Origin of the sequence: Neobacillus sp. NPDC097160 (assembly GCF_044762155.1) — a bacterium.
GTDB lineage: Bacteria > Bacillota > Bacilli > Bacillales > Cytobacillaceae > Neobacillus.
In genome coordinates this window covers 1-115,343 of record NZ_JBIWDU010000015.1, presented here as the reverse complement: position 1 = coordinate 115,343, position 115,343 = coordinate 1, and the positions used below count along the sequence as shown (strand labels likewise).

116 protein-coding genes, 5 pseudogenes and 1 riboswitch (1 of these 122 running past the window's edge) are annotated in these 115,343 nt (G+C 37.7%); of the genes and pseudogenes, 99 read left to right on the top strand and 22 right to left on the bottom strand.

The window, feature by feature from the left end:
• The 13 genes from ACIQXV_RS20635 to ACIQXV_RS20575 form a co-directional block, all read left to right on the top strand.
• On the top strand, window positions 1–544 hold the final stretch of the coding sequence (locus tag ACIQXV_RS20635; protein WP_402961693.1) for an FAD-binding protein. 1,466 nt of this gene lie to the left of the window's left edge; the window shows 544 of its 2,010 coding nt (coding positions 1,467–2,010); its start codon lies off the left edge, out of view; its stop codon occupies window positions 542–544.
• Window position 545: 1 nt separating this feature from the next.
• Window positions 546–698: a hotdog family protein gene (locus ACIQXV_RS20630; protein WP_402961691.1), complete on the top strand. Its 153-nt coding sequence runs from the start codon at window positions 546–548 to the stop codon at window positions 696–698.
• 473 nt (window positions 699–1,171) lie between these two features.
• Entirely contained in the window at window positions 1,172–1,519 is a 348-nt protein-coding gene (locus tag ACIQXV_RS20625; protein WP_402961689.1) for a DUF3870 domain-containing protein, read from the top strand.
• Window positions 1,520–1,747: 228 nt separating this feature from the next.
• Complete coding sequence (locus ACIQXV_RS20620; RefSeq protein ID WP_402961687.1) at window positions 1,748–2,845, top strand: M24 family metallopeptidase; 1,098 nt, start codon at window positions 1,748–1,750, stop codon at window positions 2,843–2,845.
• Window positions 2,846–2,877: 32 nt separating this feature from the next.
• Window positions 2,878–4,485 (top strand): ABC transporter substrate-binding protein, encoded by a 1,608-nt coding sequence (locus tag ACIQXV_RS20615; RefSeq protein ID WP_402961685.1) that lies wholly within the window; start codon window positions 2,878–2,880, stop codon window positions 4,483–4,485.
• A 60-nt stretch (window positions 4,486–4,545) separates the two neighbouring features.
• On the top strand, window positions 4,546–5,529 hold the full coding sequence (locus ACIQXV_RS20610; RefSeq protein ID WP_402961683.1) for an ABC transporter permease: 984 nt from the start codon (window positions 4,546–4,548) through the stop codon (window positions 5,527–5,529).
• A gap of 11 nt (window positions 5,530–5,540) precedes the next feature.
• Entirely contained in the window at window positions 5,541–6,446 is a 906-nt protein-coding gene (nikC, locus tag ACIQXV_RS20605; protein ID WP_402961681.1) for a nickel transporter permease, read from the top strand.
• An 18-nt stretch (window positions 6,447–6,464) separates the two neighbouring features.
• Window positions 6,465–7,403 (top strand): succinylglutamate desuccinylase/aspartoacylase family protein, encoded by a 939-nt coding sequence (locus tag ACIQXV_RS20600; protein WP_402961679.1) that lies wholly within the window; start codon window positions 6,465–6,467, stop codon window positions 7,401–7,403.
• A gap of 1 nt (window position 7,404) precedes the next feature.
• Window positions 7,405–8,604: a hypothetical protein gene (locus ACIQXV_RS20595; RefSeq protein WP_402961677.1), complete on the top strand. Its 1,200-nt coding sequence runs from the start codon at window positions 7,405–7,407 to the stop codon at window positions 8,602–8,604.
• A 12-nt stretch (window positions 8,605–8,616) separates the two neighbouring features.
• Window positions 8,617–9,936, top strand: coding sequence for an aspartate aminotransferase family protein (locus ACIQXV_RS20590; protein WP_402961675.1), 1,320 nt, complete (start codon window positions 8,617–8,619; stop codon window positions 9,934–9,936).
• Window positions 9,937–9,949: 13 nt separating this feature from the next.
• Window positions 9,950–10,954 (top strand): ABC transporter ATP-binding protein, encoded by a 1,005-nt coding sequence (locus ACIQXV_RS20585; protein ID WP_402961673.1) that lies wholly within the window; start codon window positions 9,950–9,952, stop codon window positions 10,952–10,954.
• Window position 10,955: 1 nt separating this feature from the next.
• Window positions 10,956–11,921 (top strand): ABC transporter ATP-binding protein, encoded by a 966-nt coding sequence (locus tag ACIQXV_RS20580; protein WP_402961797.1) that lies wholly within the window; start codon window positions 10,956–10,958, stop codon window positions 11,919–11,921.
• Between the two features lie 28 nt (window positions 11,922–11,949).
• Window positions 11,950–13,134, top strand: a complete 1,185-nt coding sequence (locus tag ACIQXV_RS20575) for a M24 family metallopeptidase (protein WP_402961671.1) — start codon at window positions 11,950–11,952, stop codon at window positions 13,132–13,134.
• 259 nt (window positions 13,135–13,393) lie between these two features.
• Here the strand turns inward: ACIQXV_RS20575 and ACIQXV_RS20570 are convergent, their stop codons facing one another.
• The 4 genes from ACIQXV_RS20570 to dcuS form a co-directional block, all read right to left on the bottom strand.
• A complete protein-coding gene (locus ACIQXV_RS20570; RefSeq protein WP_402961669.1) occupies window positions 13,394–13,882 on the bottom strand; it encodes a hypothetical protein in 489 nt (162 codons plus the stop codon).
• Window positions 13,883–14,276: 394 nt separating this feature from the next.
• Window positions 14,277–14,429, bottom strand: a complete 153-nt coding sequence (locus tag ACIQXV_RS20565) for a hypothetical protein (RefSeq protein WP_402961667.1) — start codon at window positions 14,427–14,429, stop codon at window positions 14,277–14,279.
• Between the two features lie 746 nt (window positions 14,430–15,175).
• Window positions 15,176–15,889 carry a response regulator gene (locus ACIQXV_RS20560; protein WP_402961665.1) on the bottom strand — a complete coding sequence of 238 codons (714 nt, stop codon included), beginning with the start codon at window positions 15,887–15,889 and terminating at the stop codon, window positions 15,176–15,178.
• Complete coding sequence (gene dcuS, locus ACIQXV_RS20555; protein ID WP_402961663.1) at window positions 15,882–17,495, bottom strand: DcuS/MalK family sensor histidine kinase; 1,614 nt, start codon at window positions 17,493–17,495, stop codon at window positions 15,882–15,884. Before dcuS ends, ACIQXV_RS20560 begins: the two co-directional genes overlap by 8 nt.
• Window positions 17,496–17,735: 240 nt before the next feature.
• Here dcuS and ACIQXV_RS20550 point away from each other — a divergent pair, with 240 nt between their 5' ends.
• The 7 genes from ACIQXV_RS20550 to ACIQXV_RS20520 all read left to right on the top strand — a co-directional run bounded on the left by ACIQXV_RS20550 (window position 17,736) and on the right by ACIQXV_RS20520 (window position 26,445).
• Window positions 17,736–18,986 (top strand): dicarboxylate/amino acid:cation symporter, encoded by a 1,251-nt coding sequence (locus ACIQXV_RS20550; protein WP_402961661.1) that lies wholly within the window; start codon window positions 17,736–17,738, stop codon window positions 18,984–18,986.
• Between the two features lie 448 nt (window positions 18,987–19,434).
• Window positions 19,435–20,829, top strand: a complete 1,395-nt coding sequence (locus ACIQXV_RS20545; RefSeq protein WP_402961795.1) for a purple acid phosphatase family protein — start codon at window positions 19,435–19,437, stop codon at window positions 20,827–20,829.
• A 452-nt stretch (window positions 20,830–21,281) separates the two neighbouring features.
• Window positions 21,282–21,827 (top strand): sigma-70 family RNA polymerase sigma factor, encoded by a 546-nt coding sequence (locus tag ACIQXV_RS20540; protein ID WP_402961659.1) that lies wholly within the window; start codon window positions 21,282–21,284, stop codon window positions 21,825–21,827.
• Between the two features lie 397 nt (window positions 21,828–22,224).
• Window positions 22,225–23,193 carry a DnaD domain-containing protein gene (locus ACIQXV_RS20535; RefSeq protein WP_402961657.1) on the top strand — a complete coding sequence of 323 codons (969 nt, stop codon included), beginning with the start codon at window positions 22,225–22,227 and terminating at the stop codon, window positions 23,191–23,193.
• On the top strand, window positions 23,193–24,455 hold the full coding sequence (locus ACIQXV_RS20530) for a replicative DNA helicase (protein WP_402961655.1): 1,263 nt from the start codon (window positions 23,193–23,195) through the stop codon (window positions 24,453–24,455). Before ACIQXV_RS20535 ends, ACIQXV_RS20530 begins: the two co-directional genes overlap by 1 nt.
• Window positions 24,456–24,523: 68 nt before the next feature.
• Window positions 24,524–24,949 carry a hypothetical protein gene (locus ACIQXV_RS20525; protein ID WP_402961653.1) on the top strand — a complete coding sequence of 142 codons (426 nt, stop codon included), beginning with the start codon at window positions 24,524–24,526 and terminating at the stop codon, window positions 24,947–24,949.
• A 233-nt stretch (window positions 24,950–25,182) separates the two neighbouring features.
• Complete coding sequence (locus tag ACIQXV_RS20520; protein WP_402961651.1) at window positions 25,183–26,445, top strand: mechanosensitive ion channel family protein; 1,263 nt, start codon at window positions 25,183–25,185, stop codon at window positions 26,443–26,445.
• A gap of 150 nt (window positions 26,446–26,595) precedes the next feature.
• On the opposite strand, the gene ACIQXV_RS20515 is transcribed toward ACIQXV_RS20520, so the two are convergent.
• Window positions 26,596–27,102, bottom strand: a complete 507-nt coding sequence (locus ACIQXV_RS20515) for an alpha/beta hydrolase (RefSeq protein ID WP_402961647.1) — start codon at window positions 27,100–27,102, stop codon at window positions 26,596–26,598.
• A gap of 56 nt (window positions 27,103–27,158) precedes the next feature.
• Between ACIQXV_RS20515 and ACIQXV_RS20510 the strand changes: the two genes are divergently transcribed.
• The 5 genes and pseudogenes from ACIQXV_RS20510 to folE all read left to right on the top strand — a co-directional run.
• Window positions 27,159–27,614, top strand: a complete 456-nt coding sequence (locus ACIQXV_RS20510; protein ID WP_402961645.1) for an APC family permease — start codon at window positions 27,159–27,161, stop codon at window positions 27,612–27,614.
• A 187-nt stretch (window positions 27,615–27,801) separates the two neighbouring features.
• A complete protein-coding gene (gene queC, locus ACIQXV_RS20505) occupies window positions 27,802–28,464 on the top strand; it encodes a 7-cyano-7-deazaguanine synthase QueC (RefSeq protein ID WP_402961643.1) in 663 nt (220 codons plus the stop codon).
• A gap of 3 nt (window positions 28,465–28,467) precedes the next feature.
• A complete protein-coding gene (queD, locus tag ACIQXV_RS20500) occupies window positions 28,468–28,950 on the top strand; it encodes a 6-carboxytetrahydropterin synthase QueD (protein WP_402961641.1) in 483 nt (160 codons plus the stop codon).
• The gene (gene queE, locus ACIQXV_RS20495) at window positions 28,943–29,671 is read left to right on the top strand and encodes a 7-carboxy-7-deazaguanine synthase QueE (RefSeq protein ID WP_402961639.1); all 729 of its coding nucleotides are present in this window, start codon (window positions 28,943–28,945) and stop codon (window positions 29,669–29,671) included. Before queD ends, queE begins: the two co-directional genes overlap by 8 nt.
• A gap of 44 nt (window positions 29,672–29,715) precedes the next feature.
• Window positions 29,716–30,003: pseudogene (gene folE, locus ACIQXV_RS20490) on the top strand (GTP cyclohydrolase I); the annotation flags it as partial.
• A gap of 148 nt (window positions 30,004–30,151) precedes the next feature.
• On the opposite strand, the gene ACIQXV_RS20485 reads toward folE, so the two are convergent.
• Window positions 30,152–31,276, bottom strand: a complete 1,125-nt coding sequence (locus ACIQXV_RS20485; RefSeq protein ID WP_402961637.1) for an NADH:flavin oxidoreductase — start codon at window positions 31,274–31,276, stop codon at window positions 30,152–30,154.
• Window positions 31,277–31,610: 334 nt separating this feature from the next.
• Here ACIQXV_RS20485 and ACIQXV_RS20480 point away from each other — a divergent pair, with 334 nt between their 5' ends.
• From ACIQXV_RS20480 to ACIQXV_RS20470, 3 genes and pseudogenes are all read left to right on the top strand, one after another.
• Window positions 31,611–31,958, top strand: coding sequence for a DUF2383 domain-containing protein (locus ACIQXV_RS20480; protein ID WP_402961793.1), 348 nt, complete (start codon window positions 31,611–31,613; stop codon window positions 31,956–31,958).
• Window positions 31,959–31,962: 4 nt separating this feature from the next.
• Window positions 31,963–32,083 (top strand): annotated as a pseudogene (locus ACIQXV_RS20475) (MFS transporter); the annotation flags it as partial.
• A 661-nt stretch (window positions 32,084–32,744) separates the two neighbouring features.
• Window positions 32,745–33,566, top strand: a complete 822-nt coding sequence (locus tag ACIQXV_RS20470; protein WP_402961635.1) for an alpha/beta hydrolase family protein — start codon at window positions 32,745–32,747, stop codon at window positions 33,564–33,566.
• Between the two features lie 25 nt (window positions 33,567–33,591).
• On the opposite strand, the gene ACIQXV_RS20465 is transcribed toward ACIQXV_RS20470, so the two are convergent.
• The gene (locus tag ACIQXV_RS20465; RefSeq protein ID WP_402961633.1) at window positions 33,592–34,272 is read right to left on the bottom strand and encodes a Crp/Fnr family transcriptional regulator; all 681 of its coding nucleotides are present in this window, start codon (window positions 34,270–34,272) and stop codon (window positions 33,592–33,594) included.
• A 15-nt stretch (window positions 34,273–34,287) separates the two neighbouring features.
• Complete coding sequence (locus tag ACIQXV_RS20460; RefSeq protein ID WP_402961631.1) at window positions 34,288–34,923, bottom strand: Crp/Fnr family transcriptional regulator; 636 nt, start codon at window positions 34,921–34,923, stop codon at window positions 34,288–34,290.
• Between the two features lie 340 nt (window positions 34,924–35,263).
• Here ACIQXV_RS20460 and ACIQXV_RS20455 point away from each other — a divergent pair, with 340 nt between their 5' ends.
• The 5 genes from ACIQXV_RS20455 to ACIQXV_RS20435 all read left to right on the top strand — a co-directional run bounded on the left by ACIQXV_RS20455 (window position 35,264) and on the right by ACIQXV_RS20435 (window position 39,458).
• Window positions 35,264–36,103 carry an alpha/beta fold hydrolase gene (locus tag ACIQXV_RS20455; RefSeq protein ID WP_402961629.1) on the top strand — a complete coding sequence of 280 codons (840 nt, stop codon included), beginning with the start codon at window positions 35,264–35,266 and terminating at the stop codon, window positions 36,101–36,103.
• A gap of 114 nt (window positions 36,104–36,217) precedes the next feature.
• Window positions 36,218–37,348, top strand: a complete 1,131-nt coding sequence (locus ACIQXV_RS20450; RefSeq protein WP_402961627.1) for an FAD-dependent oxidoreductase — start codon at window positions 36,218–36,220, stop codon at window positions 37,346–37,348.
• 248 nt (window positions 37,349–37,596) lie between these two features.
• Window positions 37,597–38,607, top strand: a complete 1,011-nt coding sequence (locus ACIQXV_RS20445) for a DMT family transporter (RefSeq protein ID WP_402961625.1) — start codon at window positions 37,597–37,599, stop codon at window positions 38,605–38,607.
• 386 nt (window positions 38,608–38,993) lie between these two features.
• Complete coding sequence (locus tag ACIQXV_RS20440) at window positions 38,994–39,257, top strand: hypothetical protein (RefSeq protein WP_402961623.1); 264 nt, start codon at window positions 38,994–38,996, stop codon at window positions 39,255–39,257.
• A 12-nt stretch (window positions 39,258–39,269) separates the two neighbouring features.
• Entirely contained in the window at window positions 39,270–39,458 is a 189-nt protein-coding gene (locus ACIQXV_RS20435; protein WP_402961621.1) for a hypothetical protein, read from the top strand.
• A gap of 232 nt (window positions 39,459–39,690) precedes the next feature.
• Here ACIQXV_RS20435 and ACIQXV_RS20430 read toward each other — a convergent pair whose 3' ends face one another.
• Window positions 39,691–39,894, bottom strand: coding sequence for a hypothetical protein (locus ACIQXV_RS20430; RefSeq protein ID WP_402961619.1), 204 nt, complete (start codon window positions 39,892–39,894; stop codon window positions 39,691–39,693).
• 280 nt (window positions 39,895–40,174) lie between these two features.
• A riboswitch (TPP riboswitch) is annotated at window positions 40,175–40,283 on the top strand.
• A gap of 98 nt (window positions 40,284–40,381) precedes the next feature.
• On the opposite strand from ACIQXV_RS20430, the gene ACIQXV_RS20425 reads away from it, so the two are divergent.
• The 9 genes from ACIQXV_RS20425 to ACIQXV_RS20385 all read left to right on the top strand — a co-directional run bounded on the left by ACIQXV_RS20425 (window position 40,382) and on the right by ACIQXV_RS20385 (window position 47,995).
• Window positions 40,382–41,020 (top strand): thiamine phosphate synthase, encoded by a 639-nt coding sequence (locus ACIQXV_RS20425; RefSeq protein ID WP_402961617.1) that lies wholly within the window; start codon window positions 40,382–40,384, stop codon window positions 41,018–41,020.
• The gene (thiO, locus tag ACIQXV_RS20420) at window positions 41,004–42,134 is read left to right on the top strand and encodes a glycine oxidase ThiO (RefSeq protein ID WP_402961615.1); all 1,131 of its coding nucleotides are present in this window, start codon (window positions 41,004–41,006) and stop codon (window positions 42,132–42,134) included. The genes ACIQXV_RS20425 and thiO overlap by 17 nt, the downstream gene beginning before the upstream one ends.
• Before the next feature lie 10 nt (window positions 42,135–42,144).
• Complete coding sequence (thiS, locus tag ACIQXV_RS20415) at window positions 42,145–42,348, top strand: sulfur carrier protein ThiS (protein WP_007085703.1); 204 nt, start codon at window positions 42,145–42,147, stop codon at window positions 42,346–42,348.
• A 1-nt stretch (window position 42,349) separates the two neighbouring features.
• The gene (locus ACIQXV_RS20410; RefSeq protein WP_402961612.1) at window positions 42,350–43,117 is read left to right on the top strand and encodes a thiazole synthase; all 768 of its coding nucleotides are present in this window, start codon (window positions 42,350–42,352) and stop codon (window positions 43,115–43,117) included.
• Entirely contained in the window at window positions 43,114–44,133 is a 1,020-nt protein-coding gene (locus tag ACIQXV_RS20405; protein WP_402961610.1) for a thiazole biosynthesis adenylyltransferase ThiF, read from the top strand. Before ACIQXV_RS20410 ends, ACIQXV_RS20405 begins: the two co-directional genes overlap by 4 nt.
• A gap of 187 nt (window positions 44,134–44,320) precedes the next feature.
• Complete coding sequence (locus ACIQXV_RS20400) at window positions 44,321–44,533, top strand: hypothetical protein (protein WP_402961608.1); 213 nt, start codon at window positions 44,321–44,323, stop codon at window positions 44,531–44,533.
• A gap of 424 nt (window positions 44,534–44,957) precedes the next feature.
• Window positions 44,958–45,413, top strand: coding sequence for a MaoC/PaaZ C-terminal domain-containing protein (locus ACIQXV_RS20395; protein WP_402961606.1), 456 nt, complete (start codon window positions 44,958–44,960; stop codon window positions 45,411–45,413).
• Between the two features lie 74 nt (window positions 45,414–45,487).
• Window positions 45,488–47,221, top strand: a complete 1,734-nt coding sequence (locus ACIQXV_RS20390; protein WP_402961604.1) for a class I adenylate-forming enzyme family protein — start codon at window positions 45,488–45,490, stop codon at window positions 47,219–47,221.
• Between the two features lie 30 nt (window positions 47,222–47,251).
• The gene (locus ACIQXV_RS20385; protein WP_402961602.1) at window positions 47,252–47,995 is read left to right on the top strand and encodes an SDR family NAD(P)-dependent oxidoreductase; all 744 of its coding nucleotides are present in this window, start codon (window positions 47,252–47,254) and stop codon (window positions 47,993–47,995) included.
• Between the two features lie 626 nt (window positions 47,996–48,621).
• On the opposite strand, the gene ACIQXV_RS20380 is transcribed toward ACIQXV_RS20385, so the two are convergent.
• Together ACIQXV_RS20380 and ACIQXV_RS20375 are read right to left on the bottom strand one after the other, a co-directional pair.
• Entirely contained in the window at window positions 48,622–49,518 is an 897-nt protein-coding gene (locus ACIQXV_RS20380; RefSeq protein WP_402961600.1) for a LysR family transcriptional regulator, read from the bottom strand.
• A 415-nt stretch (window positions 49,519–49,933) separates the two neighbouring features.
• Complete coding sequence (locus tag ACIQXV_RS20375; RefSeq protein ID WP_402961598.1) at window positions 49,934–51,208, bottom strand: MFS transporter; 1,275 nt, start codon at window positions 51,206–51,208, stop codon at window positions 49,934–49,936.
• Between the two features lie 683 nt (window positions 51,209–51,891).
• On the opposite strand from ACIQXV_RS20375, the gene ACIQXV_RS20370 reads away from it, so the two are divergent.
• The 21 genes and pseudogenes from ACIQXV_RS20370 to ACIQXV_RS20270 form a co-directional block, all read left to right on the top strand.
• Window positions 51,892–53,031 (top strand): acyl-CoA dehydrogenase family protein, encoded by a 1,140-nt coding sequence (locus ACIQXV_RS20370; RefSeq protein ID WP_402961596.1) that lies wholly within the window; start codon window positions 51,892–51,894, stop codon window positions 53,029–53,031.
• A 111-nt stretch (window positions 53,032–53,142) separates the two neighbouring features.
• Window positions 53,143–54,195, top strand: coding sequence for an NADPH dehydrogenase NamA (namA, locus tag ACIQXV_RS20365; protein WP_402961792.1), 1,053 nt, complete (start codon window positions 53,143–53,145; stop codon window positions 54,193–54,195).
• Window positions 54,196–54,327: 132 nt separating this feature from the next.
• Window positions 54,328–55,905 carry an acyl-CoA carboxylase subunit beta gene (locus ACIQXV_RS20360; protein ID WP_402961594.1) on the top strand — a complete coding sequence of 526 codons (1,578 nt, stop codon included), beginning with the start codon at window positions 54,328–54,330 and terminating at the stop codon, window positions 55,903–55,905.
• Between the two features lie 79 nt (window positions 55,906–55,984).
• A complete protein-coding gene (locus ACIQXV_RS20355) occupies window positions 55,985–56,194 on the top strand; it encodes an acetyl-CoA carboxylase biotin carboxyl carrier protein subunit (RefSeq protein WP_402961592.1) in 210 nt (69 codons plus the stop codon).
• 20 nt (window positions 56,195–56,214) lie between these two features.
• Complete coding sequence (locus tag ACIQXV_RS20350) at window positions 56,215–57,567, top strand: acetyl-CoA carboxylase biotin carboxylase subunit (protein ID WP_402961590.1); 1,353 nt, start codon at window positions 56,215–56,217, stop codon at window positions 57,565–57,567.
• A gap of 33 nt (window positions 57,568–57,600) precedes the next feature.
• Window positions 57,601–58,389 (top strand): enoyl-CoA hydratase/isomerase family protein, encoded by a 789-nt coding sequence (locus tag ACIQXV_RS20345; protein WP_402961588.1) that lies wholly within the window; start codon window positions 57,601–57,603, stop codon window positions 58,387–58,389.
• A gap of 182 nt (window positions 58,390–58,571) precedes the next feature.
• Window positions 58,572–59,441, top strand: a complete 870-nt coding sequence (locus ACIQXV_RS20340; protein WP_402961586.1) for a fumarylacetoacetate hydrolase family protein — start codon at window positions 58,572–58,574, stop codon at window positions 59,439–59,441.
• Window positions 59,442–59,513: 72 nt separating this feature from the next.
• A complete protein-coding gene (locus ACIQXV_RS20335; RefSeq protein WP_402961584.1) occupies window positions 59,514–60,299 on the top strand; it encodes a cupin domain-containing protein in 786 nt (261 codons plus the stop codon).
• Between the two features lie 167 nt (window positions 60,300–60,466).
• Window positions 60,467–61,423, top strand: a complete 957-nt coding sequence (locus ACIQXV_RS20330; RefSeq protein ID WP_402961582.1) for a hydroxymethylglutaryl-CoA lyase — start codon at window positions 60,467–60,469, stop codon at window positions 61,421–61,423.
• Between the two features lie 232 nt (window positions 61,424–61,655).
• A complete protein-coding gene (locus ACIQXV_RS20325) occupies window positions 61,656–61,994 on the top strand; it encodes a DUF3870 domain-containing protein (RefSeq protein WP_402961580.1) in 339 nt (112 codons plus the stop codon).
• Window positions 61,995–62,227: 233 nt separating this feature from the next.
• The gene (locus ACIQXV_RS20320; protein WP_402961577.1) at window positions 62,228–62,998 is read left to right on the top strand and encodes an electron transfer flavoprotein subunit beta/FixA family protein; all 771 of its coding nucleotides are present in this window, start codon (window positions 62,228–62,230) and stop codon (window positions 62,996–62,998) included.
• Between the two features lie 13 nt (window positions 62,999–63,011).
• Window positions 63,012–63,998, top strand: coding sequence for an electron transfer flavoprotein subunit alpha/FixB family protein (locus ACIQXV_RS20315; RefSeq protein ID WP_402961575.1), 987 nt, complete (start codon window positions 63,012–63,014; stop codon window positions 63,996–63,998).
• A gap of 61 nt (window positions 63,999–64,059) precedes the next feature.
• Window positions 64,060–64,440: a PaaI family thioesterase gene (locus ACIQXV_RS20310; protein WP_402961573.1), complete on the top strand. Its 381-nt coding sequence runs from the start codon at window positions 64,060–64,062 to the stop codon at window positions 64,438–64,440.
• Between the two features lie 720 nt (window positions 64,441–65,160).
• Entirely contained in the window at window positions 65,161–66,333 is a 1,173-nt protein-coding gene (locus tag ACIQXV_RS20305) for an ABC transporter substrate-binding protein (RefSeq protein ID WP_402961571.1), read from the top strand.
• Between the two features lie 115 nt (window positions 66,334–66,448).
• Complete coding sequence (locus tag ACIQXV_RS20300) at window positions 66,449–67,315, top strand: branched-chain amino acid ABC transporter permease (protein WP_402961569.1); 867 nt, start codon at window positions 66,449–66,451, stop codon at window positions 67,313–67,315.
• A gap of 12 nt (window positions 67,316–67,327) precedes the next feature.
• Window positions 67,328–68,347: a branched-chain amino acid ABC transporter permease gene (locus tag ACIQXV_RS20295; RefSeq protein ID WP_402961567.1), complete on the top strand. Its 1,020-nt coding sequence runs from the start codon at window positions 67,328–67,330 to the stop codon at window positions 68,345–68,347.
• 21 nt (window positions 68,348–68,368) lie between these two features.
• On the top strand, window positions 68,369–69,130 hold the full coding sequence (locus tag ACIQXV_RS20290; protein ID WP_402961565.1) for an ABC transporter ATP-binding protein: 762 nt from the start codon (window positions 68,369–68,371) through the stop codon (window positions 69,128–69,130).
• Window positions 69,130–69,846 (top strand): ABC transporter ATP-binding protein, encoded by a 717-nt coding sequence (locus tag ACIQXV_RS20285; RefSeq protein ID WP_402961563.1) that lies wholly within the window; start codon window positions 69,130–69,132, stop codon window positions 69,844–69,846. Before ACIQXV_RS20290 ends, ACIQXV_RS20285 begins: the two co-directional genes overlap by 1 nt.
• A 70-nt stretch (window positions 69,847–69,916) precedes the next feature.
• Complete coding sequence (locus ACIQXV_RS20280) at window positions 69,917–70,600, top strand: EthD domain-containing protein (RefSeq protein WP_402961561.1); 684 nt, start codon at window positions 69,917–69,919, stop codon at window positions 70,598–70,600.
• Window positions 70,601–71,029: 429 nt separating this feature from the next.
• Window positions 71,030–71,167, top strand: a complete 138-nt coding sequence (locus ACIQXV_RS20275; RefSeq protein ID WP_402961790.1) for a glycine betaine ABC transporter substrate-binding protein — start codon at window positions 71,030–71,032, stop codon at window positions 71,165–71,167.
• A gap of 208 nt (window positions 71,168–71,375) precedes the next feature.
• A pseudogene (locus ACIQXV_RS20270) lies at window positions 71,376–71,528 on the top strand (DNA replication protein DnaD); the annotation flags it as partial.
• A 298-nt stretch (window positions 71,529–71,826) separates the two neighbouring features.
• Here the strand turns inward: ACIQXV_RS20270 and ACIQXV_RS20265 are convergent.
• Window positions 71,827–72,621: pseudogene (locus ACIQXV_RS20265) on the bottom strand (phosphotransferase).
• A gap of 563 nt (window positions 72,622–73,184) precedes the next feature.
• Between ACIQXV_RS20265 and ACIQXV_RS20260 the strand changes: the two are divergent.
• The 5 genes from ACIQXV_RS20260 (at window position 73,185) to ACIQXV_RS20240 (ending at window position 80,813) form a co-directional block, all read left to right on the top strand.
• A complete protein-coding gene (locus tag ACIQXV_RS20260) occupies window positions 73,185–74,354 on the top strand; it encodes a saccharopine dehydrogenase family protein (protein WP_402961559.1) in 1,170 nt (389 codons plus the stop codon).
• 130 nt (window positions 74,355–74,484) lie between these two features.
• Complete coding sequence (locus ACIQXV_RS20255) at window positions 74,485–75,939, top strand: aldehyde dehydrogenase family protein (protein WP_402961557.1); 1,455 nt, start codon at window positions 74,485–74,487, stop codon at window positions 75,937–75,939.
• Window positions 75,940–76,067: 128 nt separating this feature from the next.
• Window positions 76,068–77,771 carry a sigma-54 interaction domain-containing protein gene (locus tag ACIQXV_RS20250; protein ID WP_402961555.1) on the top strand — a complete coding sequence of 568 codons (1,704 nt, stop codon included), beginning with the start codon at window positions 76,068–76,070 and terminating at the stop codon, window positions 77,769–77,771.
• A gap of 123 nt (window positions 77,772–77,894) precedes the next feature.
• Window positions 77,895–79,157, top strand: coding sequence for an MFS transporter (locus tag ACIQXV_RS20245; RefSeq protein ID WP_402961553.1), 1,263 nt, complete (start codon window positions 77,895–77,897; stop codon window positions 79,155–79,157).
• 183 nt (window positions 79,158–79,340) lie between these two features.
• Window positions 79,341–80,813 carry an aldehyde dehydrogenase family protein gene (locus ACIQXV_RS20240; protein WP_402961551.1) on the top strand — a complete coding sequence of 491 codons (1,473 nt, stop codon included), beginning with the start codon at window positions 79,341–79,343 and terminating at the stop codon, window positions 80,811–80,813.
• A 238-nt stretch (window positions 80,814–81,051) separates the two neighbouring features.
• Here the strand turns inward: ACIQXV_RS20240 and ACIQXV_RS20235 are convergent, their stop codons facing one another.
• Window positions 81,052–81,276: a prolyl oligopeptidase family serine peptidase gene (locus ACIQXV_RS20235; protein WP_402961549.1), complete on the bottom strand. Its 225-nt coding sequence runs from the start codon at window positions 81,274–81,276 to the stop codon at window positions 81,052–81,054.
• A complete protein-coding gene (locus tag ACIQXV_RS20230) occupies window positions 81,273–81,989 on the bottom strand; it encodes an alpha/beta hydrolase (protein ID WP_402961547.1) in 717 nt (238 codons plus the stop codon). The genes ACIQXV_RS20235 and ACIQXV_RS20230 overlap by 4 nt, the downstream gene beginning before the upstream one ends.
• A gap of 274 nt (window positions 81,990–82,263) precedes the next feature.
• Here ACIQXV_RS20230 and ACIQXV_RS20225 point away from each other — a divergent pair, with 274 nt between their 5' ends.
• From ACIQXV_RS20225 to ACIQXV_RS20150, 16 genes are all read left to right on the top strand, one after another.
• Window positions 82,264–82,614 carry a winged helix-turn-helix domain-containing protein gene (locus ACIQXV_RS20225; protein WP_402961545.1) on the top strand — a complete coding sequence of 117 codons (351 nt, stop codon included), beginning with the start codon at window positions 82,264–82,266 and terminating at the stop codon, window positions 82,612–82,614.
• A 29-nt stretch (window positions 82,615–82,643) separates the two neighbouring features.
• Window positions 82,644–82,991 carry a hypothetical protein gene (locus tag ACIQXV_RS20220; RefSeq protein WP_402961543.1) on the top strand — a complete coding sequence of 116 codons (348 nt, stop codon included), beginning with the start codon at window positions 82,644–82,646 and terminating at the stop codon, window positions 82,989–82,991.
• Window positions 82,937–83,344, top strand: a complete 408-nt coding sequence (locus tag ACIQXV_RS20215; protein WP_402961541.1) for a hypothetical protein — start codon at window positions 82,937–82,939, stop codon at window positions 83,342–83,344. The genes ACIQXV_RS20220 and ACIQXV_RS20215 overlap by 55 nt, the downstream gene beginning before the upstream one ends.
• On the top strand, window positions 83,317–83,445 hold the full coding sequence (locus tag ACIQXV_RS20210) for a hypothetical protein (RefSeq protein ID WP_402961539.1): 129 nt from the start codon (window positions 83,317–83,319) through the stop codon (window positions 83,443–83,445). The genes ACIQXV_RS20215 and ACIQXV_RS20210 overlap by 28 nt, the downstream gene beginning before the upstream one ends.
• A gap of 174 nt (window positions 83,446–83,619) precedes the next feature.
• On the top strand, window positions 83,620–83,982 hold the full coding sequence (locus ACIQXV_RS20205; protein ID WP_402961537.1) for a gamma-glutamylcyclotransferase: 363 nt from the start codon (window positions 83,620–83,622) through the stop codon (window positions 83,980–83,982).
• A gap of 286 nt (window positions 83,983–84,268) precedes the next feature.
• Window positions 84,269–85,486, top strand: a complete 1,218-nt coding sequence (locus ACIQXV_RS20200) for a YHYH domain-containing protein (protein WP_402961535.1) — start codon at window positions 84,269–84,271, stop codon at window positions 85,484–85,486.
• Between the two features lie 14 nt (window positions 85,487–85,500).
• The gene (locus tag ACIQXV_RS20195; RefSeq protein WP_402961533.1) at window positions 85,501–85,689 is read left to right on the top strand and encodes a hypothetical protein; all 189 of its coding nucleotides are present in this window, start codon (window positions 85,501–85,503) and stop codon (window positions 85,687–85,689) included.
• A gap of 594 nt (window positions 85,690–86,283) precedes the next feature.
• Complete coding sequence (locus ACIQXV_RS20190; RefSeq protein WP_402961531.1) at window positions 86,284–86,598, top strand: nucleotide pyrophosphohydrolase; 315 nt, start codon at window positions 86,284–86,286, stop codon at window positions 86,596–86,598.
• Window positions 86,595–88,319 (top strand): DUF2075 domain-containing protein, encoded by a 1,725-nt coding sequence (locus tag ACIQXV_RS20185; RefSeq protein ID WP_402961529.1) that lies wholly within the window; start codon window positions 86,595–86,597, stop codon window positions 88,317–88,319. The genes ACIQXV_RS20190 and ACIQXV_RS20185 overlap by 4 nt, the downstream gene beginning before the upstream one ends.
• 439 nt (window positions 88,320–88,758) lie before the next feature.
• On the top strand, window positions 88,759–88,842 hold the full coding sequence (locus ACIQXV_RS20180) for a putative holin-like toxin (RefSeq protein WP_402961788.1): 84 nt from the start codon (window positions 88,759–88,761) through the stop codon (window positions 88,840–88,842).
• Between the two features lie 478 nt (window positions 88,843–89,320).
• Window positions 89,321–90,148, top strand: a complete 828-nt coding sequence (locus ACIQXV_RS20175) for an electron transfer flavoprotein subunit beta/FixA family protein (RefSeq protein WP_402961527.1) — start codon at window positions 89,321–89,323, stop codon at window positions 90,146–90,148.
• Window positions 90,149–91,171 (top strand): electron transfer flavoprotein subunit alpha/FixB family protein, encoded by a 1,023-nt coding sequence (locus tag ACIQXV_RS20170; protein ID WP_402961525.1) that lies wholly within the window; start codon window positions 90,149–90,151, stop codon window positions 91,169–91,171.
• 270 nt (window positions 91,172–91,441) lie between these two features.
• Entirely contained in the window at window positions 91,442–92,623 is a 1,182-nt protein-coding gene (locus ACIQXV_RS20165) for a methyltransferase domain-containing protein (RefSeq protein ID WP_402961523.1), read from the top strand.
• A gap of 180 nt (window positions 92,624–92,803) precedes the next feature.
• On the top strand, window positions 92,804–93,961 hold the full coding sequence (locus tag ACIQXV_RS20160; RefSeq protein WP_402961521.1) for an RNA-guided endonuclease TnpB family protein: 1,158 nt from the start codon (window positions 92,804–92,806) through the stop codon (window positions 93,959–93,961).
• A gap of 439 nt (window positions 93,962–94,400) precedes the next feature.
• On the top strand, window positions 94,401–94,850 hold the full coding sequence (locus ACIQXV_RS20155) for a hypothetical protein (RefSeq protein WP_402961519.1): 450 nt from the start codon (window positions 94,401–94,403) through the stop codon (window positions 94,848–94,850).
• A gap of 382 nt (window positions 94,851–95,232) precedes the next feature.
• The gene (locus tag ACIQXV_RS20150) at window positions 95,233–95,412 is read left to right on the top strand and encodes a transposase (protein ID WP_402961517.1); all 180 of its coding nucleotides are present in this window, start codon (window positions 95,233–95,235) and stop codon (window positions 95,410–95,412) included.
• 266 nt (window positions 95,413–95,678) lie between these two features.
• Here the strand turns inward: ACIQXV_RS20150 and ACIQXV_RS20145 are convergent, their stop codons facing one another.
• Window positions 95,679–97,049: an MATE family efflux transporter gene (locus ACIQXV_RS20145; RefSeq protein WP_402961515.1), complete on the bottom strand. Its 1,371-nt coding sequence runs from the start codon at window positions 97,047–97,049 to the stop codon at window positions 95,679–95,681.
• Between the two features lie 147 nt (window positions 97,050–97,196).
• Window positions 97,197–97,781, bottom strand: coding sequence for a helix-turn-helix domain-containing protein (locus tag ACIQXV_RS20140; RefSeq protein ID WP_402961513.1), 585 nt, complete (start codon window positions 97,779–97,781; stop codon window positions 97,197–97,199).
• A 501-nt stretch (window positions 97,782–98,282) separates the two neighbouring features.
• Between ACIQXV_RS20140 and ACIQXV_RS20135 the strand changes: the two are divergent.
• Window positions 98,283–98,657 (top strand): annotated as a pseudogene (locus tag ACIQXV_RS20135) (DinB family protein); the annotation flags it as partial.
• Window positions 98,658–98,784: 127 nt separating this feature from the next.
• On the opposite strand, the gene ACIQXV_RS20130 reads toward ACIQXV_RS20135, so the two are convergent.
• Entirely contained in the window at window positions 98,785–99,030 is a 246-nt protein-coding gene (locus tag ACIQXV_RS20130; RefSeq protein ID WP_402961511.1) for a hypothetical protein, read from the bottom strand.
• A 153-nt stretch (window positions 99,031–99,183) separates the two neighbouring features.
• Here ACIQXV_RS20130 and ACIQXV_RS20125 point away from each other — a divergent pair, with 153 nt between their 5' ends.
• The 3 genes from ACIQXV_RS20125 (at window position 99,184) to ACIQXV_RS20115 (ending at window position 102,501) form a co-directional block, all read left to right on the top strand.
• Entirely contained in the window at window positions 99,184–99,918 is a 735-nt protein-coding gene (locus ACIQXV_RS20125; RefSeq protein WP_402961509.1) for a YwaF family protein, read from the top strand.
• Between the two features lie 468 nt (window positions 99,919–100,386).
• A complete protein-coding gene (ggt, locus tag ACIQXV_RS20120; RefSeq protein WP_402961507.1) occupies window positions 100,387–102,153 on the top strand; it encodes a gamma-glutamyltransferase in 1,767 nt (588 codons plus the stop codon).
• Window positions 102,154–102,189: 36 nt separating this feature from the next.
• Entirely contained in the window at window positions 102,190–102,501 is a 312-nt protein-coding gene (locus ACIQXV_RS20115; RefSeq protein ID WP_402961505.1) for a DUF2726 domain-containing protein, read from the top strand.
• Window positions 102,502–102,583: 82 nt separating this feature from the next.
• On the opposite strand, the gene mcrC is transcribed toward ACIQXV_RS20115, so the two are convergent.
• Window positions 102,584–103,612: a 5-methylcytosine-specific restriction endonuclease system specificity protein McrC gene (gene mcrC, locus ACIQXV_RS20110; RefSeq protein WP_402961503.1), complete on the bottom strand. Its 1,029-nt coding sequence runs from the start codon at window positions 103,610–103,612 to the stop codon at window positions 102,584–102,586.
• On the bottom strand, window positions 103,605–105,743 hold the full coding sequence (locus tag ACIQXV_RS20105) for an AAA family ATPase (protein ID WP_402961501.1): 2,139 nt from the start codon (window positions 105,741–105,743) through the stop codon (window positions 103,605–103,607). The genes mcrC and ACIQXV_RS20105 overlap by 8 nt, the downstream gene beginning before the upstream one ends.
• A 280-nt stretch (window positions 105,744–106,023) precedes the next feature.
• On the opposite strand from ACIQXV_RS20105, the gene ACIQXV_RS20100 reads away from it, so the two are divergent.
• From ACIQXV_RS20100 to ACIQXV_RS20090, 3 genes are all read left to right on the top strand, one after another.
• Entirely contained in the window at window positions 106,024–106,191 is a 168-nt protein-coding gene (locus ACIQXV_RS20100) for a hypothetical protein (protein ID WP_402961499.1), read from the top strand.
• 183 nt (window positions 106,192–106,374) lie between these two features.
• Window positions 106,375–106,542 carry a hypothetical protein gene (locus ACIQXV_RS20095; protein ID WP_402961497.1) on the top strand — a complete coding sequence of 56 codons (168 nt, stop codon included), beginning with the start codon at window positions 106,375–106,377 and terminating at the stop codon, window positions 106,540–106,542.
• Between the two features lie 212 nt (window positions 106,543–106,754).
• On the top strand, window positions 106,755–107,048 hold the full coding sequence (locus tag ACIQXV_RS20090; RefSeq protein ID WP_402961495.1) for a hypothetical protein: 294 nt from the start codon (window positions 106,755–106,757) through the stop codon (window positions 107,046–107,048).
• Between the two features lie 189 nt (window positions 107,049–107,237).
• Here ACIQXV_RS20090 and ACIQXV_RS20085 read toward each other — a convergent pair whose 3' ends face one another.
• On the bottom strand, window positions 107,238–107,558 hold the full coding sequence (locus ACIQXV_RS20085) for a hypothetical protein (RefSeq protein ID WP_402961493.1): 321 nt from the start codon (window positions 107,556–107,558) through the stop codon (window positions 107,238–107,240).
• A gap of 208 nt (window positions 107,559–107,766) precedes the next feature.
• Here ACIQXV_RS20085 and ACIQXV_RS20080 point away from each other — a divergent pair, with 208 nt between their 5' ends.
• The 5 genes from ACIQXV_RS20080 (at window position 107,767) to ACIQXV_RS20060 (ending at window position 110,471) form a co-directional block, all read left to right on the top strand.
• Entirely contained in the window at window positions 107,767–107,892 is a 126-nt protein-coding gene (locus tag ACIQXV_RS20080; protein ID WP_402961491.1) for a hypothetical protein, read from the top strand.
• A 133-nt stretch (window positions 107,893–108,025) separates the two neighbouring features.
• On the top strand, window positions 108,026–108,358 hold the full coding sequence (locus tag ACIQXV_RS20075; RefSeq protein WP_402961489.1) for a winged helix-turn-helix transcriptional regulator: 333 nt from the start codon (window positions 108,026–108,028) through the stop codon (window positions 108,356–108,358).
• 339 nt (window positions 108,359–108,697) lie between these two features.
• Entirely contained in the window at window positions 108,698–109,426 is a 729-nt protein-coding gene (locus tag ACIQXV_RS20070) for an NAD(P)-dependent oxidoreductase (protein ID WP_402961487.1), read from the top strand.
• Window positions 109,427–109,440: 14 nt separating this feature from the next.
• The gene (locus ACIQXV_RS20065) at window positions 109,441–109,899 is read left to right on the top strand and encodes a DUF2269 family protein (RefSeq protein WP_402961787.1); all 459 of its coding nucleotides are present in this window, start codon (window positions 109,441–109,443) and stop codon (window positions 109,897–109,899) included.
• Between the two features lie 383 nt (window positions 109,900–110,282).
• Entirely contained in the window at window positions 110,283–110,471 is a 189-nt protein-coding gene (locus tag ACIQXV_RS20060; RefSeq protein WP_402961485.1) for a hypothetical protein, read from the top strand.
• Here ACIQXV_RS20060 and ACIQXV_RS20055 read toward each other — a convergent pair.
• Window positions 110,468–111,004 carry a hypothetical protein gene (locus ACIQXV_RS20055; protein WP_402961483.1) on the bottom strand — a complete coding sequence of 179 codons (537 nt, stop codon included), beginning with the start codon at window positions 111,002–111,004 and terminating at the stop codon, window positions 110,468–110,470. The genes ACIQXV_RS20060 and ACIQXV_RS20055 overlap by 4 nt on opposite strands.
• A gap of 73 nt (window positions 111,005–111,077) precedes the next feature.
• Entirely contained in the window at window positions 111,078–111,452 is a 375-nt protein-coding gene (locus ACIQXV_RS20050) for an ABC transporter ATP-binding protein (RefSeq protein ID WP_402961481.1), read from the bottom strand.
• 216 nt (window positions 111,453–111,668) lie between these two features.
• Here ACIQXV_RS20050 and ACIQXV_RS20045 point away from each other — a divergent pair, with 216 nt between their 5' ends.
• The 3 genes from ACIQXV_RS20045 (at window position 111,669) to ACIQXV_RS20035 (ending at window position 115,176) form a co-directional block, all read left to right on the top strand.
• Complete coding sequence (locus ACIQXV_RS20045; protein WP_402961479.1) at window positions 111,669–113,621, top strand: 3'-5' exonuclease; 1,953 nt, start codon at window positions 111,669–111,671, stop codon at window positions 113,619–113,621.
• 52 nt (window positions 113,622–113,673) lie between these two features.
• Window positions 113,674–114,624, top strand: a complete 951-nt coding sequence (locus tag ACIQXV_RS20040) for a DUF2628 domain-containing protein (RefSeq protein WP_483874210.1) — start codon at window positions 113,674–113,676, stop codon at window positions 114,622–114,624.
• A 201-nt stretch (window positions 114,625–114,825) separates the two neighbouring features.
• On the top strand, window positions 114,826–115,176 hold the full coding sequence (locus tag ACIQXV_RS20035; RefSeq protein WP_402961784.1) for an AAA family ATPase: 351 nt from the start codon (window positions 114,826–114,828) through the stop codon (window positions 115,174–115,176).
• Window positions 115,177–115,343 lie beyond the last annotated feature (167 nt).

Sequence of the window (115,343 nt, the reverse complement as noted above, 5' to 3'; positions counted from 1 at the left end):
CGGTGAGCTATTTAGCTATTATCAGGATATTTCTAAGCGTGTTAATCCAAACTCCAATTACGGAGAAAAGATTAGAGCACAAATCCAAACAAATATGACATTATCAGGTTCACATATTAGAGAAATAAACAATGTCTCAGAGGCGTTAGAAAAGGCAGAAGCACTTTATAAAGTATTTGATGAGAACTTGGAGGTACGTTCCCAGGAAGACATCCTTGGTTCAATTCAAAATAAAATGCTTTTAGTTACTCAAATTGCCTATCTTTCAAGTATAAAAAAATACTTGGAGGAAGGTGGCGGTAGCAGGGGGAGTTATATCGTTCTTGATCATGAGGGAGAGCTAATCCATCCAAAATTAAATCAAAACTGGAAAATAAAACATGAGAACACATCACTTAGGGATAAAATTATTGAAACAAGCTTCTCTCCTTCAGGAAAGTTTGAATCTAAGCTAGTACAATCAAGATCTATACCAGAAGATGATGATTGGTTTGAAAACATATGGAACCAATATCTCAACAGGGAAATTGTAAGAGGTGAATAATTTGATAGATGACCATTTACAGGTAGGTGATGGTGTAAGTTTTAGCAAAACAGTAAGTGAATCAGATGTCTACCTTTTTGCAGGGATTACTGGAGATTTTGGTGAAAATCATGTAAATGAAGATAAACCATTTGGGGCAAAGCGGTATACCTGAATGCTTGTATTATCATCCTGCTACTTACCAATTTCATAGCTTTTTATAAAACCTTCTCAAGATATTATTTGAGAAGGTTCTTTATAATTGAATAGCTCGCTTTATTCATTCTTTTTTTTCTGTTATTAATATTTCCCTCCGAAGATTTTATTAACTGGTAATAAACCCGATGCATGGAATCACCCGGTATTTAATCATTTATCGGATGTCAACAATCTGAATGGATGGGATTTAGTGTATTAGTTGAATGATAGTTTTTCAAAAATGTGGGCGAAGTTTGACGCTTTGCTACTTTATAACCTAAAAATAAGTCCAAAATTAAGATACATAATTATAAAGATTCCATCATAACTGTAAGACTAAAGTAATGTATTTAGAATAAATTAAAAATTACAAAGGGTTTTCGGTTCTTTTATAGTAAAATATATTTATATATGTTTTCATCAACTAAGAACTAAAGGGGTGGACATTGTATGAATTATAATTATAACGATACGATTATTTGTACAGGTTATTCACGGTTACCAGATGGAATGGCAGCGAAAAATCTGTATGGTGTGATGGGAGTAGGATTTGAAGTGGATCCAGATACAGATTGTATAGTCAATGCTTCATGTACCTTTGTCACCAATATGTGTACGGATTTCATTAAAAGTATTTTAAAAGGGCATGACCTAAAAGATGGGATTGAAGAACCAATTGAGCGGTTTGAGAAAAGATATTTTGGTTTAGGGAAAAAAGCGATAACTTCAGCGATGAGAGATGCATATAACCAATATGCTATCTATAAATCTATGAATATGACAACGGTTTCTAAATAAAATAAAAAAAAGGTATTGATTTAATTAAAATTGTCAGTATAATAAAAATATATTTAATTTTCTGTTATATAAAAATTGATGTTTCAGCGAGCCTAAAGTTCAGTGGATAGGTATCCCCTATTCATACCCAACGAATTTTAAGACCAAGCTGTCCGGATATAGCCTATTAGTAGGCTTCATTCGGTATGGCTTGGTCTTTATTTTTGATTAAAAAAGGAGAGGTGACAATTGGAGCCATATTCTACAAGATTATTGAACTGTTATACGAAAATTGAAACAGCTAAGTTAGACCATTTAGTGGTTACATCACACTACAATCTCTACTACCTATTAGGAGAAAAAATTGATACTGGAGAACGAATGACGGTTCTACTTTTATCACCTGGACAAAAAGCAAAACTTTTTATCCACAAGATGTTCGCTGATCAAGTTCCCGCATCATCCGAAATAGAAGTGATTTATTACAGTGATGAAATAAATCCAATTCAAATTTTAGCAACGAATTTTTCAAGTCATGAAAGGTTGGGGATTGATCAAAATTGGTTCTGCTCTTATTTAATTGATCTGTTAAAAACAATCCCAGCAATAAGGATCGAAAAGAGTTCAATTGTTGAGAAGTTAAGAGAAATCAAAGAAGAATTGGAAATTGATATTTTAAGACAGTCCGCAAGAATTGCCGATGCCGTAATGTATCAAATCGTGCAGCTGCAGCATTTTCCTGCAACAGAAAAAGAAGTCTCTGGAACGATAAAAAGTTTCTTTGCGGAACATGGGGTTGATGAGCTTTCCTTTAAACCCATTATAGGATTTGGCAGTAATGCTGCTAATCCACATCACACAATCAGTGACAAAGTATGCCAACTTGACCAGCCCATTTTGATAGATATGGGAGGGCTGTTCCAAAACTATTGCTCAGATATCACAAGAACTTTTTATCTTGGCAGGCGAAATCAACAATTTGAAGATTTATATAAAATTGTTAGAGAAACACAAGAAAAGGCGATTGAAATGGTAAGGCCAGGCATTGCCTTTTCTGAAATTGACTTGTTCGTAAGAAGCTCGTTTGCTAAGTGGGGCTATGATCAATATTTTATTCATAGAACAGGACATGGAATTGGATTAGAGCTACACGAAGGAACGTCCATCCATCGAAATAACCACGATGTAATTCAATCAGGAATGGCATTTAGTATTGAACCAGGCTTGTATGTTCCGGGCCAATATGGAATCCGGATAGAAGATATAGTGGTTGCAACTGATAGTGGCTGTGAAGTACTTAATAAGTGCTCGAAGGAGGTGCAGTATTTAGAACTTTTGGGTGTTTAAAATGAAATTAGACTAAGAAGAGGGGTAAAAATATGCAAAAGAAAAGGTGGATATCGTTTTTATTTGTTATTGGTTTAATTTTCTCTATCATTCTCACTGGTTGTTCATATGAAAAACCTTCGAGCACGGATACTAATTCCAAGGGCAGCACGGATACTGGAAAAACAGCAGCAAAAAGGGATGAAATCAAGGTTGGAATGGATGTAGATTCAGGAACCATGGATCCGCGCCTCTCGAAGGATACAACGGCAAAGCGAGTTTCTGAACTTGTTTATGATGGCCTTATCCGTCTTTCTGACAAATTGGTGCCAGAACCATCCTTAGCAACAAAGTGGGAGAATCCAGATCCAACAACTTGGATTTTTACCCTTCGAAAAGATGTAAAGTTCCATGATGGAGAACCATTTACAGCTGAAGACGTTAAGTATACGTACGATTCTCTTATTGATCCAAATTTCAAGGCTCCATATGCCTCAACGTATGAACCGATTAAATCAGTTGAAGTAATCAGTGAAGACCAGGTGAAATTCACATTAAAACAACCATCAGCGCCACTATTAAGTTATATGGATATTGGAATTGTTCCAAAGCATATTGGAGAAAAAAATGATAACTCCCTTTCAAACACACCAATAGGAACGGGCCCATATAAGATGGTCAAGTGGGATAAAAATAGCAAAATTGTCTTTGAAGCAAATGAAAACTACTGGAATGGAAAGGCGAAAACGAAAACAATAACGTACTTTATTATTCCTGATAACTCTACTAGAGTAGCATCATTGGAATCAGGTGATATTGATTTAGTTCATTCACCACTTTCACCGCAAGATATTAAAAGAATAAAAGAAAATGATAAATTTGAAGTAAAAGAAACCCAAGGGCTTGGATTTACCTACTTAAACTTTAATCAGAAGAATCCTATCTTATCAGATTTGAAAGTGCGCCAAGCGATTTCATATTTAGTGAATAAAGATGTGATTTCAAAAGACATTTACCAATCGATGGATAAACCTGGTAAGTCGCCGTTGATCCCACCATCTTGGGCATACGATGATAGTATTGCAGGGTTCTCTTATGATCCTGAAAAAGCAAAATCTTTATTTAAAGAAGCAGGCTGGGTGGATAGTAATGGGGATGGAATTCTTGATAAAGATGGAAAGAAATTAACGATTGTACTTTCTACGCATAGTGAAGACCCTAATCGTATTCAAACGGTTGAATACCTGCAAAACGAATTTACTAAATTTGGTGTACAAACAGAAGTGAAAACAAGTGAATGGCCAACATTTAGTGCTGGATTAGATCAAGGTAACTTCGACATTGCTTTAGTTGGATGGTTAAATCTAGTAGATCCTGACAAGTCATTCTACAATCCTTTCCACTCTAAAGGTGGAAGTAACTATGGTAAATACAGTAATCCAACCGTGGACAGCTTAATTGAAAAAGGTAGGACTACATTAGACCAAAAGGAACGTACAAAAATCTATCAAGAAGCTGCAAAAATTGTTACTGATGAAGTAGCTTACGATGTTCTTCTGTATCAAGGATATATCGCAATGTACAATAAGAACCTATCTGGTTTTACTATCCACCCAAGTGGAAACTTCTACGGATTAAAGGATGCAGAAATTTCAAATTAGGACTTAAACGAGGGAGAGGGGATTTGCCCTCCTCTTCCTTAAAAGTCAGGAGTGTTCTTAATGGCAACATATATAATAAAACGATTGTTACATTTCATACCCGTTTTGCTGGGGATATCGATTTTAGTATTTTTTTTGCTACATCTTATTCCTGGTGATCCAGCAATGACATTACTTGGCCAGGATGCTACAAAAGAGGACGTTGAACATTTAAGAAATGTGCTCGGATTAAATCAGCCCATTTATGTTCAGCTTTGGTTATTCCTAAAGAACCTCGTTCGCGGGGACCTCGGAATATCTATTTTTCAAGATGTTCCAGTTATATCCTTAATCTTAAAGCACCTTCCGGCAACGATTGAATTGGCTTTTTTGGCAATGATCATAGCGTTAGTTATCTCCATACCATTAGGAATCATTTCAGCAGTTAAACAATTTTCTTGGCTGGATTATGTAAGTATGTTTTTTGCCCAGCTAGGAGTTTCAATGCCGGTTTTCTGGATGGGTTTATTGTTAATAATTGCCTTTTCAGTAAACTTAAATATTCTACCGTCTTTCGGAAGAGGAGAGCCTTTATTCGAAGCGATTGGTCACACACTACAAACGGGAAATCTTTACTATTTAATGGATAGCATCCGGCATTTACTGATGCCTGCCTTTACATTGGGTATCATGAGTGCAGCTCTCATAACTAGGATGGTACGCTCGGCGATGCTTGAAGTGTTGAAGGAAGATTACATTCGCACTGCTGAAGCTAAAGGTGTCAAAGGAATGGTTGTCATTGTAAAACACGCCTTTAGAAATGCGTTAATTCCTGTCGTAACAATTGTGGGACTGCAATTTGGAAATTTGCTTGGCGGCGCAATAGTAACGGAAACAGTCTTTGCTTGGCCGGGAATTGGACGTCTGGTAATTACCGCCATCAGCCAACGTGATTTTCCAGTTGTTCAAGGCTGCGTCCTAATGATTGCTTTGGTTTTTGCATTAATAAATTTAATTGTTGATGTTCTATATGCTGTTATCAATCCAAAAATTCAACAAGGATAAGGAGGGAGGGAATGGAACTATCCAATCAAGAAGTTCATGTTGAAAAACAAACGAATAAACAACTAAAGAGAGCCCCGGGTATTAGAGACTTCTTTGATCACTTAACGCAAAGCAAATCCGTATTATTTGGTGGAATATTGGTGTTAATAGTAGTTATTTGCGCGATTTTTGCACCGATTATATCCACACATGACCCATATCAAATGAATATGGCAGATCGGCTTCTTAAGCCAATGCAAAAAGGTCATTTATTAGGAACTGATCAATATGGTCGTGATTTATTTACAAGAATTATTTACGGGGCAAGGGTTTCACTCAAAGTAGGACTAATCTCCGTTGGTCTATCTATGGTAATTGGGGTAACACTGGGATTAATCTCGGGATATTACGGAGGATGGCTTGACTCGATTATTATGCGCTTTGTGGATATTGTTTTATCCTTTCCGGTTTTACTTTTAGCAATCGCTTTAGTAGCTGCTCTTGGGCCGGGGATTGAAAATGTCATTCTGGCACTAGGACTGGTGTACTGGACAAATTATGCCAGAGTTGTCCGGGCAAATGTCCTGGCAATTAAAGAAGAAGAGTATATACAAGCCGCAAAAACAATCGGATCTAATGACTTTCGAATCATCTTTTATAATATCTTACCTAACTGTCTAGCTCCAGTTGTAGTGGTCGCTACATTAGGGCTTGGGGTGGCCATCGTTTCGGAAGCAACCCTAAGCTTTCTTGGTTTGGGTATACAGCCGCCTGAGTCAAGTTGGGGCTGGACATTGGCATTTGGGATGAAATTTATTCGCGAATCGCCACATTTATCTATTTACCCTGGATTAGCCATTATGATTACTGTTCTTGGTTTTAATTTATTGGGCGACGGTATCAGAGATTTAACGGATTCAAAATTAAAAAGAAAATAAATTCGGGAGGAATATAAAATGACACTTACATCAACACGTGAATATAAAGAGGTTATTGTTACCCACTTATCCAATGGAACACCATTATCATTGCCAATTCATACGATCCGTGGGGTAAAGGAGGGACCCGTATTAGGGGTATCCGCACTAGTGCATGGCGATGAAATTATCGGGGCCGAAATTGTAAGGAGGGTTTATAACCGATTAAATGAGTCGGAGCTGTCCGGAACGGTTAAGTTACTGCCAGTTGCAAATCCTCTTGCCTTTGAAAGTATGACCCGAAATACACCACTTGATATGAACAATTTAAATCGTGTATTCCCCGGCAATAAAAATGGATGGGTTACGGATCAGATAGCACATGCTATGGTGAAAAACTTTTTAGATGAAATTGATGTCTATATTGATCTCCATGCTGGTGGAGCGGTACCAGTGGTTGACTATGTCTACATCCAAAATGATGAAGAATTATCACGGGCATTTAATTTCCCTGTGTTATATCGGCCTGCACATCCGTATGAAGGAACGACAGCTACCTACACGGTAGAAAAAGGAATTCCTAGTATAACAGTTGAGGTTGGCGGCGGTCCAAACTACGAAAAAGATATAGAAAGAGGCGTTGAAGGTATTTTTAATTGTATGCGCAAGCTAAACATGCTTCCAGGAGCTGTTATTCCTCCACCAGAGCAAGTAGTTATGACGGAGATTGCCAGTATTCGCCCGTTGCAAGGTGGAATTATGGTTCCGGAGTTTGACTTTAATTCTGTAGGGACCGTGATTGAAGGGAATCAGGTTTTAGCACGTACGTACAATCCACGAACATTTGAAGAACTGGAAGTCATTCGTGCACCTTTTCAACGAAATTTAGTGATTTTAACAAGAGGTCTTTTCAATAAAGTAAGCCCTGGAGATTACGGATTTATGCTCGGAAACCTTGATACGGCAGAGGATAAGTAACATGAGTACTCAAACAGTTGGATTTGAGGCACTTGATCTTACATTATCTCGGGATTATACCAAAATCGTTCTTGGGATGGATGAATTCTATCGTAAAGGCTTTTCATCAGGCACAGAGGCTTCACTTGACAGGGAAGGACTTGTTCCCATCAATCTGACTAATGAATCGGCAAATCAGTATACAAGCTGGAATGGTATTTTGTCAGATTTAGAGGATTTGAGAACCAGATACGTAATGATTCAATCAGAAATCAGAAGAAATTATATGCAACAGCAAATTGGCTCGCTGATTACACTTGCTCAATGGTGCAGTGGTAAGGATATATCTTTTCGAGAAAAGGTAAGGGGTTTATTGTATGTCAATGAAAATCCTTTTTCACTCGGGGAACGAAACCACCTCCATAACAGGCTTGAACAACTGTTGTCAAAAAAAGGGTTAAAAGGTTCATTGGTTGAAAAAGTGAAGCAATGGGAACTTACTCAACATGTTCCCTCGAAGCAAATTGAATCAGTATTAACCGAATTGCTGGCACAGGCAAAAGAACGTGTAGTCCAAAAAATGTTTAAGGAGATGGAGGATGTAACCGTTACTCCAGTCGTCTTAACAGGGGTACCCTATAGTGCTTACTGTGATTATGTTGGCGGTAAAATGTACATTAACGGCGACCTGTCCTTTACCTATGAATCACTTAAACACTTAGTTGCTCACGAGTCTTTTCCTGGTCATACGACCCATATGCGAATTCGGGAACTAGCTGTCCAAACAGGAGATACCCCCCTCGATGCGGCTTTGGTAATTACCAATACTGCCAGTAGCGCAGTATTTGAAGGAATCGGCGATAATGGAATTCATTTTATTAATTGGGTAGAAACCATTGATGATGAAATTTTTCAAGTCTTTCAGGAAATTAAATCGATTTCTGGGCTAAATGCAGCCCATATGATCCATGCAGAACAAAAAAGTGATGAAGAGGTTTCCTCGTTTTTAAGGGAATTTGCCTTTGGGGAAGAAAGTTGGATCCTATCAAGGCTTCGATTTTTCAAGCATGGTCTAAGGGCGCCATTTATTTACTCCTATTGGAGAGGGAATGAAGCTGTTCAAGAGGTTTATGGGAAATTGCCTGAAACTAACAAGCAAGCCTTTTATCAATTTTTATATAAAAATATGCTATCCGCTGATACCGTTAAACAATTTAGATAGGAAGTGACACTCATGGAACAAACCAAATCGAAAGAACTATATGAGAGAGCGTTGAAGTCAGTACCAGCGGGGGTTCATTCTAATTCCCGCTATCGAAGCCCTCACCCAATCTATTACAAAAATGCAGAAGGTGCCTACTTGACAGACGTTGACGGAAACCAATACATCGATTGTATTATGGGGAACGGCGCCGTCATTTTAGGACATAATGATCAAGATTTTAAAGATCGAATCAATTTTTATAGTACCTCTGGCATCGTTACTGGTGTCGAGACGGAATTGAGTATCAAAGCTGCTGAGAAGTTTCTCTCACTCGTACCAACGGCAGAACAAATTCGCTATACCAACACTGGAACAGAAGCAATTATGCATGCGATGGTAATGTCAAGAGCCTATACAGGAAAAACGGATATGGCGGTTATCGAAGGAGCCTATAATGGCTGGCATGATGCGGTGTATGTGAGCACATGGCCAGATTTACAAAAGGCAGGGGATAGATCGGCACCGAACTCGCTTCCAGGTGCGTCCGGATTAAATGAGGACATCGTGAAAAGAACATTAGTAATTCCGTTTAATGACTTGGAAATCGCAGAACGTCTGTTAACTGAGAACAAGCATCGAATTGCGGCTTTAATCATTGAACCAACGATGATTGATATTGGTTACATACCTGCCAAAAAAGAGTACCTTCAAGGATTAAGGAAAATTTGTGACAATTTAAATATAGTTCTGGTTTTTGATGAGCTGTTAACAGGGTTCCGCCTCTCACCAGACGGAGCACAGGGACTTTACGGAGTAACGCCAGATTTATCCACTTTTGGGAAGGCCATAAGCAACGGTTATATGCTAGCTGCCTTATCGGGGAAAGCATCTATTTTTGAAACAGTGACACCGGGTAAAGGAACCTGTTCATTCGTTGGAACTTATAATGGTCACCAAGTTTCTTTAGCTGCTTCGATGGCGTTTATGGAATTATATGAAGAGAAACAAGTATTCTCCACTCTTCAAAGCAGAACAGAAAAGTTAATTACGGAATTCGGAAAATTAGCAGCGAAAAATCAGGTCAAAGCAAAAATGCAAGGAAGAGGTGGACATTTCCATTGGTACTTTACTGATCAAGAATTAGTTGATTATAGAAGTGCCGCGGTAAGTGACAAGGAAAAGTATGGGGCCTTTATCCATGAATTTGCCGGTAAAGGAGTATATTGTTCACCAAATTATCTCCTCCATCATGCCATTTCTTTAGCACATACAGATACAATACTAGATCAATTACTTACTTATATGGATGAAAGTCTGAAACGAACAGTAGGAATTAAAGCGGGTACTTAAGGGGGAATGCTTCGTGCAACCGAACATTCTAGAGGTAAACAATTTAACGACAACATTCACATCACGCAGAACAGCATTTAACGCAGTTGATGGCATATCCTTTAATGTGGCAAAAGGGGAAACACTTGGAATCGTTGGTGAATCGGGTTGCGGGAAAAGTGTCACATCCCTATCCATAATGGGACTTGTTAAGTCACCAGGAAAAGTAACTGGGCAATCCATTAATTTTGACGGGGTAGATCTACTAAACATATCTAATAAAGAAATGCGAAATCTTCGTGGGAATGAAATGAGCATGATTTTCCAAGAGCCGATGACATCGTTAAATCCTGTTTTTTCCATTGGGAATCAAATAGGCGAATCGCTAAGAATTCATAAAAATTTAAAAGGAAAAGAACGAAAAGAAAAAGTAATTGATTTATTAAAACAAGTCGGCATTCCCCGGGCGGATGAAATTTATGATAATTATCCCCATCAATTATCTGGCGGAATGAGACAGCGTGTCATGATTGCAATGGCAATGGCATGTGACCCAAAATTAATAATTGCTGATGAGCCTACGACGGCCTTAGATGTAACAATTCAGGCCCAAATTCTTGAATTAATGAAGGATTTACAAGAAAAAAAGGGTATGTCGATGATCTTAATTACCCATGACCTTGGAGTTGTATCGGAGGTTTGCGACCGGATTATCGTTATGTATGCAGGTAAGGTTGTGGAAACAGGACCTGTACAAGAGGTGTTACGAAGCCCGGAGCACCCCTATACGAAGGGTTTATTAGCATCATTACCGAAAAAGGGCCACAATAAGAACCGCTTAAATTATATTCCCGGTCAGGTTCCAGCCCCACTTAACTGGGGGAAGGGCTGCAGATTTGCGGATCGGTGCCCATTTGTTATGAGTCAATGTCATTCAGCCGTGCCTTCATTGATTAAAGTGAATGAACACCAGGAATCTGCATGCTGGCTTGCTGCAGAAGGGGGGGAAGTCGATGCCAGTCTTGAAACAGCAAGATAATATCGATGATTATATTCTAGAAGTCGAAAATCTCAAAAAACACTTTCCTATTAAAAAGGGAGTTTTTTCAAAACAGGTTGGCGCGGTTAAGGCAGTAGATGGTGTTTCTTTTCATGTTAGGAAAGGAGAAACGCTTGGAGTCGTCGGTGAGAGTGGATGCGGAAAGTCAACATTGGCAAGATTAATTATCCGCCTGCTGGAAGCAACCGACGGTCAGATTAAATTGGATGGACAGGAATTGACTACCCTCCCCAAAGAGGAAATGAGACTGAAAAGAAGAGATATTCAAATGGTCTTTCAAGATCCATATGCCTCGTTAAATCCAAGATGGACCGTTGAAAGAACATTATTGGAGCCGATGAGAGTCTATGAAATCGGTTCTAAAAAAGAAAGGAAAGAAAAAGTCCTCGAACTGTTAAATAAGGTTGGCTTAGACCCTAGTTATGCCAAGCGCCATCCACATGAATTTAGTGGTGGACAGCGTCAAAGGATTGGGATTGCGAGAGCATTAGTCCTTAATCCAAAACTGATAATTGCAGATGAACCCGTATCCGCACTGGATATTTCTGTTCAAGCTCAAGTTATCAATTTGATGCAGGATTTACAGGATCAATTTAATTTAACTTATATGTTTATTACCCATGATTTGTCCGTTGTCGAGCATATTTCAGACCGGGTGGCAGTTATGTACCTTGGGAAAATAGTGGAATTATCAAGTAAGGAACAATTATTCGCTAACCCACTCCATCCCTACACACGTGCTCTTATGTCTGCCGCGCCTGAAGTAAATCCGAAGCAAAAGAAGGAACGGATTGTGTTAAAAGGGGATGTACCAAGCCCTGCAAATCCTCCAAAAGGCTGTGCATTTCACACTAGATGCCCAAGCTGTATGGAAATTTGCAAGGTGGAAACCCCGAAATTAAAGGAAATATTACCGGGTCAGGTTACAGCTTGTCATTTATATTAATATTAATGGGAAAGAAAGGGAATCGGCTATGAGATTATCAATTTCGAAAGAAGAAATTCTTATCCGACAACAAAGATTTTTTGAAAAAATTCAGCAAAATGAGCTGGACTGTGCGATTCTTTTTAGCCCAATTGACATCTTTTATTTAACCGGTTTTCAATTTCATCCAACAGAGAGGCCAATCGCCTTTTATATCGATCCTGGACAAAAAACGCACCTTTTTGTCCCATACTTAGAACACGAGCATGCAGAAGACTTTGCATCTCTAATAAACTTCGTCCACTCCTATCCAGAATATCCAGGGCTTAAACATCCCATGGAGTATTTTAAAGAGGAGCTTGTGAGGGCAGGTTTCCAAGGGAAAAAGGTTGGTGTCGATTCCCTTGGATACGGGTCACCATCAGGATATCGCGGTCCAACAGTCGACCAATTGCTAGATGCGCAGGAATTTCAATCCATCAAATACATTGTTCCTGAGCTACGAGCCGTTAAGTCGGCCGCAGAAATTGAGCTAATCAATGAGTCCTGCAGATGGGGCAATTTAGCTCATCGGCTATTACAGAAATATTCCAAGCCAGGTCTAAGTGAGCTTGAAATCACCAGCAGGGCCAGCACAGAAGCAACCATGGCGATGATTGAAACCTTAGGAGCCGATTATAAGCCTCATGGAGAAACAGCATTCGCCTTATTCCGAGGACAAATTGGTGAAATGTCCGCCTATCCGCACGCTGTTACTCAAAACGCTGTATTAAAAACGGGAGATACCCTCGTGACTGCATCGGGTGGGAGTGTATGGGGATATAAAAGTGAGTTGGAGAGAACCATGTTTGTTCAAGAAGTCAGTAAGGAGCAGACAACTTATTTTCAATATATGTACGAGGCACAAGAAGTGGCCTTTCAACACATTAAGCCCGGAAAACCGACTTCTTATGTAGAAGAAGCTGTGCAAAAATATTTCACAGAAAATAAGATTACCCATTTAACACGCCACCACACAGGGCATGCAATCGGACTGTTATTTCACGAGTCTCCATTTTTTGATTTAGGTGACCATACCATCATGGAGCCTGGTATGGTATTTACGGTGGAACCAGGAATATACGTGCAAGGTGTTGGCGGTTTCCGTCATTCTGATACCATACTTGTAACTGAAGATGGAATGGAAATGCTGACTTATTATCCTAGAGATCTAGAATCAATGATTTGTTATTAGATAAGAGCCCCAACCGCAAGGGTCAGACCCCCGACATGCTAACGCTTTAGCGGGCTTGGGGGTCTGACTCTTTTTTCTCAAATCAATTTCTTTGTTGAGTGGTGAAAGATGTACTCAAATTTTAATTTAGAGATAATATCAGGCTGCGGAATGAAAGAGAATAATCATTTAATTTGGGCTGCGGATTTACCAGAAGAAATAGTGGAATCGATTAGGAAAGAGGTCAAAAAAAGAATCTAGGTTTTTTCTATAATAACCTCTAACACAAAACTATAATTCTATATGGTGTGGTTTGGGCGGGGATACTTTTTGTGGATGTTCCATAGATAACAATGAGATCACGGTTCGCAAGGTTTCTTGTAAAGAGTTGCCCATTTGTTAAAAGAATTTGGGTATATGGAGATACATTTAATCGTAATCGTCCATCACTACTTTCCAGCTGACTATTAAAATAATCTACTTTTACATTTTGATATGGGCTTTTCTTTACCATGACAAGTGCTTGATATTGTGGAGGATATATCAGCAGAGCAGGTGCATTCCCGTCATAATATCCAGTTACTCGATCTCCTACTGCCACTAGTACATGGTCTACAAAGTAAGTTGTAGGTGTTATTAAGAAATTTACTATTGTGCCCATTCCGTTTTCTACAGATATTAACTTTTTACATCCATCTTCTTTACCATTTTGCCCCATAAGATCAGTTATCATGGTGACGGTCCCATGAAAAGAATTAAATTTTGTCACCCTTATACCTCCAATGCTTATACCTTTGAATGTATGGAAGCCTCACATTAGAATGTAATTACTTTTGCACAATATGTGAGTCAATACCTATTTGACTGTGTGGCTACCCATAAAAGATAAGAAAATGTTCTGTAGATTAAAAAAACTTAATTAAATGTGAAGTTATCATCTTTCGTTAAGATTATCATCGGTTATTGTATGATCTTTATGGTCAAAGTCAGCTTCAACAGGTTCACATCAAAAAGATTAATCAGGATTTATAGGTAAATACACATTTTGTTGTGAACAAGTTTATAGGTGAATAACTAAAGAATAGGATAATGTGAAGTGAAAATAGTAAAGGAGTGCTATTGTATGTATCCTAGCCATGGACCTCAATATTATAACAATTCATTTAATCAGGAAGCTTATTTATATTCGTTACCATACCAAGGAATGGATTATTACCCTTCAACACTTGATGGAAGACAATTTGCTGGGCATCAACCTCCGTCTGCACCTCCTGGTCAAGATCTGGAGCCGGGACCACCAACCTCATCACCGCCATCGATGGTTCCTCAACAGACTCATCAAGCAGGAACGTATGCGGTAGACCCAGGCAGTATGATAAGTTGTTTACACAGATACACATATGTATGGCTTAGAGGTCGTGAACAATTCTGGTTTTATCCAACATTTATTGGACGACACTCTATCTCAGGGTATCGCTGGACTGGTTCTAGATGGGTCAATTACGGAATAAGCCTAAGACAAATTCAATCGTTTACTTGCGTTTAATAAGCTGAGCTTCAAGCGATTTTAGCTGAATTCTGCTATGTAAATATAGCTATTCAAGTCAATAAATAAAAAAACGAAATATTCAGGATTGAAAACTGAATATGTCGTTTTTTTATTTTGATTAAACTTAAGGACTTTGAGATGACTTTAGTCGTCGACATTTATGTCCCAATCCGAGGAATATGTGACTCCTGAGTTTACCTACAATCATAAATCGTATAGCATAACATTTAAAAAAGCAGACCTTGAAATCATCAATTCATGGGTTTTTGAGAATAGTACCTCATTTCCAGCGGATGTACCAGAAGAAATTGTGGAATCGATTAGGGAAGAGGTCGAAAAAAGAACCTAGGTTTCTGTTCGCATTAGATACTTATACATAGAAAAAACTAGCCTATTCTCTTACGGATAGGTTAGTTTCTTGTCAAACATTCGACTTTCCCAAGTTTTAAACCCAAATCCACTTTTCCCCTTAGATCTTCTAAAGCGTTGAGCAGTGAAGGTCAGGCAGCGATTTTAAAGAAATCTATTCACTTGCTCCAGCTTGTCTGCCTTCAGAATATACAAATTAACGGGTCTCCCAATCCCATATGTCAATGTTTCTTCGAGGACGCCAAGATTGGCCAAGAATTTCAAATATTTTCGCACGGACACTCTTGATATAAGGGTGGCCTCGGAGATATCATCGGTTGAAAAGGGGCTGTTTCCTTTTGACTTGATGACATTGATGACAGACTGCAGGGTGCTCCTGGTTAAACCTTTGGGCAGATTATATAAGGATTCTTGGGCTTGTTTTTGATCAGTGCTAAGAATCTGTTCATCTAGATCTTCCTGTTTTAGTATTTCGGTATTGGCGAAAAAATGGTATGTAACCTTGTACCGCATCAAGGCCTGATAAAATCTGTCAAACTCAAACGGTTTGATTAAATAGTCTACAGCCCCATATCTTAGGGCAGTTTGAATTTTTTCTTTGTCAGCTGCGGCTGTAATCAAGATAACATCGGTTTTCCTGTTTTGCTCTCTAATAAACTTTAGCAATTCGAGACCGTTTGCACCTGGCATATAAACATCAAGTAGAATTAGATCAACCTTTGCAGTTTTAAGATAATCCTTGGCATCCTTTACGGTATGGACGATTCCTGATAGACTGAACCCTTTCACTTCTTGGAGGAAGCGCTTATTAAATTCAGCAACCATTGGATCATCTTCGACAATTAGGACCTTAATCATTTTCCCACCTCTTTGCTTCATAAGGAATTCTTATATGAAATTCGGTCCCAAGTAATAGTTTTGAATCAATCGTTATTTCTCCACCAAGGTTGTGAATGGCATTTGCAGTTAAATATAGGCCATACCCTCTGTTTTCCCCTTTTGTTGAGAAACCTTTTTCAAAAATACTCTTTTGCAGCTCATCAGAAATTCCAGGTCCGGAATCGAGAACCTCAATGGTTAACCATTGATCAGCATATGTAATATTCAGTTCTAGCGTTTTTTCAAGGCTATCAGCCATTGCCTCAATCGCATTATCAATCAAATTTCCTAGAACGGTCATTAGCTCATACGTTGTCTTTGGATTTGCCGGCTCAGGAATAACAGTTGCACAATTGATTGACAATTCAACATTTTCTTCCCTGGCATACGATAATTTTCCCATGATAAATCCACCGACAACTGGGTCCTTGAAATGCTGCGTGATGTTTCCGTATTCCTGATTTCGATAGTCTACCAATGTATGAATAAAGTCTGATAGTTCATCGTAAAATTTCATTTGGACCATACCAAGGATCACATGAAGGCGGTTCATAAACTCGTGCGATTGAGCGCGAAGGGCATCGGCATATGTTCTTACACCAGTTAACTGTTCAGCCAATTGGTTAACCTCGGTCTTGTCCCGGAAAGTTGAAATCGCACCGACCACCTGGCCATTGACTACAACGGGAACCCTATTGAAGAGGATGGAAACACCATTTATTTTCTGTTCTACATCGAGTTCGGGTTTTCCTGTTTGCATAACTTTATCCAATGTTGTTGAAGGCATATAATCATAAATTTTCATGCCTACTGGTTTTTGGGAAAGTCCAGCTTTTTGAAAGATGAGTAATGCCGATTTATTTACCAAGGTGATGGTGGAACCACGATCAACCGCAATAATTCCCTCATGAACAGACTGAAGCATGGCACTTCTTTCCACAAGGATTTTTGCAATCGCAAAGGGTTCAAGGCCTAGCAAGATTCTTTTAATATACCTTGCAAGAATAATAGCGCCAATCACCCCAATGGTTAAGCCCAAAATGGTTACAATCAGGATGCTCCGCTGGCTTCGGCCAAGCGATATTTTTACATCTTTGAGGGAAATGCCAACTGCAGCAACGCCAATTTGTTCGTTTGCCTTATTATAAATGGGTGTAAAGGCCCTAACGGATTCCCCTAGAGTACCATGTGAGATAGAAACATACTCTTTCCCCATAAGTGCTGGCTTTTCATCGCCGCCAACAAAATGCTTGCCGATTTCCTTGGGATTGGGATGTGTTTTGCGAATCCCGTTCATATCCATTACGACAACAAATAAAACGTTTGTGGTGGCTTGAATATCCTTCGTATAATCTTGGATTGCCTGCGCGTTTTGGCCAACAACATCTAATGTATCGATGACTATAGTAGATTTGGCAACTGTCCTCGACACAATCTGTGCCTTCTCCTGATGATTTTTTTTAATACTATTACTGACATTTTTACTAATAAATAAATCAGTGATTAGAAGTGATGCAAGAACGACTAAACACACGAAGAAAATAATGACCGAACTTAATTTAAACTTGAATCGTCGATTGTCCACAAAAAACCTCCGAAAAATACTTGCTGCTATTCGAATGAAAGAAAGATTATTCTTTCATCCACTATAAAATGAAATGGCTTTAAAATAAAGAACTGTTTTCAACTATGTCTGTGCTTACTTTAATTACAAAACAATTTTTAAAGTTTCATTAACTATATTTACTTTTCGCAAAATTGTAACATATTGATAAATCTAAAAATTGAAATCGTTTTCAAAAGAGATTGAATAGGAGGAAGGCGTATGAAAATAAGTTTTAAGAGTCTTACTACTCAGGTGATACTTGGAATTATACTGGGGATATTGGTTGGTTTTGTGTTTCCTGATATTGGCTCACAGCTAAAGGTTATTGCTGATATGTTTATTAAGTTGGTGAAAATGGTGATTGCCCCAATTATATTCCTTACCATCGTTATTGGGATTGCGGGAATGGGGGATTTAAAGAAAGTTGGCAAAATTGGTGGTAAAGCGTTACTTTACTTTGAAATTGTCTCAACAATTGCGTTGGCTATCGGTATCATTGTTGCAAATGTCCTAAAACCAGGTAAAGGCATTGATGCAAAGGCGGGAGAGGGCGATATCACCCAGTATACGAAGGCGGCTGAAGAAACAAGCCATGGATTCATGGACTTTATTCTCTCCATCATACCTGATAGCTTCTTGGGTGCATTCACCAATGGCCAGCTGCTGCCGGTCCTGCTGCTGGCAGTTTTGTTTGGAATATCGCTTGCCCACTTAGGCAAGAAGGGGAAACCCATCATTGAGTTTTTTGAAAAAGTGACCGAAGTGTTCTTCGGCATTGTTAATATCATTATGAAGGTTTCTCCATTTGCTGCTTTCGGTGCGATGGCCTATACAATTGGCGAGTTCGGTATTGGGTCACTTCTTTACCTTGGAAAACTAATGGGCTCAGTTTATCTTACAATGGCCATCTTTATTATCCTAGTGCTTGGCGGAATCGCAAAAATGTTCGGGTTCAGCATCTTTAAATTTATTGCTTATATTAAAGAAGAAATCCTTCTTGTAATCGGTACATCATCTTCTGAGGCAGCATTGCCTAGCATGATGGAGAAGCTTGAGAAATATGGCTGCTCGAAACCGGTGGTTGGGCTTGTGCTGCCAACTGGATATTCCTTTAATTTGGACGGAACATCCATCTATCTCTCAATGGCGGCATTGTTTATTGCCCAGGCATATGGAGTGGACCTTAGCATTTGGCAGCAGCTTACACTTCTTGGAGTGTTGATGCTAACTTCGAAAGGAGCTGCTGGCGTCACAGGGTCAGGCTTTGTGACATTAGCCGCAACATTAACGGTGTTCCCGTCGATTCCGGTAGCTGGAATGGCTCTAATCCTTGGTGTTGACCGCTTTATGTCAGAAGCGCGTGCAATCACGAATTTAATTGGCAATGGTGTTGCAACAGTTATCATTTCTAAGACAGAAGGGGAGTTTAAGCCTGCCCAAGAAGTTGTTGAGGAGAAAATGGGTGCCTAATGCCTAATTCAAAATAGTACAAAAGCCTCGACCAGTGGGTTAGACAACCATGTGATTTTTATAAATTACATGGTTGTCTGACCCTTTTTTCGTTAAGGAATCAGCGCTTTTGTACATATGATACGAGGTTTTTGGGTGAAGTTTTGGTAATATATATGATGAAATAAAGGATACCTGAGAGGACACTGCATATGACATTTTTAGAAAAAATTAAACCCTACTTGATATAGTATTGGCGAGCCGTTAGGCGAAGACTAAGGTGTAGTTTATCTAAATTCTGACCCCGTTTTCTAAATAAGTAATACTAAAATGGAAGATCTTTACACGAATAATATATTTGATTAACAATTCATTTACTTGCCAATGTTATAGTTACATTGTCATCGTAATGGATGGTAATAATGGAATGTATTGGAGGATGACCTTTTTGAGAAAAATCACAAAAAAAATGATCTCTGGTGCCCTGGCATTATCAATTGTGGGGGGGATTGGTGGAACACTCACTTTCGCTGCGGGTAGCCCAGATCCGACAGTCAGCAAGCTGACCGTTACATTTAATGGCGATTCGACCACTTCTAAGGGATTCACTTGGTACACTTCACATGATTTCAAGGGCAGTGATGTACAGGTAGTGAAAAAGACAGGAGCGAAGAAACCTGATTTTAAGAAAGCCGTAAAATTTTCAGGGAGTTATTCTCTCTCTACCAATTCCCTAAATGAGTATGTACATAAAGCTGAAGCCACTGGACTAAAAGCAGATACAGAATACTACTTCCGTGTCGGAGATCAATCACAGAATAAGTGGAGCGAGGTGGGAACCTATACGACGGCTCCTAAAAAGGGCGCTTTTACGTTTATTGACTTAGCCGATACTCAAGCCAAAACGGAAGATGAGGCAATTCTTTCGTCCGAGACCATTTCAAAGGCTCTTGAGACAGTTCCAGACGCAGAATTTATTGTACACAATGGTGACTTGGTTGACAAAGGAGTAAAAGAGGAACAATGGGATTGGCTACTTGGACATTCGCAAGAAAGTTTGATGAATACAACCATAGCCCCATCCGCAGGGAATCACGAGGATGAAAATTATGCATTTATTGACCATTTTAACCTTGAAGTTCCTGCCAATTCGGAAACAGAAACGGGTGCTTATTATTCCTATGATTACAGTAACGCTCACTTTGTCATCCTGAATAGCAACGAAGATTCTGATGCTTATGCTAACTTTTCAGAAGAACAGATTCAATGGTTGAAGGACGATGTCAAAGCGGCCAAAGCTGCTGACGCAAAGTGGATTATTGTTAATATTCACAAGGGCCCTTACACAACTTCCAACCATGCAACGGATAGTGATATCTTGGGTGCGAACGGAGTAAGAAACAAGGTCGCACCACTCATGGCAGAGCTTGATATCGACTTTGTTCTTCAAGGACATGACCATATTTATGCACGGACCAAGCCAATTACGAGTGATGGTACCGCTTCTGAAACTAAAAAAATTACCGAGACTAAAAAAGGACAAACAGTTGAATATACCGTAAATCCCGATGGCACGATTTATTTGATACCTGCTACAGCTGGACCAAAAGTATACTACAAAAATCAAAAGCCTCAACTTGGACCTGCATACTATAATCTTTTCGAAGTAGCGGATGAAAATCATGCAGCTATTTACGGTCCCGACCCGGGAGATAGCAAACGTCCAATGCGTAGCCAAATTCAAAACTTTGTCGGTATCACCATTAATAAAGACAAACTAACAGCCGTAACGTACGAGATTGATCAGAATAAGAATAATGCAGAACCTTTTATTGTTGATCAATTTGGGATTATCAAGAAATAATAGTAGCTTATAAAATGCTGTAGAATTTAACACTTACAAAAAGCAAGTGAGATATTCAAAATCTCACTTGCTTTTTTTCGTTGATTGACAAGTGATGATTCTATGCTGAAAGGTTATGTGAAATGGAAAAGATACTATATAGGTATATATGTAGTTCCTTGTCATTTTATCTTCTGTGTTGATCTACAAGAATCTGATTACATGCCCAGTGGCCTACTGGATGAAACTACGCAGAAATTAGGTAAAAGAACCTTTACCTCATTTCATATGAAATTCATCGAAAATAAGCAAAATGAACTTCAAAAGTAATTTTTAACGCAGATTTTGATCGTTTAAGGTTTATTTTTTCGCTAAAAGTGAATTTGTCTCGTTCGCTCAACTGTTCGTAACCCGTTATGGTAGAGGTACCCGGGAATACAAAGTAAAGCGCGCTTTCTGAAAGGGTTATACCATTGGAAAGCTTTGAACAGTTAGCCGAACAATACAAGCCAATGATCTTCAAAATCATTCACTCACTACACATATATAAAGACCAAGAAGAGTTCTACCAACTGGGGCCTATTGCCCTTTGGGAAGCCAACCGCCGCTTTGACGCGAAGAAGGGGAAGCTTGCCAGCTATGCTTACATGTATATTAAAGGGTATCTGCTTATGGAACTGAAGAAATGCCGTAAAAACGAGGAAAAAAGTCTTTATCCAACTGAAGAATTTTGGAGCATCATCGAAGATCACTCATCCTTTTGCCCCTTAGAAGAAGAAACGCTTCGCTCTTATTGCACGGGTCTAACACCTAACCAAACAAAGTGGGTCATCTATTCGGCCCTCTATGACTTATCTTCAAGTGAGATTGCTGCATTAGAGCAAGTGTCAGTTTCTGCCGTTAAAGGCTGGCGTGCCGGGGCTCGTGAAAAAATAAAGAGGTTAATGATGGACAAAAACCACATGGACGGTCCTACGGGTTCCGTTGAAAAGGAGAAAAAATCAATTTATAAAGAATAGCAGGACGTGTAAAAATGCAGCGTGATTTAATCATGCTGCATTTTTTGCTCTATTAATTTATTTGAATACTTAATAATCTCCAAATGGATAACAAAAAGCGTCAGGTAGTGATCAACCGTTAAGAGGAAGAGGAGATGTTGTACGAGATAGACGGTTTTTATTTTGACACCATTCAATTTAGTATTGGTAATTTATTTTTTTAGCAATCAGGTTTCTACATTAAAATAATGCTTTTTGGATGCAATTTGGGTCATCCCTCTAGTGGGAGCAAGAGGACCAAGTAATTACATTGTCATCAAATATTCACATATTTATGAAAACCGCCTATCCTCTTTCACCCTTTATCACTATATCTACTATGAAGGGAATTTTAGGAGAAGAAAGGAATTGGTTGAAGATGGAAAAGTTTAGAAAGGTTCGTATTGATTTTTGGAAAAATCCGATTGTATCTGAAGAGATGAGTCCAGAGGATAAGTATTTTTATCTTTATCTGCTTACGAATCCTAATACGACTCAAATTGGAATCTATCAAATTACGAAAAAACAAATGGCTTACGATTTGGGCTATTCCATTGAGAGTGTTCATTCGTTAATGGATCGATTTCTTAATCATCACAAGTTGATTCGATACAATCCTGAAACAAGAGAACTCGCGATTAAAAATTGGGGGAAAGATAACCTTGATAAAGGCGGGAAACCGATGATGGATTGTATTTATTCTGAATTAAAGGATGTCGAGGATTCATCACTCATTCAATATATTTCGGAATCGATTCAAAGACAAGAAATCCGGAGCCTATATGAATCCTTTTGTAAACAAGCAGCCAATGAAGTTTGCGACCGAGATGAAAATGATACATATCTAGATGAATGTGAAGACCTTGACGACACGTTGACGTATCGTTATACGATAAGTGGACAAGAAGAAGAAGAAGAAGAAGAAAAAGAAAAAGAAAAACAACAACAAAAAGCTTTTACTCCAAATAGGATGAACAATCCGGATTCAGAGTGTCATCAAAAAACAGCAGACGTAAAAGAAATTATTGAGTTTTGGGACAACAACGGATTTGGCTTCTCGAACGTAAATGCGAAACAACAGCTGTTATCTTGGTTAGATGATTCTAGCTTTTTACAGCCGAAAGAGTTGATTTTAAAAGCGATGAATATTGCCTGTGCAAATAACAAGCGAAAGCTGAACTATATTGTGGGGATTCTGAAAAACTGGGAAAACGAATCTTTACTGACCGTAGAAGAAATTGATTCCTATCAGGAGAACCAAAAGCCTGTCGTAAAGACTAGACAATCAACTGCCGGAAGAGATATTCCCAGCAGATTTGAACTCGACCTAACAAGAGGTGAAGAGTGATGAGTATGGCCAAAAAAACGTTCTTAGGAAGCTTGATGAAGGCGGAGTACTTACTCAAGGATACCGTGGTGCAACCTGAACAGCTAGAAAGTACACGTCATAAAGAAATCATGCGAAGAATGGTTGAGCTAAATCGAGCTGGAATGAATGTTGATTTGCTTCACTTGACCACTTTACCCGACCTCGAATCATTAGGTGGAATGTCTTACCTTTCGGAGCTGTTATCGTATGCGGATCTTGAGAAATTTGACGGAACGGAGAAGCTCATTCTTGAACTGTGGAAGGAACGGGAAAAGAGAAACATCTTAACGGTTGCAGCGATGAATGATTGGGAGATTGCGAAAGTCATTGGGGAGTTGGATAAAATTAACCAAATGAAGATGGAGGATCACACGTCCTTACAACAAGCGTTATCCAATATCTATGAGGCACCATGGGAGGATCAACTACACCTGAAAAGTGTAACAACGGGTATCAAAAAGCTCGATGAAGTGACAGGAGGCTTTCAGAGCGGGGAAGTGACAATTGTAGGGGCAAGGCCTTCGATGGGAAAAACAGATGTGATGCTTCATTTTGCAAAAATGTCGGGTTGGGCAGGATTTCTGCCACTTGTATTCTCCTTAGAAATGCCTGAAAGGCTGATCACCTCTCGATTAATTGCTTCGACAGGGGGCTTTAACCGGGCAAAAATGCGGGATCCGAAACGAATGCTAAATGAAAGTCAAAAGAATAAATGGTCGGATGTAATCGGTGATCTTAATGAAACCCATATGCAAATCTTTGACGGGTCTGGACAAACGATTGCCGAAATGAGAGCGAAAACGAGAAAGTTAATGAGTCAATTTCCGCACAAGAAACCGATCCTTTTTATTGATTACTTAACACTGATCCACTCAGGTCAATTTTATGGAGGGAATTCCCATTTGCAGGTAACGGAAATATCGAAATCCCTCAAAACGATAGCGAAGGATTTTGATTGCCCCGTCATTTGTTTGGCGCAGCTCAATCGATCGGTAGAATCAAGGGCCAATAAACGGCCGATGATGTCTGATATTCGGGAATCGGGCAGTGTGGAACAGGATGCCGATGTCATTTTGTTCCTGTACCGAGAAGCGTATTATGACAAGGACGCTGAGGATCATTCCCTTGAAATCATTGTCTCGAAAAACCGGAATGGTCCAGTTGGAACCATTGCAGTGAAGTACAACGAGCATACAGGTGCAATTGAGGAACGGAAAGAACAGAGTCTTACATCAATATAACAATCCATTCGTTCTTTAAGAACGAAATCAACGGATAATAAAAAAATCGAAAAACGAGGTGCTATCACATGATTGTAGAAGAAATGTACCGGGATAGTTTAATCTTTGAAGAATCCTCATTGGCCCATTATCTCTACCATTTACTAGCTGAGCGGAAGATTTCATTAGCTGACAATATTTCCAAAATAGACTTTGATCAAGCGGATCATCAGAAAGTAGCGGAATTGATTCAAAACAATGTGTTAGGTTTTCATAAGATTGGCATCTATTCACTGAAGATAAATCAGAAGGATTTTATCTTTATCTTTGCAGCCAGCGAGCATGAAGCAATCCAATTATATAGCAGGACGTTTCATCAAACTCCATTGAACTGTTACGAATATTCGCTAGATTTCCAGCTTTCTAGAGGCAAAGGTGTGATTTCGTTTCGGGACATGAGAAAGGAATTTGAGCGTTTTCCAGCTATAGCGGGATGTTTTAAGAGGGTGGGGTGAAGGCACGAGAGAAGGGGACGATGTAGGAAAGAGATATGGCATTATACGATCTATCAAGGGAAATTTATGAATCATTAAAGGTTTGGATCCACTTGAAATGTTGTTACATCAATGTTTTTTGGGGGTTTTATGATAGTAAAGAATAGGATGAAATAAAGCCCCGAGCGGACCTTCCTAATGGCTTTCTGTTATAATTGTAAACATTACAAAATAACATCAAGGGGGAAGAATATATGAATTACATAAGTGACCTACTTTTAGAATTTGAAATAGATCCCACCATTGCTGGGTATCTTTCTATTATGATTATGATTCTTTTAATATCGATTATCTGTGTTGTAGCGCATTTTATCACAAGAAAAGTAGTAATCAGGGTTATCACCCATATTGTGAAAAATAACAAATTTACGTGGGATAAAATACTTTTGGAAAGAAGAGTTTTTCATAAGTTATCGCATTTTGTTCCTGCAATCATTATTTATTTTTTTTCATCAACCTTTCCAAGCTATCAAAATTTGATAGAAAAGAGTGCAATTGCCTATCTAATCATTGTGGGATTAATGGTGATGAACAACTTATTAAACGCGATTAATGATATTTATCAAACTTATGAGATATCTAAGGTTAAGCCAATAAAAGGGTATATCCAGGTAGTTAACATTATCGTCATAACACTGGGGATTATATTGGTAATCGCGAACCTGATTGGTAAGAGCCCACTTGTTTTTCTAAGCGGGATTGGCGCCCTCTCCGCCGTTCTTATGTTGGTTTTCAAAGATTCGTTATTGGGTCTTGTGGCTGGGATTCAATTGGCTTCAAATGATATGGTTCGAGTGGGTGACTGGATTGAAATGCCAAAATACGGGGCGGATGGGGATATTATTGATATTTCTTTAAATACAGTAATGGTACAAAATTGGGATAAAACGATTACCATGATTCCAAGCTATGCACTGATATCCGATTCCTTTATAAATTGGAGAGGGATGCAAAATTCTGGAGGACGACGGATCAAGCGATCATTATTTATTGATACAAATAGTATTTCATTTTGTACCGAGGAAATGATGAAGAAATTTACTACAATCGACTTTCTCTCGGACTATATTATCGATCGGGAACGTGAAATTGCTGAGTACAATACGAACAACGATATTAACCGGAGCAATCCAGTGAATGGAAGGGCTCTTACCAATATTGGTGTATTTAGGGAGTATATCCGAAATTACATTCAACATCATCCTGGAATCAATCAAGAAATGACCTTATTGGTTAGGCAGTTAGCGCCAACAGAACACGGGCTCCCACTAGAAATATATGCATTTTCAAATGATATAAGATGGGCGGTATACGAATCGGTCCAAGCTGATATCTTTGACCATCTTTTCGCCGTAGCACAGGAGTTTGGACTTCGCTTATTCCAGAATCCATCTGGGCATGATTTGAAAACGATTGTGGATGAGTCGAGGAGGGAAGTAATGAATTATAAGGCCTGAATTCCTGGGACATACCCCCAGTGTGCTAAAGTGTTAGCGTGTTGGGGGTATGTCCCTTTTTTCTTTTTTTATGATTGTCTATGATAGGTGAGTGTTTTTTCTACTATTTTAACTTATTTACAGCAATACAAGGCGTGGAAGTAAATGGTTTTAGTCAAGTTTTAAGTGCTTATTTAGGAACTTGAGTACACGGCGTGTATATTCATTTTTATGCAAACGATACGAATGAATGTGCTCACAATCTTTCGTCAGCCACAATTCTTTATGGTTATTGGATGAGATCGATTGAAATAATTTTTCGCTCTCAGCATAAGGAATAGCTTTATCTGTCTTACTATGGATGATGAAGAAGGATTTTCCTTTCGTATTTTTCACATGATTGATGGGTGAAACTTCTGTGGGGTCAATTTTGAGGAGCTTGCGCATGGAATGATAAACAATCGGTGTAAATGGCCGTTTTGGTAGCTTGGTCCAATGTGAAAGATTTTCTTTTAGAAAAGGTTCTAAATCACAAAAGGGACTGTCGGCAATGATAACGGAAACCGCAGGGTGTTCGCATCCAGCAATAAGCGCGGTGGCAGCTCCCATACTCCAGCCAAGGAGAGCAACTTTTTCCTGATGTTTTTCCTGAATCGCATAATCAATCGCTGAATACAAATCGTGTTGCTGAGATAGCTGGCGGTGCCTGGTTAAAATGGACTACCGCAGCGGCAGTGGCAATTGCCTTTGGTATTGCTGATGCCATGATTTTTCAATCAGCAATAGCACGTCTTTTATTCAGTATGGCCAGGGATAAGAAATTACCAGCCTTCTTTGCAAAGGTACATCCAAAATATAAGACACCTTATACAAGTACCATTATTGTTGCTGTTATATCATTAGTTGTTGCCACACTTTTTTCATCCCATATGGATAGCTTAACTTCAATCGTAAATTTTGGGGCATTAACGGGATTCATGATACTTCATCTTTCAGTCATTAACTATTTTATTCGTAAAAAGAAGAGCAATGATTATCTAAATCACCTCATATTTCCAATCATTGGATTGATTATTATTGGCTACGTATGGATTAGCTTAGCTCCACTGGCCAAACTGATTGGTGGGATTTGGATTGTATTAGGTTTAGTGTATATGATCTGTTTGAAATTAAAGAAATTACATGAATAGATGAAAAACTCGAAAATTGTCGACAAACAGGCATATTAATAGTACTATATTTATGTTAATTACTTATATAAATAGAAATCCGCAAGTTTGCGGTGGAGGTTGTAGCACCCCTCCCTAAAAAAACTAAGATACAGTACTTCTATCTTGGGGTGCTGTTTTTTTCTATTTTAAGGGGAGGTTCCTAAATATGCTAAAAGATGAAAAAGCAATTGTTGTGTTTAGTGGTGGACAGGATAGCACCACTTGTTTATTTTGGGCGCTAAAAAACTTTAAAGAAGTAGAAGCTGTTACATTCGACTATAATCAAAGGCACAGTCTTGAGATTGAATGTGCAAAAAATATTGCAAATGAACTTGGTGTCAATCACCATATTTTAGACATGTCGTTGTTAAATCAACTGGCTCCGAATGCATTAACTCGTTCTGATATTGAAGTAACCGATGGATGCGAAGGGGAACTTCCATCCACTTTTGTACCAGGCAGAAACTTATTATTTTTAACTTTTGCTGGTGTGTTAGCAAGACAGATTGGTGCCAAACATTTAATTACCGGTGTTTGTGAAACCGATTTTAGCGGCTACCCAGATTGTCGGGATGTCTTTATCAAGTCATTGAATGTTACACTAAATCTGTCAATGGACGACCAATTTGTCATTCATACCCCATTGATGTGGTTGAACAAAGCAGATACATGGGCATTAGCAGAGGAATTAGAGGCATTTGAATATGTTCGTGAAAAAACATTAACTTGCTACAACGGAATCATATCAGATGGTTGCGGTGAGTGCCCAGCATGCAAATTGCGGCAAAAAGGTCTTGAGGAATATTTAGAAGTTCGGAAGGAGCGATAACAGATGTTCGGGTTTCGAATTGTCGATGAACTTCAAAAAATTGACAAAGATATTCATCGTGATCAGTTAAAATATCACAACAAGAGAGTTTTAGTGAGTAAGGAATTTACTTTTGATGCAGCCCATCATTTACACGCTTATGATGGGAAATGTATGAATTTACATGGTCATACTTATAAAGTGGTTTTTGGTATAAGTGGATTTTTGGATGACCGTGGTTTAATGATTGATTTTGGTGATATAAAAGATATTTGGAAAAATGAAATCGAAATATATCTTGATCATAAATATCTGAATGAAACACTTCCACTAATGAATACTACAGCAGAGAATATGGTGGTCTGGATTTATGAAAAAATGAAAGAATCACTAAATAACGAAGACCGTCAGCAACAATATTTAGGGGCAAGAGTTGAATTTGTCCGTCTCTATGAAACTCCAACTAGTTATGCGGAAGCAAGAAGGGAGTGGATGGAGATTGACTAAAATACCGGTAATGGAAATTTTTGGACCCACCATTCAAGGTGAAGGAATGGTCATTGGGCAAAAAACGATGTTTGTTAGGACATCCGGCTGTGATTATTCTTGTTCATGGTGTGATTCTGCATTCACATGGGACGGTTCTAGTAAAGATTTAATCAAGCAAATGGAAGCCGACGAAATATGGAAAGAACTTGTTTCTCATGGTGGAGATGGGTTTTCTTTTGTAACTATATCTGGTGGAAATCCCGCATTATTAAAGAATCTCAGTTATTTAGTTAATCTACTTAAAGAAAAAAAAATAAAAATTGGTCTAGAGACGCAGGGAAGTAAGTGGCAGGATTGGTTTTTTGATATTGATGAATTAACAATTTCACCTAAACCACCAAGTTCTGGAATGCATACTGATTTTGCTACTCTTGACACTATTATCGAAAAGCTTAAGGTAACAGAGTCTACTCATCATGTTAGTTTGAAAGTTGTTGTTTTTGATGATCAGGATTACGATTATGCAAAGAAGGTTCATCTACGTTACCCAGACACTCCATTTTTCCTTCAGGTAGGTAATGCTGATAATAAATCTATCGACAACCAACAGCTTGTAAACCAGTTATTGACTAAATACGAATGGTTGATAGATAAAGTAATGTTAGATCATGATTTCAAAAACGTGAAAGTTCTGCCTCAACTGCACACTTATATTTGGGGTAATAAGCGTGGTGTTTAATAGGCTCATTTTTTAACTACCTTCATATATGAAAATAATAATGTATTCCTAGAAACGGCAGAGTTACTGGGTTAAGTAAGTTAGCTAGAGCTGTAGAAGCCTTTTCACGACGACCTCAATTGCAAGAGAGGATTACTTCAACAGTAGCAGAGACAATAATGGAAACAATAGAACCACATGGTGTAATGGTTGTAATTGAAGCAGAACATATGTGTATGACTATGCGTGGGGTTAAAAAACCAGGGGCAAAAACAATTACCTCCGCAGTTCGAGGCGTGTTTAAATCTGACAGTAATGCTCGATCAGAAATTTTATCATTAATCAACAAATAAAAAACTAAAATTAGCTCCAAATTACAGATTTGAACGCAAAAACAAGAAGTTTTGGGGTCAGTCCCCCGGTAAAGTACCGGGGGACTGACCCCATTTTTTTGAAAGATGTTAGTTGCATACTGAAAAAACGCACGGTTCTTGAATGTAATTAAATTAGGTGTTTCTCGGATTCCTTAGTATAATGCAAAACTTGATCAAGTTTACCATTTTTGAGTTTTACTGCCCATTCTGAATCAGCTAGCAGTGCGCGGCCGACTGCTACATAGTCAAATTCTCCTGCTTTGATTTTTTCATCTACAATTCTGAGATTGTCTTCAATTGTTACATGATCATTATCCTGATTGCTCAGAAATGCGCGGTTAATTCCGACAGAACCAACTGCAATCGTTGGCTTTTTAGTAATTCGTTTAGTCCAGCCGGCTAAGTTTAACGATGGATCTTCATCTTTAAATTCAGGTTCCCAAATTCGTCTTGTAGAGCAGTGGAAAATATCTACGCCTGCTTCAACTAAGGGGGTGAGCAATTGTTCAAGCTCTTTAGAGTTCTTAGCTAATTTAGCTTGATAATCGGTTCCTTTCCACTGTGAATAACGAAAGACAATTGGAAAATTTGGCCCTACTTCTTTTCGGCAAGCACGAACAATATCTGCCGCAAATTTTGTTCGTTCGCCTAGATCCCCACCATACTCATCATTACGCTTATTCGTTACTTCCCAAAAAAATTGATCAATTAAGTATCCATGTGCTCCATGCAATTCAATTCCGTCAAAGCCGATGCGCTTCGCATTTGATGCGGCTTCAGCGTATGCACCAATCATTTCAGTGACTTCTTCTTTCGCTAAAGCCTTTATTTTCTCATTTCTGCTGCCTCTTAAAGTATATCCAGACGGACTTACAGGAGGTGCGTCAATATTTGGTTCACTGCCTGCTTTTCGTGCTGCACCAACATGCCATAATTGTGGAATGATTTTGCCACCTGCTTGGTGGACTTCGTTAACTACATTTGCCCAGCCGTTTAAGGCGTCCTTCCCATAAAAACGGGGAATATCGGGGCTCATTACTGCAGCTGGGTGATTAATAGCTGTCCCTTCAGTTATGATGAGCCCAATTCCATTCTCTGCACGTTTACGGTAATATTGTGCAACATTTTCCCCTGGGACACCTCCAGGCGAAAAGATTCTTGTCATTGGAGCCATAACTAACCGGCTTGCTAACATTTCATTTCCAAATGGTACAGATTGAAACAATGTATGTCCAGCGTACTTTTGATCCAAAGCGAGCACTTCCTTCCCTTCATACTTTTTATCATGTTTCCTTTATTCTACAATTCCACTAAACAAATATAAACCGATATGTTTATGTTTCTTTCTATGTAAAAAGCAATAGATTTGGATGATCGAAGGCTATGAATGAATTTGAAAATTATTGGAGACGTTTCACGACTACCAGATCAAAAAAAACATATAGGATAATAAATCCTGAAACCCTCATAATAATAGAAAAAGGGATAACGGGTGTGAGCAAATGAAAAACGAAGAGATTGTGGTTGAGGAATTAAATACATTATTAAGAGGTACTTATCTGGGAATTCATGCTTTTTAACATCATATTCAAAGACTGGATGATGTACAAGTAAAGCAGAAGTTTCAATCTATGCAGCAACAGGCCAAACAGAATGCTCAAAAACTTGCCGAACGGATCCAAAATTTAAATGGTGTTCCTGCAGATAGCGAAGGGGTATCAGGCAAGATGCACAGTTTTATGCATAAGGTTATGCTTACGAATGATACAAGAGAAATTATTAAAGACGCCTTAAAAGGAGTGGACCAATACGGTGTTGAATATTCAGAGGAACTCTTAAGGGGAGATCTTGATCCGGAAAGCAAAAAAGTAGTAGAAGAGGTTATTGAGACAAGCCGTATGCAAGCGGAAGTGCTAAGGAATTTACTTCATTGAAGCAGGGATGTTAACATTTGGCCAAGTGATGGATCGATTTGGAATGAAGAAAGCGTATGGATTCTTCCTATCTGCTTCAGCAGTGAGTATTCTTGTACTCCTTTGCCACTGGAGCAGCTACCTTGCAATCCTCTACTGTATCTCGTTTATTGCTATGTTCAGCTTGAGAAAAGGAAATGTGGAACAAACGCGAGTGGCTATTAAAAATCTTTCTGAAGAAGTTTAATAAAAAGGTACCAGTCACCATGTGAAGATTCACATGGTGACTGGTACCTTTTTGGCAAAGAATACAAAAAAGAGGGGGAATGTGGAAAAATAACAGTCTGATTTTTTCCCAAAAGAAATGACTCATAAGCGACTAAGTCTCGGCCGCAGCGCCCATGAGTTTCGAGAGCTTGGAGGTTTTTCTATCATTATCATTATCTGATTCTAGCTTTAGGGTAGGTGACCATCCTCTAATGTTTTACCTTAAATGCTTATAAATGCTTAAGTGTTGTCATTCGCGATTATTAGACAATAAAAGTTAACTAGGTTACAACGTTCTAGAACTTTTCTATAATAAGATTAATGTACGTCAAAAGAATAGTAAATTACTTATATTTTACAGCGTAAATCTAACATGCTGTGGAAAAGCTGCTGTCATTACTATGGCACAACGAGGCTGTAGCGTAAGAGTACATGAAATAATATTCTGGAAAATAAAAAAGAGGGCACACTGCCATAGATGTATGCTTTGTTGGCAAATACATCATGAAAGGAGACCTTCATATGGGGAGGGGGTTATTTGTGATCAATACAGAAGAAAAAAACAATATAAAGCGTATCGCTTACGGTGCAAATGAGAATCAATTTGGTGATTTGCGACTTCCGGAGGGCGATGGTCCGTTTCCGGTGGCGATGATTATTCATGGCGGTTTTTGGAGAGCGAAGTTTGATCTGGAGCAAATGAATAAAATGGCGGAAGCATTCACAAAACAAGGGATTGCTACTTGGAATGTGGAATACCGTCGGGTTGGCCAAGATGGAGGGGGCTGGCCGGGAACGTTTTTAGATAACGCAGAAGCGGCCGACTATATACGGGTTCTTACAGAAACGTACCCGCTTGATGTGAATCGATGCATTACTATCGGGCATTCAGCGGGAGGTCATCTTGCTTTATGGCTGGCGGCTCGACATAATCTTTCCTCAGACAGCGAATTACATACGTCTGAAAAACCTTTACCTTTAAAAGGTGTCATCAGTCTTGCGGGCGCGAGTGATTTGGAAATGATGCATGATGTGCATCAATGGAAAGAGACACTGTATGGGATTGTCGATAACCCGACTCGTGATTTAATAGGCGGAAAGCCGGAAGAGCAGACCAGCCGGTATCAAGAAGGGTCACCGCGGGAACTTTTGCCGATACGAGTACCGCTTGTGCTTATTCATGGGATTCTGGATGTCAATGTTCCGGTCGGTTTAAGTGAACATTTTAAAAAAGCTGCCGCAGAGGCAGGTGATTTAGTTACCTTGAAAACCATTTCGACTGCTGAGCATTTCAAGCTTATTTTGCCGGAGACGGAGGCATGGCCGGTATTATTGGAATCTGCCAACAATTTGTTAAGATAAATAAACAGGTTGTGAGATTTCTATCTCACAACCTGTTTTTCGCGATTTCCCGATGTAGGGATAAAAGGTAATCGGAATTGTAATCTAATTTAGCATTCGATGTACGAATGTCCATTAGCCGCTGTTTGTCTTTGATTTCTAATACATCACCAACTACGTTAATGATTCCTTCTTTTTGCCATTTATTGATGATTTGGTTGACACTTTTTCGCGAAACACAGAGGAATCTCGCAAAGTTCGTTTGCGTAAACGGGATCATTTCCCCAATTTCATAATCTAATTTTATCGTAAAATGGGCGATTTTTTGTTCGGTCGTTCCGTTCATGAAAGTAATAATTTCCGCTAAGGTACGAAGTTTGTATAGTAGAGCCCTAGTAAAGACGATTCTGGCTTCAGGGAATTTATGGCAAGTTTCTTTAAAGGCAATGTTGGAAAAATAATAAACGGAAGAAGAGCGAATTGCACGAGCGTTAGCCATATATGGTTTATCATAGATGCCGGGTTCGCCAAAAAGCATTCCTTCGGTTATATAGTTTATTGCGTGTTCAGTCCCATCAGGATCAATAATGGTATTCATAATTAATCCTTTATTCAAATAATAAAATCCCTTACCTTCCTCTTGTTGTTGATAGATAAAGGCATCTTCGTTAATCTCCAGCTGTTGTCCAAATTGAATGTAAGGCTCCCAGCTATAACGCAGTTGCATTGTATCTTCTCTCCCTTACTTATAGATTCTTTGCGCGTAATGTTGCAATATGGATGGGTTTATGATTGAAATTGACTTTCCTATGGTAGCGATATACCCTTTTTCTTTCCACTCTTTAAAGATTTTATAAACAGTAATTCGCGTAAGTCCCGTGCTGTTTGCCACATCTTTTTGCGTCAACGGGATGTCGTGCTGGTGGAACTCTTCATAAATATTTAAAAGAAGCATCGCTACTTTTTGTTCCGCTGGTAATCTATAATCGTTAATTTTTAAGGCAAGAGTGTACATTTCGTCGATGACTGACTGGAGAAAAAGTTCGTTCATCGCCGGTTTCTGAAACATAAGTTCTTTCGCCATCTCGTAGGGAAAGAAATAAAGAACCGAATTTTTATTGGCCACAGCCGTTGTATAATGGACGAGCTGATCCATTGCCTGGACTCCGAGCAACTGGGAGGGCAAGGCGATTCTAAGCAGCGAATCACTACCGCTGGCAGTCGTGGTCGTAATTTTAACTAAACCTTTTTCAAGATAGTAAAAACCCTCGCCAACTTCTCCTTGTCTGTGAATTATTGATCCCTTTTTGTAAAATTGTCGATTTCCGTAGGGTAGAAACTCTTCCCAGTTACTGTTACTTGCAAATAGCAATTTCACAGTTCCAATCTCCTTTTTTGTAGTATGTAGCAGTGATAAGGTTTGCAAGGTGAATTGCACCCTATTACTAATCTCATAAACTTATAATTACTATTCAGTCATTTTGGAATTTTCAGAAATAAATACTTACAAAAGTTAAGTAGGTTACAACGTTAAACACAATGAGTATATTAAGATTAATACAAAGAAAGGGGATAGTCAAACTCACCCTTTTATAGCTGTAAAAGGTGGTGAATTATAGATTAAATCATTTTAATAGAAAGATAAAGGATGTTTTTTCGTCGGTTTGTAAGCGCATTCATTTATTAGTCAAATAAACATGAACAAAGGGGATGGCAAAGTGAATATTCAAGAAAAAAACAAACTTCAATCCATTGAAATGAACGGTCACGAGATAACGTATGATATACACGGAGATGCGGACGGACCAGTTATTCTATTATTATCAGGATGGGCACAGGATCATCGGTTGTTTAAACATATTGTCGGCCCGCTAGCTGAGCAACATAAAGTTCTGCGCATGAATTATCGCGGACATACAGATCCACTAACATATCCAGAAGACTTCGGCCCATCTGATCAAGCATATGATATTATCGGTGTGCTGGATGCACTCAATATCGACAAAGTAATCCCGGTATCCACTTCCCACGGCGGATGGGCGAATATGGAAATTACCGAACGCCTTGGAATAAGGAGAGTTCCACAAACTGTCGTCATTGATTGGATTATGGTAGAAGCGATGGATGAATTTGTGAAAAGCCTGCAGGATATTCGAAATCCAAAAACGTGGTTCAATGGACGACGTGATCTATTCAATCATTGGATTGGCATTAGCGACAATAAAGATGTGAAAGATCACCTAGACATTGAGATGGCCAGCTGGGGATTTGACATGTGGGAACGCTCCTGCCGAGTCATCGAGGAAGCATACAAGCACTGGGGTTCTCCGCTTAAGAGAATGAAAGCTTTGACAGAAAAGCGTCCAATTGTGCATATCTATTCTCAAGCAGCAGTAGACAATTATGAGGATATCCAGCAACAGTTCGCTGATGAAAATAATTGGTTTGATTTTAAAGTCATCCCAGGGGATACTCACTTCCCAACGTTGGAATCTCCGGATGCAATTGTTCAACATATTCATGGGTTTGTGGCTGCATACTCTTTCACAAGCAAATAATCAATCACATAATTAAAGCCCTTATGTGTTGCCATTATAAGGGCTTCAAAAGAATAAGAGGATCATTAATAGGAAGCTATCAACAATAAAAATGGTTAGACAGGAGGACGTACCTTGGCAAAGAAAAAAGTGATTATAGCGGGAGCCGGATTATCGGGTTTAACCTTAGGAACAGCGCTTGCTCAACGTGATTGGGATGTTCAAATATTTGAAAGATCTTTAGAGTTGAGAGAAGTAGGGGCAGGGCTGTATACATGGGAAAATGGATTAAAAGTACTGGAGACTATTGGTGTTTTTGATGAGGCAACCCAAAATGTAGAATTTATTACGAATCTGGACATGATTGATAAAACGTACGGACTGATGCATTCTACTAAATTCACGAATGAAAGCCGCTTTTGTGTCATTCCGCGCCGAGATGTCCATAAAGCTTTGGTACGGGCATGCGAGCGAGCAGGAGTAAAGATTGAAACAAATGCTGAGACGGTATCAGCTGATCCTTCCGGAACCGTTCAATTACGGGATGGAAGAACATTTAAGGCAGATTTAATTATTGGAGCTGATGGCGTTCATTCTAACATTCGCAATTCACTGAATATTGGCATAAAGGAAGTCGTGGGAAATGGGGCGTGGCGTGCTTTGATTCCAAGAATTGAAGAAGATAAAACAGGTGTTGCCGAAGAACATTGGAATGCCTACCGCCGTATTGGGATTGCACCGTCGACCGAACAATACCGCTATATCTACTTAACTGGGATGACTGCGGACAAAGAAGCACTATCGGAGCCGTTTAACAAAGACGCCTGGTTATCCTCTTTCCCTCATCTGGAATCAGTCCTTGAGAGAATCGATCAGTGCAGACTAGATAAGAACTTTTATTATATTTATTTAAATTCGTGGAAAAAAGGAAGAGTCGCCCTGCTTGGAGATGCTGCCCACGGAATGGAACCGAATCTTGGGCAAGGGGCTGGGGTCAGTATCACCAGTGCACTGGAGCTTGCAAAGCAATTGGAGTGGAATGATATTGAAATTGCTCTCAACTGCTGGGAGATGTTGATGAAACCTACAGCGGACAAAACCCAAATATGGTCTAGGATCTACGGCGCAGCAGCAGCTAATTGGCCTAAAGAACTATTGGGCATTCGCCCTGAAATTATCAGTAATGCAATGGGCTCAGAAAATATTGATTTAATGCTGAGTACAGCAGCGAGATATGTCACCGGATTAGAAGTGGCTGTCAGATAGAAATGTACGGGAAACATAAATCAATAAAACAGAACATCCTAATCATCGGACGTAATGATTAAGTTCGACTTTTCCCTTAAATCTCCTTTAAAAAAAATCTTAAACCAATTGCCCTTCCATATCAGGAAAGGGGTAGGTATGTCCAAAATGCGGATTAAAGCGTTTCAAAAGCTCATTCAACAAAGTATATTGCTCTGATAATGTTTGGTAAATTTATTTAGATAAGTTGGGATATAGGAGGGTTTTTATTGAATAGTAACCTAAATAATCATAGCGGAGATAGGAAAAAGCTTCTTTTAGGGATTATCATTATGCTGATTGCTGCTACCCTTTTTGGAACGCTGGGAACTTTAACAAACCTTGCCGTCAAGGCTGGACTGAGTCCGGTTTCGTTTGCAATGTGGCGTGAATTATTTGGAACCATTTCCTTAATCATTTTGCTCGCTTTCGGTATTGGTAAGCCACCTAAGGCAGATCGAACACCGTTGTCGAAAATTCCACGTAATCAAATACGTAACTTAATCATTGCATCAATTGCTTTTTCCGCCTATAGCTTAGCCATGTTCTATGCTTTTGTTGAATTGAGCGTAGCTTTAGCGATGCTATTATTCTATACTTTCCCGGCTATTGTTACGATTATTTGTGCAGTGACAGGTGTAGAACGATTAAATTCACCAAAATTAATCGCGTTGATCCTCTCTCTGGGAGGTGGTGCTTTAGCTGTTATTGGACAGTTGTTCGGGCAAAGTGTACAAATTAGTACACTGGGAATTGCACTTGCATTAGGAGCAGCTCTAGGTATGTCCGTTTTTTATATGATTGGCCGCAGCGGTTACCAAAGTTTGCCACCCACTTATGCGACAACGTTCTTCTTGGCCGCTGGATCTATTGTTTTTGCGATTTGCGGATTGGCCTTTGGAGAAGGTGCTACATTGATTGCTCCATTTGTCGATGCGTCCGCATACGTGTGGTTTATTCTTATATTTGCAGGATTGGCTGGAGCCGCCATCCCTACAATGTTGATGGTAACGAGTATCCGTATGATTGGGGCATCAAGGGCATCAACCATGCAAATTTTTGAACCGGTTGTTGCTGCGATTCTTGCAGCAATCTTTCTTGCACAGCCAATCTACACCATTCAAATCATCGGTGGTGCTTTAATCATCATAGCAGCGTTTATTCTCCAGCGAAAAACGAAAGAGCCAAGCATAGAATTACCATTATCTATGCCGGATCTTGAAGCTCGCAAGATGGAATAAAACCCAACTGTATTTGGAGCTCTGCGTCTAAATAGTGAATCGCTCCATTAACCTGCACAGAAAGTTTTTGAAAATGAAGGGGTAACTCCTTTTATCAAATGAGAAATAAGTGTATTCTTTTCCATACGGATTATGAACAATCCCTCCTGGAAGACAGTAAGGTATTTTCCAAGCTGTCTTCCAGGAGGGATAATATCATTATACTTTACTATTGGATTTGCATAGGAACCATCTGTGCTTTCATTGTAAAGGAATTTTTTTTGACTGAACATAAAATTTGTGAAGATTTTTAATACTTTGATTCACCCAATGCTAGTGGTGAATGATAAAAATTCTTAAAGGTCAAAGAAAGGTGTTGCTATTCTATCGGACTATTTACAAAGTCAATGCGGGTATCGATATTATTAATGATTTTATTGATTTCAACCGGTTTATTTGGATGTAGTTATCAAGAAATGGCGAGTGAAAAATCAGTTCATGCTGCTAATAAGCAAAAGGAAAATACAAAGAACCCAGCTGCCGATGCTGTGGAAGAGTCGTCTGATTTTAATTTAACTCTTCTTGGAACAGGTTCTCCAATCTTTAGCATGGTTGAACAAGACGACATAAAAATGATCATTTCATCATATTTATCATCAATGAGAGGGTAAAGAGGTGAAAATATGTTACGCAATGTTGGCAGCAGATTCATCTGGTTTTTGATCGGCAGTTCGATATTTGCTACCTTTATCGGTTATGCCCTGTTTAAGGCTGACCTCATATCATTTCCAGGTATTCATAAATCCCAAAGAGCCCTAGATAGTAAAGATCGTAATCGAAATAGAAGAGTTGGTAGAATTCGAGTTACGTAGAGAGTTGAAAATCAATTTATAAAAAAATAGCAGGGCGTGTAAAAAATGCAGCGTGATAAAAATCATGCTGCATTTTTTATTCTTTTCTCGCAAGCTCCAATTATGGAGCGCATCGGAGGCAGACCCTATTGCCTGACACATTTATGATTCCCTTTTATAATGTTTTCTCTTTGAGACCTTAAAAAGTAAAAAAGTCCTTTAATTGCAAATAGCGCAAAAAAAAGGATTTTTTTTACTTTTTTATTGGTGGATTATTGGTATCAACATGAAAAGGAAGAGAATGATCTTCTTTGTCAGTTCCATAAAACTGCTCTTGGATTTCAAGATTTGCTGTATCTACTTCGGTATCCCCTTTAATGGAACTGAATCCAGAGTCATAAAATATTTCATCCATTTCTTGATTTGCTTCAATTGCTTCCTTTTCCTTTTCTTTCAACTTCATCGACCTCCTAATTCAATTTCCTTTTATTTTCCCCATTCTTCTGTAAAAGTATAAAATAAATTTCTATTAAATCGTAAAAGAAAAAAATTTGTTTCAATTCCTAACCCTATTGAAAGAAGCATTTTTAAACAAAAAGATGTAACCCACTATTATACTAAAATTTGATACAGGACGACCTTTTTGCAGATTTTGCACAACGAGAAAGTATTTGACAATTCTAACAAAAGTGCTAACATTATCCATGTAAGGTTATCAATAAAAATAATAAATGAAGTTTATCCGCTAGAGGTGCCTTTTTAAAGGGCTGAGATTGAAGTGCTACTTCAGGACTCTATGAACCTGATCTGGATCATACCAGCGTAGGGAAGTGGAAACTGGATATTTGAAGAATGTATGTTTCTATTTCAAATTTCAACCACTTTCTTAATCAAAGGAAGTGGTTTTTTGTTTTTACTTTTAGCGGAATCTTCTGAAAGGGGTGATGTGTATTTTCAAAGATAAAGAGTTTCATATCATTTCCAATGGTAAGATGCCGATTGAGCAGTTCCGGGAAATTCTCATTGATATTCATCCCTATGTAACGGCCATCCATTTACGGGAAAAACAAAAAACTGCTAGGGAACTATTTCAAACGGTCCAACTTTTAAATTCTGCAAATATCCCGCTTTCAAAAGTTTTCATTAATGATCGCCTTGATGTTGCCTTAGTTACAAGGGTTGGTGGGGTTCAATTAGCCTTTCACAGTTTAGAACCAGCTATTGTGAAGGAAAGTTTCCCTCAGTTTCGGATTGGGTGCTCGATTCATTCTTATGAGGAAGGAGTGGATGCAAAAGCAAATGGGGCAGACTATGTAATTTACGGTCACATTTTCCCTTCTCAATCTAAACCAGATGTGGCGCCAAAAGGAGTGAGGAACTTGTCAATGTTGACACAACTTGACATTCCGACGATTGCGATTGGAGGCATAACACCAGAGAATACAGCACAGGTACTTCAGGCAGGGGCAAATGGGATCGCAGTTATGTCTGGAGTTTTAGATGCACGCGATCCACTAGCAGCAATTAAGTCTTACACAAAAGTATTAAAAATTGGAGATGGAAAAAGTGGAAAATTCATTTGATGTGATTATTATCGGCGGCGGAATAATCGGATCCTCCATTGCCTATCAGCTATCAAAAATGGGAAGAAAAGTGGTCATACTTGAGAAGGATCGCTTGGCTTGCCAAGCATCAAGTGCTGCCGCCGGAATGCTGGCTGCGCAAGCAGAGATTGAACAAGATGGTCCGTTATTGCAAATGGCTCTAAAAAGTCAAGCCATGTTTCCATCTCTCTCAAGCGAATTATTTGAATATACAGGAATTGATATCGAGTTTGTCAATAAAGGAATGCTAAAAATTGCGGAAACAGAAGAAATAGCATCCATAGTACGTAAACAAGTCACCTTCCAAAGGAAGTGGGATCCTGCAATAACATGGCTTGATAAAATGGAATTACTTGAATTGGAACCATCCATATCTTCAAGCATTTCAGGAGCCATGTTTCTTCCTAACGATGGCCATGTACAACCAGCAAATTTATCAAGAGCATACGCACAAGCAGCAGCCTATTTTGGAACAGAGATTCGAGAGTATACTGAAGTCGTTTCTATTAATTATGAAAACGGTCAGGTTAAAGGGGTTAACACTTCCCATGGTGTTATTCACGGAGAACAGGTTGTCGTCGCCACCGGAGCATGGGCAGCGAAATTAATGCGTGAATCCGGGCTCGAAATAAATGTGTATCCAGTTAAAGGAGAGTGCTTTTCTGTCAGACCGGAAAAGCCGGTGATCAACACTACTATTTTTTCCGACAAGCGGTGTTATCTGGTACCAAAACGAAATGGAGAAATTTATATCGGCGCTACCATGATTGAGCATTCATTTGATCAAACGGTAACACCTATAGGGATTGGAAGCTTAATAGAAAGAGCAACACAACTTGTTCCAAAGCTGAATGAAGCACCATGGGAGCGAGTATGGTCTGGAATCCGACCGCAGACAGGGGATGGGATGCCATACATTGGCGAACATCCAAGTTGGAAGGGATTGTACGTTGCCGCAGGGCATTTTCGAAATGGGATTTTATTAGGTCCGATAACAGGAAAACTAGTGGCGGATCTTTTAACAGAGAGAGTACTGGATCAAACGCTACTTTCTGCTTTTCATTTGGAAAGGCATAAAGAAACAGTTGTGTAGGAGGGAAGGTATGGAAGTCGTCGTAAATGGGGAGTTAATCCAACTACCAAAACATGTCGTTTGTATTGCAGATGTTCTCAAGCATTATGACATTCAGGATAAAATCATCGTCGTGGAAGTAAACGGGGAAATAGTAGTGAAACATGAACACCAGAGTACGAGAATATCAGATAAAGATCGAATTGAAATAGTCCATTTTGTAGGAGGCGGTTGATATGTTAAAAATAGGTCCATTATCCTTTCAATCTCGTTTATTACTAGGAACTGGAAAGTACCCAAGCTTTGAAATCCAAAAGGAAGCTGTGGAAGTATCTGATGCTGAAATCCTTACGTTTGCAGTAAGAAGAATGAATATTTTTGAACCAAGCCAGCCCAATTTTTTGGAGCAGCTGGATACCAATAAATATACGCTTTTGCCTAATACAGCTGGTGCCAAAACGGCAGCTGAGGCAGTGCGAATCGCAAAATTGGCGAAAGCTTCAGGCCTATGCGATATGATTAAAGTGGAAGTAATTGGCTGTAATCAAACATTACTTCCTGATCCCGTTGAAACGCTAAAGGCAACGGAAGAATTGGTGAAGGAAGGATTTATTGTTCTCCCCTATACCTCAGATGATGTGGTGTTAGCTAGGAAGCTGCAAGAAGTTGGCTGTCATGCGGTTATGCCAGGTGCATCGCCAATTGGTTCCGGTCAGGGGATTATCAATCCAATAAACCTTAGGTTTATCATCGAACAGGCCGTCGTTCCTGTGATTGTTGATGCTGGTATTGGCTCGCCGGCCGATGCTGCCTTGGCAATGGAATTAGGGGCAGATGGTGTGTTATTAAATACCGCAGTGTCAACAGCAAAGGACCCGGTAAAAATGGCAAAAGCCATGAAGCTTGCAATTGAAGCCGGACGATTAGGCTTTGAAGCTGGAAGAATCGAGAAAAAGAAATATTCAACCGCAAGCAGTCCAAAGGAAGGAATGAGTATTGGATGAATCATCGGTACTCACGACAAGAACTATTTTCACCTATTGGAAAAGAGGGGCAGCAAAAGATTTCAAATAAACATGTACTCATCATAGGAGCGGGAGCAATCGGTACAGGCAGTGTCGAAGCGTTGGTCCGCGCTGGAATTGGCAAACTTACCATCGTTGATCGTGATTATGTGGAATGGAGCAATTTGCAGCGGCAACAATTATATACAGAAGAAGATGCCAAAAACCGAACCCCAAAAGTCATAGCTGCCAAACAGCGCTTATCAGCAATTAATTCATCTGTGAAAATAGAAGTAATTGTTGCAGATGCTTCGGCCTTAGAGCTTGAAGAATGGGCTAAACACGTGGATCTTATCATTGATGCAACGGATAATTTTGAAACAAGAATGATGATAAATGATGTATCTCAACAAGTGGGTGTCCCATGGATTTACGGTGCATGTGTTGGAAGCTACGGCATTTCCTACACGATTATTCCCGAAAAAACGCCTTGCCTTTCATGTTTACTTAAAACGGTTCCCATAGGCGGGTTAACCTGTGACACCGCCGGGATAATAAGCCCGGCCGTTCAAATGGTGGTTGCTTATCAAATAAGTGAAGCGTTGAAAATTTTAGTCGGTGACTTCGATTCATTACGAAACAAACTTGTGTCTTTTGATTTATGGAAAAACCAGTTTAGTGCGATTCAAGTCGATAAATTGAAAAGTGAAAATTGTCCTTCTTGCGGGATAAACCGATCGTATCCTTATTTATCGTTTGAAAATCAAACGAAAACAGCCGTACTTTGTGGAAGGGATACTGTTCAGATCCGTCCACCCAGTCCAACTCTACGTGATTTGGCTGCACTAGAAGTCTTATTGGAAAAACAAGGGGGGACGATTGAGCGGAATCCTTACCTTTTATCCTATACGGTGAATCCTCACCGATTAGTGTTATTTAAGGACGGAAGAGTGCTCATACATGGAACGAAGGATATTGCAGAAGCAAAGGCATTATACCATAGATACATGGGTTAAAAATAATATTGAAATCTCCAGGGTCAGACCCCCGACGTGCTAACGCTTTAGCGCACCGGGGGTCAGACCCTTTTAAAAACCTTCATCAAATGTTCACATATTTCCGAAATCTGCCTTTCCTTTTTCTCTCTTAATCCCTATATCTACTATGAAGGGAATTTTTACAGAAGAAGGGATTTGGTTAAGGATGGCAAGATATAGAATGGTGCGTACGGATTTTTGGAAGAACCCGGTTGTGATGGAGGAGATGAGTCCAGAGGATAAATACTTTTACCGGAATTTACAGCGAATCGTCTGGACAACTTATTTAACTTTAGATGTTGCTAAAGCAAGTATGCTGCATAACTGTGGTGCAGGCTATATACTACTCATAATTGATTTAAATTTAAAAGGCTATTGAAAGGTAATAAAAAAGTACATGTCAATTTTTTGTGTATTTAAAATGTTTTAAATATACACAAAATATTGACAAAACTTAAATGAATCAATTAATATTAGATTATAATAAATAGTAAGCTGTTATTTACAAGGATTGATTAAAGTTGAAAAATCAATCTACGTAGTAAATAAGCCCAGCAAATTAGTATGATACATGATACTTTTTTGCTGGGCTTTATTATTTTTATTACTTAGAAAGGGGCGATTATTGAGGAATCATCTATTTTTATCCAAAAAAATTATAAAAGCTGTTATTTACTGGGGTTGATTGAAAGTCAATCTCGGATCGTAAATAGGCCCAGCAAACGAGTGGATATTTTCACCTTTTTGCTGGGCCTATTTGTTTTTGATTTCAATAATATATAACGGAGAGTGGAGGTAATCAAATGGATATGTTTTTTGAGGATTTTAATATCGGTGATGAAATGATAACACCACGTAGAACAATAACAGAAACTGATGTGGTACAGTTTGCGGGGATTTCGGGTGACTTTAATCCACTACATATTGATGAGGAATTTGCTAAACAAACACCTTATAAAACAAGAGTGGCTCATGGACTATTATCTGTATCTGTTATAACAGGTCTGCAGTCAATGATGGGAATAGTAAATGGTTCAACACTCGGCCTATTAGAAATCAATTGGAGATTTAAAAGAGGAGTAATACCCGGAGATACCATTTATGCAAAATTTATCGTAAAAGAAAAGCAAGAAACGTCAAAAAAAGAACGTGGTGTTCTTACAAGGTCAGTGCTTGTATATAACCAGAGAGATGAAATCGTATCAGAGGGGGAGATTATATTATTAATGAAGAAAAAGACAGGAATTCCTGCAATTTAATTAAACCTTAAAAATAAATTTTGCAATGTCAGATGTCAGAATAGATTAGAAAAACGGTAATAGGAAGTGAAAAAATGGAAACGATTGAAATAAGAAGAAAGAAATTTGAAGATATATCTAAAAAATGGAATCCTGAACCTATTCATGACCTATTTTTTAGGATGACAGAAACATACAAAGAAAATGTGTATATTATCAGTGAAGAACAATCCTGGACTTATAGTGAAACTAAAAATTTGTCAATAAAATTAGCTGCAAGTTTACTTGATTTGGGGGTAAAAAATGGAGACCATATCGCATTAATTTTCCCTAATTACCCTGAGTTCATATTTTCAAAGTTGGGCAGTGCCATTGCCGGATGTGTCACTGTGCCATTAAATTACCGATTAAAAAAGGAAGAATTAAGTTATTTAATCAGTCAATCAGACTCTTCTTATATTATTACGCTGGACAATTGGAATCAATTTAATTATATCTCAACCTTAAAAGAACTTTGTCCGGAAGTATTCGAAGGAAAAAAATCATCAAGGTTTCCAAACTTAAAAGAAATTATTGTTTTTTCACCTAAAGGAAAAAAATATAAGGGAACGACAGATTTTTATGAACTTATCAATTCAATAAGTAACGATCAATCAAATGAATTTTTAATCAGGTATAAGGAAGATGATAACGATCATGTATTAAATGTAACTGATATTATGTACACCTCCGGTACAACATCATTACCTAAGGGAGTATTGGTTACACATGATATGATTTGGAGAAGTGCTCTAGGAACGAGCATAAGCAGAGCCTATCAAGAAGGCAGAAGAATATTTGTACCGATTCCGTTCTATCATTGTTTTGGTTATATTGTAGGTCTTGTAGCAGTTTCGATGGTAGGTGGCTGCGTCATCATACAGCGTGATTTTGAAGAGTTTGAAGCACTTTCCATCATTGAGAAACACAGAGTTGAAGATATTCTATGTGTTCCAACTATAGGGCTACGACTACTTAATGCATATCGAAGAAAAGAATATGATATTTCAAGTCTGAAATCTATGTATTGTGCTGGTTCAGAAGTACCTGCACATATTTGGAAAAGTTTAAAAGAGGAAATGAAGATTGATGAACTAAATACGGGGTATGGAATGACAGAAATTGCAGCTGGCATATTACAAACTGACCCGGCTGATGATTTGCGCTATTTAAATCAATATGTTGGACGCCCGCTCCCAGGCGGGCATGTAGGATTAAAAGAGCTGAAGGGAAAAAACATTGAATTTAGAGTAACTGATATTGACACGGGTGAAATCCTTCCAATTGGAAAGGAAGGGGAATTGATATGCAGAGGGCCGATGGTTACAAAGGGCTATTACAATAAACCAGAAGAAACAGTAAAAACAATTGATACTGATGGCTGGCTCCATACGGGTGATTTAGGTGTCATAGATGAGAACGACTATATTTCATTGACAGGCAGAATCAAAGAAATTTATCGGATTGGTGCAGAGAATGTTGCTCCAAAAGAAATTGAGGATATTATTACAAGTCATTCAAAAGTAAATCAAGCATATGTAACAGGAGTACCATGTCCATTAATGGGTGAAGTTGGAATGGCATGGATTGTTTTGGAACAAGGTGAAACGGCAACAGAAGAAGAAATGCTAGCATATGTTACTGATAAACTAGCAAGGTTTAAAATTCCTAAGTATATAAGGTTTGTAGCGCACCAGGAACTTCCGGTCACTTCAACGGGAAAAGTACAAAAATTTAAATTAAAAGAATGGTATTTAAATGAAAAGGAAACGATTAAATCAGTTTTTTAATATAACAGTTATTGGAAAGAAGGTTAAAGAATGAGTAAAAGATTAGATGGAAAGGTTATCCTAATTACTGGAGCTTCAGGTGGTCAAGGTAGAGCAGAAGCTAAATTGTTTGCAAAACATGGTGCAAAACTGGTATTAACGGATGTTAATGAGAAAGGTCTGTTTGAAACCGTTTCATTAATTGAAGATGATCAAGAAGACATTCTTACTCTGAAACATGATATTTCAATGGAAAAGGATTGGGAATACGTTATTTCGAAAACAGAGGAGAAGTTTGGAAGACTAGCCGGATTAATAAATAATGCTGGGATATTAATCAGAAACGGTATTTTCGAAACGTCACTTGAAGAGTTTGAGAAAATCCAAACAATTAACACGAACGGGACTTTCCTGGGAATGAAACATGGAGCAAGTCTGATTAAAAAATCAGGTGGTGGTTCAATTATCAATATATCCTCAATTTGGGGACTTGTGGGAAGCCCAACGTCTTTAGCTTACCATTCCTCTAAAGGAGCCATAAGGTTAATGACAAAAGCAGCAGCAATAGAATTAGCGAAGGACTATATCCGAGTAAATTCGATTCATCCAGGTGTTATTGCAACAGCCATGTCAGAAGTAAAAAACGATCAACATCCTTTAAAAGAGAAGACACCGTGGCCAACCTTGGGTACACCTGAAGATATTGCATACGGTGCCATGTACTTACTCTCTGATGAGTCACGTTTTGTAACTGGTACTGAATTAGTCATTGATGGCGGTTATACGGCGCAATAAGGCATAAGTTTAGAGGGACAAGGGGCGCTCCTTGTCCTTTTTATTTTCATATAAAGGCAATATCCGTTCTAATGTGTTTCTGAGTCTCCTAAAACCAATAATCATATTCTTCTACCAAACTCGAATAACGAAAGCATCTTGTTAGAAGAATCATCATTTTATTGATTAGGATTAAGTGGATCCTTAGTAGATATATTACGTAATAAAAAACAAAAGTCAGTTCTTCTTTACAGATGCGTAAGAGAACTGGCTTTTTTATTTCCAAAATATAAATTAGTTTGCGTTTTTCGCGTGTTGCAAGTTTCAATACAGTGTATTTCTTTGAGACATTTTTACGTTTTTTCCGATTCATGCTTATTCAATTTTATCCCTTTTAATAGTTTTAGTACTTTTTAATAAATTAATGTTTTTGTAAACGGTTTAATACTGGTGGTATATAATAGACGTGAATGATTCTCATTAATATGAGCCCTAAGGCTCAAGTCTACTGTAGAATAAAAAAGGAGTACCTCCCCAAAATGTCGAATTAAGTTGTCACCAAAACCAACTTTATTAGATTGGAGGAAGACTCCATATGCCTACTTTAGAAAACTTCGTTCTGATTTTACCCAATTCCTTGACTCAGTTTAAATAATATATTCATTTACATTATGTTTAAAAAATTCAATCGAAAATTCACGAAACTCTAACGCAGCCTTCGATAGGAAATGATTTGGATTCCAAGCAATCCCTATTGTTCTTTTACAAACTGGATGACTAATCTTAATACGCACAGTATTAGGTGCTGAATCCCGAAGTATCGAGAGATTAGGGATAAAGGAAATTCCATGGCCTAATTCTACTAATGGTTGAATCGTCCAGGATTCTTCAACTTCAATCGCTACGTTAGGTGTAAATCCAGCTTCTTTACAAAATTTATCTGTAATGTCCCTAAATCCATAGCCTTTTGATAAATTAATAAATCTTTCATCGGAAACTTCAATAAGATCAATCGTTTTATGATTTGCTAATCGGTGGGTAGGAGGAACAGATAAAAATATTTCTTCTTCCCGTAACGGAACCCACTCAATATTTTCACCTATAATTGGACTTGTAGAGATACATATGTCAAGTTCAGCATTTTCTAATTGATATTTCATTTCGGAAATGGATGCTTGTTTATGCTTGATTTTGACTTGCGGATGATCTTTAAGAAAATCGCCAAAAAATTTGGGCATAATATGCGGAAGCGTCATGGCAATTGATATGATCCCTTTATCTGGACTATTCATATCCTGCACTTGAAGGACGCCTTCATTTATTTCTAGAAATATACGTTTTACCCGTTCTAGGAAAGCTTTCCCAAACTCATTTAAATAAATCTGTTTTCCTTGTCTATGAAATAAAGGTGCGCCTAGCTCATCCTCTAAGCGTCCTATCGTCTTACTCAATGCTGGTTGTGAGATATTTAGCTCCGCGGCAGCTCTTGTCATATGCTCATATTTAGCTGCTGTTTGAAAATACTTTAAATGTAAAAGCTCCATATTGAACTCCTTTTGTATACTGAAAAATGTGAATATATAACCCATTATACATGATTAAATTAATATAAAAACTTAGGGGGAAAATAATCCTAAAAAATGTCATAAGCTATGAAACTGGAACTTGAAGTCATAAAAGTTGAGTCTCAGACTACCACTTTGTTTATAAATTATATTTTCATGATATATATTCTGCATAAAGCACGTTTTTATCATATTAAACACCATTAAAAATTTTGTTACTCACTGACTTTATCAAAAAAGCTCTAGTAAAAAGACTAGAGCTTTTTTGAAATGATCCAATGAGAAGTCATTTAACAAGATAAAAAACTTTTACCTTATGTAAATCAACATCATAAATTTCTACTACTGAATCGTAAATCCACCGTCAATTCTATCATTTCACTTCTAAAATCTATTAATTCTCATTAAAAGCTAAAATAGCTTGGTTATTACCTGACACAGCTTTTCTTCTTAGTGTTATGATACCTATAAGAATGGCGAAAACTTGGATAGCTAATACGCCGAGGAATACAGCATAATAGGATCCAGTTATGTCATATGCAAATCCAAAAATAGTTGTACCAATGGCAATGGCTAAAGTAGCCGATGACATGATTATGGAATAGGTGGATGCATAATCTCGATTTCCAAAAACGGCTTTAATCATGAAAGGCGGTAACAGAGTACTACAGGAATAACCAATACCAAAAGTAAGTCCTCCAATATATATAGAAATACCTCCTAAACTTCCACTAAATAAAATGAGCAGTATTCCTATCATACCTGAACAGATTCCTACGAAATTTGTCATCTTGATCCCGTATTTATCGTTTAACCAGCCTAATAGGAATTTCCCGGATGTTTGTCCAATCATGACACACGTAACGACAGTTGCCGCAAATGAAGTAGAGAATCCCTCTGATAGAAGATGATTTGGAATGTGAAAACTTACCGTTACCACTAGACCTAAAAGACCTGTAAAAATAAATAATCCGTAGAAGGGAACTGATTTAATTGCCTGTTTGAAAGGAGTTCCTGTTTCCTCAACAACCTTTTTGAAAGATTCTTCTGAAATCTCCGCTCCATAAGCAGTCATGTTCTTTTCTTTTGGATCCTTTCGGATGACAAAAATGGTAAAAGGGAGTGTTAAGACGGCAACAAATACACCAAGTGCCATATAAGAGCTTCTCCATCCAATCGTTTCAATTAGATATCCGGCTATGGGAGCAAAGATTGCCCCGCCTATACCCATAAAAGTCATGGACAGCCCGAGAACAGTTCCCATTTTAAGCTTAAACCAGTTGTTAATAATCAATGGTACGGCTGCATAAATTAAGAAGGAGTTGGCGATACCAAGTAAAACACCAGAAACATAAAATTGGTAAACAGATGTATAGGTGCCCATAAATCCAAATGCAAGGGCATCCGTTAGTGCAGCGACTGTTAATATTAGGCGTATGTCAAATTTGGAAATGATTTTTCCTACAAAAGGAAGGGTGACGGTAATCACAAAATACATAAGTGTTGTATAAAAAACAATATCTGCTGTACCGACCCCTAATTCAGTACTCACAGCTTTATAGAATAATCCAGCGCAACTAACAATAATTCCAACACTCCCTGCATATATAAAACAGCAAGCTACCGCTATCCGCCATGCATAGTGGAGTTTTTTACCCTTATTAGACATATAGCTCAACCCCTTTTTTAAAAGTATTTTTAATTATTCATCCAGCTAAGATGTTTATGTAGAGTTCACTTGCAAATCTCCTCCTTTAACCAAATTGATCTTGTAAAAAAGTAATTTCCAGCATGTGTCCTTTCCTGGATAGACGCATTTTATTGTGACATCCCAACTAGGGGATAGTACAACCAGTTCATTTTACTAAAAAAAAATAAGTCCATCATAAAGTAAATAGAGAACTTTATGCTGGACTTATTTACTAAGAGAGATATATTTTGTATACCCCACATAAATAACAGCGCTTCCATAGTTTGTTCAAACTATCAGAATCTTATGATAAATAGCTATAAATGTCAATATCAAAAATTAAACATTGATAAAATTTATCGACCTAAAAAAGAAAGAAAGCGCTTAGGAAGAAAAGTGGTTTTTTTTAAAAATTTGTATAAAATTATTACGTTTTTTGATATTTTCCGAAAAAATGATGCTTGACTTTAAACTGGCTAATTTATAAAATAAGACCAAGAATTAAATAAAAGCTGTTATTTATTGAGGTTGACTCTTCAAAAAAGTCAATCTTTATTCGTAAATAAGCCCAGCAAAAAAATGCGATTATGCTATTTTTTGCTGGGCTTTTTATTTTGTTAAAGGAACCAAAACTTATGGAAAAGTAAAGGATGGGAATACAAATGAAATATGAGGTAATGGAGGAACATCAGGAATTAAGAAAAACGGTTCGAAAATTTGTACAAAAGGAAATTGTTCCCAATATTGAAGAATGGGAAAAGAATGGATTTCCTGATGAGATCTTTAGAAAAATGGGGCAAATGGGGTTATTCGGAGTACGCTATCCTGAGGAGTATGGCGGAAGCAACTTGGATTACTTTGCAGCCATGACAGTGACCGAGGAAATAGCTTCATCAGGCTGTGCAGGCTTAGGGATGGCATTTAATGTACAGGCATTAATGGCAACAAATCCAATTTTAAAATTCGGGACAGAAGAACAGAAACAAAATTATCTTTCGCCTTCCATAGCAGGTGAAAAAATTGCTGCACTTGGTATTACCGAGCCTTCTGCCGGATCAGATGTAGCCGGAATACGGACGACGGCTAAGAAAACAGATGGCGGATGGATTATCAATGGATCCAAGGTTTTTATTACAAATGGGTTAAGAGCTGATTATCAAATCTTAATAGCAAAGACAGGTGAAAAAAACGGAAGGCCGTTATTTAGTATCTTTTTAGTGGACAGTAATTTAGAGGGATATACGGTCGGACGTAAGTTAGAAAAAGTTGGAATGCATGCATCAGATACTGCAGAAATCTTCTTAGAAAATATCTTTGTTCCGGATAGTGCCTTGCTTGGTAAAGAAGGAGAAGGCTTTAAGCAGCTTATGTGGCAATTAAATGGCGAGCGTTTGATCCAAGCAACTGCATGTGTTGCAGGTGCCCAAAGATGTTTGGAATTAGCTGTGCAATATGCCAAAGAACGTGAACAATTTGGCCGATCCCTGTCAAAAAACCAAGTCATTAGACATTACCTTGCTGAAATGAACACTGATGTCGAAGCTGCCCGTGCTCTTTTATATAATACAGCTGCTCAATATGAACAAGGGGAAGTGCTGGTAAAAGAAATATCTATGTCAAAGCTGTTGGCTTCTAAAGTTTATTATGAAGTGGCTGATAAAGCTTTGCAAATTCACGGCGGTTATGGATATATGAATGAATATCCAATCTCCAGAGAATGGCGGGATGCCCGTTTAATGAGAATTGGCGGGGGGACTGATGAAGTGCAAAAAGAAATCATAGCTAAAGAGATGGATTTATAATTCAATTATGAAACATTCATTTAATTAAACTGCAAGCGTTTCCTTTAGAAAGTGATGCTGAATCTCTATGGGGAAATAAAACTGATAATAAGTGAAAAGAGGTGAAAGATCATAGTTAAATTGTTTTCTCCATTTTCGATTAAAGATGTCGTTCTAAAAAATAGAATCGTTATGTCACCGATGTGTATGCATTCTTCCTTTAATAGAGACGGACATGTTAGTAAATTTCACCATATGCATTATATTAGCAGGGCAATAGGCCAAGTTGGATTGATTATCCTTGAATCAACAGCGGTTGAGCCACAAGGTCGAATCTCGATGAAGGATTTGGGAATTTGGGATGACAGTCACATTGAAGGGCTAAGTGAACTTGTCCAAGGGATTCATGCATATGGAAGCAAGGCAGGGATTCAGCTTTCACACGCAGGCAGGAAGGCAGATGTTGAAGGCGAAATTTATGCTCCCTCTCCAATACCATATAAACAAGTTCAACCGGTGCCAAATGAGTTGTCCATATCACAAGTGAAAGATATCATCGGTCATTTTAAGGAAGCAGCCAGAAGAGCGAAAGCATCAGGATTTGATGTCATTGAGCTTCATGGAGCACATGGTTATTTAATTAATCAGTTTTTATCACCATTATCAAACCATCGAAATGACCAGTATGGCGGGACAATTGAAAACCGCTATCGATTTCTGGAAGAGATTGTTGATGAAATCAATCGGGTTTGGGTTGGACCGTTATTTGTACGTTTGTCCGTAAATGAATACCATCCTGAAGGAAATACTATCGATGACATGGTTTATTTTGCTAGAAGACTAAAAGAGCAGGGGGTCAATTTAATCGATTGCAGTTCAGGTGCCATCGTACCTGCACGGATTGATGTCTTCCCCGGCTATCAGGTTCCGCTTGCAGAAAAGATTCGGCAGGATGCCGGAATTGCAACGGGAGCAGTTGGATTAATAACGGTCCCTCTTCACGCCGAAGAAATAGTAAAAAATAATCGGGCAGATTTAATTTTTATAGCCAGAGAACTATTACGTAATCCTTATTGGCCTTTAAAAGCGGCTAGTGAATTAGGAATTAGTATTACTGGACCAGGTCAGTATTTAAAAGCATGGGAAGAGGCCTTACCAAAAAAAGAAATATGGTATCCAAATTAACTGCTGACTAATATGATCAGCGGTCATTCAAACCATGATTACCGACGAAAGAAATATCATAGTAGGTACAGTCTCAACTATCTAGTATGTTAAGAATAACTAATAAGAGGACCATTTTAGGAGGTTAATATAATGGAAGAAATAAAAACTACGTTAACAAAAGAAAAGGGCATTGATCAAACCGTATATGAAAAAGCTCATGAAATAAAAACATCAGACAATCGTCCGTATTACGCGAAAATGAAAGATATTGGCAAGATGTTTGTCCGCGATAAAATTAAGTATTTGGTAGATGAAGATAGTTTTGAAGTGGAAGACGGCCTTTTTGCACGTTGTAAGGATGAAGATTTTCTTCCAGGTGATGCCGTTGTTACATTAGTAGCAAATATCAGTGGCCAGCCAGTAGCCATCATTGCGAATGATTTGACGATTAAAGCAGGGACATGGGGTAAGAAAACAATTGAAAAAATCATTCGGATGCAAGAGCTGGCTGAAAAAAGAAAGATTCCGCTCATTTATATGATTGATTCAGCCGGATCAAGGCTCAATGAACAATTTGAAACATTTACAGACCGTCGTCATGCTGGAAAGATCTTTTACAATACGGCAAGAATGTCAGGTTTAATCCCACAAATTGCTTTAGTATTTGGACCATCACCAGCCGGAAGTGCTTATTTACCTGCACTATGTGATTTTGTCGTGATGGTTAATAAAAATGCCAGTGTTTACCTAGGTTCTCCTCGAATGGCAGAGATGGCTACAGGGGAAAAGGTGTCAATGGAAGAAATGGGCGGAGCCCGCATGCACAATACAATAAGTGGATTAGGTGATATGTTAGTAGAAAATGAGCAGGAAGCACTTGACGCTGCGAAAAAATATTTAAGCTACCTTCCGCAGAATTGGTTGAAAACTCCGGCCATCGTTGAAGCAAAACCACCGGTTGATGGAAAACGGATTGAAGAATTAGTACCAGAAAATCAACGTATTCCGATGGATATGTACCCAGTTATTGAAAGAATTGTTGATAAGGATTCCTTTTTCGAATTCAAAAAGCTGTATGCAAAAGAAATGATTACGGGTTTTTGCAGAATTGGAGGAAGATCAATTGGAATCGTAGCGAATCAATCAAAGGTTAAGGGCGGCGTTATTTTTCCTGAATCTGCTGAAAAAGCGGCCCATTTTATCTCGCTTTGCGATGCTTATAATATTCCTTTACTTTTCCTAGTTGATTTACCTGGCTTTATGGTAGGAAGTAAGGTTGAAAAGGAAGCCATTATTAGAAGAGGAGCCAGGATGCTTTCAACCGTTGCCAACGCGACTGTTCCAAGAATTGCCCTCATTGTTAGGAAGGCATATGGTGCTGGTTATGTAGTCATGTCAGGTGCTTCCATGCAGCCGGATGCATGTATTGCTTTACCGCAAGCACAGCCTGCTATTATGGGGCCTGAGGCTGCTGTCAATGCAATGTATTATAACAAGATTCAATCAATTGAGGATCCTGCTGAACGACAACAATTCATTCAAGAACAGCGTGAAAAATACAATGATGACATTAATGTTTGGAGTCCTGCATCAGAGCTTTATATTGATGATGTTGTACCGGGTGACCGCTTGCGTAAGGACCTGATTCAAAGGTTTGATCTATACAGCCAAAACAGGGACATTTTAGAAGGCATTGCACAAAAGAAAACAGTTGTTAGAAGAGGATAATAACCATTTATAAAGTGGTACGAAAATCAAAAAGTGCAGTAGAATCTTTAATTTAAAATAACTTATGAGGTGAATGGAAATGGAAGTATTAACAAATATGGCAGGTAACGTATGGAAAGTTGTTGTTCAACAGGGTGATCAAGTAGTCGAAGGTCAGGATGTAGTGATTTTAGAATCTATGAAAATGGAAATCCCAATTAGTTCAGAGGTAAGCGGTATCGTAGATGAAATTATCGTTAACGTAGGTGACTTTGTAAATGATGGTGATGTGGTTATTAAATTGAAATAACTTCGTAGGGGGAGAAAACAGTGTTTAATAAAATCTTAATTGCAAATAGAGGCGAAATTGCAGCCCGTATCATGAGAACGTGTAACAAAATGGGGATTAAAACAGTTGCGATATACTCTGAGGCTGATCAACATGCTCCACATGTAGAAATGGCAGACGAAAGCTATTTAATTGGTCCACCGAGGGTTAATGAAAGTTACTTAAATATGGAAAAAATTATTGAGGTTGCAGTAGAGGCAAACGTTGATGCCATTCACCCTGGTTACGGTTTACTATCTGAAAATACGGAATTTGCTAAGAGATGCACTGAAAATAAGATTGTCTTTATTGGGCCATCTCCTGCAACGATAGCACAAATGGGCAGCAAAATTGAGGCTAGAAAATTAATGAGCCAAGCAGGCGTTCCCATTGTTCCCGGTACGGATACACCGTTAGCAGATGTGGAAGATGCAATTCGTGAAGCAAGGAAGATTGGATACCCAATCATGTTAAAGGCTTCCGTTGGAGGCGGAGGTATTGGAATGCAAAGGGTAGATGATGAAGAAACGCTGAGAAAGGCTTTTCAAGGGAACCAAAAACGGGCAACAGACTTTTTCGGCGATGGAGCAATGTTCCTAGAAAAACTAATTTTAAACCCGCGACATATTGAAATCCAATTATTAGCAGATAAAGAGGGAAATACTATTTATTTAGGCGAAAGAGAATGTTCTATTCAGAGAAGACATCAAAAAGTGGTCGAAGAAGCTCCTTCACCGTTTATTGATGAACAAACAAGAAAATCAATGGGTGGAGCTGCTGTCCGCGCAGCAAAAGCGATCGGATATGAAAATGCCGGGACTGTAGAATTCATCATGGATGAGCAGAAGAATTTTTATTTCCTAGAAGTAAATACTCGATTGCAGGTTGAGCATCCGGTCACAGAAGAAGTCACAGGTTTAGATTTAGTAGAGCAGCAGATTAGGATTGCAAACGGTGAAACGCTGTCTATCAGTCAAGAGGATGTGCAAATAAACGGACATGCGATTGAAGTAAGAATTTATGCAGAGGATCCAAATACATTCTTCCCTTCTCCAGGAACGATTTCAAATCTAAGTATTCCGAGTGGAGAAAATATTCGTCACGAGTTAGCTGTAAAACAAGGATCTGTTGTAACTCCATTTTATGATCCGATGATTGCAAAACTAATTGTAAAGGGACTTACTCGCAATGAAGCGATAAAAAATATGAGTGAAGTATTGGATCAATATATCGTAGAAGGAATAAAAACCAATATTCCAACATTAAAGAGAATAGTAGATCATCCGGAATATATTTCTGGAAACACAACTACCAATTTCATTGACAGCTACTTAAAAGCAACGAAGGTGAATTAATAGCTCATATTTAGATAGGAAGAAGGTGTTTAAGTGAGAAAGAATCATATTTTAGTTGAAGTTCAGGATCATGTCGCGACAATTACTTTAAATAGACCGGAAAAACATAATGCCTTAACTGGTGAAATGATGGAAGACTTTGTTTCGATTCTTAATGAATTGAATCATAACTCTGATGTTCGTGTTTTGTTATTAACAGGAGCAGGAGAAAAATCCTTTTGTTCTGGAGCCGACCTGGGCGGCATGAGTGAAAATAATGAGCAGCACATTTTAACTTATAAAGGGCATGTCTCAAAATATAAAAATTGTTTGCTTGCGATTCATCAATTGAAAAAGCCGATTATTGTCGCGGTCAATGGTTATGCATTGGCAGGAGGATTAGGACTAGCTGCTGTCTGTGACATAACCTTTGCAAAGGAAAGTGCATTGTTTGGAGCACCGGAGATTAATGTAGGACTTTGGGGAATGATGATCAGTGCACCATTAATTCGAACGATTGGCTCTAAAAAAACCTATGAATTATTTTATACAGGTAAAAAGATCAATGCATTTGAAGCAAAAGAGTTCGGTCTTGTAAACACGGTTTATCCTGATAACGAAATAATAGAGGAAGCGACGCAATTTGCGCGTCAGCTGGCAAAACGAAATCCAACTGCCTTAACGTTAGGTAGAGAGGCTATGCAAATGATTCAAGGAATGGATTATGAAAAATCATTGAATTACCTGCGTGATCAAGTAGTTATTTTAGGTGAAACCGAAGATTCAAAGGAAGGTATGAATGCTTTTCTAGAAAAAAGAGAGCCAGTATGGAATGGGCGGTAACTAGAGGTTTGAAAAATTTATAGTGCTTATAACCTAAAATGCTACAAAAGCAAAACATAGATAACAAATAGGTTATAAAAATGACTAAAAATAATGTTGTTTTTATAAGCTGCCTGGTCAGCTTTTAAGAGAATCTACGCTGTATGAGAGATATAGGATAAAGGAAGGAGGGATGTTTTTCAATGAAGATAATTTCTTACCTTAATGATAATCATATTAGTATCGGTATAGTTCAAGATGAAACAGTGATTGATGTTAGCGATAAATTTCCCGATGTCTTATCAATAATTAAAGCAGGACGTAATGGAATCGATGAGATTAATAGTGTCCTAAGTTCTAACGTTGAACGAAAACCGTTAAAAAGGGAACATTTAATACCACCTATACCTAAATTAGAACGTAACATTATGTGTGTAGGGTGGAATTATTTAGAACATTTTAACGAACGTTTCCGCCAAGATATTCATCTACCGACTAAACCAACAGTCTTTACAAAAGCCACAGGCACTATAGCTGGTCCTTATGAGGGGATTCCTTTGCAAGAAAACTTTACAGAAAAATTAGACTATGAAGCAGAGCTCGCTGTTGTCATTGGACGTAAAGGAAAAAATATTTCTGAAGAAGAAGCATCCGATTATATTTTCGGATATATGTGTGCAAATGATCTATCTGCAAGGGATGTACAGCAATCTCACGGTGGTCAATGGTTTATGGGGAAAAGTATGGATAAATCGTGTCCTGTGGGCCCTTGGATTGTAACAAAAGATGAAATAACGGATGTTCAAAACCTGGATATTTATTGTAAAGTCAACGGAAAAACTGTTCAGTCGAGCAATACAAGCCTTATGATTTTCCCAATAAACCGGATTATTGCCGAAATTTCAAAAGCGATGACAATATTTCCTGGTGATATTATTCTGACAGGAACTCCATCAGGTATTGGGTCAAAACGTAATCCGCCAATGTTATTAAAAAAAGAAGATGTCGTAGAGGTACATATTTCTCAAATTGGAGGGATCAAAAATCGAATCATTGCGGATGATGTCCAATAATGAGAAGCTACCTTATATCTTAACTTTTCCCTTTTTATTCTGAACATAAAAAATTTTAAACGGGGTGAAAATATGTCTAATAGTAAAGTAGATTACAGTCAATTAGGGATAACAAAAAAGAATGAGTTGAAAGTTGAAGAAACTCAACATTTGAACATTACATGGAAAACGGGTACCGCTGGAGAAAAAATATGGATGGGTAAAATGATAGCTGAGCCTCTTGCTGAATCTGCTGCGCAGCATCATCAACAATCTAATACCGTTCACTATGTATTAAAGGGAAAAGCCGTCTTTTTTTATGGAGAAGGTTATGAAAATTCTGTGGAACTTAATGAAGGCGATTTCATTTATATACCGCCTTATCATCCGTATATCTATAAAAATGCAAGCAACAACGAATCACTTGATATTGTCACTACCATGGCACCGTATTACCAAATAGTGTATGTGGATCGTAATGAAAATAGTAAAATCCCGAGAGATGGTAATAAGGGAGAAGAAGTTTCGATTGTAAGAGCATCAGACTTAACTGAGTTAACCAATCAAACGAAACACATGCCCCGAAGAACCGCAGTTCAAGCACCTAATCTATGGATTGGACGCGTAACCGGAGAGCCTGCAATGGATTCAGGGGCACATCACCATGGTGAGGCCGAGACAGCCGGATTCATTATTAGTGGTAATACTCGACTCTTACATGGTGAAAGATATGAAGACTATGTAGAGTATGAGCCTGGCGATTTTCTTAGAGTACCTCCGTATTTACCGCATATTGAACGTAATGTAAGTAACAGTGAAACAGTAGAATTTTTGACTGCACGTAACCCTAGAAACATTGTTATCAACTTAGAAAGCTAATAATTTATCAAAAGATAACGAAAACTTTATCACATTAGTATTTGTTTTCTATAATCGGTATTGGCAGTTTTATAGAGAGAGGGATGCTGCATGCATCTTTTATCGTACTTAATTTCCGTTGAAAATATGACGGAGGTCAATGACTAGATTACAATGGAGGGATTGGATTGGCATTTCCAAAGAAGGTAACGATACGTGAAGTAGGACCAAGGGAAGGCATGCAAATTGAAAAGACACCAGTCTCTACTGAAGACAAGATTCGTTTAGTTGATTTGCTTTCTGAATGCAATTTTCCTGTGATTGAGGTTACTTCTTTTGTGAGTCCGAAATGGGTACCGCAGATGGCGGATGCGGAATTGGTTGCTAAGGGTTTTAAAAGGAATCCGAGTACAGAATACCAGTGTATATATCTGAATTCGAAGGGGATTGAGAGAGCCCAAGCCACTGGGAAATTCGATTTGGAAGGCGTTCTTAGTATCATTGCGAGTGAAACATTTTCCAGAAAGAACACAAATCGGTCCATTGAAAAGACATTTGATGAAATGGATGAACGCATTGCGGTTCTTCGTGAGTTTAATGTTCCGATTAGCACGATTGCTGTAATGACGGCTTTTGGTTGTAACTATGAGGGAGATGTTGATCCGCAACATGTGGTTGGATTGATTTCAAGAACAATAGAAAAAGCAAACGCACACGGTATTGATCCAGACCGTATACTCCTTGGTGATACTGTTGGATGGGCAAATCCGGTGTCCATCGAGTATCTCGTGGGTCAAGTGCAAGATAGGTGGCCAGATAAAAATATAAACTTACATTTACATGATACCCGAGGAATGGGATTGGCCAACGCCTTTGCTGGATTAAAGATGGGGGTCAATCATTTTGATTCCTCAGTAGGAGGGTTAGGAGGATGCCCATTCGGTGGATCCAGCGGTGCTGCCGGAAACATTGCAACAGAAGATCTTGTCCATTTGTGCCACGAACTGGGTATTGCCACCGGAATTGACTTGGAAAAGCTTATAGGGGTAACCCTGGAAGCAGAAAGAATTCTTGCGCGAGAACTCCCAAGCAAAGTGGCCAAAGGGAGAACCTTAGATTCTTATCGGAAAATACCTTCGCGTTAATGTACCTTTAGTAGTATTTAGAGGATAGAGGGTAAAACCGCTCCTAAAAAGAAAGGCACTTTTTCATAAAAATGTCTCAGAGTGTAGACAAAAGGTATCCGAATGTATTCTTCGGGTGCCTTTTGTCGATAATGACGATTTAAAATATTCAGAAACTTTTATAAAAACCGTTGCTTTGATAACCCAAAATAGTATAAAATTATAATATGAATAACAAGGGGGTTATAAAGGGATGTATCAAGATAATACTGTTCTGGTATCCGGATTTGCCCAGGTTCCAAAAGGATCAACTTTGTATGAGAAATATAAAGCATTAACTGTCGTTTTAGTTATAAATAGTGAAACAGAAATTATTGAAGATGCGGAGTTTACATTTATTGCTGATTTAACAAACTATTATTTAACTTCGCTTGTGAAGGGATATGATTTAAAGAATGGAATCCATCCCTTAATCGATACACTAAGAAAACGTGCTCTAATACCTTCTCAAGGAGCTGTTATTCAATCTATTAAGTCTGCATGGGATCGTTACAAAGAGTCTAAGCAAATTTACGTGTTATCAAACTATTAATACTGGTTATCTATGGGGAAGGGTCAAAATTCTTTCTTCTATTAATAGATAAAGGTCCAGTAACAAGAGCTAAAGCTTATTGTTGCTGGACCTTTATTTTTTAACAATTTGTTAGGGGAAATAGCAAAAATGTGTGAATATGGTTTCATTATATTATCTTATAATCTTACTATCTCAAATACTATAAATTAAATTTTAACTTTAAATAATTTTATAATGTGGAGGAGAAATAGATGAATATTTTTGTATTGATAAAGCGAACCTTTGACACAGAAGAAAAAATTTTAATAAACAATGGAAAAATTGAAGAGGGTGGATCTGAATTTATTATTAACCCATATGATGAATACGCGATTGAAGAAGCAATCGTTCTTCGAGAACAACATGGTGGAGAGGTCACAGTAGTCACAGTTGGTAAAGAAGAAGCTGAAAAAGAACTTCGTTCAGCACTCGCGATGGGAGCCGATAAGGCTGTCCTAATCGATAGCGAAGAATTAGATGTAATTGATCAGTATACAGTGGCTACAGTCCTTGCTGCATATTTAAAAAATCAAGATTATGACATTATTATCGGTGGGAATGTTACAGTTGATGGCGGATCTGGTCAAGTGGGGCCAGCTGTTGCAGAAATTTTGGGCATTCCTCAAGTAACGACCATTACATATATGGAAATTAATGATATGAAAGCCACAATTGTCAGGGATGTTGAAGGAAACGAAGAAACCGTTGAGGTATCACTACCTGTTCTGGTTACAGCACAACAAGGGCTAAATGAACCTCGGTACCCCTCACTGCCTGGGATTATGAAAGCGAAGAAAAAACCGCTGATCACGTTAGAATTAGACGACCTTAACCTTGATGAGGACGATGTTGAAGCAAAAACAGAAACTCTTGACGTGTTCCTTCCACCAGCAAAAAAGGATGGAAAAGTACTTGAAGGAGAGGCCCAAACACAAGTAAAAGAATTAATTTCACTTTTAAAATCTGAGGCAAAAGTAATATAACGGAGGGGTAAATATGGGAAAGAGAGTTTTAGTTATTGCGGAAGTTCGTAATGGAGAATTACGTCAGGTATCCTATGAAGCTATTGCCGCAGGTCATGCAGTAGCGGACGGTGGGGAAGTTGTGGGTGTTATATTAGGAGAAAATGTTGATGGATTAGCAAATGACTTAATACATTATGGTGCTGATCGTGTTGTTGTTGTCAATCATGTAGATCTTAAAAGCTATACGACAGAAGCCTATCAACAAGCAATTCTTAAAGTGATTGATTTAGAAAACCCTCAAGGGATTATCCTTGGACATACAGCTCAAGGAAAAGATATATCACCACGTCTTGCAATAAAACTAAACACAGGTTTAATTTCTGACATAATCGCTATCGAAAAAAATGGTGAAGAAGATGTGTTCATTCGGCCAATTTATTCTGGAAAAGCATTTGAGAGAAAGAAAATTAAAAAAGGGATTATTTTTGCTACAATTCGACCAAATAATATTAAAACTTTAGAGAAGGAAAAAGCAAGAACAGGAGAAGTTTCAATAATTTCCGTAGATATAAAAGGTCTTCGAGCAATTGTTAGCGATGTTATTCGTAAAGTAGCAGGTGGTGTGGATTTATCAGAGGCGAAAGTTATTGTTTCCGGAGGACGTGGCGTTAAGCATAACGATGGATTTAAACCTTTAAAAGAGCTTGCAGATGTATTAGGAGGAGCAGTTGGCGCATCACGTGGAGCATGTGATGCTGGGTATTGTGATTACTCCTTACAAATAGGGCAGACAGGTAAAGTAGTAACACCAGATCTATATATCGCATGTGGAATATCAGGAGCTATCCAGCATTTAGCGGGTATGTCCAACTCAAAAGTAATTGTCGCTATTAATAAAGATCCAGAAGCTCCTATTTTTAAAGTGGCGGATTATGGAATTGTTGGGGATTTATTTGAAATTGTACCAATCTTAACTGCGGAATTAAAAAAGGTTCTTAATGTTGAGGAGTTTGTCTAAAATAATGAAACATTAATAGACAAGGGTTAATCAAATACCAACTTCTTTTAGGGGGGTAACGATGAAGACAGAATTTGTAGAATGCGCCTTCGACGAGTTTTTAAAGTGTAAATATGAGAGGAAAAGTGAAACCAACCTAAAGGTTACCCTTCCAATGGAACCACTATATTTAAATAGTATAGGGATTGTTCATGGAGGCATTATATGTTCACTTGCAGATATTGCAATGGGGAATCTTTTCGGAGCAGGTGAAAACAATAAACAAAAAGTCGTAACAGTTGATATGAAAACTACTTATTTAAAAGGAGCAAAAGGCAATTATCTCCTTGCTGATGCACATTTGATAAAAAAGGGAAGAAGAATCAATCATATTGATTGTTTTATTTACAATGAAAATAACGAAATGGTAGCAAAAGCAAATGGAATTTATATGTATATTTAAGTCTTTCACCATTTTCATTTAATAGAATGCCTGTATTTTAGCTTCTGGTAAATCTATATTTAGTGAACGGTGCAGCAATACATATTGATGGTGGCTTTACCATTCAATAGGAATAGGGAATGCACTTGATTAACCCATTCTGGTCAATGTATTTGGACAAAAAAGCTCTTAAAAGTAAAAACTTTTATTTGGGTCCTCATCATGTCCACGTTTACAAAGTTTCTTGGTTGGATAACTTTGTATTACGGGTCATGATGATGACCTTTTTTTTTTACACAATAATATTGCATAGTGAGAAGACACAATGTGTTAATGTAAGGTATACGACGAGCGGGGAGTTTTAATCGCATCCGTTTCAGCACTTTATTATTATTGAAGTAAATTTGATTAACTTTTAGTATTTTTATATAAAAGTCTAATTTGCTAACCACATTCTACGGAACCTGACTATTTAAAATATTATAAATATACAAAAATGTTTGACAAAACTTAAATGTATCAATTAATATTAATTTATATTAAATATTAAGCTGTTATTTACAAGGATTGATTAAAGTTGAAAAGTCAATCTACGCAGTAAATAAGCCCAGCAAATTAGTATGATTTTTTATACTTTTTTGCTGGGCTTTTTTATTTTAATTACATCAGAAAGGGGCGGTATTTAAGTAATTAATCTTTATAAAATGTAAGCGCTATTAATAACTTGAAGGGGGATTGTACATGAGAAAATTTACTTCTCTGATTTTGACTGGATTGTTGTTTATATCAATCATGCTAACTGGATGCGCAGGAGCTTCTAAGACATCCAGCAAGAAAGAAAATAATACGATAAAAATTGGGTTAATATTCGATGTAACTGGCGGTGGTTCCGCCCTGGGTATTCCGGAAAGAAACGCAATCAGGCTTCTGGTGGATGAAACCAATACAAAAGGCGGAATAAACGGGAAAAAAATAGAATTAGTTGAGTCAGATAATCAAAGTAATGAAACAAAAGCATTAACTGAAGCAAAAAGAATGGTAAATGAAGATGTAATGGCCATCATAGGAGGTGCGCAAAGTACAACCTCTCTCTCTATGGTTCCAACCATTGAGCAGGCTGGTGTCCCATATATTTCAAATGGGTCAGTAATGGCTATCATCAAAGAAAAAAAATGGATATTTAAAACACCGCCAGCTGATAAGGTACTTACAAAATTACTGATACAGGATGCAAAGGAAAAGGGATTTAAAAAGATAGCTCTGCTAAGAGTCAATAATGATTATGGTAAATCCGGGGAGGCAACTTTAATAGAAAATGCTAAAAACATAGGAATGGAAGTTGTTGGTGTTGAACAATTTAATGCTGATGCAACAGATGTTAAAGTACAACTTTCCAATTTAATGAAAAAGAATCCGGATGCTGTCGTTACATGGGCTATTCCACCAGGCTCAGCGGTTGCAGCAAGAGATTACTATGAACTGGGATACACAAAACAAGCACAATTCTATACAAGCAGTGCAACAGCAAATCCTACTTTTATTAAACTCGCAGGAGATGGAGCAGAAGGAGTTAGATTTCCAGGTTATAAGTATCAAGTAATTGATGAAATTCCAAAAACAGACCCACAATATAAAGTAATCAATGACTTTAAAACGAAATATGAGGAAAAGTATAAATCTGCTGATTATGCGGTATCCAATGCAGCGGATGCATGGTATCTTTTAGCAAATGCTATCCAAAAGTCCGGTGATAAAGTGACAAAAGAATCAATTCGGACACAACTGGAAAATACCAAAGGATTAGTTGGTCAAATTGGAGAATATAACATGTCAAAAGATGACCATAATGGTCTTGATGGGTCGGGGCTAGTTATGATGGAAGTAAAAGATGGAAAATTCGTGTTAGCAAAATAAATTCAATGATTTGAATAAATTGGAAAGAACCTTCTGGTCATACATTAATAACTTGTATTGATCAGAAGTGCTCTGTCCTCTAAAAGAATATCTTTATAGGGGTGAAGAAATTCAAATGGATCAAATAATACTAACTGGAATTACAAATGGTGCTATCTATGCACTAATTGCAATTGGCTTTGTAGTTATATATAACGTTACAGGAATTATTAACTTTGCCCAAGGTCAATTTACGATGCTGGGTGCCATGATTGTTATTTCACTTTCAGCCATAGGGATTAATATTTTGCTAGCTTCCATTATCACTATTGTCATCGTGGTTATAGTCGGAGTCTTATTTTATCGATTAACTTTATTTCCTTTAAGGAATAATCGAAATATTTTAACAACTATAATGGTAACAATGGGTGTTGGCATGGTGATTTCCGGTATTTCCTTGGTGATTTGGGGGACAGAATCCCGGCCACTTCCACCTTTTACAAAAGGGAAACCGTTATCCATTTTCAATGCATCGATTACTCCACAAAATATATGGATCATTGGAATTTGTATTGCTGTAATTATTGGAATGTTCCTACTGTTTGATAAAACTTATTTTGGAATTTCCATTCGAGCTTGTATGAGCAATCTACGTGCATCAAAAATTATGGGAATCCCTACTGAAAGAATGGCTATGATTGCGTTTGCTCTTAGTGCAGGTTTGGGAGCACTTGCGGGTATTGTTATGGCGCCTTCCACCTTTGCTCAATATGACATGGGAATGATGCTAGGACTTAAAGGCTTTGTTGCTGCTGTTTTAGGAGGATTAACGGGTGCACCGGCAGCAATTGTTGGAGGGTTTACATTAGGAATTATTGAAAGTTTTGGTGCAGGGTATATTTCCTCAAGTTATAACGATTTTATCGCGTTTGCAGCTTTGATTGTCATCATGATTTTTCTTCCAAATGGAATTTTAGGGAAAAGTATGCAGAAAAAAGTATAGGGAGGGTTAAATGTGGATAAGAAGAATTTAAAAATACTTTCTATAATTGCAGTATTAATCGGTTTATTGCCCCTCTTTTTAACAAATCCTTATTATGTGCAAATTCTTATAAATATTGGTACCTTGACAGTCATTTCCTTGGGGTTAACCGTTTTATTAGGCTTTACAGGCCAAATTTCTTTTGCACAAGTCACTTTTTTTGGAATCGGAGCTTACACTGCTGCAATTACTACCGTTACATATGGATGGCCACCCCTTGCCGGCCTTCTAATGGCGGCAATCGTATCAGGCTTTCTGGCATTTTTAATAGGGTTGCCGGTTCTTAGGTTTAAAGAACATTTTCTTGCCTTGATTACAATAGGATTCGCTGTAATGGTTTATGTGTTAATGGTCCAATTGGCTGATTTTACGGGCGGACCTGGAGGATTTTCAGGTATACCTCCATTTTCAATAGCTGGTGTTTCCTTGCAGGGAGAGGTACCTAATTATTATTTGATTTGGTTTTTTGCATTATTTTTTATTCTCATTATTAGTAATCTCTTATCCTCAAGAATTGGCCGTGCATTAGAGAGTTTGCGAAGCAGTGAAATAGCAGCAAAAAGTATGGGGATAAATGCTTTTACAATAAAATTAAAAGCATTTATTTTTGCTGGTATTATAGCTGGTGTTGGCGGATCCTTATATGCATTTCAAACATCCTTCATTGCACCAAATACTTTTGAAGTAATGGAGTCCATGACATTTATTATTATTGTTGTTGTTGGGGGGCTTCGCAGTTTATGGGGAGCACCTATTGGCGCTGTTGTAATTACAGCGATGGATGAAGGAATGACGCATTTTCTACCACTAATCATTCCCAACGCAGGAGGAGAAGTACAAATAATTGCATACGGAATTCTATTAGTCCTCGTGCTATTATTTATCCCAAATGGAATTGGACCAACACTCGGCAAACTGATAAAAAGTACATTTCATTCAAAAGCGGTGGTTAAGCATATAGACACACCTTCAAAAGTAACTTCAATTGATTAAATTCGTAAAAGGAGTAATTTTATGTCTATTTTAAAGGTGGAAGGAATTTCAAAAATGTTTGGAGGCCTTTATGCTGTCAAGGATATTTCTATTGAAGCAAATGAAGGTGAAATATTATCAATTATCGGGCCAAACGGCGCAGGAAAGTCTACATTATATAATTTAATAACAAGAATTTATGATTGCACAGAAGGGAAGATTTCCTTTCAAAATAAAGATATTACAAGGATAGCCCCTTATAAACTAGCAGGTTTGGGCATATCTAGAACTTTTCAAAATATTGAATTGTTTGCGGAACTTACTACATTAGAAAATGTAATGGTAGGTGGTTATGTAAAGGGAAAAGTGGGGTTTACTTCTTCCCTTTTTGGAAATGGCAGTCGGAATGAAGAACAAAGAATAAAACAGATTGCTTTAGAAAAAATACAACAACTGGGTCTGGAGGATTATGCCGAATTAGAAGCCGTAAAAATGCCTTATGGCAGGCAAAGAATGGTAGAGTTAGCAAGAGCACTGATGACTTCTCCTAAAATATTGCTGCTAGATGAACCTGCTGCAGGATTGAATGGAATCGAATCAAAAGAATTAACCCATACATTGATCAAACTAAAGAACGAGGGAGTTTGTGTAATTCTTATTGAACATGATATGGATACGGTTATGGATGTATCTGATAAAATCATGGTTATGAATTATGGGGAAAAATTGGCAGAGGGGACACCTGAAGAGATTCAAAAGAATCAAAAAGTAATCAATGCCTATTTAGGAGAGGAGGTTTATTGATGCTGACTGTAAAAAAATTAAATGTATATCATGGATATATTCATGCTGTAAAAAATATATCATTTGAAATAAAAAGAGGAGAAATTTTCTCGTTGATTGGTGCTAATGGTGCAGGGAAAAGTTCATTGCTATCCGCTATTTCAGGTATTAAAATTCCCGATAGTGGCGAAATATATTTCGATGATATGCCGATACAAAATTTAGGAATCAGGAAAATGGTTAATAAAGGAATCGTTTTAGTACCTGAGGGAAGAGAAATCTTTTATGACATGACTGTTAAGGAGAATCTTTTGCTTGGGGCCTATCGGCATAATAAAAAGATCAATTTAGTAGAAGAGTTAGAAAGAGTATATTCATTATTTCCAGGCTTAAAAAAAATGGAGAAGCGGATTGCCGGTACTCTTAGCGGTGGGGAACAGCAAATGGTTGCAATAGGGAGAGGTTTAATGGCAAAACCTTCTTTATTATTGCTGGATGAACCATCACTTGGTCTTGCCCCATTGATTATTAAGGAAATCTTTGAACAATTAAAAACGTTAAAAAATTCAGGAGTTACAATCATTCTGGTGGAGCAAAATGCAAAGGCTGCTTTAAATATTTCCGACCATGCCGCTGTTTTAGTCCGAGGTGAAATTGTTGCAATTGAAAAAGCAGAAAAACTGCTTCAAGATTCTCATTTACATGAAATGTATGTTGGAACATCGCTTACGAATTAAAAAATGAACTTTGAAATTATCATTTATCTTTTGACGATTAAAAGTAGTGGCAAAAGGAGGGAGTAAAAAAATGATTGTTAGAATGGGGATACTAAGAAAAAAGGAAGGTATGCCAGTGAATGAATTTCATAAATATTGGTATGAAAAACACGGCCCGCTGGCTTCAAATATACCTGAAATTATTAATTACACCCAAAATCATGTAACAGATTCCTCACAGTTGGGGATTAACTTTGCTCGAGGAAACATCGCTGTAGACGGTTTTTCACAGCTTTGGTTTGAAGACAAAACAAAAATGGAAAAAGGATTTTCTGAAATGGCGCAAGTACTCCCAAAAGATGAAAAGGAGTTTATTGGAGATATAAAAATTATTGTAGCAAAACAAAATGTTATTAAACCAACACCACATGATCAACCACTAATTAAGCGAATGTCAATTTTAAAACGACGGTCTGATGTAGACTTTGAGACTTTCCAGTATGAATGGAACAAAGTGCACGCAAAACATATACTTTCAATGCCAGGGGTAGAGGGTTATACACAAAATGTAATCACTGATCAAAGTATTAAGAAAGAAATATCATCAGAATACAATGACGTTAGTATCGACGGAATTGTGGAACTATGGTTTCGGGATATTGCATCATTGGAAAATGCTTTTAAATCAACAAATGGCCAAAAAGCAATGAAGCATGCAAGTACTTTTATTGAAGAAATCAGTACGTTTATTGTTGAACCTTATCGGATTGTGTAGGATGTTTGTAATTGATTTACTAAAGTAAATTCTATTGTTATGGGAGAGTTCATAATATTAAAAGATATTTGAATTCTAATTCCATTTGTTGTAAAATATATTAATCCTAATAAATTTATTATAGCTGTTATTAACTGGGGTTGATTTAAAGTCAATCTCTCTTCGTAAATAGGCCCAGCAAACGAGTGGATATTTTCTACTTTTTGCTGCGCCTATTTGTTTTTGATCATATTTTCAAAGTTGATAAGTGCCATCGCCGGATGTGTTACTATGCCTTTAAAATACAGAATAAAAAAGGATGAATTAAGTTATTTAATCTATTTATGTTTTGGCACCGGCCTGACAATTTTATCAAGTAAGCCAAGTAGAGGTCGGTCCATGTTTGCCGGTGTGGCCAACGGAAGTACGGACGCTATGGTGACCGCCTAGCTGCCTATCACCCATAACGAATTTTATAAGCAATATAAAAAAGATTTTGATGATTTAGGATCCAACCACCATGGAACAAAGAATGGATTGGTTGTACCAAAGTATATGGATATTAACTCCATTGAAGAGTTAAAGTAAATAGTAAAACTTGACCAGAGGGACGTTTCCTCTGGTTTTTTCTGTTGGGCAAATACTATGAGAGTCCTCCCTGAGGGAGTAGTGATACCAAGTAATTATATTGTCATCAAATATTCACATATTTATGAAAACGACCTATCCTTTTTCCCTCTTTCTCCCTATATCTACTATGAAGGGAATTTTAACAGAAGAAGGGATTTGGTTAAGGATGGCAAGGTATAGAATGGTGCGTACGGATTTTTGGAAGAACCCGGTTGTTTTAGAGGAGATGACTCCAGAGGACAAATACTTTTACGTGTATCTGCTTACGAATCCACAAACTACGCAAATAGGAATTTATAAGATTACGAAAAAACAATTACAAACGATTCTCAGCAAAAAACACCAATGGAAATCAATATCACCAAGCATCGGAATGGTCATGCTGGAACAATTGATCTCGGATTCAACAAACAATTTGGGCATTTATTCAATTTGGAAGTGTGAACAAGGGAGGAAAGGATCCTCCAATCCTAAATTTATAACATTTGAATTCAAAGTTAAATCCCAAAATAAATAGCACTAATAAAGCTCAGAGTTCATGATGATATGCTCTGAGCTTGCCGTTTTTATGGTTTTTCTTTAATTGAAACCTAGGTTAGTTTGGCATAACTTACTCATTAAACCCACTTTTTTCCTTGTTCACAAATAAATTTAATATCGTTTTGATAATGTTCAAGATGTCCTTAATCTATCATTTTTTGAAAAGCAATATCCCCTTCTTCGGCTTTTCTTTTAATTGTTTTGCATAAGCCTTCTAATCGAAGTAAAACCATCTCCAAATATTCTGCTTCCATTCCCTCAATGCCGTAGGATTCAAAGAACAAATCCACTCTTTGTTTTATTCGGACGGCATGTTGGAATGAATCATAATAAACTGCCTCTCCTGTTTCAGAATGAAAGACTCTACTTAAGGGGACGCAAGTGTAAAGAGTATAGGCTATGTCCCAAAGTCTTGGACAAGGACCAGCCACATCAAAATCAATAATATCTACTGGCAAGTTATTATTAAAAATAATGTTGTAAATTGCAAAATCATTATGGCATAGCACCTCAAATGGCTGAGGGGTGTTATCTATTGGTTGCCAGCTTTCTTCAATTAGAAAATCACTCACAGCATCATGATAAAGACGGAGCATCTTCGCTACTTCTTCTAAAACCTCATTAGACCACATGTAATCTTTTAACGGATAATTGCCAGCTTCTCCTTCGATAAATGATAATATCTCTCTACTTTTTTCATCAATACCTAGAAACTTTGGAGCATAATTGAAACCTTTGCTTTCAAGGTGCTTTAGTAATTTGTGAATTTTGAGACTCTCTGGCTTTAATTCTCGTCGAACAGTATCTCCTGAACGATATACGTTTGAGACATTCCCGCCTGTTAGCGTTTCTTCATTTTCGTAATTTGGCATTAGAAAAACCCCATCCCTATTAGAAATCTAGGCACTATTAAAATAAATCCAGAATGTTCATGAATCCTGTCAATAAATTGAACAAGAAGAATTTTTCCCCTTTTAATATTTTAGCATAAATTCCCTATTCCTTTTTTTAAAATTTATCATCTCAAATAACAAGCATAATCCCATTGGAAAGCCAGTGGATCTGACCCTTTTTCACTCTTTTGAGTATTTTATTCTATTAAATTATAAATTAATACAGGATAATTACCCAAGATTGTGGAATTTTGTAAAAGTATTCCTACTGTCAAATTAATTAAATATGGTATTTGAATCTACTGTAGTCCCTATTGCAGACCAATTCTGATGATCCAATTATATGATTTTAATATTATTTAGCGGAAAAAAGAGAACCTGATGCAATAGTGCATCAAAATCTGATGCAAGATGCCATCTTTTTCGATATGGCAGTTAATTAATGCTTGTTTTTAGCGTTTAAAAAGTTGGCACGAATCTTGCTTGATAAATTAGTGAGCGTGTTAAAAACATGCAAATTTGGTTGAAAGGGGGGCTAGCCCTTGGAGGAAGTTATTGTATTAGGTGCAGCCGGAACTATTGGTAATGTCATTGTAAGAGATCTAGTTGAAAGTGGGGTGAAAGTAATTGGAGCCGATATGGATATAAACCGACTCCAACAACTAAAGAATGAGTTAAATGCCAAAAATTTAGATGTTTATTCTTTAGATATTAGAGATTATGAGACTACGACAGAACTATTAAAAAAAGCTAAAGTTTGCGTGAATGCCACCAATTATATGTTTAACATTGATGTAATGAAAATGGCAGCTGATGCAAAAGTGGATGTACTTGATTTAGGTGGACTATATAACTTAACTAAAGAACAACTAAATTATGATGAATTCATGAAGGAGGCAGGAGTTCTTTCTATTCCGGGTATGGGGTCTGACCCGGGTATTTCCAACATTTTAAGTCGATATGGAGTAGAGCAATTGGATACTGCAGAGGAAATCCATATTCGTTATGGGTCTACAACTACAGGAGCAACATTCCCCTTTGCGATTGATACAATCATAGACGAGGCTACAAAAAATGCTATGGTTGTGAAAAATGGCCATTTATATGAAATCCCGCCTTTGAGTGACGAAGAAGATACAATATTTAATGAAAAACTTGGTATTCAAAGAACATATTCCATTCTTCATTCTGAGTTAGCTACAATTCCTCTAAGTTTTCCACAAATAAAAGAAATAACCTATAAGGATACATGGGATCCTTCAACAATTGAAAAGATTAAAATGCTGGACCAATTTGGGCTACTTAATAATAATCGTGGCAATAACTCCCCCTCTGCTAGACAAAAGTTAGTATCCTTGCTCAAAGAAACGATTTCTGAAAATCCTCAGTGGGGGACAGATGAACTAATGGTTGAAGTAAAAGGCATTAAAGCAGGAAAAAAAGCTTCAATTAAATTGGAATTATTATGTGGTTGGCAAGAAAAGTGGAATATTCCTGCATTAGCTTATGTTACAAGTATGCCAGCATCAATTGTAGCTCAAATGTTATTAAATAAAGAAATCAAAGGAAAAGGTGTAAAACCGCCTGAACAATGTATTGACCCATCGACGTTTATTTCTTACTTAACCAAAAAGAATATTACTTTACTCTCTACCTATTGTGAAACAGAACAAATTCAAAGCAGTCCACAAAAGATACTTTCTAATTTATAAAAAAATATTAGTTTTAAAGTGTGATAGAACCTTGATTACCTCCTTATTCGAAAAAGTAAGAATATTAAATCCATTTAGGCATCAATTAAATTTCATATAAAAATAAAAATTTCAAAAGGGAGTTGTTAATATGCAAATAAAAACAGCGGTATTGAGAAATTTTATTAATGGGGAATGGTCTGAGTCTGCTAGTACGAACGTACGTGAGGTAGTGTCTCCTGTTACGGGTGAAATCATATACCGAGCTCCAGATTCCACTGAAGATGAAATTGATGCTGCGGTTGCAGCAGCTCGAAAGGCTCAAGTCCCTTGGGAGGCTGCTACAGCTTGGGACCGTGGTCGCGTTTGTTATGCAATCGCAGATGCAATTGACCGGAATAAAGAAAAATTAAGCCGTGCACTTTCGCTTGAACAAGGTAAGCCATACGAAGCCGAATCATTACCAGATATTGAAGAATCAGCAGAACTATTTAGAATTGCCGCAGAAGATGCTAAACGTATGGAAACAGCAATTATACCTTCCCAAGATCAAAATAAACGAATTTTTACATTCCGTAAAGCCAATGGTGTTTATGGAATTATTATTCCGTGGAACTTCCCAACTCTTATGCTAGCAGAGTTTGTAGCTCCAGCTATTGCTTCAGGAAATACAATTGTTCTCAAACCTTCAGAGTATACTCCAGGAATCATTAGTCTCTTTACAGAAATCATGCACGAAGCTGACATCCCACCGGGAGTGTTTAATATAGTTTATGGCGACGGGAAGGTAGGACAACAACTTATTGAACATCCAGGAGTTGATGCATTAGGATTTATTGGCTCTCATACTACCGCTGAAAAAATAGTCCGTGCAGCTGGATTAAAACCATCGATCATCGAAGCTAGTGGTAATGGTCCAACTATTGTTTGTGAAGATGCTGATCTTGATGCTGCAGCCAAAGGAGCTGTTCACGGAGGATTCTTTAATGCAGGGCAAGTGTGTTGCGCTACGGCACGAGTTCTTGTTCATGAAAATGTTCACGATGCTTTCGTCGAACGTGTGGTTGAGGAAGCAAAAAACTGGTCGTTAGGGGATCCATTTGATAAGTCAACCAAAGTTGGACCAATGAACAATGAAGCAACTGCTTCAAAAATGGAATCACATATACTTGATGCACTGGAGAAAGGTGCAAACGTTCTTTTAGGCGGTAGAAGAGCAACAAATTATCCAACTAATCTTTATTTCCAACCCACTGTTATAGATAATGTCGGATTCGATACTTTAATTAATAAGCACGAAACTTTCGGACCAATTGTACCAATCCTTACTGTTAAGAGTGATGAAGAGGCTATTAAAGTTGGTAACGATTCATATTTGGGATTACAGTCAGCTGTGTATACAAAAAGCTCAGCTCGTGCATTCAAATATATGAATGGCTTAAAAACGGGTAATACAATTATCAATGAACACGGCGGTTATTGGGAACCTCATGTACCATTTGGTGGCGCAGCTGGTACTAGTACAGGCTGGGGACGTATTGGTGGCAGATATACAATGTTAGATATGACACATCTTCGCACTGTTACTTGGGATTTCTCTTCTTAATCTTAAGCTTCTGATTATGAAAATATGGTTGCGAACATGACAGTTTCGCAACCATATATTAAATCACTTCCTAGGTAATATAAAATACGTAACAAATTGCAGATTGATTTTTTTCGGGAGTGAAATGTATGGATAATGGAAAATATCATATACGAAATGCTGTTTATATTCCGTGGCCAACTACCATCGAGACAATTCTTCTCAATGCAATAGAATTAGATTGTCAATGGTTTATTTTGCAAGAAAATGAAAAGACCATAGGATATATAAACAGGTCCACTTTATATAAAAAAGTGAAAGAGGTCGGTTTCAAGAAGGCATTAATATTACCTTTAGAAGAGCTAATGACGAAACCCATACTTAATAATGAAGGAGAACTAAGTTCATCAGAAAAGACTCATAACGCTTCACTATTAAAAAGCGAATTTGATAAAATTGACAGTGTTATCGATTGGAATATTGGTGGACGAATAAGTAATCATATTGCTTCGGATAAATGGATACTTAAAGAATTAGAGACTATCTTCTATAATTTTTTCCATAATATACTCATTACTGACGGATACGGGAATATCACATTTGCTACCGCTGAAGATGACCAGCAATATTTAGGGAAAAATGTTTTTGATTTAGAAAGACAGAAAGAATTCTATCCTTCTGTTACTGCGAAAGTACTTAGTACAGGAAAAAGAGAACAAGGATTACAATATACAAAATCAGGAGAAGTCTTTGAAATTGAATCTGTTCCAATAAAGGATGGAAACGGAAAAATTGTTCGAGTTATATCTATTACCAAAGATTCATCGGAAGTTACTGAGTTAACAGAAAAGCTAAATGAAGTTAAAAACCTTTTAATTAGTTATCAGCAAGAAGTGATGAGCGTCCAACAAGAACATTCGAATAAAAAACCCTTTATTTACTCGAGTAGGGAAATGAAAAGTTTAAAAATTCTAATTAAATCTGTTGCATCCTTTGATACAACTGTCTTAATTTTAGGTGAAACGGGTGTTGGTAAAGAGGTAGTTGCCAATAAAATCCATAGTATGAGTAATCGAAATGATAAACCATTTATTGCAGTAAACTGTGGAGCTATACCTGAAAACTTGATGGAATCAGAATTATTTGGTTATGAGGAAGGTTCATTTTCTGGCGCTAGAAAGGGAGGAAAAATAGGAGTTTTCGAATTAGCTAACAATGGCACGATATTTTTAGATGAAATTGGTGAAATGCCCATACACCTTCAAGTCAAACTTCTTAGGGTTTTACAAGAAAAAAAGGTAAAAAGAATAGGTGGATTACAAGAAAAGCCTATAGATTTGCGAATTATAGCAGCAACAAACCAAGACCTTGCAAAAAAAGTTATAGAAAAAACCTTTCGAGAAGATCTATATTATCGACTTAATGTCGTTCCCGTTCTTATTCCCCCTCTTAGAGAAAGAAAAGAAGACATAGAGGCTTTGGCGTTTTATTATCTTCAATTTTTCAACCAAAAATTCAATAAGAATATTGAAATTAATGAGCTAATGTTAGAAAGATTAAAAAAGTATTCGTGGCCAGGTAATGTTCGTGAACTTCAAAATGTAGTTGAAAGATTTGTTATTACTGGTCAAGATGTTTTCTTTACTGTTAATCAACCAATATCACTGGTATCAAATGAGGTAGTAATGGGAGTAAATAGGAAGTTTCCACAATTATTTGATTTTCTTGAAAAAGCTGAACAGCAAATATTATTAGAGGCAAAAACAAAATCGAAAAATACGCGGGACATGGCTGATCTTTTGGGTGTTAATCAATCAACTATTGTTAGGAAATTAAAAAAGTATAATTTATAAGTCATTTTATACAAAAATTCATTAATTTAACCAAAATTATCCGAATATTTTTTATTTTCTACCTATATATCTGATGTCTAGCCTACAGGTATTCGTTTTCAATAATTTAGGGGGTGCTTAAATATGGAGAATATGAAAGTAAAAGGTCAATGGACAATGCTTTGGTTATCATATTTAGCGTTAGTAGGATGTTTTCTTCCTTATATTGGATACTCGACTCAGATAACCCAACTAATGGAGGACACATCCATTAGTTACGCCCAAACCGGGATGTTGGCTTCAGTTACTGCATTGGTTGGAGGGCTAACATTACCTTTTGTTGGAGTATTGGTAGATAAGTGGGGCGCTAGAAATATTATTTTGTGGGGACTATTGATTAGTGCTGTAGGGCAAATTCTTTTTGCCTATATGCCTAATTACTCATCACTAGTTTTTTCTAGGGCACTTATTGGTCTTGGAGTAGGCTTATTGTTTGTAGGGCCTTACACTATGGCAGCCCAATGGTTTGAAAAGTCAAATGGGGTTGGTTCTGCCATGGGGGTAATGTTTACATCTGATGGGATCGGGACAGTTTTTTCACTTTACTTATTTTCCTATGTTCTAACAGCCATGGGATGGAGAAATGGAGCAGCTATTGGAGGTATATTATTAGTTGCCATATTAATTATTTCCTTTTTCTTATTAAAGAATCCACCTCACATCACTGATCGTCAAGAAACTGCGAAAGAATCAGGAGAAAAATTTAATTTGAAAGACTATCTCAAAGTTATAGGAGATAGAAATGTCATCGTGGCATCAGCCTTTTTCATTGGTGAATGGGGCTTATATGCAGTTATTGCCTATTGGGTACCTACTATACTTATAGAAGATGCTGGTTGGTCTGAGGGACTTGCGGGGTTTTTAACATCTCTTTATGTATTGGTTGGTATAGTTCCTTCAATAATTTTTGGATCAGTATCAGATAAGATGGGGAAAAGAAAGCCTTTTATCATACTTGCAGGCTTATGGATGACTCTTACTATAATCATTCTCACAATAGCTTTAGCCAATGGCAGCTATGGTCTTGTTGCATTTATGATGCCACTAGTCGGTCTTGGTGTTTATTCTGGAATGCCTGTTGCATTAGCTTCAGCAGTGGAATCTGTAGGTACTAAGTATGTTGCAACCGCAAATGGATTTATTTTAGGAATTGGATTTTTAGTAGGAGGCTTTCTATATCCGTATATAATGGGCTATATCAGAGATGCAACGGGTGCATATACAATAGGATTTATTGGTATTATAGTCGCTACTTTTGTCCTAAATTTCGTTGCCGGATTTTTAAGTAAGGATTCGAAAAAAGGCACAAGTCTGAAAACAACTGATGAAATAGTAATCCAAAGTTAACTTTAATAATGTGCAAAAAGATTGTTCTTCGTACCGAGGGACTACCCCCTTTTTCTAAGACGAATTGTAACTTACCAAACTTAAATATGGTGGATTGACTTGGGGAAATTTCACTAAAAAATAATTGAGAAGGGTTTTAAAATAAACAAAGTAATAAAAACAAAAAGGGAGAGTCTTTGTAAGATGAGTGTTAAACAGATGTATATTCAAGGTAAGTGGATAACAAGCGGCAGTGGTAAGGTTAGGAATATTATTAATCCTGCTACTGAAGAAATAATTGCTGAAGTTACGGAAGGTTCTGTTGAAGATGCACAAGCGGCAATCCAAGCAGCACACAAAGCATTTTATGTGGATGGCTGGGGGGATACTCACGCTCGCCATCGGGCTCATTTATTATCGATGGTCGCAGATAAACTGGAAAAAGATGTCGAGGCGTTTTCTTTACTTGAACCCTTGAATAACGGGAAACCATTAAGTGAATCAATTTATGATGTTGAAGATGCGGTAAACCAATTTAGATACTATGCCGGTCTAGCTACAAAGCCATCCGGCCAAGTGTATGATGTGCCAGATGATATTCAGGCTTATGTAGTCCGTGATGCCATTGGTGTTGCAGGACAAATTGTTCCATGGAATTATCCTTTAGTGATGGCAGTGCAAAAACTTGCTCCTGCTTTAGCAGCAGAGTGTACGGTAATCATTAAGCCTGCAGAGCAAACACCTTTAAGTTTAATTAAATTATTTGAAATTATTGACGTTGTTGGTTTTCCTTCTGGTGTTGTGAACCTTGTTCTTGGAGAGGGGGCAACAGTTGGAGCAGAGTTAGCAAGAAACCCCTTGGTGGATAAAATTGCTTTTACCGGTGGAACTGTCACTGGCAAAAAAATTATGAAATCCGCAGCTGAAACATTAAAAAAGACTTCGCTCGAATTAGGAGGAAAATCCCCAAATATTGTATTTGAAGATGCTGACTTTGAAACCGCAGTGGATTATGCTCTTTATGCCATTTTTGCCATTTTTGCCAATCAAGGTCAAGTATGTTCTGCAGGTTCGAGATTATTACTGCAGGAATCATTATATGAAAAATTTGTGCCTGAGCTTGTGAAAAGAGCGAATGAAATCGCGGTAGGGAATGGAATGGATCCGGATACGGAAATGGGTCCACTTATTTCAAATCAGCATATGCAAAAAGTGTTAAATTATATTTCTCTTGGAAAAGAAGACGGCGCGGAGTTATTATGTGGGGGAGATCAATTATTTGAAAAAGGTTTTTTTATAGCGCCTACCATTTTTGGGAATACAACTCCTGATATGAGGATTGTGAAAGAGGAAATATTTGGCCCCGTATTAGTCATACAAACCTTTAAGGATGAAGAGGATGCGATTAGACTTGCAAATGATTCCTTATACGGACTTGCAGGAGCCGTGTTTACTTCTGATGGGGCAAAGGCACAGCGTGTAATTCGTAAACTTAGAGCGGGAATTACTTGGATCAACACGTACCATCCTACCTTTAATGAAGCACCATGGGGCGGATATAAACAAAGCGGAATCGGGAGAGAGCTTGGGACCTTTGGGTTCGAGTCATACCAAGAGGTCAAGCAAGTTAACATCAATCTAAATGTCCAGCCTAGTGGATGGTTTAAAAGAAAGTAAATGTTTTAGAAGTTATAAACTTTGGCGATCAGTGGAATAAACTGTTCGCTTTTTTATGTTAATCTGAGTAGTCAAATTGATCGGTAGAGTCAATACCGCCACTATATATGGTTCTAGAGACAGACCCCCGACATGCTAAAGCTTTAGCGCGTCGGGGGTCTGTCCCTTTTTTCATTTATGATTGTTTATGATAGGGGAGCGTTTTTTAACTTGTTTATTGATTTCTCCCATATCCGTTTTAGTCAAGTTTTAAGTACTTATTTAGGAACCTGAGTACACGGCGTGTATACTCATTTTTATGCAAACGATACGAATGAATGTGCTCGCAATCTTTCGTCAGCCACAATTCTTTATAGTTATTGGATGAGATCGATTGAAATAATTTTTCGCTCTCGGCATAAGGAATAGCTTTATCTGTCTTACTGTGGATGATGAAGATGGATATTCCTTTCGTATTTTTCACATGATTGATGGGTGAAACTTCTGTGAGGTCAATTTTGAGAGTTTACGCATGGAATGATAAACAATCGGTGTAAATGGCCGTTTTGGTAGCTTGGTCCAATGCGAAAGATTTTCTTTTAGAAAAGGTTCTAAATCACAAAAGGGACTGTCGGCAATGATGACGGAAACTGCGGGGTGTTCGCATCCAGCAATAAGCGCAGTGGCAGCTCCCATACTCCAGCCAAGGAGAGCAACTTTTTCGTGATGTTTTTCCTGAATCGCATAATCAATCGCTGAATACAAATCGTGTCTTTCAAAGTATCCGATCCCCGTGGTTTTTCCCTTCGATTTGCCTGAATTGCGAAAATCAAACATCAGCACATTATAGCCTTGTTCTGACAGGACTTTGACAAGCCGCAGCCCTTCAATCCTTTCCATGGCACGTTCATTCATGTAACCGTGTGCCGTGATGACCGTTTTCTTGCTTTTCTTTGAAACTGCTGGAATCCACCAGCCAGACAGTTTTACTTGATCTTTTCGGCTGAAAAATTCAATCTCTTCGAATGCAAGACCATATTCCCCTGGATTTTTTGTCGTCTTTGCCGGGAATGGATGAGTTAGATACAAACCAATCCCTAATGGGGCAAGAAAAAATAAAGCGGGTGCTGCCAAAAGCGGTTTCCACAGGGACTTACCTGATTTACTTGATTCCCCATTCTTTTCCTCACTCAACATGAACTCCTCTTTTCCATTTGAAGTCATCGGTACATTATCATATGTAAATCAACACAAAAACGGAAAATTTTAAAGTCCCATTTTATAGCTATCCATAAACATATTTGTGTAAAAATAACAGAGGATGGCTATTGTGTTTATGAACTAGGGGTGTGCATATTGAAAACAGGACAATTTTACTACCTTGTATCGAAGGATTTAAAATCCATAGTCTCTTTTCTATGGTTTTATCCCAATTCAAGGAACGGTTATAGTCCATTTAAAAAAATGAATAATGTTGAAATTAAAAAATAACTTTTATGGCATAAATGATGCTGTAAATCTCGAGCAAAAACAAGCGGAAATGCTAGGTTACTTGATTGATCATCGTATGATGACTTGTTCAAAGAGAGGCATAGAAGAAGCGGTTTGGTTAAGCCAGGAGGTAGGAAATACGGCTGTTAGACGCTATATTTCAGCTATCCGAGTCAAGCTGTCCAAAGCCATGGGTCGTGATGATATCGCAGATAATATACTGGTTATAGCCAATGGAGGTTACGTCTGGAAGGCTGACATATCAGCAAAATCCTCCGCAAAGGCTAAAAAACAAGGTTACGAACTTCGTAACCTTGTTTTTTATACTTAAGTCAGAAAGTAACAAGGAGGATGATGGGAATGAGATTAGTAAAAGTAGAAATGATGAATGCAACAGAACGAATTGCAGAGGCATTGCAAATGAGAGGGTTGTTTGTGGCAGTAAAGAACGATTTTATTATTTTTACAGAAGGTAATACAAAAACTGATGTGGAAAAAACAAGAGCACTATTGACTACGATAGGGATTCCAACTTTATGGGAGGAGAACAAGTTTCAAGTATTGATCAACCATACACCCATTTCAACAATAAAGCTCATTATGAACGTTTCCGGCGTGGAATTCCCTGTACACATGGAGGGCTATCATTTTCAGTGGAGGGCATTTGCTCAGCGACGATTTGGCATCAAAGTGATGCCTTGGATTTAGATGCAAACATGGCCATGCTGGTAAAATCACTTAATTTGGTGGGAATCACATCTCTCGCTATCTGCAATGGCCATCACCGCAATGCACCAAATGTTCAATTTTCGGGTGTGTTTCAGGGGGGATGGTTTCAAGTGGTCCAGGAGAAATATTTAAGCGGATTAAACCTTCATTATCATTGGCAAGTTCATTACGGAAACGGCTCCGGCTCCTGCCTCCGCCCTGAGGAATCCAGCGACCGTTGGGATATGAATTGGATTTATCAAGACACAGTCCAAATGGCTGAGATTCTTCAAACGCATGCACGGGAAATTAGGGGGTTAAAAAAATGGTGTTCAAGCGTAATAAAGAAATGAAGAAAGCCGCTACCCATTTAACCGAAGAAAAGAATTATTCTGGTCTGGTAAATTGGACGAAAAAACAAGTGGAAGGAACTTTGCAAAAGAGAACGGGGTGAAGTTTAGTGAAAAAATATATTGTATTTGTCTATAGAACATTAAGAAAAAATGTACGAAATCATGATTTATTGAGTGATGCTGCTTGTATAGACAAACAATGTTGGACAGTTGGAAAGCTGATAGATTCAGAGTTTGGGTAACACTATTTTCAAAAAGTAATTGGGTGCAGCATTTTGGGTGGTTATCAATTACGTTTTACGCAAAGGGCCCATGACGGAAGTAGAGCTGATATCGTTGAGGAACCTGGCACGGTTGAAGGTAAGGTCTATGAAATACCGCCAGAGGCCCTATCGTATTTATATCAAAGAGAAGGTGTAAATACGGGCTGTTATCGACCTGCTTTAATCGATATCAGCTTAAATGGCAGGCCACTCAAAAATGTTCTTACATTTGTCGTGGTCGATAAAGATCCGGAAACACCGCCGCCTAATCATTATGTAGAAGAAATACTTCGAGGTGGTAGCGGATTTCTAAGTGCAGACTATATGGAAAAGCTAAGAAAACAGCTAAAAGAAAACTTTAATTTAGGAGATTAATAAGGAGGAATGAAGGCTGGCGACAATGACAGCGCAAATACTGGTAGGAACAGGGCACCCGTACGATGGAGGAATCAACCCAACGAACAGGTAGGTAAAACTAAGAAATATAATTTGACTATGGAAAAGAAAAACAACATTTATAGGGATATTATGGTATTTATATGGTAAAATACCACTTATAGTCTTATAAATGAATTCTTACTAAAAAATAGTATATAGATAGATTTAATTTTTTAGTAGGCATCTAACACAGTTATTAGAATAAATTTAATGGGGGAATAAGATGAATAAAAAAGTCGCAATTTTCACACTGTTGTTAACATTATTATTTGGAACTTTTGTTTCGGCTCATTCAGGGAGAACGGATTCAAGTGGTGGACATAATTGCAGTGAAAAATCAAAATCAAAGGGATTATGTGCAGGCTATCACTACCATAATGGTGGAGGAACATCTACAGGAGGTTCAACAGAGGACAGCACTCCAATAAATACAGATAAGGATTGTAGTGATTTTGCCACCTATGATGAAATGATTCAATATTGGAATTCAAAAGGCTATTCTGCTACCTACGATCCGGAAAACCTGGATGGTTGGGGAAATGGTATGGTCGATGATGGGATACCATGTGAGGCGCCCAGTGGATATGATAAGACACTGATTAATAATAGTCCTGAACAAGCAGCTCACAGGAAAGAGGAGTACGACAATTCAACAGGGGAAAAGGAAGGATATCCGGCTGGTCTTAAGGATGGATACCAAGAAACGCCAAGTAATAGTAACCATTCAGTTGGTACAGAAGCATATAAGGTTGGTTATGCTGTGGGTTATCTTAAAGGATACGATGAAGGTAAGAAAAAGATAGATGGAGAAAAAACAAAGGCAATAAATGATGGCTATGCATTTGGGAAAGAACATGACAAAATTGTCATACCTGCAGTGAATGCTGCTCATCCAAGTCTAAATAAAGCATTTGAAGAGGGTTTTAATAAAGCAATTACAGAACGAGTGGAAGCAAAGAAGAAAGAATATACCGATTTGGGCTACAGCGATGGGAAAAAGAATATGAAAAATACACTTAAAAATATCGAAGAAATATATGCAAAGGCATACCAAGAAGGTTATGAAAAAGCACAAACAGAGCTCAAAGAAGAGTATTTGCAGAAAGGATATGAAGCAGCCTTTATAAATTTGGAATATTTAAATCCTAACGAAACCAATGAAAAATTTGCAGGTTGGATTAAAGAAGGATTTGAGTCGAACAAGGAAATAGCCAAAATTAAGGAAGCAGGTTATGCATTAGGTAAAGAAGGAAGGGAATTAAAAATCCCATCTAAATATAAAAAAGGTGAAGTAATATTTAAACATCATTATGAATTGGGATTGAAATTATACGAAAAACAACAAAGTACCAATCGAAAAGCGGCTTCGGGCGGAATTGGTGCAGTTGCACTTGGCTGGTTGGGAAGAAGATTATACGTTGCAAAAAAAATGATTAGTTAATGGGGGAACGGGAAATGGGACTTTATCACACAGTTTGTTATAAAATCGAGGACTTGTTTGTTAAGGTACTATCGAAGAAGGAAAATCAGCATATTACAAAAGAAAAAGTGATCAAATACCGAATGGGGAAAGAAGAGTTCCGTCAGCAAAGAAAATTGGAAAAGGGAAAGAAAAAAGCGGAACGAAATGGTATTCAAGCCTAAAAAAAGGCAATGATTCGAAATGAAGATGAAAAACAGTTCATTTATCACAGGCTGCAAAGAGCAAATGATTTAAGAGAAAAGATTATACAAAACAGAAATAGTCATCGTTACCTAGAACCTCAACAGTCATTATATATTAGTGGAGAACCTGGAGCTAATAAATATACTGTTATAAAAAAAGATGAATAATTATCCTGGGCAGTCTCATTATATGAGGCTGTTCTTTTGAGTGTAAAAGTAAATTTTAGCGGGAGAGGAATACTTAAAACATGTTGCAAATTTAATTAACGCAAACCGTAGGAATGAAATATCAGTTATGAAGTTATTGAATATGCATTCAAACTATGAAGATTTTCTTTTTAACTAAATGAATATAATTATTATCTTTCTTTGAAACAACCTGAAGGTAGGTTATTTTTTATGTGGGATTGAAATCCAATGAATAATGAGTTTTACAATCACTTTTATTCATCCGGAAAGTATTAAGAAAATTAAAATGTTTATTTTTATCTCCAGTGTTAAAATAAGGGTATTATTATTAAATATTTTACAAATATAACGATACCCTTACTTGCAATATAGGAGAGAATGACTATGAAGGAAATACAACAAAAAGTGTTAGAATTTCGTGATGAACGAGATTGGAAAAAATATCATAATGAAAAGGATCTGGCCATTTCAATTTCCCTTGAAGCAAATGAATTGCTTGAAAATTTCCAATGGCGAACAAGTGAAGAAGCAATCGCTGTATCCAAACAAAATATAAAAGAAGAAATCGCAGATATTTTAATCTATCTTGTACAGCTTGCTGATAAGATGGAGATTAATCTTGAAGAGGAAGTCTTAAACAAACTGGTTAAGAACGCGATTAAATACCCATTGAACAAAAGTAAGGAAAGAGTCAAATGATTATTTATAATGAGAGCTCATCAAACTTTTTAAACCATATCTATGAAAATAAAATTGGGTACGTTCTCAAGAAAAACGTCCTGGCAAAAATGAACAAAGTCGTTTCAAGCAGTGAATTGAGATCCTGGGAAAACTCACTGCCTCAAATGGCAAAGGTCCTTAGGGATGCAGATTTAAAAGAGGATACACATGTTTTATTAGAATATAAGCTGCCTTCCTCTGAAAAAAGAATCGACTTTCTTGTGGCTGGACAAGATGAACAGGGTACAAAAAATGCCGTTATTATTGAGTTGAAACAATGGCAGAAAGCAAAAGTGTCTGAAGGAGATGGGATTGTTCGAACCTTTTTAGGCGGAAGGGAACGGGAAACGGTTCATCCTGCCTACCAAGCATCTTCGTATAAGAGGTATTTACAAAATTTCAATGAGTCCTTATATAGTGATTCGACATCGATTCAGCTTCATTCTTGTGCTTATTTACATAATTATATTATGGCTAGTATCGGTGAGCCACTGCTAGATAAGCGTTACAGCAGTTATCTACAGGAATCTCCTGTGTATTTCCAATTCAATGATCGGGATTTGGCAAGGAATATCCGAAAGTTGGTTTCAAAAGGGAATGGGAGGGAGATTGCTGAAACCATTGAAAATGGCAAAATCAGACCTTCTAAAAAATTAGTTGAAACAGTCGGATCATTAATTGAAGGCAATGACGAGTTTATTTTACTTGATGAACAAAAGGTTGCCTATGAAAAAGTAGTGAGCAAATATAACCAATTTAAAGCACAGACAGACCAAAAGCATGTGATTATTATAAAAGGTGGCCCAGGTACAGGGAAATCTGTCATTGGATTAAATTTAATGAGTCATATGTTAAAGTCGAAAGCATATGTGGAATATATAACGCCTAACCAGGCATTTAGGGAAGTACTCCGTAAAAAGTTAATTGGGTCTTCAGGTCATGTGGAAGTGAGAGATTTATTTAAAGGGTCTGCCTCATACGTACATGCACCTGAAAATTATTTTGATGTCCTTATTTGTGACGAAGCCCATCGACTAAAAGAGCAAGGACATATGAAAAAGAAGATTGAAGGAGAAAATCAAATTACACAAATTATACGTTCCTCACGAATAAGCGTGTTCTTCATTGATGATTTTCAGAAAATATCAAAAAAAGATATTGGAAGTGTAAAAGAGGTAGAAAAAGAAGCGGCCAGATTCGGAGCTGATATACATACAGTTGAACTTGAATCACAATACCGCTGCTCAGGATCAGGAAATTACATCTCTTGGCTTAATAGCATACTAAACAACGACCAAGAAACATTTAAGCTTGAAGGCGATTTTGATTTCAAACTGGTTTCTAGTCCTCAACAATTGAAAGAGGAAATAGTAGATAAACATGGTGGCAGATTGTTAGCAGGTTACGCCTGGGATTGGACAAAAAATCTCGTTAATGGGAATCTCGTTAAGGATGTTGTCATTGAGGAACATAATTTTGCGTTGCCTTGGAATGATCCAAATAGAATTGACTGGGCCATTCATCCAGAATGTGCTAACCAAATCGGATGTATTCATACAGTTCAAGGCCTAGAAATGGATTATGTTGGTGTGATTATTGGAAGGGATTTAGGCTTTGATGAAGATACCAAAAATCTCATTGTTAGAAGAGATGAGTTTAAGGATAAAGGAGCAAAAGTCGGTTGCGATTGTTTCGAATAATAACTCCGCAACGGCCAATGTCCATGAAAAGCTGCAAAAGTATGGAGTTGATTTTATTTCTGCCTAATTAGGTAACAATGAGATCAAGGCCAAATTCTTCAAAGAACAAATTGGTACATATCCAGAAATGAGTAATTGGGCCTTACCACACTTAGATTATCAACAAATTAAATCGAACATAAGAGAATCCCAGAAAAAATTAAATCAAATGCTAATTTATCAAAACAAACAAACAGTTTTGAAGCAAGAACTTTCTGTGTTGCATACGGAATATGAATATTTTAATCAATACTATAGGCAATCTGACTATAAGCCTCTAAACTGCGCTTTGTCTTCCGAATATATGTTCTGGTTTGATGAATGATATAAAAAAAGAGCAATAGAATAGGATTTCTCAAGGGTGGTCGGCACATTCCCAGCAGAGAGGGGGTGATGCTGAATGACAGTTTTTGAAACATTCATGATTACGATTGCATTTGCAAGCTTCATCGTAGCCATTCTGTCATTTAACAAAAAAAAATAATCCACCCTTGAGTTTGGCAGACCGAGGTAGATTATTTCCGCTTAATGCTGATTCCCTTGATGGGAACTTGCTATTGCATGGACCGTATGCTGCTCCTAGCACCAGTGGTCTTTTTTAATATATGCAGTTCTATAGCTATATTATAACCAAAATGTTTAGAAAAGAAAACAGAATAGGAGCATATGATTGGATAATATTACAGTTGTTAGTGCCAAGGACCTTCCAGATAGTTGGGTGGTGCTTGGCACTTTTTTCGTTTAATTTTCAGTATTTTGTCATTTTTCGACTAGCGCGGTGGGGGTCAGGCACCGATTAATTCGTGGATTTTTTGTCAGAAAACTCGCATGTAAGGACATCTCTCATAATAAAGTAGATATAGACGGGTGTAACAAGCCTTTTAGCTGTAAAACATCTGGAAGCTTTCGTATGGCGGTAATAAAGAAACCATGGGCTTTTTAAGTTAGATGGGAGGGGTTTAATGTTTCATATTGTAGCCTGTATCAAGCAAGTGCCTGACACTAAAATTATTAAGATGAATCCAAAAACTAACACGATGGACCGGAGGACAGCGCCTGCGATTTTGAATCCGTATGATGCTCATGCAGTTGAAGAGGCCGTTCGTTTAAAACAACGATATGGTGGGACTGTATCGGTTGTCACGATGGGTCCACCTCCAGCGGTGTCCGCTATAAAGAAATGTATTGAAATAGGCGCGGATGAGGGGTATTTAATTACGGACCGCCGGTTTGCGGGTGCCGATACATTGGCAACGAGCTATGCCGTGACAAAGGCGATTGAAAAAATTGCAAAAACCAGGCCCGTCGATTTGATCATTTGCGGAAAAATGTCCATCGATGGAGATACCGGGCAAGTCGGACCCGGAATAGCTAGAAGGCTCGATATACCACCACTCACTTCTGTGAACAAAGTCGTGGATATCAATCAAGAAGAAGGATATGCCGTTGTACATCGCAAGCTGGAGGATGGATATGAAGTCGTCCAATCCACCTTGCCGTGTTTATTTTCCGTTGAAAAAACCATTAATGACGTGCCATATTCCCCGATGCCGAACATGCTCAAAGCTGCCAGATACAAACCACATATCTGGTCTGTTGATGACCTTGAAGATGTAGATATCAAGCAGCTTGGTTTAAAGGGATCACCAACAATTGTTTCCAAAGTATGGGCTCCGCAAAAACCGGCAGGGGGAACATTCCTTGAAGGCAACCCAGCAGCACAAGTAGAGCAATTGCTTCAGATCCTGCTTGAAAAGAAGGAGCTGTTTGAAAGTAAGGAGGGAATGTAATTGGATTTTAACGATTACAAAGGTGTTTGGGTCTTTATTGAACAAAAGGATGGAGAGGTTGCCTCTGTATCCCTTGAATTATTAGGTGCTGGTAGGAAATTAGCTGATAAACGAGGTGTGGAACTAGCGGGTATTCTTATCGGGGAACATGTTAAACCTTTAACAAAGACCGTGTTTGAATATGGAGCAGATACCGTGTATGTCTATGATCAACCTCTCTTTAAGCATTACCGGACTGAAACCTATATGAAGGCGCTGTTAGAGTGCAGTGATAAATATAAACCGGAAATTATTCTCTACGGGGCCACCTCAACAGGAAAAGACCTGGCAAGCGCAGTGGCCACCGATTTGCCGACAGGGTTGACGGCGGATACGACGGAGCTGGATGTAGAAGAGGAAACGGGGTTACTCCTTGCGAGTAGGCCGGCGTTTGGCGGAAATATTATGGCGACCATTTTATGTAAAAAATACAGGCCGCAAATGGCGACCGTACGCGCCAAAGTCATGAAGGCGCTGCCCCCAGAGGTGGGGAGAATAGGCAAGGTCATCGAAGAAACCGTCTCATTAAAGGAAGAAGATATCCGGACAAAAGTTTTGGAAATTGTAAAGGAAACGGTTAAGAAGGTCAGAATCGACGAAGCGGACATCGTTGTGGCTGGCGGAAAAGGCTTAGGCAGCTACGAGGGATTTCAGTTAATACACCATTTGGCTGAAACGCTTGGAGGAGCCGTTGGTGCGAGCAGGGATGTGGTGGAAGCGGGTTGGATTGACCATCCCCATCAAGTAGGGCAAACCGGTGTGACGGTAACGCCAAAGATTTATTTTGCGATTGGGATTTCTGGCGCGATTCAACATTTTGTGGGAATGAAAAATTCTGGATTAATCATTGCCATTAATAAGGACAAAGAAGCTCCTATTTTTCAGAACTGTCATTATGGAATTGTTGGCGATGCATTTGAAATCGTTCCTGTCCTAATCGAACAGTTTAAACATGCACTTTCTAGTGACAAGGTGATGAAGTAAGTTAGTGCTGAATTATTACCATTATTCCTCTCTCATTCGTGAGTGAATTCTTCCCAAGGCTTCTGCTAGCGTTTAGCCTTTCGGATTAACAATATTTGTTTAACCTCCAAAGGCCATAGAAAATTTCATTTAATCGCTAAACACTTTTTTCTTTACTTCACTAAGGAGTAAAGCTTTTTTTATGCTATAATTAGTACCAGATAATAGCACTAACTAGTAGGTTTTGGTCCTGTTAAGCAAAATAAATACGCCTAAACTGGAGATAATACTATGTTTGCAAATACCAAATTAAAATCACAAAGTTTCTCTGCCTATTTTAAGTCACTGGGTATCAAGGAATGCCAAACCAAAGAGGACTTCTGGAAGCATGTAACCGAGGTCGATCCATTCTTGGCTAAGGAACTCCAACCCATTATGGACCGCAAACTAAAAGGGAATATTTATGAAGTGAAAAACCGAACACTGCCCTTCAGTTTGGCAGTAGAATCATGGACGATGAATTTCCATCAGTCCTTGCTCAACTGGATCAGTCAGCAAACTCATTTAAAGCCGAAACGGATTTTGGAAATTGGCTGTGATAATGGGTTGCTGTCTTGCAAGTACGCCACCATGTTCCCAGATGCCGAGATTGTAGGGATCGATCTGTGTGCATATGGGATTCGATGTGCTCGGGAGTTGGCAATAAAACAAGGACTGAACAACGTGAGTTTTTACCAAATGGATTTTATGGAGGTATCTAAGCACTTTTCCCTGAATTCTTTTGATTTAATCATTTCTGCACGGACCTTTCATGAGATCATGGGGCCTATCATGATTTCAAAGTATTGGTCACTTCTAGCGTACTTGAAGGAGAATCTAACCTATGGTGACAGTCGTTATTTAGAAATAGTCCATCGTTTGTTAACGGAGGATGGATTGTATCTCTCTTGTGAACAATTGAAAAATTCCGCAGATCTCGGAAGGTGGGCGAATGTACTTCAGGATGCGGGTCTCCATATTCAATGGGATGACAGTGGTACTATCGAATACCATGAAATAGGAGTAGATAGGCTGTCTCCTGTGATTGTGGCCACAAAAAGGGAGACAAATCTTGAAACCTTGGAAGGGATGGAACATCTTTATACGAAAGGTAACCCACTTGTATTTGAGGAGGGGAGGTCTTATAAAGGAGGGACAGCGGAATTTGCATATCAACGGCTGAGGGAGAAAACATTCGTCACAGGGATTCAATTGAAAGTGACGAACCATTGGCATGTGTTTCGACTTGAGCTTTGGGAGACAGATCGGTTTCTGCTTGTCTATAACTATGGAAATATGGGGTATCATGAATTGGATATTTTACCTGCCTGCGCATATGAAGAGGCACACCAGTTAATGGAGGAGGCGGTCGGTAAGTTCGGTCACCTTGGTCCGCTTGTTTGGTATTACAACCTGGATGAACGCCCAGAGTAGTTCAAAAAAACATTTTTATCAAAAAGCAGCGTAAAACCCCTAGCTAAAGATATGGGGATATAAGCTGTATTTTTGTTTTTCTTTTTCAATATGTTCAAGTGATCCCACTATACATTTTAGTATTATCTGATATAATTAATGTGCGGAACATTTGTTCCTTTTAAAAGGGAGGTGAATAGTGTGTATAGTTCCTATAAAATACAAATTCATCCACAACATGAATTGTTCGATTACTGTGATTCTCTATGTTTTAAGGCGAAAAATTTGTATAACATCACTAATTACTATATTCGCCAGGTTTACACATCATTAAGAAGAGAAATTAGAAATGAAAACCAGCTTCAAGTGTTAATGGATATTGAAACCTATTTGCCTCAAATGAATGAAATTCGCCGGAAAAGCTATGAAAGCGCAAAAAAGAAACCTAGGAAAGTAGATAATAAGGGCAAAATAATTGAACCAAAGTTGAAACTCTTCGATATGCCAACCCAGGAGAAATCATTCATTGGATATACCTTTGTGGAAGCACTATTTAAGGCCATGAAACAGATTGATTACACCTCAATGCCCTCTCAGTCCAATCAACAAACGATGAGGAAAGTATATGATGATTGGAAAAGCTATTTTGAATCCTCTAAGAAATATAAAATCCATCCTGAATGCTTTTCCGGTAAACCAAAGATTCCAAAATATAAACCGAAGAATGGCCGCACAACCTGCTATTTAACGAATCAAATTACTGAAATAAAAGATGAGAATATATTAAAATTACCAGGAACCCATCTGCAATTAAATCTAGGGATAGTCGCTCAATCGGAAGGAAAATTACAACAGATTCGAATTGTACCGTCATATGGCCGCTATGTAATAGAGATTGTCTTTAAAAGTGAACAAGAAAAGGAAATTAAAAGAACGGATCAACAAAAAAATGAATTTGTATTTGAGACGAGACGAGTAATGGGTATTGATTTGGGAGTCGATAACCTAGCAACTATCGTCGATAACACGGGGCAAAAGCCTCTGCTTATCAAGGGCACAGGGTTAAAATCGATCAATCAATACTATAACAAATTAAGAGCCAAATACATGTGTATTATACGAAATGGTAAAGACTCAAAAGAAGGGATATATACCACTAACCGGTTGATTTCCTTGGATAGAAAAAGGAATAATCGTGTCATGGATTTTTTACACAAAGCAAGTGCAAAAGTGGTGGAAGTTGCCCTAGAAAGAACTATTTTCGATTGCCGAGATTTCATATTGCTTATTTTAAGAGATATTTTTGCACTACTTGAATATATAAACTATTTTCATAGACTCCTAGCAGTCCCCCGGTAATCTAAAGCTTTAACGAACCGGGGGACTGAACCCAATCTTGTTTCCTAGTTTAAATTTCAGTATTTTGTCATTTTTAGACTTACCTTTTCGGTTGAATTAATGATAGATTTAATATGGTTGAAAAAATACCAAAGTAACAGTCTGAATAGATTTAAAGGGGGCATAAAGAAAGTGTTAAGATACGTATTTATCGGTTATTGATTTTTACTTTATGATTTGACTCCCACAATTGCTCACTTCAACGCGTTACATCTTCTAATTTCTATCTATTTACTTTCTAAAGATTTGCCTTCAAATGAATTTCTACATCATCATTTTTTGACTATTAGATTTAAAATATATAAATAGAGAATATTGCCAATGGCAGTATTTTGGCGTCTATTACTTAACCGATTGATTGAAGTAAGGCAGTTTTGCCAATCAAATTGGAGGTTTTGACATGGAAGAAACACTGAATACAATACTCTTAGAACTTCAACATATAAATAAAGGACAGCAAGTATTAATAGAAGTCCAGAAGGAACTGACTAGTCGCATAGAAAACTTAGAAAAGGTTCAGAAAAAGTTAGTAACCGCAACAAAAAATATAAATAAGGATCATGTAGAATCAATAACAAGGCTTCAACAGCTAAAGAATGGGATGGAAAACTCAGCAAAAATAAAAGATGTTTTGTCTTTAGGGCAAAATGAAATTAAAGAATTAATGAAACAAACCACGTTGTACATTGCTGGAAAAATGTCTCTTTCAGAAAGAATGATTATGGAGATTGACTTATTAAATGAACGTGAGCAGCAAGAGGTTGTAAATAAAATGAATGAAAAAATCTTTGTAAGAAAGAACAATGTGCGGGCTGATCATTGGGATGATGATCAGTATGATGATTACTAGCTAAACAGTGGTTTTCGGTGCCTGGCCCCCCAGCGGGCATCAGCCGGGTCACAACTAGACGGGGTGGCGGATGAAGGGGTGCCATTACGTGGCATCGCTACTGTTATCGGTAAGCACCTTAACATGCCCGTCGTTAGCATTTCACGTGAAGAGGCAGACGACCACTTCGGCTTACTCGGTACCCTAGCAGCACTCGGCATCCCCAGGTTAAGCGTACAGACTCAGGAACTCTTGGGATGGAGACTATGCAAGCCACTCTGGTCTCATGGTTTTATTACTGCACTATTAATCAGTAACATAATTAAGATTAAAAGGACCCAATAAATATTGAACTGCACCCCAATTGTTAGACACCACTTAACAATTGGAGGTGCAGTTTTTTATGACCAAATATTCTTTAGAAACAAAATTAGCAGCTGTTAATGCTTACCTTGACGGTATAGAATCCTTTAAAGATATAGCTCATAAACACAATGTAAATATGACGATGTTAAAAAAATGGGTATTATTAAAAGGCATGAGTCCGGTTCAATACCGTACTCATGCCCAGGAAGTTGCCTAAAATTCGTGTCTAACTTTTTGGGTTCAGATCATAATATACGTTCCTTTTATTACTTTGCTGTTGCTACTATTCTATGCTATGCATTAGTAAGCAAACCAGTTAAAAAGTGACTGGAATAAATTATTTCTAACATAAAGTAAAGATAAAAGTTCGCTCTTAGTCTGCAGTGATCAATCGCTTTTTACGAGCAAATCAGTTTATTGCGGAAATAGAAATAAATGAAGCTATTTGTAAAAGGAAATAAATAGCTTCATTATTTAGTAAGTTTAACTCAAAAGTGCTTTTAAAGATTTCTTTTTCCAGAAGAATTGATGGTAAGAAGATTGAGCTAAGAAATTGACGATGAACGCAATTGGATAAGCTAGCCATACACCATTTAAGCCCAGAGTTGTGAAATGTGATAAGAAGTAGGCTGCCGGAACTTGGATCAGCAGAATACTTATGATTGTAAATATTGTTGGCCATAACACAGTACCTGTTGCTCTCATTGTTGCGGTGATTCCCTGAGTGTGGCCTAAAATAATGTAACTCCAAAATGAGATCAGTATAAGACTTTTTGCTATATTAATTGTTTCGGTGTTGTCTAAAAAGATTACTAATATAGGATTTGGTATAAGGTAAAGAATGAGAATGAGAATACCACCAAGGAGATAATTCAAGGAAATCGCTATTTTTTTTATCTCTTTGATTTTCGAAATGTTTCCAGAACCTACGGCTTGTGCAACAAATACTGAAATGGCGATTGAAATACTCATCGCTGGGATTTGAACGTAGCTTGCAATTTGATTCACGATTCCGTACGCTGCTGTTGCATTAGAACCATAATTATTGACAAATGTGATGACTGCAATTTCTGACAACGCGATTGAAACCATACTAATACTAGTAGGAATGGCTAATTTCAGTAAGGAATTCAACACCGAACCTTTTAAGTGAAGATGTCTCAAAATATCCGAGTCTAATTTGAGTATATGGTTTCTTTTGTGTAAGTACCCTAATAGAATCACAAATGTTATGAAATTGGCTAATCCTGCAGCATACGCAGCACCATTTAATCCAAATTCCGGTAAGCCCAACCAACCGAAAATAAGTATTGGCAGCAAAGCAATATTTAGGATAATACTAATCAATAAAAAATAAAAAGGTGTTTTTGAATCACCAACACCTCTCATAAAGGTTGTATAACACATATATAAGAAAGTAATGGGCAATGTAATAAATAATATACGTGCATACTCTGCACTTTTAATCAGTATATTCTCAGGTGTGCCCATCCATTTTAAAATATCTACTGTAAAAAATCCTCCGATTAAGGCAACAGCAATTGAAATGATGAATGTAAAGACTAAGGTAACCCCGACGACTTCCTTCATTTTTGGGATATCACCTCTACCGTATGTTTGCCCAACTAGAATTGAGCTTCCAGAGCCAATTCCAATGATAAATGATATAAGGAAAAAGAGTAGAGGAAAGAAGGCAGAAATAGCTGCTAAAGAATCCACTCCAAGTGTTTGCCCAACTACGATAATGCCAAATACTTGACCTAATGATTGCAAAACACTTGCTAAAATGACAGGAATGAGAAAAGCAATCATCGGTTTTACCAATGACAATGTTTCATTAAAAGATTTATTCATTTCATTTAACTCCTATAAGTTTCATAAAAACAACTATAAAGATTTTCGGTTTAAAAGATTCCCTCCTCATAAAGTGAGGGGAAAATTAATAATAGAGTCATAACATTTAAATCATCACCCGCGATTTATCATTGTTCTGATAAATTTTTAGACAAGCTGATAAAATAAACCGAATTGAGTATCATACCATAACAGTTTGCCATGTTTACGTTTCGGGATACGTGTTTGTAAACTCCATTCGGGATACTGTTTAATAATCTGTACTTGGTCACCGGTAGCAAAAGCAATAAATGAAATATAATTTTCTTTTGTCATACGATGCCCGCAAGATATTAACCATTCATTATCAATTTCTGAAATGGTTAGCTTTTCATCGTCTGTTGCTTTCTTCGCTACTAATGGTTCTAACTTTCTTCCGCAACAAGATATGGTCATATTTCCAGTTGCTAATACAATATTATTACAAGCCGGACAGACAAAATAATTAGACTTTTTCATATTTCCCCCTACAAATTCATTCGACGATAATTCACCATCTAAAATATATTCGATATTTACGCCAAGGAGGGATGATAAACTTGGTAATAGCGAGATATCCGGACAGCCATACCCACGCTCCCATTTTGAAATCGTTCGATCAGAAATGTTCATTTGATCGGCTAATTGTTTCTGTGTCAGTCCTTTTTCCTTCCTCAAATTAAAAATCAACTCTCCAATTTTACGATTATCCATCAATTTTTCCTCCTACTCTAATGTCATCTTAAATCTTTAAATGTAACGAAGCAACAAACGCTCCGTAGAGTTAAACAGAGGGACGGTACGCCTGATTTCTTTCGTACCGAAATCACGAATTTCTAAATTACACCATATTGTTTTGATTATTCGCATATAAAATGGGTCCTTTAATGTAATAAGAATTAATTTTTTATAACATTTTTGTTGTGCAGTTTTTTGATCTTTGCTTAACGGCCAATTCATTTTTTTATAAAAACATGCATTTATAATAGGTTAAAAGAAAATACTTGGAAGGGAATCTGAAATTGGCTTTGTTTCCACAATGAGCGCAGAGCAAATAAATTTTCAAAAAGTGGAGGAAATAGATCTAGATATTGTTGAATAACTGGATTTATCGAAGATTGGAATCAAGAAGCAGCTTTAACTCAAAGCCAAATGGATGCGTTACAGAATAGTTCCTTGCAGCAATAAGTTTCATAGGACGACAGGACATTAAGGAGAATTGCTTGGCATATTGTAACCAGTACACCCGGAATGTTAATCGAGTTTGGCAACAAGGTCCCTCTAGTATATAATTCTCAAACCGTTCCAGAGTCAGCGAAGGAAATAGCAGGGGCATTTCGAAGAGTAATCACCGACGTAGTTCACGCCGTAAAGGAACAATGGACTGACAGCTCTCTAATAGAAGAGGTGAATGCGTTCGGTAGGACAATGACAAAGGCCGCAACACTTTTACTCATCGTCAAACACATCATTCATTATCTATGGCAAATGACGGTTCTCATGTGCCAGGAAGGAGTAAGGGTTCCCGGACTTTATGTGCCCGCCAGAATAGAATGGGCGCAAATAGGAATGAATGTCCCAACCATTTAAAGATAAATTCCAAGGTACTATCCTATCATAGTGCCTTTTTTCTTTTAACTACTTTCCCGATAAGTAGCAACATGCATAGCCGATTAAGAGCTCAGATTTGATTAAATCAGGGGGAGAGGCGATATCTTTATTTTGTATCATTCATTTCAGTATTTAGATTCATACAAAAAAAGTAGCCTGTAATCTCTCTTATAAATAGTTTGATCATGTTGGTATTGGCAAGGATCGCCGAATTTTCTAGGTCTGCATCATATTGCACAACATCATCATACTCAAGTAAGTGAAAGGTATCTGGGAATTGTTCAATCATATATTTCACAAAGGTATTCGGATCTTTTTCTCCTTCACGCCTAAATTCCGTCATAATGGCCATAAATTTATGCGGCGGCAAATCGGCTATTTTATTGAAGAAACCTATAATATTTTAAAGCAAAGCCAGATAATAAAACGTGCCGGATTTAATGATGGTTGAATACAATTTAGAATAACAGCATCCCGATGTACAGTGAGAGGTGGTGATGACATCATGTTTTCTGTTACAGGAATGCAAGGATTCGAGTTGTTTTCAGTTGCCCATATAGCTGTGTTGATTGTATTCTTTGCTGCCTGTTGTGCTCTAGTGTATTTTAGCAAAAAACGTAAAAAACACCAGCAGATGATAAAATGGACATTGTTTATCCTGTTACCGGCATGTGAAATATCTTCGCACATATGGTTAATTCTAACCAATCAATGGGAAGTGAGCGATCTTCCTTTACAGCTGTGTTCCATTAGTACTGTATTAGCCATATATTTATTTTTGAAAAAGAATGAAAAAGTGTTTTATTTGTTTTATTTTTTTGCCACTCTGCCTCCCATTTTAGCGATGGTTACACCTGAAATGGTCTACACATTTCCTCATTTTCGGTTTATCGAATATTTTCTTCACCATTCAGTCCTTCCGTTGACCGCGTTGTATTTTATTCTATATGAAGGTTACAGAGTTCCTCGAAATGCCATCTTATTTACTTATATAACCGTTAACATCATTGCTGTGCCAATCTTTATCTTGAATCAGCTGCTGGGAACGAATTTTTTCTACTTAGCAAATCCAACTGAATCGAAGACAATTCTTACCTTCTTTGGAACTGGGATTATGTATTATATAAATTTGGAAATTGCCGCATTGATTGTATTCGGCATAACGTATATTCCTCTGGGTGTTTTACAGAGGAGAGACAACCAAAAAGCTGAAGGAGATATAGGTAACGGGGGAAGTTGAAACATTTCCAAAGGATGGAGCCATTGAACTTCATCCTTTTATACATAATTAAAGTTCGAAATGTTGTAAAAAAAGAAACAAGGTGGACCACCTTCCTAATACGATTTGATTATAGAGTTTTAACTACGCTGAATCGTAGAGGTTGAGAAGTTTTTGACCATCCAAAGCGATTACTTTAGAGAGTTATATGTAAAGTTATAAATTATCTTCTCTTTTCATAAACGAAGGTAAATAAATTGAACTATTTATTTTATATGGGATTTGATGGTAATAAATGAATTTTATAGAAAGCAAAGGAGGAGCTGAATAGTCAGTAGCAAAGCCATTTTCAAACAAAATGATGACTTTAGGATTAATTGATATAGGAATTTATAATCAAAAATGGAAAAATATGAATATAAAAATTCAGATTTTTCTGTCCTCTTGATAGAATAGATTTGTAACCATACTACATGGGGAGGGAAAAGGATGAAGGGTTTATGGAAAGCTGGTTTTACAGTTTTATTGGGTGTCCTCTTGCTTGTAGGGACACTCCCTTTTAGCGCACTGGCGAAAGAGAACGACTTTGATTATGGAAAGTACAGCCAGGTAGCAGTCGGAAAGGATGGAATGGTGGCGACTGCCCATCCGTTTGCATCTGAAATTGGAGCTGAAGTGCTAAGAACAGGTGGAAATGCGATGGATGCGGCTGTGGCCATTCAGTTCGCATTAAACGTGGTGGAGCCCATGATGTCAGGGATCGGCGGTGGTGGATTTATGATGGTTTATGATGGAAAAACCAAAGAAACCACCATCATTAATAGCCGGGAACGCGCCCCACAGGGAGCTACACCTGATATGTTTTTAGACGAGAAAGGAAATCCCATCCCATTTGACATACGTTCAACAGGTGGTAAAGCGGTTGGAGTACCCGGGACGTTAAAAGGACTGGAAACAGCCTTGGAAAAATGGGGAACCCGGCCTATGGAGGCACTGATTGGACCGGCGATTAAACTTGCCGATAAAGGCTTCCCAATCGATTCAGTACTTGCTGGTGCAATTGAAGATACCAAGGAAACCCTGTCCAAAACAGCGGCGAAGAACGTCTTTCTGCCAAAGGGAAAACCGCTTAAAGAGGGAGATATTCTTGTACAAAGGGATTTAGCCAAAACTTTCAAATTGATTCGTGCTAAAGGTCCAGACGCCTTTTATAAGGGATCGATTGCTGAAGCACTGGCCAGTACGGTGCAAAAATTTGGCGGTGCTATGACAATTGAAGATTTAAAAAAATATGATGTGACAGTTGATAAGCCAATCTGGGGTGATTACCACGGCTATCAGATTGCCAGTATGCCACCACCAAGCTCAGGCGGGGTATTCCTATTACAAATGCTAAAAATTTTGGACGGTTTTGATCTTTCACAATATGATGTGAAAGCTTGGGAAAAATATCATCTATTGGCAGAGACCATGCATCTAGCATACGCAGATCGCGCTGCCTATGCTGGAGACCCTGAATTCGTGGAAGTACCGCTAAAGGGGCTTGTACATCCAGACTATATTAAGGAACGGCAAAAACTCATTAGTCTAGATCGCGTTAACCTTAAACCCCAAGCAGGTGATCCGTGGAAGTATGAATCAACTCAAGCAAACTACCAGCCTACGAAACAGCCGAATGACCAAAAACCTGGGGAAACGACCCATTTCACGGTTACGGACAGATGGGGAAATGTCGTTTCCTATACGACCACCATTGAACAAGTATTCGGGACCGGCATCATGGTTCCCGGCTATGGTTTTATGTTAAATAATGAATTAACCGATTTTGATGCCATTCCAGGAGGCGCAAATGAAGTGCAGCCCAATAAGCGTCCATTAAGCAGTATGACGCCAACCATTGTCTTCAAGGACGGTAAACCCGTTTTAACCGTGGGATCCCCTGGCGGAACCACCATTATTACATCTGTGCTGCAGACCATTCTGTATGCTATTGAGTATGATATGGAACTGAAGCAAGCTGTAGAGGAACCAAGAATATATACGAACAACCTAAACTCCTATCGGTACGAAGCTGGAATTCCAACAGAGGTCCTCAACCAGCTAAACAGCATGGGCCATAAATTTGGAGCTGAGCCTACTACAATCGGAAACGTCCAAAGCATCTTAATCGACCATCAAAACAACACCTTTAAAGGAGTAGCTGACTCCAGCCGCAACGGAGCCGCAATCGGCATCAATCTAAAAGGTAAAAAGTAACCATGAGGACCATTCTCTGTAGCAGGGGGATGGTTCTTGTGTTTCATAATACTTTCTGATATAGAACGCAAGTATGCAAAGAATATTTTAACACTTACAGATTTTATTATATTTAACAAGATGGATAAACTGCTGGTTTTGGCTGTTGAGGTAGATGGTTATCACTACCATGCAAATAATCCCGCACAGCTAAAGCGAGACCAGATGAAAAATGATATTTTGAAGAAGTACGGTATTCCAATCATAAGAATGAAAACGACCGGGAGCAAAGAGGAGGATAGACTTCAACAAATTTTAAGTGATCTTCTTCAGCTGGATACAAAGGTATCTGCATTCATTAGCTCATAATATGAGGAATATATGTTAAAATACTTGTCTTTTAAGTATAAAAAACCTCCTCAAAATGCCTGAGGAGGTTTTTTTTATTACATTACATTAGTGTTGCAACTTCTGAAAGCTGTTTCTCTATTTCATTCCAATCTTCTCCTAAGTCCAGTGTTTTTACGCTAAATCGATTCCCGCCAATTTGATAGTCGTTGTCAGGGGTTATTTCTTCTTCCGTTTTTGCATATAAAAGTACACCGCTTACGTTGCCGCTGCCGTCCCGATCTTTGTTTTTAACATAAGTGAAAATTTGATACAGATTGCCGGATATGATGGATTTATTATTAAACAATGGATTTGTTTGCATGGTACGGCCATAATATTTGGCATCGATAATGAGCGTCTTAGAACCATAGGTTAGTGTGATGTCTGATTTCATGGCTGGCAGAAAATCAGTTATGCCATCGTCAACGTTCCAATTAATATACGAGGCATTGGTAGAATACTGAGGATACTCCTTTTTGAAATAGCCCAATAAGAATTTCTCATATAACCGATGCATTTGCTGGTCGTCTAGATACTCTTTCATTTTATATTTGCCAGTTTCTGTAGTTAGTAATAGACCTTTAATGACCAACTGGCAGATGTTGATTAACATTTTGTACGTCGCATTATTTCGGTGATAAATAATCGAGCTCCAGTTTATGGAAAATGAATTAAGTGTTTCCACACTTTGAAAAAAATACGTAAGCCTACGTAACCCCTTCCGATTTTCTTCCTTCACATCGCCGTATCGAAGAAGTAGCAGCATGGTTGTTTTCAATATTTGATTTAATGGTGTATTTTCGGAAAATTGATCGTAATGACAAACCATACGCCGAGCAAGAATGGTGTTTTGTTTAATTGAATTTGTCACGTCAATTTTTCCGCGCAAATTGCTTGTTGCTTCCGTTTGTCCTATATAATCCCGATGTAAACCACGTTTGATTTGGTTGCCAATACCCCGAATAAGTATCGCTGCCATTAGATCATGGAGGTTTTTAAATTCCTCTGCCTGGATACTTCGAAATTCGGCTTCATTAAGTGCTTGAAAGGCATATGCGAGCATATAGTATACATTTTTTATCCTAATCACGTAAGGCCCCCTGGAGTTTGCCGGTCCATAATTGCACCTTGGATGGTTCGTCAAACCAGTATTCACTAATGAGGGGTATAAGTTCATATTCAACGATTTCAGACAACCACTCGTCGTCAATGGTTTCATTGGTGACAAAATAACTATGTCCAATCTGGAATCCTTTACCAAGGGAAGCATCTTCAGTAATCAAGCTATTAAGGGTAACAACGGTATCGATTAACCGGTCAAATTTTTCACTTGCCACTGCAGCCTGGTACTTTTTAAAACCGTCGCTTTCAAAGGCGGGTTCAAATTCAAAAAAGGCAAAACGCCGGCGAAGTGCATAATCAATCATAGCAAGACTTCGGTCTGCAGTATTCATCATACCTATGATATTGACGTTCTTTGGTACAGAGAATTGTTCATCTGAGTAGAGCAGCCGGACATCCTTTCCCCGTTTATCGTTTTCAATCAGCATCAATAATTCGCCAAATATTTTGCTTAAGTTTCCACGGTTGATTTCGTCAATGATAAAGAAGTATGGGCGATCATCCGGTACTGCCTTTTTACAAAATTCATAAAATGCTCCTTTGGATAAAGAAAAGCCTTTTTCAGTAGGACGATAACCCATGATGAAATCTTCATAGCTGTAACTTTGGTGAAATTGGATGACCATAACTCGACTCGTATCTTTCTCACCCATAATGGAGAATGCAAGCCGCTCGGCAGCATATGTTTTTCCCACACCTGGTGCACCCATCAAAATTAGATTTTTCTTTTTGAGCAGGAGGTTCTTAAGCGTGATATACCTTTCTTCTTCTATATACACTTCGTTTAAAAAGTCCTGAACCGTATAACTATCATATTGCGATACTTTATCATCATCTGGATTTAATTCTACTTCGGCTTCCTCAGCAAACATATTTTCGAGCTTTTTGCAGTAATCCGTATAGGGCGTAATATCCGTGAGGGTTTTTAGGACGATTTGGCCTTCGTGATCCCATTCCCCTTTATGAGTCCAGCGGACAGATCGGATATGCTTGTACTCATTTCTTGTATCGTCATACAGATAATCCGATGTAATGATTCCACGGCCGATGATTTTTTTTAGGCCCTTTTTCACAATAATGACATCACCGATTTGCATTTCATTGGTGAATTGCCATGTCATGTGCCCAGCATTTATATAGGAATATTCCTCGCCATAGATTTCTTTCATTTTGGTCTTCATTGACTCTTTAGATGGGTATTCCATCAAATCACCGAGCCCATCCCAGCCGATCCCCATGATCCCTTTGTTATAAAACTCTTCCCACAGCCTGGAGCCTTCACCAGGCGCATAAATCCAATAACGTTTTTTGTCGTTTTTTGTAACCGGTGTATTAGTGGTGGCTGGAATTTGTTCATAAGTTCCATTCATGATGCTTTCTATGACTTCATCTTCTTCCTTTGTTACACGAAAATTGGTTGCGCCTGGAAAGGTTAGGATCTCCATCCGTTTCGTCCGCTCATCGGCTAGTAATGTGGTCCTTTCGACTATTACGTTTGTAAGCTTCCTTTGAAACAGAATCTCTGCAGCCAAATAAGGCTCTTTATTTAATTCATTGCTGCGGTTGTATGGGTCATCTAAATCTGGTTCCGTTATTTTTGGGTCACAGAGAATGGTACCAACGGCAATGATTCCTCCTCCAGTACCGGACAGCCAAATATAGGCTTTGTCACCTTTTTTAATCTGTTTTTTATTTTGATTTACAGCCCATGTGATTCGATCAAGGTCATTTACAGCACTAATAACATCATAATATTTAGGGTTCCCTTGAAATATCCAACAAGATGGCTCTGCCAATTCCTTAAGAAATTTTGCATATAAAATCAGTGCATAGGAAAATGCCTTCTTGCTGGTGGCTAAATCTACTTCATCAAAATTCGGTGCAGATATAAGTATCGGATATATCTCTTCAAATTCAGCAGAAGTGGTAATATAGAACAAATCTGCCTTTTGGACATTTTTAAGCTTCAATTTAGCTGTTGCATTTTTAAGCGCATTAATATACGAGGTGATAGTATTGGAAGAATACGGATCACCATTTGCTTTTTTCTGCCGGCGCATCCAATTTTGAAAGGCTGTTTTTAAATATGTATTGCTCATAGCTTTGCTTCTCCACTCCTTAAAATTTTTTCGAATTTGCATGATTACCTTAATTTTACCAAATGTATTTTGATATTACCCCCTTTAAGTAGACAGTGTAAAAAATCCATTAGTCAGTTACCTTTTACTTCCACTATAAAGGAATTAACTTTTGAAAAAAATAGTTGATGAAAACCGCTGTAAACGTTATAAACGGGTATATTAAAACAAGGTTTATCTAGAAATTGCCACAACAGTCGGGATTGATCATTTCGGTACTAAAATAGCTTTATAAAAGGAGATGGCTATATATGAAAAAAAGTACAGGAATAGAAATACTGAGCCTTCAATCGCTCCGGGAATGGATGACAGCGAAGAGCTGGAGCAGGCTGCCACCAAAGATGAAATTGATAAAGGCGAATATACGGAAGTGACAACACTTTCTTTTGATGAAGTAGACCCAAGTTGAGAACGATAGACAGTTTTTACGTGCCCACGCACGCTTAGAAGGATTTGCACTGAGACTGACAATCAAAAGGGAAGTCTACTTTATCAAAATATGGCTCAACTAACACAACTTGTCATAGACCAATTAGCTTTTTTAAAATTGAAGGGATTGTATTAATTTAATACGTCTAAGGAGGAAAAGTGAATGACTGTGCATAATCAATCTGCCATTGATCAGGGGAGTAACAAAACAATGCAGGGGGTTGAAGCAGCAGGCGATGCACCAAAAAGTGCTATTGATGCTGTTGAAGATGCTGGAAAAGCAGTAGTGGACCGTATTTCCAACGCAGTAAAAGATGTTACTGCAAGATGATTGTTATAAGTCTATGTATAATCATTGAGCAAAGATGAACCAAGAATAAGTATGAAATGAGACCGTCAAGAGTTGATGGTCATATCTTGGATTCATCCTATAACATTAAACTAAGCCAATATATTTCCAGCATATTTGGATCCCTTAAAGCTAAAGTTAAATTCGGAAAGTGAATTTTGCTTCCTGAATTTTTTAGATAGGAGTGCTTAAATTTGAATAACTGGATAACAGCGCTTATGAATATTGGTGGGAGACAACCTTTTTTTAATATGTTTGGCAGAAGAAGAAACAATAGGGGGATAATGTGGGGTTCCTTATTAGGTATAGGATTAAGTGTTGCAGCATATGGATTAGGCAGAAATGGAAACAGAAATATGGGGCGCCCAATACAAAATTTATTAAATAATCTTGGTAAGGGAAAAACAAGCCTGACACCGAATATAGCTGGATTAACTGAGTTTTCTAAAGAACTATTCCCCAACAATAATCCAAATACCACCAAATAGGTTTTTTTACAAAAAATGCCCTTGCTTTAGAGGGCATTTTTCTGACATCTGTCCTTAAGTCGATATATCTATTTCTCGAGTTATGGTTTCCGGGTGTTCCTTAAGCCACGAATCCTACTATAAGTTTGAATAAACTAAAAAAGATCCTCCTCATTTTTAATCCTTGAACTCCCCGTATTGCCCAGCTTTTTAAAAATTCCAAACAACCCCGTTTTCAATATACTTTGTGTATTTTAAGCCTGTCTGGTTGACCAAATAGTCAAATAGCTTCTTTGCTGTGCTTTTGATCATTATGGTCAGACCTAAACTGTCAAACACACGTGCATAGCAGCGGATAATCAGTGTATCATTTTCTGCAAACAAATGATAATAGACAATTTCTTTATGTCTATTTGCAAAACAGTTGATAAATAGATAGTCATCGGTTGGTACGATCGCTTTTATCAAAAATTCCTTTTCAACGATTCGTTTGACTTCCGCCATTTGTACCTCTGATAAATTTATACTCATATCTGCTTCACCAACTTATTTTTTTTAACATTTCATCCTTGTTCTATACCAAATTATTAGTTCGACAGTCGCATAGCTATATTCTTAAATTATATTTCTCGTTATGAAAGAAATTTACCATGATTTAGAGATGTGTGAAAGGGATTTCTCGGATATTGTCGAATGTAGTGGTCGAAAGTCAAAACCAAATAGGGGTGGAATTCAATGAATGCTGGCATCATTGGAAGATGGAATGGATATATTTATTTTAGGCAATCGGTTAGAAGTGAACGTACATTCTACCTTGCAACTAATTTCGGCAATCGTAAAAGCCCAGAACTATATTTGTTCCTGAAAGCCACTTCTACAATCCTTTTTTATCCTTTTAAGTTTTATTTGATTGACTTGTTTGTATATCTCTTGTAAAATTTTGTTAAATGTTTACTTTAGATAATGCACTTACTTAAAAGTAAGGGGATGATTTATCAATGATTCATCAGCTTGAATGTCCAGTTGAGACACTCATTCATGTTTTAGGTGGCAAATGGAAACCAATGATTTTATGGCATTTGATTGAATCCAATAAGCGATTCAACGATCTGGAAAAGCTAATACCTGATGTTTCACAAAAAATGCTTTCACAACATCTCCGTGATTTGGAACGAGAAGGCATAGTCGATAGAACGATCTACCCTACCATCCCTCCAAAAGTAGAATATTCCCTAAGTGAATACGGCAAAACATTGATCCCTGTAGCAGAAGTCATGTGTGCTTGGGGAGAAAATCATAATAAGCGGAAATATAAAGAATCAGCGTCTTAAAGCTGGTTCAATGAACTGGTACACTAATTCAATCAACTCAAAACAAATGCTGCCACGGGATACCGGGCAGCTTTTGTTTACCTACAGTCGGCACTCCTGTTATGAATTAATTATCGGGTTTGTGTTAATAAAACTCCTGATAGTGTAGGATTGTCGCCAATCTGTCTTTAGAAATTTCCTGTCCTCCGAACTCCGCGTGAACAATTAAGTCATCCCATTTTGTCATGCTTACTTTTAAGTAAGTACCTTACTTTAAAGTGGGTTCTTAACATAATATTAAAACGATGCTAAGCTTGAGTTAACCAAATATTAGGAGTCATTTAAGAGGAGGAAAAAACAATGAAAATTATTGTTTTTGGAGCGACGGGGAATACAGGAAAAAGAGTGTTGGCGCATGGGATAAAAATGGGGCATGAAATGACCGCATTTGTGCGAAATTCTGAGAAGCTTTATGATCAACTAGGTGAGCATTCCGCACAGCATGTGAAGGTGATCGTGGACGATATTATGGACCCGGTCAGCGTTGGTGAGGCGCTCGCGCATCAAGACGCCGCTATTATTGCAGCCGGTCATGCAGGCCAGGGAGAAGAGTTTGTTCGTATCGTCGATAACATTATAAGCCAATGTGAATTCCAACCTAGTTTCTCTGGGCGGGTATGGATAATGGGAGGAGCCGGACTGCTGGTTATTCCATATACTGATCTTATCGGCAACAATTTACCCGGCTTCCCGCCTGAGTATAAAAATCACAACCGGAATTTCGAACGGCTACAGCAGACTCAACTCGATTGGTCCATTATGTGTCCGGGTACAATGATTGATTCGATAGAGCATCCAGATCCGGCTCATCTGCATGTAACAACGGAAACCTTGCCCGTTCCGATTCCGGAGACGATCAAGGAATATTCCGAGGCAGATATAGCCCGTCACTTGTTCAGCCGACTTCAAGAGCTGGATGTTACTTATGACGATGTCGCGAAATGTATGCTGGACCATATAGAGCTCGGAGGATCGTTTAAAAGAAAAAGGGTCGGTCTAGCCTATCAAAGCGATATTCTGATGCACTGAGGAGAAGGGAGATAATCGGTTTGTTTGGATTACTGCTCGTTTTGCATATATTGGCTTCGATCGCCATAATTGGTCCCGCTTTCATGATGCCCATCATTCGAAGATCCGCTAGAACCGTCGGTCAGCTGCGCTTTGCTTTTGGTATAACGACCAAGCTTGCCATAATACCTAAAATTGGCGGAGCCATACTTATTATAACCGGGGTTTGGCTTATGATCATAACCAAGATGGGGTTATCCCAAATGTGGCTGAATGTATCCTTCCTCTTATCGCTGCTCATGGTCGTCCTGATCGATGGATTGATCGAGCCGCGTATGAAAAAGATCATAAAGATCGTATCTGAAAGTCAAGACCAGGGTAATGAAATACCCGCCGAGATCGGACTGTTGATGAAAAAGATCGTACCAATCGAGACGGCGGCACAGCTGCTTATGATTGCCATATTGGTGCTTATGGTCGTTAAGCCATTTTAAAGAAGCCGACGGGAACAACTTGACCACATTTTGACCACTAACGCATCAGAACCCGAGGATCTATGATAATGAAGGGAGCTTTTTTTAAAATTTATCCCTCCTTGACAGATCACAAATGATCCCCATGGTAAAGAGGTGATATTATGGGGGCCAACCTTGAAGGGAGATTCATAGAAATTCGCAGTTTCCCAATAAAATCTGTTTTAGGCTAGTTATTATCAATGTTGCTTTAAAATAAAAATTGATTAAAAACACCCCGCAAATCCATATTTTACGTTAAATTAAATGAACCTGTTTTGAAAATCGAATCTAGCGGAAATTAACATTTCAAAATCTACTTGTTAGAAAGTTCAGATGAAACAGAGAAAATACGTATGTAAATAATGATTTTTACGTTAAACTTTGAAGTAGGAAAAGCAGAGGAAGACCAATTATACAACTGGACTAAAGAAATATGTGAGTACCAGCTTCATTATCATTTTGAACGGAAAGCAAGTAATCCCCTTCCACTTATTAGGATTGGGGATTTTCAAATTATGGAGCTGGATTGGAAAGTAAAAGAAAAATATTAATAGTTTAAGATTTTTTCTAAATTTTCTATGAGAAACTTTTTCCCAAGATCATTAAACAAAACTTGTTCATATTGCCTATTATCAAAAAATCTTATTCTAGAAATGATTCCATATCCTTCAGATTTCTCATTCGTAATAGTTCTAATTTTCCCGTCCTCAGTTTTGACTTCATTTAAGATTCCCATCTTTTTCAACTGTTTATTGATCATAGTCCCACTAATCCGTTTAACAAGACGGATATCAATAACATCATTTATTGCCTTAGCGCAATCATTAATGCCAATTTCGCCGGATGGAAATTTAACATGACTTTTTTGTTCTTTGGTGATAAAAAAGTCTCCTTTTTTTGAACGAGGTATTTTGGCTAGTTCAGCATCTATGTAATCAACTAGAAAAAACAGCGATCTTATTACCCTTGGATCATTAATAAAACTTTCATTCTTAATTGGAGCATTAGTGATAGGATCTATTCCATGCGCTATCTTATAAAGTATTTTTTTAGATTCATCCAATTTTTCATAATCATGCTTCATTAAAGAGGCAACCCCTTTCTAAATATTTTTATAAATGCTATCTGAGGGAAAAAATGGATTTTTTAAGCGAGAGTTATATTTTCTTTAACACCCCTTTTTTCACCAGGTTAACAAGTGTCCCCTTATTTTTATACCGATTATAAGCAATTAATCTATTTAAATCTTTTATTGTTAAAGTTGACGGATTAATGGCCAATTCGAATTCATTTTTAATTTTGTCGATTAAAGAAAGGGCATATTCAATTTGTTTCGGGCTTAATGTGTAATCCTCTTGATCAGCTGGCAGTTTTTGCTCGGATATATCTTTTTTTGTGTACTCCAGTGTTGCAGCATGCTCCCTAATTTTTTCATCTACTAACGCTTCTACTTCAGCGGGGCTAATCGACCGTGCTGCGGGTTGGTTTCCCTTAAATAATTTATCAAAGATTCCTTTTAACAAAATTTCCACTCCACTTTCCTGAGTTCTTATATTTTCTATGTATGTACGATCATTTCTTCCATTCTATTATCAAAATAATAGTCCAAAAAGACAATACTTTTGGTTAATTTTGTTTGTATTAGTAGAAAATTGTTAAATAAAAAGGAGTATATACCTGTTTGTTTTAGGTTGATTTGTCCTATTTGTAGTATAATGGAGAAAAATGCAATTTTTGGAGCGGTTATCATGGCAATTACAATTCCTGAGACAATTAGATCGACTGCTACTGCTGGTGAGCGGCTGTTTTTTCGAACCGTAAAAAACTATTTACCAGATGATTATATTGTCTATTTTGAGCCGGAAATCCAAGGGAGGAAGCCTGATTTTGTGATAATAGGGCCTGATCTTGGGATGGTTGTGCTGGAAGTGAAGGATTATACAAGAAATACACTTTTGCAAATTAATCATGATGAATGGCATATCGTCGCAACAAATGGTGATCAAACTATAATCCCAAGCCCAATGAATCAGGTGAGGGACTACATGTTTAAAATTGCGGATGTCCTGAAAAAAGATAAAAACCTAATCAAAGCAGATGGTAAATATAAATTGAAATTGAAGTTTCCATATGGCCACGGGGTTGTTTTTACTAGATTGTATACCAAGGATTTTATTAAAGATGGACTTTATTCAGTAATTGACCCCAACTTGTGCTTGGCAAGAGATGAAATCGATCCCGAAAATGAGGGGTTTTCGGAAGAAATCTTGATGGAAAAGATCATGAATATGTTTGTTGTGCCATATCGATTAAAGGAACCACTTTCCATCGAGGACATCAATGCCATCCGCTATCATTTATTTCCTGAAGTCCGGATTAGTGCCGAATTTAAGGCACCGGTCCCGTATCAGGATCAACTGCTTTTGTCCTTACATGACATTAAGACGATGGATCTTCATCAGGAGAATTTAGCGAAACAGATTGGCGATAAGAACCGTTTGATTCGTGGTGTCGCTGGCAGCGGGAAGACGATTATTCTGGCCAGCCGGGCGAAGCTGTTAGCGAAACAAAATCCCGATTGGAAGATCCTTATCCTTTGCTACAACATTTCTTTGGCCAACGCGATTCAGCAAATGATCAATCATATGTTGAATGAGCCAGAGGATTTATTTGATTTTGATCCTAATGCAAGGCCGATACATAATCAAAATATTATTGTGAGAAATTTTCATGCTTGGTTAAAGAATGAGTTAAAAATCAGAGAACAAAACCTGTCAGAAATAATCGATAAAATTGAGAGGAAGGAAACCATTCTGCCTTCGTATGATGCGATTTTAATTGATGAAGGGCAAGATTTTGATGCTGATTGGCTGCGGCTTGTCAGTCTTCTGCTAAACACGGATACGCAGTCGCTTTTATTGGTTGAGGATCGGGCCCAGACCATTTATCGGCGGAAACGGTCGTATTTGCAGGATACTGGATTAAGCTTTCAAGGCCGGTCAAAAGTGTTGTCCATCAACTATCGAAATACACAGCAAATCGTCAAGTTTGCGTGGGATTTTTACCGGGAGCACTCGATGTTTAAAAATAAGGTTGTCAATCGGGATCTCGAAGGAGAAATTATCGCCCCGCAAAGCACAAAACGGAAAGGACCGGAGCCTGGCATTATTAAGGCAGGAAATTTCTTTGATGAAATGAGATTGGTTGCCAGACAAATGAAAAAACTGCATGAAGAGCGGAAAGTTCCTTTTGAGGACATGTTGATTTTGTATCGAGTAAAAAGAACTCATAAATATCCAATCATTGATACTATCAAGCGATCGTTACAAGAGTCTGACTTACCATTTTATTGGATTACGGAGAATGACGTCTCCAAGCGTTCTTTTAAAAAGGATGATGGGAAGATCAAAATTAGTACCATCGACAGCAGCAAAGGTCTGGACTTCCAAGCGGTATTCATCGTCAATATTGATTCCATGCCATTCCCACTTGAGGACGATAAGGAGAGGGAGGTTTCCTTATTTTATATTGGAATGACAAGGGCGAAGGAATATCTATGCTTGTCCTATTCCGGTGAATCTGAATTTACACAGTATTTGGATGGAATCTTGCAAAAAAGGCTTCAGAAAAATAATGGGATAAGAGAAAATCAATTAAGAGTCCATGGGAACAGTTCTTGTGACAGGTCGTATCCTTACTAAAAACCGTGAGAACAGACCCAGTGGCATTGAATAAAGGAATGAGGGGATAGACTTGTATTGTCGATATTGCGGTAATTTATTGGATGTGGAGGATGCATTTTGTCCAAAGTGCGGCAAAGCTATTTCCAAGGATATGGTAATTCCTTCAGGAGTTACACAGATAGATTATAAGGAACAAATATTATGTGATGATGATTTATTGGAATCAGAATTTGAGGAATTATTTGTAGGAAAGAACAATGATTATTACATTAACAAGTGGAACAAACTAGAAAGTAAAAATTCAAAGATTAGCTGGAACTGGGCTGCATTCTTTTTAGGACCATTTTGGTTTGGCTACAGAAAAATGTATATACCAGTAGTCTTTATTGCCGTTATATACTTCTTGGTCGATTTCTCTTTCTATCTCATACAATATCAATTTTCAGAGGAAACTTACTTATTCGATCCTATTCAAAATCTATTACTATTTCCTTTAACTATTTTATTGAGTTTATTTGGAAACTACTATTATTTAAAACATACAAATAAAAATATTGATAAATTAAAACTTCAACCATATAATTTGGAGCAAAAGAGAACTTGGTTAAAAAGAAAAGGAGGAACTAGTTGGTTAGGGGTAGCTATTACTCTCGTTATAATATTCTTGTACGGGATCGTGTCCGCTTTTTTGCTTCCTACCAATATAGACCAAATCTCAGTGGTTAAAGATGGTTCTTTTTATGAATATCCTACTACCACGATTGGTGAAGGATTCAATGATTTCTTTGCGGAACCTCATAGGGAATACGTTTCTTCAAACAGTCCATTTGATGTCATTCGCTTTACAGGAATTGCAGATCAAGCAGGTAAAGATGTAGAAGTTATAATTGATTTTGTCTTAACAGATAATTCTTTTGAGATTCATTCGTCAAAGGTTAATGGAGTGGTTATATCTGATGATGAAATAAATTCTTTGTTAGATATGATATTTACTTCAAACGAAAGTAATATTGTTAACTAATTGTTCAGACCTGTTTTATCCTTACGAAGGAGCACAAGGGGACTGTGCTTGTGGACAGGACGATCCTCACTAGGAACAGTTAGAACCATCTCTGTGGCACTTTTAACCAGTAAAAATTTATGAGGGGCTGCCAATGGTCATTTGCCTGACTTATTGGACAGCCCCTTTTTTGTTTAGCATTGCCAAGGAGTTAATTTTCTAATAAATGAATTACTCGAAGCGATTGAAAAGGCGAATAAACTAGTGTTTATCGATACGGAAGCAATCGTAACACAATTTTACTCCAATCTATATAATCGAGTGAATCAGCCTGTATTAGATGAAATAGCTAAACGGCAGGACTACGATCTTTGGCTTTTCCTTGAACCTGACGTTCAGAGGGTCGATGATGGACTAAGAGTTCATGGCGAAGCTGAAGCAAGAACTAAGTATAATCAACACTTAAAGACATTATTAAACAAACAAAACATTCAGTATAAAAACTTACATGGAGATTACGAGAATCGGCTTATAGGAGCAATAACATATATAGATGAATTACTGAAGGATTAAAAGGTCATTTTTTATGGACCCCAAATGACTTACCATTTTAGATGGTAAATCTTTCAAAAAAAATCATATAAAAAGTAGGTGGATGAAATGAAGGTTTCATCCTTTTTTCGCGCTTTTCCTGCTTGTGAAAATTCAAATCATTTTAAAATTGTTGCAAATAAAATAAA

Coding starts and splice junctions, on each gene's coding strand:
- ACIQXV_RS20625 (WP_402961689.1), top strand. CDS start 1,172: ATGAATTATAATTATAACGATACGATTATTTGTACAGGTTATTCACGG.
- ACIQXV_RS20615 (WP_402961685.1), top strand. CDS start 2,878: ATGCAAAAGAAAAGGTGGATATCGTTTTTATTTGTTATTGGTTTAATT.
- ACIQXV_RS20610 (WP_402961683.1), top strand. CDS start 4,546: ATGGCAACATATATAATAAAACGATTGTTACATTTCATACCCGTTTTG.
- nikC (WP_402961681.1), top strand. CDS start 5,541: ATGGAACTATCCAATCAAGAAGTTCATGTTGAAAAACAAACGAATAAA.
- ACIQXV_RS20600 (WP_402961679.1), top strand. CDS start 6,465: ATGACACTTACATCAACACGTGAATATAAAGAGGTTATTGTTACCCAC.
- ACIQXV_RS20595 (WP_402961677.1), top strand. CDS start 7,405: ATGAGTACTCAAACAGTTGGATTTGAGGCACTTGATCTTACATTATCT.
- ACIQXV_RS20590 (WP_402961675.1), top strand. CDS start 8,617: ATGGAACAAACCAAATCGAAAGAACTATATGAGAGAGCGTTGAAGTCA.
- ACIQXV_RS20575 (WP_402961671.1), top strand. CDS start 11,950: ATGAGATTATCAATTTCGAAAGAAGAAATTCTTATCCGACAACAAAGA.
- ACIQXV_RS20565 (WP_402961667.1), bottom strand. CDS start 14,429: ATGGCGGTGATGAGGTTGGTGGTCCCGGCTCCAGATCTTGACCAGGAG.
- ACIQXV_RS20560 (WP_402961665.1), bottom strand. CDS start 15,889: ATGATTAAGGTCCTAATTGTCGAAGATGATCCAATGGTTGCTGAATTT.
- ACIQXV_RS20550 (WP_402961661.1), top strand. CDS start 17,736: ATGAAAATAAGTTTTAAGAGTCTTACTACTCAGGTGATACTTGGAATT.
- ACIQXV_RS20545 (WP_402961795.1), top strand. CDS start 19,435: ATGATCTCTGGTGCCCTGGCATTATCAATTGTGGGGGGGATTGGTGGA.
- ACIQXV_RS20535 (WP_402961657.1), top strand. CDS start 22,225: ATGGAAAAGTTTAGAAAGGTTCGTATTGATTTTTGGAAAAATCCGATT.
- ACIQXV_RS20530 (WP_402961655.1), top strand. CDS start 23,193: ATGAGTATGGCCAAAAAAACGTTCTTAGGAAGCTTGATGAAGGCGGAG.
- ACIQXV_RS20525 (WP_402961653.1), top strand. CDS start 24,524: ATGATTGTAGAAGAAATGTACCGGGATAGTTTAATCTTTGAAGAATCC.
- ACIQXV_RS20520 (WP_402961651.1), top strand. CDS start 25,183: ATGAATTACATAAGTGACCTACTTTTAGAATTTGAAATAGATCCCACC.
- queC (WP_402961643.1), top strand. CDS start 27,802: ATGCTAAAAGATGAAAAAGCAATTGTTGTGTTTAGTGGTGGACAGGAT.
- queD (WP_402961641.1), top strand. CDS start 28,468: ATGTTCGGGTTTCGAATTGTCGATGAACTTCAAAAAATTGACAAAGAT.
- ACIQXV_RS20465 (WP_402961633.1), bottom strand. CDS start 34,272: ATGCAACTGCGTTATAGCTGGGAGCCTTACATTCAATTTGGACAACAG.
- ACIQXV_RS20440 (WP_402961623.1), top strand. CDS start 38,994: ATGCGGGTATCGATATTATTAATGATTTTATTGATTTCAACCGGTTTA.
- ACIQXV_RS20435 (WP_402961621.1), top strand. CDS start 39,270: ATGTTACGCAATGTTGGCAGCAGATTCATCTGGTTTTTGATCGGCAGT.
- ACIQXV_RS20425 (WP_402961617.1), top strand. CDS start 40,382: ATGTGTATTTTCAAAGATAAAGAGTTTCATATCATTTCCAATGGTAAG.
- thiS (WP_007085703.1), top strand. CDS start 42,145: ATGGAAGTCGTCGTAAATGGGGAGTTAATCCAACTACCAAAACATGTC.
- ACIQXV_RS20410 (WP_402961612.1), top strand. CDS start 42,350: ATGTTAAAAATAGGTCCATTATCCTTTCAATCTCGTTTATTACTAGGA.
- ACIQXV_RS20405 (WP_402961610.1), top strand. CDS start 43,114: ATGAATCATCGGTACTCACGACAAGAACTATTTTCACCTATTGGAAAA.
- ACIQXV_RS20400 (WP_402961608.1), top strand. CDS start 44,321: ATGGCAAGATATAGAATGGTGCGTACGGATTTTTGGAAGAACCCGGTT.
- ACIQXV_RS20395 (WP_402961606.1), top strand. CDS start 44,958: ATGGATATGTTTTTTGAGGATTTTAATATCGGTGATGAAATGATAACA.
- ACIQXV_RS20390 (WP_402961604.1), top strand. CDS start 45,488: ATGGAAACGATTGAAATAAGAAGAAAGAAATTTGAAGATATATCTAAA.
- ACIQXV_RS20385 (WP_402961602.1), top strand. CDS start 47,252: ATGAGTAAAAGATTAGATGGAAAGGTTATCCTAATTACTGGAGCTTCA.
- ACIQXV_RS20380 (WP_402961600.1), bottom strand. CDS start 49,518: ATGGAGCTTTTACATTTAAAGTATTTTCAAACAGCAGCTAAATATGAG.
- ACIQXV_RS20375 (WP_402961598.1), bottom strand. CDS start 51,208: ATGTCTAATAAGGGTAAAAAACTCCACTATGCATGGCGGATAGCGGTA.
- ACIQXV_RS20370 (WP_402961596.1), top strand. CDS start 51,892: ATGAAATATGAGGTAATGGAGGAACATCAGGAATTAAGAAAAACGGTT.
- ACIQXV_RS20360 (WP_402961594.1), top strand. CDS start 54,328: ATGGAAGAAATAAAAACTACGTTAACAAAAGAAAAGGGCATTGATCAA.
- ACIQXV_RS20355 (WP_402961592.1), top strand. CDS start 55,985: ATGGAAGTATTAACAAATATGGCAGGTAACGTATGGAAAGTTGTTGTT.
- ACIQXV_RS20340 (WP_402961586.1), top strand. CDS start 58,572: ATGAAGATAATTTCTTACCTTAATGATAATCATATTAGTATCGGTATA.
- ACIQXV_RS20335 (WP_402961584.1), top strand. CDS start 59,514: ATGTCTAATAGTAAAGTAGATTACAGTCAATTAGGGATAACAAAAAAG.
- ACIQXV_RS20325 (WP_402961580.1), top strand. CDS start 61,656: ATGTATCAAGATAATACTGTTCTGGTATCCGGATTTGCCCAGGTTCCA.
- ACIQXV_RS20320 (WP_402961577.1), top strand. CDS start 62,228: ATGAATATTTTTGTATTGATAAAGCGAACCTTTGACACAGAAGAAAAA.
- ACIQXV_RS20315 (WP_402961575.1), top strand. CDS start 63,012: ATGGGAAAGAGAGTTTTAGTTATTGCGGAAGTTCGTAATGGAGAATTA.
- ACIQXV_RS20310 (WP_402961573.1), top strand. CDS start 64,060: ATGAAGACAGAATTTGTAGAATGCGCCTTCGACGAGTTTTTAAAGTGT.
- ACIQXV_RS20305 (WP_402961571.1), top strand. CDS start 65,161: ATGAGAAAATTTACTTCTCTGATTTTGACTGGATTGTTGTTTATATCA.
- ACIQXV_RS20300 (WP_402961569.1), top strand. CDS start 66,449: ATGGATCAAATAATACTAACTGGAATTACAAATGGTGCTATCTATGCA.
- ACIQXV_RS20290 (WP_402961565.1), top strand. CDS start 68,369: ATGTCTATTTTAAAGGTGGAAGGAATTTCAAAAATGTTTGGAGGCCTT.
- ACIQXV_RS20285 (WP_402961563.1), top strand. CDS start 69,130: ATGCTGACTGTAAAAAAATTAAATGTATATCATGGATATATTCATGCT.
- ACIQXV_RS20280 (WP_402961561.1), top strand. CDS start 69,917: ATGATTGTTAGAATGGGGATACTAAGAAAAAAGGAAGGTATGCCAGTG.
- ACIQXV_RS20255 (WP_402961557.1), top strand. CDS start 74,485: ATGCAAATAAAAACAGCGGTATTGAGAAATTTTATTAATGGGGAATGG.
- ACIQXV_RS20250 (WP_402961555.1), top strand. CDS start 76,068: ATGGATAATGGAAAATATCATATACGAAATGCTGTTTATATTCCGTGG.
- ACIQXV_RS20245 (WP_402961553.1), top strand. CDS start 77,895: ATGGAGAATATGAAAGTAAAAGGTCAATGGACAATGCTTTGGTTATCA.
- ACIQXV_RS20240 (WP_402961551.1), top strand. CDS start 79,341: ATGAGTGTTAAACAGATGTATATTCAAGGTAAGTGGATAACAAGCGGC.
- ACIQXV_RS20230 (WP_402961547.1), bottom strand. CDS start 81,989: ATGTTGAGTGAGGAAAAGAATGGGGAATCAAGTAAATCAGGTAAGTCC.
- ACIQXV_RS20225 (WP_402961545.1), top strand. CDS start 82,264: ATGTTGAAATTAAAAAATAACTTTTATGGCATAAATGATGCTGTAAAT.
- ACIQXV_RS20220 (WP_402961543.1), top strand. CDS start 82,644: ATGAGATTAGTAAAAGTAGAAATGATGAATGCAACAGAACGAATTGCA.
- ACIQXV_RS20210 (WP_402961539.1), top strand. CDS start 83,317: ATGGTGTTCAAGCGTAATAAAGAAATGAAGAAAGCCGCTACCCATTTA.
- ACIQXV_RS20200 (WP_402961535.1), top strand. CDS start 84,269: ATGAATAAAAAAGTCGCAATTTTCACACTGTTGTTAACATTATTATTT.
- ACIQXV_RS20195 (WP_402961533.1), top strand. CDS start 85,501: ATGGGACTTTATCACACAGTTTGTTATAAAATCGAGGACTTGTTTGTT.
- ACIQXV_RS20190 (WP_402961531.1), top strand. CDS start 86,284: ATGAAGGAAATACAACAAAAAGTGTTAGAATTTCGTGATGAACGAGAT.
- ACIQXV_RS20185 (WP_402961529.1), top strand. CDS start 86,595: ATGATTATTTATAATGAGAGCTCATCAAACTTTTTAAACCATATCTAT.
- ACIQXV_RS20180 (WP_402961788.1), top strand. CDS start 88,759: ATGACAGTTTTTGAAACATTCATGATTACGATTGCATTTGCAAGCTTC.
- ACIQXV_RS20175 (WP_402961527.1), top strand. CDS start 89,321: ATGTTTCATATTGTAGCCTGTATCAAGCAAGTGCCTGACACTAAAATT.
- ACIQXV_RS20165 (WP_402961523.1), top strand. CDS start 91,442: ATGTTTGCAAATACCAAATTAAAATCACAAAGTTTCTCTGCCTATTTT.
- ACIQXV_RS20155 (WP_402961519.1), top strand. CDS start 94,401: ATGGAAGAAACACTGAATACAATACTCTTAGAACTTCAACATATAAAT.
- ACIQXV_RS20150 (WP_402961517.1), top strand. CDS start 95,233: ATGACCAAATATTCTTTAGAAACAAAATTAGCAGCTGTTAATGCTTAC.
- ACIQXV_RS20145 (WP_402961515.1), bottom strand. CDS start 97,049: ATGAATAAATCTTTTAATGAAACATTGTCATTGGTAAAACCGATGATT.
- ACIQXV_RS20140 (WP_402961513.1), bottom strand. CDS start 97,781: ATGGATAATCGTAAAATTGGAGAGTTGATTTTTAATTTGAGGAAGGAA.
- ACIQXV_RS20130 (WP_402961511.1), bottom strand. CDS start 99,030: ATGGCCATTATGACGGAATTTAGGCGTGAAGGAGAAAAAGATCCGAAT.
- ACIQXV_RS20125 (WP_402961509.1), top strand. CDS start 99,184: ATGTTTTCTGTTACAGGAATGCAAGGATTCGAGTTGTTTTCAGTTGCC.
- ggt (WP_402961507.1), top strand. CDS start 100,387: ATGAAGGGTTTATGGAAAGCTGGTTTTACAGTTTTATTGGGTGTCCTC.
- ACIQXV_RS20105 (WP_402961501.1), bottom strand. CDS start 105,743: ATGAGCAATACATATTTAAAAACAGCCTTTCAAAATTGGATGCGCCGG.
- ACIQXV_RS20100 (WP_402961499.1), top strand. CDS start 106,024: ATGGCTATATATGAAAAAAAGTACAGGAATAGAAATACTGAGCCTTCA.
- ACIQXV_RS20095 (WP_402961497.1), top strand. CDS start 106,375: ATGACTGTGCATAATCAATCTGCCATTGATCAGGGGAGTAACAAAACA.
- ACIQXV_RS20085 (WP_402961493.1), bottom strand. CDS start 107,558: ATGAGTATAAATTTATCAGAGGTACAAATGGCGGAAGTCAAACGAATC.
- ACIQXV_RS20080 (WP_402961491.1), top strand. CDS start 107,767: ATGCTGGCATCATTGGAAGATGGAATGGATATATTTATTTTAGGCAAT.
- ACIQXV_RS20075 (WP_402961489.1), top strand. CDS start 108,026: ATGATTCATCAGCTTGAATGTCCAGTTGAGACACTCATTCATGTTTTA.
- ACIQXV_RS20070 (WP_402961487.1), top strand. CDS start 108,698: ATGAAAATTATTGTTTTTGGAGCGACGGGGAATACAGGAAAAAGAGTG.
- ACIQXV_RS20060 (WP_402961485.1), top strand. CDS start 110,283: ATGATTTTTACGTTAAACTTTGAAGTAGGAAAAGCAGAGGAAGACCAA.
- ACIQXV_RS20055 (WP_402961483.1), bottom strand. CDS start 111,004: ATGAAGCATGATTATGAAAAATTGGATGAATCTAAAAAAATACTTTAT.
- ACIQXV_RS20045 (WP_402961479.1), top strand. CDS start 111,669: ATGGCAATTACAATTCCTGAGACAATTAGATCGACTGCTACTGCTGGT.